Raw genomic sequence first — 115,343 nt, 5'->3', positions numbered from 1 at the left:
TGGGAATTAGATGATCAAGGCAATGTTATAGATGCTGAAAAAAAAGCTATAGCTCAAGCCTATACTTTACTCGGGGTATCTGAATATTATCTAGTTTCAAAAGAAGAAAAAGTCAAAAATAAGTGTATTGAGTTATTTCTACATATCGAAGACAATTTTTATAACAAAGAGTTTAATTTTTATTACAACGAGCTTACTCGTGAATTAAATCTTATTGATTTTGAAAGTAAAAGTTTAGGTACACATTTACATCTTTTAGAGGCATATACTAATCTTTATCAATTTTATAAAACAGATCAACTTAAAGATCGAATTCAGAATTTATTTGAAATTTTAATTAGTAAATTTCTACATCAAAATGAGTTTTGCGAATTGGATTTTGATAAAAACTGGAAATCAAAAACCGAAAATATTTCAATTGGACATAATGCTGAAGTTCCTTCTATGTTGTTAGATTTTTCGAAGTTACTAGATGATAATCATAAACTCCAAGAAAAGTTAATTTTTAAACTTGAAAATTATTGTCAATTTTCAATGAAATTAATTGATAAAGTTGGGGGTTTGTATATGTTTCAGAATGTAAAAAGTAAAGATTTTACCAAAGAGTTTCAATGGTGGATGCAAACCGAAACTATTATTGCATTTCAAAAATTATACGAGTTTACGAAAGAAAAAAAATATTTAGAATATAGAGACAAGTTATTTAATTTTGCTAGAGAATATTTTATTGATGATAAACATGGGGAGTGGTACGAAAAGTTATCTGTAGACAGAAAACCAATAGTTGTTCCCAAAGTTGCCATGTGGAAATCACCATATCATATTGTTAGAATGTGTACTTCATTTATGTAAAATTATGAAAAGACTTAGTGTAATTTTAGTTTTATTATGTTTGAGTTCTTGTAAAGAGTTTAGAGATCAGATTATTATTGAAGATAATTTTGAAACCTACACCGTTGGTCAAACTACTTTTTTTCCTTGGGAAACTTCAGGTAACGGGACAATAGAAATAGATTCCTTAAAATATGTTTCAGGAAATAAATCTTTAAAGTTTATTTCAGGGGAAGGATATGATAATCGTGCATTTTTATCTTTTTCAAGTGAGAAATTGATGAAACTAGATGAATATTATGGAAGTTTAAAAATGTTTGTTGAAGAAGCTTCACCAAATGGAATTCATTGGACAATGGTTCAAACTAGTGGAAAAACAGCTCAAGGTTTTCATGCTGAGGTTCGTTACGGTGGACAACATCACAAACGTTTCATGGCGAATTACGATACAAATCCGATAAAGTCAGATTGCTGGGATCATACAAAAGTGAAAATCCCAGAAAATGAGTGGTTTGTTGTGAATTGGTATGTAAATAGAAAAACTAACAATATGCGATTGTGGATTAATGAAGAGTTAGTTCACGATTTAAAAGAGCATCAATCTTTTGATAAAGGTTGTTTAGAAAATGGAAATAATGGAGAATGGACTTTCCCAGTCTTTGAAAAAGTTACGTTAGGTTGGATAGATTATCAAAAAGGAGGAGGTAATAGAAAAGTTTGGATAGATGATGTAGTTTTATCGAAAGAAAAATTATGAGAGTAGCTTTAGTTCTAGTAATTTATATCTTATTTTCTTGTGGTGAAAAGAAGCAAGAACATAAAGTGGTACAAAAAGTTACTAAAGAAAAAGAAGAGGTAAATCAACTTAAAGAAAAACTTCTAGAGGAGGAACAACGTTTAGAAAAAGAACGAAAAGAGCTTCGTCAAAAATTGTTAGCGTCTAAACCAGACGAAAACCTTAAAAATAGTCTACTAGCTGAACTATATTTAAGAAATTTAGTTCATAGACATGAAAATACTTTAGGATTTAATTTAGTGTTCGATTTACACGGTTTTGACTGTGGAGCTCCAGATTGTTACAGAACAATAATAAAGTTTAAAATTCCTTATGCTGCTCCTATTTCATTTCCGAAAACAATACCTTTTAGTTTTATTGAAGAAGGTTGTGGAATAGAAAAAGAAATTTCAAGAACAGGGATCTTTCAACTTCAAGAAGAATCGGAAATAGGAGTGAATTACTATTCAAAATCAGAGCAGAGTAATCTTATTATTCAGAAAGAAGACACTCAAACGAAGCTGTATTATTTTCCAAATATTAAAGAAGGAAAAATTCAATTAAAAAGTTTAAATCAATTTATTGAAAGTATAGATGAAACAAGTGAAGAAAGTAATGCGCCATATACTTCAGGTATTATGAATATGTATGATTACTCAATATTTCTTCAAAACGATTAATCAGTTCTTTTTTAACATAGAAACAGCTGTGTTAATGTTTTCTGTAGGTAATTTGCATGTCTTGTTCATGCATATATAAATTAGTGTTTTGTCATTGTTATATTTACCTTTTAACAAAGGTAAGTCACTATTTTCAGTACTTCCAATTATCAAATGGTTCGGAATGTAATTTTGGTTCAGCTTTTTAAGCTTTTCTATGGCATTTTTGCCAGAAATAGCAGTTTCATAGAAAGGGTAGCTAAGGTTTAAATACGTATCTATCCAATTAGAGTAGACGTGTGGATGTTTTTCTATTTTAGGTAACATTTTCTGCAACATTTTTTCACTCAAATCTAAGTAATTATCATTGCTGAAATAATGACCGAGTTTAAAAAGATTTTTACAGATTACAGAGTTTGAAGAGGGAATTACTAAATCTTCAATTTCAAAATTATCAGAGATCAATTGGTCGCTATTTTTAGCTGTGTAGTTAAAGAATCCAATTTCTGTATTAAAAAAGTTGGTAAAAGAAATCTCTGTAATTTTTTTAGCTTCCTGAAGCCACTTTTCATCTAAATAGATTTCATAAAGAGAAATAAAACTCTGAGCTAATAAAGCATAATCTTCTAAATACCCTTTAATATCTTTATTAGAAGTTGTAATACTTCTTGTAATTTCCCCGGTATTAGAAATTGCCTTTCTTTTAATAGTTTCTGCACATTCTAAAGCTTTAGTTTTAAATTTATCGTCACCAAAAACTTTATAAGCATCAACAAATGATTGTAATAGTAAAGCATTCCATGACGTTAAAATCTTTTGATCTGTAGTAGGTTTAATTCTTTTATTTCTAGCATTTAATAAAGTAGAGGTCCAAGAATTAATTTTAAGCTTTACATCATCTAAAGAAAGTTGATGTTTTTTACTGAAAACTTCGTCATTATAAATTTTAACTAAGGCATGTTTTCCTTCAACAGTTTCAATACTATCAATTCCAAAATAAGATTTAAAAAGATCAAAATCACTTGTGATTAATTGCTGTAATTCTTCCTTTTTCCAGGTGTAATATGCGCCTTCTTCTAATTCTCCATTTTCATTCATACTATCAGCATTTAAAGAAGAAAAATATAACCCATCGTTATAAAGTTCTTTATCTATGAAATCAAAAGTTCTATACACAACAGCTTTATATTGTTTGTTTTTAGTGAGTTGATAAGCGTAAGAAAAAAGAGAGATTAATTGTGCATTATCATATAGCATTTTCTCAAAATGAGGAATATGCCATTTGTTATCTACAGTATACCTTGCGAAACCACCAGCTAAATGATCATTCAATCCACCATTAGCAATTTTATCTAGTGTTTTATAAACAAAATTTTCTAGTTTTTTATCTTCTTTTTGATAAGCATATCTCAATAAAAACTGATAATTACTAGCTCTAGGGAATTGACTTTTACCAATTAAACCACCGTTAATAGAGTCTAATTTAGTTTTCCATTCAGCTATAAAGTTATCGAGTTTATCTCTTGAGAACTCCTGATTTAAATTAGTGTTATCAAATTCTTGTAGCGATTTTAAGTCTTCTGTTAATTTATTTGCAAAACCTTTTGCTCGCCCAGGATTTTCTTGGTAAAGACGTTGTATCTCTTTTAAAGATGTTAACCAATTTTCTTTATTGAAATAAGTTCCACCCCAAATAGGTTTTCCATCAGGTAAGATCACACAGTTTAATGGCCAGCCACCATTTCCTGTCATTATTTGAACAGCTTTTAAATAGGTTTTATCAACGTTTGGATGTTCTTCTCTATCAATTTTAATATTAATAAAATTTTTGTTCATAAAATCAGCCACTTCTTTGTCTTCAAAAGTTTCTTTTTCCATAACATGACACCAATGACATGATGCATATCCAATAGAAAGTAACACTAATTTATTTTCCTCTTTTGCTTGATCTAAATACTGCTTATCCCAAGGAAACCAGTTAACAGGATTATGAGCATGTTGCAATAAATACGGGCTAGATTCGTTAATTAAAGCGTTAGTATACTCAAGTTTTTCTGTAATTTTATTCTTTTCTTTTGATTTGCAATTAAAAGCAATCAATAGAATAAATATCAAACAGATTTTAGAAATAATTAGTAATGGTTTTTTCATGTGTTGTTCTGTAAACATATGTTAACGGTAAAAACTATTCGTCTATACTTTTCTACATTTTATCGTTAAATATAACGGTTTAAACTAAAGAAAATATATTGCAAGCACTATTATCTTAAATTGCAGATTAAGCTACCTAAAATATAAAAAAATGCAAAGAAAATTAACAATATTGTTAATTGAAGATGACCAAATAGAAGTAATGAAATTCAATCGGATTTTATCTAAGCTAGATTCAAAGCATCGAGTTATTGAAGCAAATAATGGAGAAGAAGCTTTGAAAATTTTAGAAGATAAAGACAATTTACCAAATATTATACTTCTAGATTTGAACATGCCTAAAATAAATGGTATCGAATTCCTTAAAATTCTTAAGGATGACGAAGTATTAAAATATTTACCTACTATTATATTAACAACATCTACAAATCAAAAAGATATGTTAGAATGTTATAGAATAGGAATTGCGGGCTACATGGTTAAACCTCTTAAATATGAAGATTATCAAAATAAACTAATAAAAGTGTTATCTTACTGGAGCGCTAATGAGTTGATTTCAGTTTAAGTCGTATAAGTCTTTTTCATTAGTTATAATCTTTATTTAATATATTCTGTTGTATCAACAGGATACATTACTTTTTTATACTATATCCAATAAACAATTATGAGTGATATTGTGAGTAACGATTTGAAACGGGCTTTAGAAAATGAGAAAAAAGCAAGACTAGCTGCAGAAGAAAAACTCAACAGTTTTACTAAAGAATCTGAAAACTTAATCAACAAGCTAGAGACCAAAACAAAACACTTAGAAGAAGAATTATCAAAAAAAGATTCTGAACTTAAAGGAATTTTTGAAAATATTAATGATGCCTTTGTACAGATAGATCTTAGAGGCAATGTTATAAAAATGAATGATATAGCCATAACTATGTTTGGTTATGATTATACAGAAGGTACTCCACTTAACTTAATGAAAATCGTTCATCCTGACGATTATGGATACACCATAGGTGCTTTTAAAAATTTAATACAAGAAGGTTTTTATACTAAGTATAGATCTAGAATTATTACCAAAAACAAAACAATTAAAACTTTAGAAGTTAATTGTAGTTTAATATGTAACACAAATGGAGAAGTAGCAGGAGCGCAAGGTATAGCTAGAGATATTACAGAAGAAATTGCAATTCAAGAATTATTAGAAGAACAAAAACATCAATTAGATATTATTTTTAATAATTCTCCTATAGGTATTGTTTTATCACAAGAGCAAGACGATGATTTTGTTTTTGCTAATAACACGATTACAAAAATGTTAGGTTATACGTTAGAAGAAATGAGAGCCTTAACAGTAAATGAATTTACTCATCCAGACGATCGTGAAGCTTCAAAAAAATTAAGAAATAAAATTTCCTCTGGAGAAATAAATAATTTTACTCAAGAGAAAAGATACATAAAAAAAGATGGTGATATCTTATGGGCTAAAACAATTGTGAATTCTGTAAGAAGTCCTGAAAGTAAAGTGAAATTTCAAGTAGCAACGGTTGAAGATATTACTGAAAATAAATTAGCAGAACAAAGGCTAATTGAATCAGAAAATAGATTAACATCTTTAATTTCTCATTTAGATAGTGCCGTTTTATTAGAAAATGAAAAGAGAGAGATTGTTATTTCTAATAAAAAAATGTGCGAGATTTTTTCAATTCCACTAAAACCATCAGAATTATTAGGTCAAAATTGCCTGAAATTACTAAGCCAGACAAAGCATCTTTTTGAACGACCAGAATATTTTGCAAATCGAATCAATAAATTAATAAAAGATAAGAAAGTAGTTTTAGGAGACGAATTAAGATTGGTGGATGGAAGAATATTAGAGCGAGATTACATACCGATATCAAAGAATAATGAATACAAAGGACACCTTTGGACGTACCGAGATGTAACTTTATCTAGGAATTACAGAAAAAGCCTAGAAACACACAAAAAAAGATATAGCAACATTATAGCAAATTTGAAGTTAGGATTAGTAGAATTAGATCGAAGAAATAAAATTTTATCAACCAATAGTAACTTCATGAAAATGACTGGTTTTGATGAAGAGAAAATTTTGAATCAAGATGTTAGAGAGCTTTTTAAGAAAGAAAAGATTATTGATTTTATTCAACAAAGAAATAAAGATAAAAAAGGTCAAAAGTCAGGATCCTATGAATTTAAATTTATAAATAACCTTAATCAAGAAAAAGTTTTATTAGTAAGTGCTGCACCCAATTTTGATATACAAGGAGAGATTACAGGTTCAATAGGTATCGTTCTAGATATTACTCATATCAAAAAATTAGAATCACAGAAAGAAGAGTTGCTTAAAAAGCTAGAACAACGTAATGTTGAGCTTGAAGAATATGCTCATATAGTTTCTCATGATCTAAAATCTCCATTACGAAGTATTTCCGCATTAACAAGTTGGTTGAAAGAAGACTATGGAGAAAATCTAGGAAAAGGTGGTGTGCAGAATGTTGATATGATCCAGGAAGTCGTAGAGAAAATGGAACGTTTAATTAATGATATTCTTAATTATTCGAGTATTAATAACGATGATGAAGCTTTTGAAAATGTAAATACTTATGAAGTCATAAAAGGAATTAGTAAATTAATTTATGTTCCAAAGCATATTAAAATTGAAATAGATAAAAACTTACCGATTATTAAGGCAGATAAGGTGAGAATCCAGCAACTTTTTCAAAATTTAATGAGTAATGCTGTAAATTATATCGATAAAGAAGAAGGATTAATAAAAATTAATGTTAAAGAAAAAAAGAAAAGCTATATATTTAGTGTTCAAGATAACGGTATTGGAATAAAGAAAGAATATCACGCAAAAATTTTTGAAGTATTCCAATCATTAGGAAATCATAAAGATTCTACAGGTATAGGTCTTTCTATAGTAAAGAAAATTGTAGATGTTTATGGCGGGAAAATATGGTTAGAAAGTGTAGAGAGGATAGGAACAACATTTTACATCGAATTTAAGAAATAAATAAAATGAATTCAGAACAACCAAATTTAAACTACATCAGCGAACTTTCCGGAGGAGACAAAGAGTTTGAAGCAAAAATGCTGTCAATTTTAAAAAGTGAATTACCAGAAGAGGTAAATACGTATAACAATCATGTTGAAAAACAGGATTTTAAACAAATAGCAGAGATAGTTCATAAAATTAAACATAAAATTAGTATTTTAGGCTTAGAAAAATCATATGAATCAGCTGTAGCATACGAAAAAGAACTCTTAGAAGGAGATATGAAAGGACACACTGATTTCTTGGAATTATTAACTAAGATGTCTAATTTTTTAGACAATGCGTAAAATTATTTAAATACATGAATTGTTTAATCATTGATGATGAATCCACAGCAAGAACAATAGTAAGCCAGCTATGTAAAACTGAAGGATCTTTAAACGTTATAGAGGAATTTTCAAACGCTATAGAAGCAATAAAGTATTTAAATCAAAATGAAGTAGATCTTATTTTTTTAGATATACACATGCCAGATTTTACGGGATTTGATTTAATTCAAACACTTAAAAAACCTCCAAGAATTATTTTAACAACTTCAGATCAAAAATTCGCAATAGATGCTTTTGAGTACGAATGTATTGTAGATTATTTAGTAAAACCTATTACTTTACCACGTTTTGTGAAAGCAATAGAAAAAGCAAAAAAGTTTACATTTAGTAATCAAAATCAAGAAGCTAATACATCTGGAAAAGAGGAAGCAAAAGATGAAGACCAGCAGCTGTATATAAACATAGATAGAAGGTTAATTAAAATTGAAATTCCTAGTATCAATATAGTAGAAGCAAAAGGAGATTATATTTTAATTAAGACAAAAGATAAAAACTACACGGTTCATTCTACCTTAAAGAAAATAGAAGAGAAACTACCTAACGATTTATTTTTAAAAGTGCATAGATCTTATATTATCAATTTAAAGAAAATTGTAGATATAGAAGATAATAGTGTACTTATAGAAAAAGATGTTATTCCAGTAAGTAGATCGAATCGATCAGAGCTCATGAAAAGGCTAAACTTATTATAGGTTTTTTATAATCAACACATTTACAAAGTTTTACTATTCATCGACTTAAGCTCTTGCTTTAGTCGATGTAACAACATCTACATACCGAATATTTAATTATTTAGTTTAAATCTACCATATCTTTAAAGTGTATTTAAATTAAAAGTTCGAATTAAATATATTAGAGGTACCTCTTAAAATTTTGTTTTTTTCATTATTTGAATTCCCCACTTCACAAACAAGTGGAGTTTTTTAGATTTATTTGGTTGATTATAAAATCCTTCTTAAAAGAAGGATTTTTTTATTTCATAAACCGAAAAATTAGATTAATATCAATGTAATTCAATAATAGTAAATCAGCTTACCGAATCGTTTATACCATTCATCTAAAGTAAGCTACTTCATAACTAAATATTCAGTTTTAAAGAACTTGTTATCAGTATCTTTGGAGTGTAAATAAGAATTAAAAGTTTTAAAATACATAAAAGTTTTTTTGTTTTTTTCATTATAGAAAACACCCTTCATTAAGTTGAAGGATTTTAGATTTATTTGGTTGATTAATAAAACCTTTTGCAGACCCCAATTGCAAAAGGTTTTTTATTTGTAGATGTTTCAGTTTTTTTGATTTTTAAGTGTTTATGTTGGTTTAACGAGTGGTTTAAACCATTTATCTAAAGTAAACTACTTCATAACTAAAAATTAAGTTTTAAGGAGCTTGTTATCAGTATCTTTGAAGTATAAATAAGAATTAAAAGTTTTACAATACATAAAAGTTTTTTTGTTTTTTTCATTATAGAAAAACATCCTTCTAAAAATTGAAGGTTTTTTAGATTTATTTGGTTGATTAATAAAAACCTTTTGCAGACCCCAATTGCAAAAGGTTTTTTATTTGTAGATGTTTCAGTTGTTTGATTTTTAGGTGTTTAAATCGATTTAACGAGTGGTTTAAACCATTCGTCTAAAGTAAACTACTTCATAACTAAAAATTAAGTTTTAAGGAGCTTGTTATCAGTATCTTTGAAGTGTAAATAAGAATTAAAAGTTTTACAATACATAAAAGTTTTTTTGTTTTTTTCATTATAGAAAAACATCCTTCTAAAAATTGAAGGTTTTTTAGATTTATTTGGTTGATTAATAAAAACCTTTTGCAGACCCCAATTGCAAAAGGTTTTTTATTTGTAGATGTTTCAGTTATTTGATTTTTAGGTGTTTAAATCGATTTAACGAGTGGTTTAAACCATTCATCTAAAGTAAACTACTTCATAACTAAAAATTAAGTTTTAAGGAGCTTGTTATCAGTATCTTTGAAGTGTAAATAAGAATTAAAAGTTTTACAATACATAAAAGTTTTTTTGTTTTTTTCATTATAGAAAAACATCCTTCTAAAAATTGAAGGTTTTTTAGATTTATTTGGTTGATTAATAAAAACCTTTTGCAGACCCCAATTGCAAAAGGTTTTTTATTTGTAGATGTTTCAGTTGTTTGATTTTTAGGTGTTTAAATCGATTTAACGAGTGGTTTAAACCATTCATCTAAAGTAAACTACTTTATAGCTAAAATGCAAAGTTTAAAGCGTTTGTTATCAGTATCTTTGAAGTGTAAATAAGAATTAAAAGTTTTACAATACATAAAAGTTTTTTGTTTTTTTCATTATAAAAACGCCCTTCATTATTTGAAGGTTTTTAGATTTATTTGGTTGATTAATAAAACCTTTTGCAGACCCCAATTGCAAAAGGTTTTATGTTTTATACTATGTAATTTTTTTGATAAAAACTTGCGAACGATTTATGTAAGTAGTTAATCTATACAATACTCCAACTAAACGATTTTTGAGAAATAAATATGATATCCATAGTATTTTTGAAGTGTAAGAAGTAAGTAGTAATTATCCCTAACTATTTATAAAAGTTTATGTTTTTTTGAGTGAATTCCATTCAAGATAAATTTAGAAAATATACGTTTATCTTCAATTTAAAAACCTTTTACAACTCCCAACTGTAAAAGGTTTTTTAGTTTTTAAATATCACTTAAAGATGGGTTAGTTTCAATGATAAACAAGTAAACGATCTTACACTCGTTATTAGTCTTAAGATTACTCCGTATAAGCGATTTTTCAGGAAATAAACACGATATCTATAGTATTTTTGAAGTGTAAGAAGTAAGTAGTAATTATCCCTAACTATTTATAAAAGTTTATGTTTTTTTAAGTGAATTCCATTTAAGATAAATTTAGAAAGTATATGTTTGTTTTCAATTTAAAAACCTTTTACAACTCCCAACTGTAAAAGGTTTTTTAGTTTTTAAGTATTACTTGAAAATAGGTTAGTTTCAATGATAAACAAGTTAACGATCTACATTTGTTATTAGTCTTGAGATTACTCCGTATAAGCGATTTTTCAAGAAATAAATATGATATCTGTAGTATTTTTGAAGTGTAAGAAGTAAGTAGTAATTATCCCTAACTATTTATAAAAGTTTATGTTTTTTTAGTGAATTCCATTTAAGATAAATTTAGAAAGTATATGTTTGTTTTCAATTTAAAAACCTTTTACAACTCCCAACTGTAAAAGGTTTTTTAGTTTTTTAATATTACTTAAAAATGGATTAGTTATCAATGATAAACAAGTTAACGATCTACACTCGTTATTAGTCTTAAGATTACTCCGTATAAGCGATTTTTCAAGAAATAAATTGATATCTGTAGTATTTTTGAAGTGTAAGAAGTAAGTAGTAATTATCCCAAACTATTTATAAACGTTTATGTTTTCTCATTATAAATAATTCCCTTCTTTAAATTTGAAGACTCAAAAAATTATTTGGTTGATTAATAAGAAACCTTTTGCAACTCCAAGTAGCAGAAGGTTTTTTAATTTATACTATCTAAACAGTTAATTGAGCAAAGAACAGTCAAATGTAATTTAATTATAATTAGTCTTTTAAACGAATGTTGTTTCAGGAGATTCAATTAGTTATATAGATTAAGTTATGAATTGTTAAAGGTGTGAGTTTTTATCTAAAAACTGTTCGTCGAATGTAAATGTTATTTTAACTATACATAAAACAGTAAGTGTCGATTTAAAAGAAAATAAGATGATAAGCTAACTTACTTTTGAAGTGTAAATAAGTTTTTTAGAATAGTTTTTTAATAGATAGAAGTACCCCAAATCTTAAAAATTTCATTTTTCATTATTTGAAAAACCCGCTTCGTTAAGAAGCATTTAGATTTATTTGGTTGATAAACCCTTTTGTAGCTTTACAAAAGGGTTTTTATTTTAGCGCACTATTTTTTAAATACCATTTTAAACAAATACCTAAATTGGTAAAAGTAAAGCCTCCTACAGTTGCAGATGCAATATTTGTATGTTGTCCAAAGACATGTAGGAAAAATCGAGAAGAAAACTTATATCCTAATCTAGATTGTATTCTATACGTTAATTGTTTAGAGTTATCATCAATAAATTGAAGACCAGTAGCACCACTAAGCCAATAATACCAGTTTTTTGGAGCGATGTTATTTTCGTCTTTAAGTAGTTCTAGGAAAACTTCAGCATTGTTAAATCGTTCTGGACTAAAGTATATTGAAGGAACTTGTTGATTGAAAGTTATAAATTGATAATTTAAACCTCCTTTTAACACAGGATCTGAAATAAAGTTGTAATACAAAGAAGTGAAGAATAAATTTCTTTGATTACCGTCACTTAATTGTGTTAAAAAATATTGATTAAACCACCCTAAGTTGAAATTAGTATTGATATTATAATTGATAAAATAATTATCATTTACAATTCTTCTATTTAATAGATCAGCATTAAAATTTTCTAATTGCTTACTGTAACCAATCTCAACATTTTGAAGGTTAAAAGGTTTTATGTGTAAAGCAATATTTGCAGAAAACTGATTGTAATTTGAATTTTCAGAGCCAACTTTATTTAATCCTATGCTAGAAACTAATTTTAATTTAGGTAAAATGATATAATTCAATCCTCCACTAAAGTTAATAGCACTGGTAGAAACTCCAGAGTTTTTATTTTCTGTGTCTCTTAAGTTCAAGCTAGAAGTTAAAGTTAGCCTAGTATTTAATGGATATTCCATGGAAGTATTAGACGCGTAAGAAATGTTATCACCACTATCAAAACTATAATTAAAACGTTGTTTTACATGTGGTGTAAATTTTAATAATAGCTTTTTTTCAAGTGCCATAGCATCTTTTTGTCGAGGAAAAACCTGTAAAGTTTCCTGTACTGCTTTATAAGATTTTTTATGCTCATCGTTTGCAAATAAAGCATTGGCTAAACCTAAATTTCCATCAAAAGATGTTTTATCCTGATCTAGTATTTTTTGATAATATTTTACGCTTTCAGATGAATTTCCTCTGTAAGTTTGAAGTGTTGCATTCAAAGCATGAATCCAATTTCTATCTCCATATTCTTCATAAAGTTTCTTAATTTCTCGCTTAGCTTTTTTATTTTTCTTGTTCCAGATTAAGGCTTGTACATATCGTTCTTTAGTTCTTTCTACATATGGTTGATTTTTATTTTGAGGTAGTTTTACTAAAGCTTTTTCAGCAAATTGTAACGCTTTTCTATCCTTTTTTTGCAAATGAGCAATTAACGACAAACCATTAAGAGAAACAACAGAGTCTTTTTTAGTTGTTAAATTTTTGGAGTAATTAAGTTTTGCATTTTCATACTCTTTTTTAGCTAAAAAAATATTTGTTTGTAATTGTAAAGATTCTTTATCATCCTTAAAATCTTTAAAGTTTTCATTTAAAAAAAACATGGCTTCTTCCAATTTTTCTTGCTTAAAAAGAGTATCTGCTAATCCTAATCTAATATATTTTCGAGATATCATAGCGTTAGGGTTGTTGGGAGAAACATCAAGAGCTTTATTTACAAATTTAAGAGCTGAATTATATTCTTTTAAATTAGATAAAGTATTTGCATATCCTAAAAGTGCATTAAAACTATTAGATTTTTCTTTAAGAAGTTTCTCATAATAATTTTTTGCTTTCAGAAATCTTTTATCCCAGAGTAAAGATTCTGCATAGTTTAGTTTGATTTCAAAATCATTAGGATAACCATTTAATAATTCAGTAAATAATGAAGTTGCTTTTTCTGTCTCACCTGTTAAACCTAAAGCTCTACCATAACAGAGCTTGGCTGTTTTATTATTAGGAGTTTGTTTTAGTACATTTTCAAAAAATAACTTAGCATTTTTAAAGTCACCTGTTTCAAGCATTTTAAAACCTTTGTCCATGTTTACTTGAGCAAGTAGATAAGGGATATTAAAACAAATGATAATAATGGCGAGGGACATTTTTTCTTTCATCTACGAAGTTTTAAATAGTAATGTACTTCTAAATATACTTTATTTCTTCTTAAGAAAAACACCCATTTTTGAAAATTTTATCGTTTAATAAATTTAATTTATGTAAATTGGAAAAGAGTAAAACGTATGAAATTGAAGTTATTACCCCCGAAGTCAATTCGTCCGGAGCAAGTGTTTATGCTAAGTGCATTATTTGTTAATGCTGGAAATTATCTGTACAATTTAATTGTAGGTCGCATACTAGGTCCTACAGCATTTGCTGATGCCGCAATACTAATTACTTTTTTATTAGTTCTATCTTTTGTAGCAATGACTTTTCAACTAGTTACAGCTAAATACACAGTTATTTTTGATGATGAAATTGAAAAAAGTTTTATACATCTTATTACCAAAAGAACTCTAATAGCAGGAATAATTTTTGGAGTTATTATAGTTTTATCATCTGGATATCTCCAACAAATTTTCAATACTAGCACTTCTTCAATGTTTTTAATTTTTGGGCTAGGTGTACCTATTTACTTTTTAATGAGTGTAAATCGAGGAGTTTTTCAAGGAAATAAAAAATTTGTTGATTTATCGATTACTTATCAAGCAGAAATGCTAAGTAGATTAATTATAACATTATTTTTATTATACATACTAAGTAACATACAATCGTCTGTAATAATAGCTACAGGTATTTTAATTTCATTATTTTTTAGCTTGTTTCCGTTTACATTAAAAAAAGCTTTTAAACCAACTTTACAATTAAATGAAGCAGAAAAAAAACTAGTGATGAAGTTTTTTATACTCACAGCTTTTTATGAGTGTACGCAAATTATTATCAACAATAGTGATATACTTTTAGTAAAACATTATTTTGATAATTATAAAGCAGGCTTATATGCTTCTTTAGCGTTAATAGGAAGAGTAGTTTATTTTGTTGCATGGATGTTTGTAATGTTACTACTACCAGCAGTAGTTAATAAAGAAAAAGAAGGTTTACCGCATGGTAGTATACTCTTAAAATATGTAGGTTATATTACGGTGCTTTCATTTACGATAGTTTTAGGAAGTTATTTATTTCCAGAGTTTGTAGTAAATGTTTTATTCGGAGAAGCTTACGTAGCTATTGCTCCTTTATTATGGAAATATGCATTAGCAACATCAATATTTGCTATATCGAATGTTTTTGCATATTACTTTTTATCAATAGATCAATATATACCAGTAGTAATCACTGGTGTTTTAGGTATAACTCAAGTACTTCTTATTATTTACTTTCATAATAGTTTAGAAGAGGTTGTTATCGTACAAATACTAGCTATGTTAGTATTGTTAATAGTGCAACTTTTCTTTTTCTTTTTTAAAACTTATAGAAAGAAAAAAACTGAACTACAGTAAGTTGTGTTTCGTCTGTAGTTTTGTGCTCGCAAGCGAAAACAGCCCTTTCCTAGTAGATTAAGGTAGATATTTATTAGTACTCTAAATAATTTAATCATATGAAATTAGCTATAGTTACTGCATTTCCTCCAAGTAAGGTTACATTAAATGAATATGGATATCATTTAGTTAAACAATTTCGACTAAACGATAGAGTAGAAGAATTGATTTTATTAACTGATGAAGCTGTAAAAGATGAACATTTACTTTTTGAAGAAGAAGGTTGTAAAGTGATTATAAAAAACTGTTGGAAGTTTAACAGTTATAAAAATTTAATCACAGTAAACAAGGCTTTGAATGAAACAAAACCAGATGCCGTTTTGTATAATTTACAATTTTTAAAATTTGGAGATAAAAAAGTTCCGGCTGCTTTAGGTTTAATGATGCCTTACTTAAGTAAGTTAAAAAGAATTCCAACTATTGTGTTGTTGCATAATATTTTAGAACAGGTGGATTTAAATAGCGCCGGATTTACAAAAAATAAATTATTGCAAAAAACTTACGGGTTAATAGGAACTGTATTAACACGATTTTTATTGAAGGCTGATTATGTAGCATTAACCATTCAAAAATTTGTGAATACTCTTAAAGATAAATACAAAACAGATAAAGCTGTATTAATACCTCATGGAACTTTTGAAATGCCTCCTGAGCCAGATTATTCCTTACCTGAAGGTCCAAAAAAAGTTATGGCCTTTGGTAAATTTGGAACATATAAAAGAGTAGAAGTGATGATAGAAGCTGTTGAAAGAGTTAGAGAGTTAACTAATGAGAGTTTAGAAATTGTTGTTGCTGGAACTGATAGCCCTAACACGCCTGGTTATATAGAAGAAATGAAACAAAAATACGCTCATGTATCAGGTTTACATTTTACAGGTTATGTTGCAGAAGAGGATGTTCCTGTTATTTTTGGTGAAAGCACAGTTGTTGTTTTTCCGTATACTTCAACTACTGGTAGTTCAGGAGTTTTGCATCAGGCTGGAAGTTATGGTAAAGCTGTGATTATGCCTAACTTGGGTGATTTAACAGATTTAATTCAAGATGAAGGCTACAGAGGAGAGTTTTTTGAACCAAATCATGTAGAGTCTTTAGCAACAGCAATAAAAAATGTAGTAACTAACGATGTTTATCGTTTAGAATTGGCAAGAGCAAATTATAAAGCTGCAGCATCCCTTCCTATGTCTGAAGTAGCAGATATGTATTTAAATTATTTTGATAAACTTTTAGTTAAAAAAGGAGTTGTAAAAACAGCATAAACTTACTCAGGAGCAATAAATTTATAAGAAGGTTTTTGTTTCCCATTTTTATCGATAAAACCAAAGTGTTTTTGTTTGTTTCTTTTCCAAGGAAGTTTTCCAGCAACAGCGGTTGGAATTTTAGAAAAGTCATATAATGTCCAAGCCATATGTGAAACATTATACTTTCTAAAATGTTCTTGCATTTTTTTATGATATGTTGCTTGTGATTTTTTTGAATCACCAGTAAATAAATTCCAAATACTTTTATAGGAAGGCACACCAAATTCTTCAACTAGAATAGGTTTTTTAGTAGCTTTCTTTAAAGAAGAGAAATCATTTTCAAAGTTGTCATTAAAATGATGGAAAGAAACAAAATCTACAATATTTGTTAGTTTTTTTGCAGCTTCAAAATTAGACCATCCAATAGTTATTAAGTGATTTTTATCGTGTTTTTTTATTTCTTTAGCTATGTATTCCAACCATTTTAATACATTCTTTTCACCACGATTTTTAAAATCTAAGTCGGGTTCATTTTTAATATCCCATGCTATAATTGTTTCGTTATTTTTAAAAGCAGTTACAATTGCTTCTGCGTGTCGGTGCGTTAAAGTCCAATCTTGCACTGAGTAATCACCATAAAAGTCAAACAGAGTAACAATTACCTTTAAGTCGTTATTTTTAGCAATACGAATAGTTTCTTTTAATTTTTTGATTTTCTCGAGCTTTATATTTGCTTTTCCAAAATCCTCATATTGAATAAAAATTCGAATAGTATTTAATTTGAGACTACGAATTAACTTAAAATCCTTTTCAATAATATCAGTGTCAAATTTATTTCCAAACATATCCCATGGAGTATCTTGAGGGTAATAATTTATGCCTTTAATTTTATAAGGAATATTGTTTAAAAAAATAGAATCATTTCTAGTTGTAGCGTATTTTGAAGTCTCTTTTTCGATTTTTTTTGCAGGGTTTCTTTGTTTTACAAAATGTCTAATTCTCCAAAATCCATCTTCAAGCAACATCATGATTTTATATGTTGAAGCTAGTTCAGTTTCAAAAAGAAATTTTCCATCTTTATGTATTCTCTGATATTCTACAACATTTTCATCAGTAAAAGTTACTAATTGTCCATCTGCACTGTAAAAATTAAGTTTTGGTTCATGCTGAAGTGTAGTAGTTTCAACTTGTACCTTGTTTAATTTGTTATAATTAATTGTATTGATCAGTTTTTTTTGAACACTATCTGTATAGTAATCTTTAATTCCGTACGGATTATTTTCTCGATATGCTATATTTTTAATATGCCACGCATTTAAATAATCTTTTTGTATTTCTTTCAACGTTTGTTCTTCCATAGGTCTACCAGGATTATCTATAGAGCTCCAAGTAACTTTGGGTAAATACACATCATTACTTTCTACAGATAAATGTAAAATAGAAGCTCTGTCTGCACCAGTATTTAAAAAATTAAAAATGATACTTATTCCGTATAAACAGATAGAACAAAGAGAAACAAAAAGGAAAACAAGTAGTGTTTTGTGTCTTTTTTTAGTAGTCATATTAATTTTTTAATGCTTTAATGAAGTTTTTGGTAATTCCGCCTGTTTCTATTTTTAATCCGTAAGAATTTTCAATATAAAAATCTGGATGTAAGTAAAACTTGGCATATCCTTTTCTTGTTGGCACTTCTTTAATTTCTAGTAAGGTATCTTTTTGGTAAATATTCAATTTAGTAACAAAACCGTCTGGTATCAACTGATTCATAAAACTTTTTATAGGGCCAACAGTAATTTCTCTATTATCTTCTGAAAACTTAACTTGAAAATCAGTAAAAAGTTCTTTGAATTTAATGTTAAGTGTATCGCTTTCAGCTATACCATCAACATAAGCAAATGTTTTCCAAGACTCTTTTCTGTCTGGGTGTAACATTTTTCCAGTTGCGACACCGGCGATGGTATTTCCATAAGAAGTGAGTAAATCACCAGAAATATTTTTAGTAACAAAAACAACATGAGTTCCATCGCTAACAATATTGCCATAAGAATCTTTTATTACTGATGTTTTAAAACTCGCGATTTGATTTCCATCTGCATAGTCATGATATCTAGATGATGTGATTTTAAATCTTACAGCATTGTTAGGGTACACTTCAGTTGTAATTTCTTTTGAAGAAACGCCATTACATTCTGAATTAACCAAAAACCGTCCAGATTTTTCATAAGAAAAAATAGTTTTCCAAGCAGTTAAATTTTTAATCTTTTCATTTGAAGAAACAATTTTAGAGTCGAATTGATAATTTATCAAAACATTAGTATCATCTAACAAGGGGTTGTCATATTCGTCTGTTGGGCAAACTGTAAGCATAAAGTAATCTTCACCGCCAGCTACAATACTAGGTGGTCCTGCATACGATTCCATAATTGTTTTTTCTTTAGAAGGCAAGACTGTAATATTTCCTGTCAGTAAAGTTTTATTTTGATGTATTACATTCCAAACTATATCGCCTCGTTTGTTTGTTAAATGTTTAGGTAAGTCAAACTGATATATTTTATCTACGCGTTTAGGTGTTAAAATTACTGTTGAATATGAGCTTGTACAAAAAAGTTGAATATTATCATCACTAGCAGAAAACTCTAATTTTACAGATTCGCCAGCTAAAACTGTTGTTTTTTTACTTAAAAATGATACTGTCTTATCTTTTTTTTGCACTAGTATTCTAAAAGAGAAAAACACAATAATTAGTGAAATTTGAAAAATTATATGTAGTGATCGATACTTCATTAATTAGGATTTCCAATATAATTATCAGTTTCAATTTTAATAAAATTAAAGCCTTTTCCCTCAGCTTTAATAAGATTATTTTTTAAGTGATACGTAAAACGCCCAGGAACCATTTTTTCAGAAATAGCTTCATTTGGTAATCCATTAACAAAACAAAAATCTAGTTTGTCGTAAATTATTTTAACACTATCTAGAACAGGTGGTTTAAAACTAAAATTTTGTCTTCTTTGTTGACGAACACTTTCTTTTAAAAAGTTATGATCTACCCAGATTAGTTCTTTGTCAGCATTGTAATACGATAATAAAAGTTGTGTTATTGTAGCTTCTTGAGTGCCTGTGTTAAATAAGTTACCTGAAATTTCTTTAGAAGTTACATGTATTGCATTTAAGCTTACTTTTTTATATAAATCAGTTTTAGCAACATTACCTTCACAATGCAAGTTAAAAAGAGTTGGTTGTTCTTCAAATTCTGTAGGAGTAAACTCATCTGGATTAAAAATTTTAGGAATAGAGTCTTTTGTTTTAGACCAAGCAATACCTTCAAAATCAATTCTGAAATTTGAAGCTTCCTTAGGCATCAATTTATGTTTTATATGATGTTTAGCATTAAATTGAGCTAATAATTTATTATCATCATTATATAAAGTAGCTTTTATGACAACATCAGCTGGAACATTATCAACATTTTGAATGGTACCTATAATAGCATAACTTTTATCTTTCTTAACTAATTTAGCTTGAAGAACTTCTAAAACCGGTTGTTTTAAAACATCTTCATGTAATGTTTGTTGTGTTGTAACTCTTCTTCTTCCATGATTAAAATAAGAAGTTTTATTAGTAACCATAAGTTGATCTGGCGGAAGGTCGGTATTCGGTTTTGGAATTTGGATATACCATTTACCTTTTCGTTTGATAATTTCAAAATTGTATGATTTGTCAATTTTTTCAAGAGGAGTGACCCATTTTGTTTCAACAAATGCCTTAGCTTGTTTTTTTGTTTGATCTTTAATAGTAATGTTTATAGCATTTAGCTTTGCATAAGAACTCAACAAGCCGTCATTAACTGCGATTTCTAACATATATTGATCGAGTTTTATTTTACTCTCAGGATCAACAAAAGAATGTGCTTGTTGGAAACGCTTAAAATCTAAAGCATCAAAGTATGCTTTAATCACACTTTTAGGAGAATTTTGAGTTTTATTATCTACATAAAAATGATACATACCATAACTCACGATTAAGAAGACCAAAATTCCCCAAACAATAGAAACTTTTAAAACTGATTTTGAAAATTTAGTATAATTAATTTTAAACTTTAAATAATCAGACAATTCTTCCTTTCTAATTTTTAATATTCTAATTGCTATAGACTGAACATTAATTAATAGTAAAGTTAAAATAACAGTTGAAAACGGAATGATTCCCCACATAATTTTCATGAATTTGGGTACATCTTCCTTAGGTAAAATAGTGGATAGAGGAGGAACACCTAAACGTTCCCAGACCATAATACCATTTTCTAATTGTCGTAATCTTTGCCAACCAGCAAAATAAAGTATAGGATCATAAAATTTATCATTTGAAAAAATATATTTTAAGTTATACTTTTCAGGAACAGTTAAAAATTGTTGCAATGATCCTAGTCCTTCAATTCCTCTAAATTTTGAGTTTTCTAAACGTTCAACAGCTCTTGTAGTTAATTCAGGTAATCTTCTAGCAGAGTGATAATTTCCATCTACACTCATCGCTTTAGTTTGTGCACCAAGCCAAGCAATTTGATCACCAAATCCTAAAGTTAAATATCTCCAATGATCATGTTGATCCTGATTCAAAAAATTTAATATAGGAAGCATTTTTATTTTTTGAGGTTGCAAAGGTCTAAAGTAACCTAAGCTTACTGTAAAAATAGACATGAATAAAAACGCAGAAGCAAGTACTCCGCCAATAATTCTATGGTTAACTGCTCCAAAGGTTTTTTGGTATAATTCCTTTAAATCTGTTTCAATGAATCGATAAGCAAACTCACCAAAAATAGGGATAGACATAATAGAAGCCCATAGCGTAAACCTATCTAAAGTTAAAATGTTAAAAGCGTTATCACCCAATAACATCTTTGGAATAGGAGTTGTTCCTCCAGTACCTAAAATAGTTAACATTGTAATGGATAAACCAAAAAAGATATATCGTTTGTGATAATATCTATAAAAAATATAAGGAAATAAGAAAAGTAAAATTCCCCAAGGTATTAAGAAGAAGACCAATCCAGAAGAGGTGACTTCTAAAAAATTATCTCTAGAACCATGCGGTATTGGAACTTGTGTAATCGGATTTTTCTTAGTGTTAATCCAATAAGGAAGAATACAAACGATAATTAAAAATAAAGAGGTAAATCCGAAAAGTATCATTCTTTTAAATAACTTAAGGAATACCTTTATAAATAGTTTTACATTTACTTGTTTTAAAGTTCCAGCTTCTTCCTTAGCGTAATCCATTATTACAGTTCCTATAAGAGGAAAAATAAAAAATACCATTCCAAAAATTGGTGTCACGTGATGTGATGTAACAGTAACAGATATTAAAGCAATAGATTTAAAGAAGTATTTATAATTTCCAGTCTTTAACCACAAATACACTTCGGGTAAGGCATGCATTAAAACAGATATTCCAACAATACTGGGTAATTGGCCAAAAACATGTAAGGTTTCAGCAAAAGAGGATGAAAAAACAGCAAGTAAAGCTGCATAACCAGCAGCTTTTCTGTTTCCTGTAATTAAAAGTGAAAAGCGATAAGCACCAGTAATAAATAAAAGTATAGCTATTATAGCAACTGTAAATAACCCAAACTTTAATCCACCTACCATAGAGAAAAGTCCGACTGCTTGATGAACAAGAGGAGGATATCCCATAACAGTGAAACCGGTATACCAACTATAACTCCAAGGGTCGAACCAACTATTAGCATAATGGTTAGCAAAAAACAAATGGATTAAAGCATCATATGTATATTCTAATGTAAAAAATATACAAGTGGTGTGGTATACAATTCCAATTAATAGTGCGGAGATTAAATATTTATTGGTCTTTTTACTCAATAATAGTTTTTTGTTTAAATATACAATAAACCAAACATAGTTTGAAATATCATTCGTCGAATTAAAAAGGTAACTGGTCTAAAAAGGGGTTTAACACTCAGTTATTTATAACTATTATTGTTATATTGTTGTAATTATTCCCAATAGTAATTGTTAATCATAAAAAACAAAAAGAAGATGAAAATTGTAACCATCGACGACCAAACATTAGTGTTACTTTCTGTAGAAAAGAAATTATCAGATTTAGGTTATGAAGTACATACTGCTAAAACCGGTCAAGGAGGTGTCGCATTGATTGATCAAATTAATCCAGACTTGGTTATAGTAGATATTAATCTTAGGCATATGTCTGGTTTAGATATTGCAAAATATGTAAAAGATTCTCCTAACTTAAATAGTAAGGTGATGATTATGTCTGGTGAAACTCAAGAAGAAACTATTATTAAAGGTTTTAATTTAGGTGCTGATGATTTTATGAAAAAGCCAGTTTCACTTAATGAAATTGTTGCCAGAGTTCGAAAACTAATTGGAGAACCTAATGATAAAAAAGAAGCAACTCACGAAAATGATAGTAATGGACTAATACGAGAAAAATGTATTGGAGTGGTTATACCATGTTACAATGAAGAAGATCGTTTGCTTAGTGATGAATTCACAGAGTTTGTTTATGCAAACTTAGGATATCATTTATGTTTTGTAAATGACGGAAGTACAGACAAAACATTAGAAGTTCTTAATAAACTTAGCAAAGGAAGGGAAGATTATATTAGCGTTTATGATTGCCCTAAAAATGGAGGTAAAGCCGAAGCAGTACGTTTAGGAATGCTTCATTTAGCTAAAAACATTGAATTAGACTATATTGGTTTTTTAGATGCTGATTTATCTACAGATTTTAAAGATTTTGATGACTTAGTAAAAACTATTGAAAGTACAAATTATAAAATAGTTAGTGGTTCCAGAATTAGTAGAATGGGAGCCAATATTAACAAACAATCAGCAAGACAGTTAATTAGTTTAACAATAAACTTTATTATTCAGAAGATTCTAGGTATGAAGTTTAAAGATACTCAATGTGGAGCTAAGATTATAGATAAAGATGTAATTCCATTACTATTTGAAAAAAAGTTTATAACGAGATGGCTTTTTGATGTAGAAATGTTTCTTAGATTAAAAAAGAAATACGGAGAAGAAGCAAAACAATTAATTTGTGAACAACCACTAAAAAGATGGGTACATGCTGATGGTTCTAAATTATCTATGAAAGATTCTTTGAAGATAGCCTTCCAATTAACAAAAATAGCAACACACTACAGATAACTTTTTGATTTTTATTTTTTTATACGGATTTATATCGTATATTGATCTCGGAAAGAATTTTTATACACACCGGGGATAGAGAGTGTTAATTTACTAACTCAACACTATCGCGTATGAAAATAGTTACTTTTGATCATAATAAATTGATCTTATTGTCACTTAAAAAAAAGCTGTCTGAAATTGGATATAGCACTAAAATTGCAAGAACTAGTAAACAAGCTATACAATTAATTGAAGAAACTCAACCGGATCTAGTTACTCTAGATATAAGTAGTTCAGACTATTCTGGGATAGATGTTTTAAAATATTTAAAAGAGTCTTCTTCAAATGCTAAAGTAGTTATCATTTCTGAGGATACTGAAGATACAGATATCATAGACTTATTTGATTACGGAATTGATGACTTTATTAAAAAACCTGCCACATTAAGTGAAATAGTACTTAGAATTAACAGGATAGTTGGACTTTGTCCTATTCCTGAAGAATTATTATTAAAAGGTGAATCCCAATTAGTAAGAGAAAAATGTATTGGAGTAGTTATTCCTTGCTATAACGAAGAAAGTAGGCTTTCTGAGTTAGAATTTAGACGATTTGTTAGGACTAATATAGGTTATCATCTATGTTTTGTAAACGACGGAAGTTCAGATGGAACTCTTGAAGAATTACATTCATTAAGCAAAGGAAGAGAAGATTATATTAGTGTTCTTAACTGTGAGCAAAATGGAGGAAAGGCTGAAGCTGTTCGTCTAGGTATGTTACATCTTTCAAAAAATACAGATTTAAAGTTTGATTACATAGGTTTTCTAGATGCTGATTTATCTACAGATCTACATGATTTTGATGATTTGTTTAGAACAATAACAGCTTCGAATTACAAGGTTGTAAGTGGTTCTCGAATAGAGAGAATGGGAGCAAATATAACTAAGCAATCAGCTAGAAAAATTATCAGCCTAACAATTAATTTTGTGATTCAGAAAATTTTAGGAATGAATTTTAAGGATACACAATGTGGAGCTAAAATTTTAGAGAAAGATTTAATACCATTACTATTTGAAAAGAAGTTTATAACAAGATGGCTCTTTGATGTTGAAATGTTTTTAAGACTCAAAAAGAAGTACGGAGAAGAAACAATGCATTTAATTTGTGAACAACCATTAAAAAGGTGGGTTCATATGGATGGTTCAAAATTGTCAATGAGAGATTCATTGAATATAGCCTTCCAATTAACAAGAATAGCAACACATTACAGATAAAAAAAGCTCCAAATTGGAGCTTTTTTTTATTTTACAATCTTTATTTTTTTCTGAACCAATATGCAGTTCTTCCTAATAAAGAAAAACCGATATAACCTCTAATTTTTAGTTTGTCAGCTTCCTCTAGTTTGATAAAACATTTGTATGTTTTTCCATTCTTAGGATCTAAAATTTTTCCACCAGACCACTCATCTCCGTCTTTTTCTAAGCCTGTCAAAATATTCATTCCTAAAATAGGTTGATTTTTATTTTTCCCTTTACATTTATCACAAACAGCAGTTTGTCTTTCAGGATCAGTGATTTCTACAATTTTAGCATAAGCCTTACCATCTTTTTCGTATACCTCAATTACACTATCAACTTTACCAGTTTCTTCATCTCTATTTTCCCATTTACCAAAAATGCCTTGAGCACTAATAGAAGTTGAAATTGCGACTAATAAAAATGTAAATATTACTTTTCTCATATGTATATGTATTTAATTTGTTCTAAAGCAAAAATTATGATTTTACATCATGTTTAAAATAACAAATGTTATTTAATCGTATTTAGCATCGAAATTATCGTGCCATTTTTCTTGAACGCGCATAATTTGTTCAATTACATCTCTAGCGCAGCCTTCACCACCTTTCTTATCTGATATGTAGACTGATATTGCTTGTAGTTCTCTAACAGCATCACTAGGGCAACATGGTATACCAACCTTTTCCATTACAGGTAAATCAGGTATATCATCTCCCATATATAAAACATTTTCTGGTTGTAAGTTATATTTCTGAACCAGTTCATTGTATTGATCAATTTTAGTGTGAGCTCCTAAGTAAATATCTGTAATTCCTAAACCTTCTAAACGAGTTCGTACTCCTTCGTTTTTTCCTCCAGAAATAATACAAACTCTATATCCTGCTTTAACTGCAGCTTTTAGAGCATAACCATCTTTAATATTCATTTGTCGAACTAATTCACCATTGGGAAAAACAGTAACAATACCGTTAGTTAATACACCGTCAACATCAAAGATAAAGGTGTTTACATCATTAAAAAGTTCTTTATAGCTTTTATCCATTTTGGATTGATTTTGTTATTAATTGATAAATTTCTTTCTGATTAGAATTCAATAATTCTAAATGTCTTTCTATAGTTTTTTCGTCTTTTCTTTTTGCAGGTCCAGTTTGTGCAAAGTCTGGTTTAACTTCTTCTACTTTTAAAGCTGTTTCTTTAATTAAAGGAAGTAATACTTCAAAAGGAACATTATATGATTCACAAATATCATTTCCAATTTTGTACATATGGTTGGTGAAATTGTTCACAAATACAGCTGCAACATGTAATTTACTTCTTTGATCAGAACTAATAGCATATACTTTTTCAGAAATAAAAGAAGCTAGTTTTTCTAATAACTTAAAGTCGGTTTCATTTTCTGCTTCAATACATAGTGGAATAGAGGAGAAGTCTACTGTTTTATTTTTTGAAAAACTTTGTAAAGGATAAAAAATTCCTTTTTTTCCACGATTTGCAATAGTATCCATAGGAACACTACCAGAAGTATGTACAATTAGTTTGTGATGAGGTAGTTGAGATGAAACTTCGGCAATAGCGTCATCTGAAACTGCAATAATATAAACATCGGCATCAGTTAACAAAGTAATATTATCAGTAATAGAAACTCGACTTTGAAATTCAATAATTGAATTTATATTTCTTGCGTATAATTGTTTCAATTCAACCTTATTACAATCTAAAAAAGCTTGTGTAAGATGATGACTAACATTTCCTCCCCCTATAATAACTACAGAAATCATAGTAGCGAAGATATTGAAATTATTTGAAGCTATGGAAAGCATTTAGTAATTTAGGAGCTAAATTTTTCAACATGGACTCAAATAAAAAACTAGGGATAAATTCAATTTGTACGCACGTAGGTGAAGTTAAAGATGAACAATTCAAAGGAGCTGTTTCACCAATTTATTTATCATCGTCATATCAATTTTATGATGTAGATATAAAAAGATATCCGAGATATTTCAATACACCAAACCAAGAAGCTTTATGCAAAAAGATAGCTGCATTAGAAAAAACAGAAAATGCTTTAATATTTGGTTCAGGAATGGCAGCAATAAGTACTGCAATGTTTGCTTTTTTACACAAGGGAGATCATGTAGTGTTACAGCAAACTTTGTATGGAGGGACTTATAATTTGGTAGTTGAGGAATTTGATAAGTTTGGAATAGAGTATTCTTTCACAGATAGTTTGAATACAGATGATTTTAAAAAAGAAATTAAATCGAATACAAAAGTTATTTTTATCGAGACTCCTTCGAATCCGTTATTAAAGATTGTAGATTTAAAAGCAGTTGCTGATTTGGCTAAGAAACATAGTATAATCACCATGATAGATAATACATTTGCCTCATCAATTAACCAAACAGCTGTTGATTTTGGAATTGATATTATAGTGCACTCAGCAACGAAATATATGGGTGGTCATTCCGATATTTTAGCAGGAGCGATTGCTGCTTCTAATGAGCACACAGATAAAATTTGGAATGTAGCTAAGAATTTCGGGGGAAGTTTAAGTGATTTTACAGTTTGGATGTTAGAAAGAAGTATGAAAACAATGAGTTTACGTGTAAATCATCAGAATGCTAATGCTATGAAAATGGCCGAGTATTTAGAACAAAATCCAAATGTTGATAATGTATACTATCCAGGTTTGCGATCACATGAAGATTACGAGTTGGCAAAGAGTCAAATGAAAGGATTTGGAGGAATGCTATCTTTCGAATTACAATCAGATTTAGACGCAATGGAGTTTCAACGTAATTTAGAGCTAATAAAACCATCTATGAGTTTAGCAGGAGTAGAAAGCACTGTTTTAAGTCCAACTCAAACTTCTCATGCATTATTAACTCCAGAAGAAAGAGCAAGCCAAGGAATTAAAGATGGATTAATTCGTTTTTCTGTTGGAATAGAAGAAGTGGAAGATTTAATTGCAGATATTGAACAAGCAATAGAAAAGATAAAAAAGTAATGAAACTAGACATATTAGCTTTTGGAGCACATCCAGATGACGTAGAACTAGGTTGTTCAGCAACTATAGCTAAAGAAATTTCTTTAGGAAAAAAAGTAGGAATTGTAGACTTAACAAGAGGGGAACTAGGAACAAGAGGATCTGCTGAATTACGTGATCAAGAAGCGGCTAAAGCTGCAGAGATTTTAGGAGTTTCTATTCGAGAAAATTTAGCATTTGCTGATGGTTTCTTTAAAAATGACAAAGAACACCAGTTAGAGATCATTAAAATGATTCGAAAATATAAACCAGAAATTGTTTTATGTAATGCAATTGATGATCGTCATATAGATCACCCAAAAGGAAGTCAATTGGTTTCTGATGCCTGTTTTTTAAGCGGATTATTAAAAATAGAAACAAAATTGAACGGAGCGCTTCAAGAAAAATGGAGACCAAAACAAGTTTATCATTATATACAATGGAAAAATATTAAGCCAGATTTTGTTGTAGATGTAACCGGATTTATGGATAAGAAAGTAGCTTCTGTATTAGCTTACAGTTCTCAATTTTTTGATCCAAAAAGTAAAGAGCCTGAAACTCCGATTACTAGTAAGAATTTTACTGAGAGTGTTGAGTATCGCGCTAAAGACTTAGGGAGATTGATAGGAGTAGACTATGCAGAAGGATTTACAACAGAAAGGTATGTAGCTGTAGAAAATTTAAGTAAATTAATTTAAAAATATTTTGCCACACTTCAAAAAAGTTATATATTTGCACCCGCTAGTTAAATGGTGATTGTAGCTCAGTTGGTTAGAGCGCTGGATTGTGGTTCCAGAGGTCGCCGGTTCGAACCCGGTCTTTCACCCATAATTCCAAAGTCCAGTAATTTTACTGGGCTTTTTTTATGATTTCTATTATATTTATTTTAGGTACAAAAAAATAATACTAAAAATAGTTCTACATCAAGCTTTGAAATTGAGAATTATAACCTTAATGTAGAGTATTATTTTGATTAAAGATTAAGAATTTATTTTTTATATTTTTCAACCCATTCCTCATATTTATCTTTATGCTTAAAGCGTTTGTGAGTCCATAAATAGTATTCTGGTTGTTCTCTAATAGATTTTTCGTTGATGTTTAAATATTTATCTGTAATTTGATAGTTTTCAAATTCTTTTGGACTATCAGTTATTAATTCAAATGTAGTTTCATAATATCCTCTTTTTATTTTTTTAGTAGTATAGTTTACAATAGCCATATCAAAACGTTTTGACAATACTTCTAATCCAACATGTACAGGAACTTTTACCCCTAAAAAAGTCCTCCAGTAATGTGTATTTTGTATCACAGGAGATTGATCGCTAAGTAAAATGTATGCACCTTGTCTTTTGTTTCTAATGTTTCTAGCTAGTTGAGTGACTGTGCTATGTGTTTTGTATGAAATCATACCAAATCGACCTCTAGAACTTTTTACTAAGTAGTTGTCTAAATATGGGTTTTTAATTGGAGTGTAAGAACCAAAAAGCTGTATGTTAGATACTAATGGAATAGAAACAGACCATTCCCAATTGCTTAAGTGAGCTCCAGATAATATGATACTTTTACCAGTTTTTTCTACTTCATGTAATACTTCCGGATTAGTAAATTTATAACGTTTCTTTACTTCTTTTTCAGAAAGAGAAAAAGATTTAATACTTTCTACTAAAAAATCACAAAAATGGCGTAAATTCTTTTTTCGAAGTGTTTTTAATTCATTATCATTTTTTTCTGGAAAAGCAAGTTTTAAGTTATTGTAAACAACATCTTTCCTGTAACCTACCACATAGTAAACAAGTAAAAATAAAAAATCAGAGAAAGCATATAGCAAACGCATAGGTAGTCTAGAAAAACACCAAATGATAGGGTAAATTAGTATAAATACAACATACTTCATTTCAGAAAAATTTATGCAAATATCGTATTAAAATTATAAAATTAGTTAAATCAAACTTTTCATTAAGTTTGTGGATATATTTCTATTCATGAATAAAATAATTTTAGGTTTAATTTTGGTTAATGTTTTGACTTCAATTAAAGGATTTGATGATGAAGCTTTTTTCAACAAATTTAAGTTTCAGGTAGGGAAAATTTTGCAAGGAGAAAAAATAAGGATGTTTACTTCTGGGTTCTTACATGCAGACTGGGCCCACTTGGGATTTAATATGTACGCACTTTATTTGTTTGGTGGAGGTGTTGCTGTATCTTTTGGAAATATAAATTTTATGTGTATTTATTTAGTAAGTCTTTTATTCGGAGGATTATACTCTTTGTATAGAAATAAAGATAATTACTATTATTCTGCTATTGGTGCTTCAGGAGCAGTATCTGGGGTAATGTTTGCTTCTATTTTACTGTTTCCAAATAAATCATATAGTTTTATTTTTTTTCCATTTTTTAGTTTTCCAGCTTATGCTTTAGGTATTGGATATTTGTTGTATTCTATTTATGGAATGAAAAAACAAATTGGTAATATAGGACATTCAGCACATTTAGGGGGTGCTATTGGTGGATATGCTATAACTCTACTATTAAGACCTAATGTTATTCAAAATAACCCTAAAATGTTATTATTGTTAGGTGGAATAATTTTAGTATTTCTATTATTTGGAAATAAAATTGAGAATTTGTAAAATACAAAGAGATGAAAGATAAATACACTGAAGAAAATATTAAGTTGATCTCAAAAATTATACTAATACTATATTTATTAGTACCGTTGTCTCCATTAGTTGTACCACTAGAATATGAGGCTTTTCAGTGGTTGTGGATTTCAATAGTAAATGTTATAGCTATAATTTTTCTATACTACAAGAGAGATTATTTCAATTTTTTTACATTTTCAAAATCATTTAGAAATTTCCTTGTTTTAAGTGTATCGTTCTTTTTCTTTTCTTGTTTGTCTGTAGTGAAGTCGATATCTATTGTAGATAGTATAGCTAATTTAGGACGGCTAGTAAATATTTTTACAGCAATTTTCTCACTTTTTATAATTGTGAGAACTGATCCTAAAAGTTATTTTGCTCTAGTTTCACAAACAGTAACAATTTTATTAATTTTTTTTAGTTCGAAAACTATTTTTTACTTTTTTGAGCACTTCTCTGACCCTAGAACGATAAAATTATATCAAGGGTTTGCTTTTGTACATAATTTCGGTAATATTAATATATATACAGCTTGGACAGTTATATCTTTACCTTTTGCATACTTTTTGTTTTTGTTTTCAGGAAGAATATGGAAGTATTTAGGAGCTTTTGGTGTGTTTTTAAGTTATTTGGCTCTGTTTTTATCAGGTTCGCGTACGGCTTTGTTATCTCTTTTTCTTATTACTTTAATACTAGTGTTTTTTTCAGTAAAGCAGTATTTTAAGCTAAAACATAAACAATGGGTTATCAATACTTTTATTATCATATTGATTCCAATTTTTTCAATTTTTCTAACATTAAATACAAATAGATTAGATAGTCGTAAGATGAATTCTATTTCTAGCATTACAATGTTTTATCCCGATAATTACAAGAGTGCTGAATTAATACTCAGAAAGAATAAAGAGATAGAAAATCATAATATCGTTTTACCTACAAAAGAAAAAGATGATTTTTTAGTTTCTATTGTTAAAAAGTTTGGAAGTGGGCGTTATGAAATTTGGAGGTCAGCTTTAAATACTTTTATTGAAAATCCTTTTTTAGGAGTAGGTTATGGTAATTATCAAATTTACAGCAAAGGAGATTATACACAAAGAAAAAAGTTTAGAGGGAATTCTACCCCAAGAAGAGTACATAATGACTTTTTAGAGAAATTTGTGGAAACAGGTATACTTGGTGGAACCTTATATTTATTACTGTTCCTATATTTAATTTTCTTATTGTTTAAGCAATTAAAGAAGGAGGATCCAATTAATGTTCCAGTATTATTAATCTTAGTGCTAATTAGTTTAGCTTACTTTCTTGATGCATCACTTAATTTTCCTCTAGAAAGAGCGACTATACAGGTGATATTTATTATACTGGCTGTTTTTATACTAGTACTAACAGATAGAAATAAGGTGCATAAAACTGAGCAAACGCCGTCAAGTGTGTTTCATGTCTTATCTATAGTTTTAATAGGAATGTTATCGTTATTTTCTTTATTCTCTAACTATAAAAATTATCAAACATTCAAGGAGTATGTTTTAATAAAGGCAGATTTAGAAGAGAATAATGTTTTAGGAAGTAAAAAAGCTAAAAAGAAATATGGTGAAATTGAAAATATTTTAGGGGGATACCCTGTTAAGAAAAAATTAGCTAATTTTTATTTATCAACTTATGCCTTTAATGAAGGTAACTATCAAAAGTCTATTGATATTTTAGATCAATTAAAAAATGAAAACATAGACTTTCACAATATAAATAAATTGAAGGCGCAAACGTTCTTGATTGGAATTAAAAACTTAGATAGTGCAAAGTTTTACTCTGAAGATGTTTTTAAAAACTATCCATCTTTCCATGGGAATTATGAAATTTTAAAAAGTATCCATATTGCTAATAAAGATACAGTAAACTTTTTAAATACGATGTGTAAGTATATTTATCACACTACTGGAGATGTAGAAGAATGGGTTAAATATGCAAATATTAAGAATGACAAAGGAAGAAACTTGAATCAAGCAATTCAGGTTTTAGATACTGCCTTAGCTTACAATGAGGATAATATTTACAATAAGTATAAATTAATAGAAGCTAAGAAGAAATTATTAGATTATAATAAAGTAATTGCGCATATTAAAAAAGAGAAGATAAATAAATTATATCAAGATATTGTGAATCTGTATAAAGTGCAAAAATTCAAGGAATCTAAGGTTCTTTTAAATCAATTATTAAAAATTAAATCAGATGACCATTTTGCACTTTTGTATATGGGGATTGTTGAAATGCAATTAAAAAATTATAAAGTGGCTATTAGCTTTTTATCTGAAGTGATAGAAAAAAATGTTTTCAAAGACGGTAAGCCTGAATTTTGTAGAGGATATTGTTATGAACAGATAGGAGAAATAGAAAATTCAAAAAAGGATTATAAAAGTAGCAGGGAAAAGAAATTTCCGCAAGCTTTAAATTTACCAAAATCTAAATATGAATAAAATAAAAAAGACCGAAACTTATGTTTAGGTCTTTTTTGAGCGGGAGACCGGGTTCGAACCGGCGACATTCAGCTTGGAAGGCTGACGCTCTACCAACTGAGCTACTCCCGCATTGGTATTGCGGGTGCAAATATAGAAACCTTTTTCATTTCTGCAAACTTTTTTTTAAAAATCAAAAAGTAACTTGTGTTATGTGTTTAAAAATGAGTGTGTAGTTATAAAATAAAAAAACCGAAACATAAGTTTCGGTCTTTTTTTGAGCGGGAGACCGGGTTCGAACCGGCGACATTCAGCTTGGAAGGCTGACGCTCTACCAACTGAGCTACTCCCGCATTGGTATTGCGGGTGCAAATATATAATCTTTTTAGATTTCTAACAAAGAATTTTAAATAAAAAACTAATAAAATTTTTGATCTTCTCTTAAAATCTTAGCAAAATGAAAAGCATATATATTAAACCCTTCATTATAATAAAATTTATGTGATTTAGTATTAGTACTATACGTGTTTAATTCCATAGCTTCACAGCCTTTAGCTTTGGTGTAATCATATATCCAGTTAAAAAAAAGTTTTCCAACTCCTTTACCTCTGTAGGCTTCAGAAATTATTACATGATCTGGTTCAACGCTTTTCCCTAAATAATGTCTTGTAGAATACCATAGTCCACAAATACCTATTATTTCATTATTATCAAAAACAGCTACGCATTCATAGTTAGGGCAATTTCCCATTTCAACAACTCTTTTTCTTAAAATATCGGTAGGAGTTTTTGAATTAATTTTAGAAAGTAAGGGGAAAATACTTAGTATATTGTCTGTATTAATTTTATCAAAAGAAATATTCATTTTTTATTTTATTGTGATGATTACTGTAAAGAAAATAAAGGCAGAAGATACATACTTCTTACGAAAACAAATTTTAAGAAAAAATATTGATTTACCACACCAGTTTGAAGGAGACTTTTCTGAGGATACATTTCACTTGGGAGTTTTTGAAAATGATGAATTACAAACAATAGGTACCTTTATGAAGGTTGATTTAAAAGAATTAAAAGGTAAACATTATCAATTACGAGGGATGGCGACTTCTGAAAAAGGAAGAGGAAAAGGTTTTGGAAAGTTGTTGCTAAAATTTGCGACTAATCAGTTAGAGGAATTAAAAATCGACTTTTTGTGGTGTAATGCAAGAGAGATAGCTTTAAAATTTTACGAGAAAAATGATTTTAAAATTATGGGAGAAAGATTTACGAATAAAGCAGGGCCTCATTTTAAAATGTATAAATCAATAACTAAATGAAATTAATTAAAGAAGTAAGTTTTTTCTTTTTATTGACAGGTGTTTTTTCAAGTTTTGCTCAGAAAAGAGAGGTTAAAATTGAGCCAATAAAAATAACAGAAAATATATATATGCTTAAAGGACAAGGAGGTAATATCGGTCTTTTTGTTGGTGAAGATGGAGCTTTTATGATTGACGATCAATTTGCTCACTTGACACCTAAAATTTTAAAAGCTATAAGAGATATTACTCCTAAGCAAGTGAAATATTTAATTAATACACATTGGCATGGAGATCACACAGGAGGAAATCAAAATATGAGTAAAGAAGGAGCTGTAATTATTTCTCATAAGAATGTGAGAAAACGAATGGGAATGGAAAGTGTTGTTAGAGGAAAAACTAAACCTCCATCTCCAAAAGAAGCTTTACCTGTAATTACATTTACTGAAGATATGATGGTTCACTTTAATGGAGAGAATGTTTTAATATCTCATGTTCATGAAGCGCATACAGATGGAGATGCACACATCTATTTTACTAAAAGTAATGTGTTACATATGGGAGACACATATTTTCAAGGTAAATACCCTTTTATTGATTTGTCTAGTGGAGGTAGTATTGATGGATACATAGCTTCTGCTGAAAAAGCATTGTTATTGATTGATGATAAAACTATAGTTATCCCAGGTCATAGAGAATTATCAAATAAAAAAGAATTATCAGCTTATAAAGATATGCTAGTCATGCTCAGAGATAGAATAAAAACTAAAATTAAAGAAGGAAAGTCTATTGAAGAAGTAAAAAACGATACCTCCATAACTAAAGAATATGATGATAAGAAGTATGGTGATTGGTTTATAACTAGTGAAGGAATTAGAGAAACAATATATAAGAGTTTAACATCAAATTAATAATTTAAAAGTTCGTTTTTTTGATGAGAAGTAGAGTGTTTTTACACTCTACTTTTTTGTTTACTGATTGGTAATTATATCTTTTCTTTTGAATTGATCATCATATTTCCTTTTAAAAGGGATAATATGTTGTTTTTTTCTGTATTCTTTTGTTTCTATAGTACTATTAAACCCACATCCAGAAAATATTTTCTTAGCACTTTTAAGTAATTTTAAATCTGTTTTCTCTTTTGTAATTAAAGTAGTTTTTTCTTCTAAAAAATGAACTGGGAAATCATTAATATAGGTCTGAATATAAATGTACTCGTTTTTTCGATAAAGTAAAGCTTGCTTGTAAAGTAATAAGACTTCTTCTAATGGAGCAGAATGCAGAATTAAGAAATAAGGTTTTTTAATTTTAATACTTAAAGAGTTATTTTTTTGTGGATAGGGAGTAAGTTGTATTTCTTCTTTATGTTTATAGTTGTACTTTTCTAAAGTGATTCCTTTTTCTAATGTGTAAATAGTGTCAAAACAAATACTATGGCATTTAGAAAAATATTCTTGATTCAAGATTCTAGCCAATAAAACAAATTTTAAACCTTTAGCTTTTTTAAAAAAAGAATTCAACTCACCATAAAAACCAGCAAAAAAAACATCAATAAATACTGTAGTTATAGAATATTTGTCAATACAATTGTTTAGTAATGAGGATATCTTAAGAGAATCTTTAAAAAAATCATTTTCTCTAAAAATGATCGTAGCTGTATCAGGGAAATAATTTTTATAGCTAGAGTTAGTAACTATTACACATTTATCAAAAGCAATATTTTTTGTGTGTATAAAGTTTCTAACTCTAGTTAAATGACCTAAACCAGATCCATAAACATAAAATAAATACATTATAATTTATTAAGTAGCTCTGCCAACAAAAATAATTTATGTTCATCAGGTATTTCGTTTATAGCTAATAAAGCCAACGTATAATTTTCCTGAGTAGAAGATAATTGAAAAGAATCTTTATCATTAACAGATATAGTTGTTCCGTCAATTTTCACTTTATATAATTCTTCTTCATTCTTTTTTACCTTTATCTTGTTTTCATAAGGTTTAATTACAAAAGCATTAGTGTTCTCTTCATTATCAGAAATCTTAATTTTGTCTGGATAAATTTTTACTTTCCACAGTAAATTAGAGTTTTTATCACGAAGTTTCAAGCTTTCCTCTTTGAATTTCACTTCGTATTTCATTTGCCCATTAGTGTAAAACTTATGTTTGTTAGGTTTTGCTTTGTAAGTGAAATTTTTACCATTAGATACTATTTTTATTGGTTGAAGATTAAATCCTCCCAATAAATTACCATTAGCTTTAGTAATAAGTAGATCTAAACTTTGAGTATTGTTTACAGTATCAGAAGTACTCGTTGTGGTTGAGGTATTATTTGTACTTTCTGCTGTTGTTGCATTTTTACAACTTATAAATAAGAGGCTAAAAGCAAATAGTGTTATTAAAATTTTTTTCATGTTTTTAAAATATTTAAATAGGTTGAAATTTCTTTTTCTTCTGTATATGATGTTTTTATTTTATTTAATAAAGAACTGCTAATTTTATCTTTTTCTTCTTCAGTTAAACGATGTACTTTTAGTAATAGATCTAATAAAGTTAAAGGATTTAACGGGTTGTATAAAAAGCCGTCAGAATTGTCAGAAATCACATCTTTAATTCCTCCAATATTAGCACCAATGATTAAATTTTTTGTAGCGCCTGCTTCTAATAAAACATTTGGCATTCCATCGTAAAAAGAAGGAATAGCGATAATATTTACAGCATGATAGAAAAGTAACAGATCATTTTGATTAGCAAATGGATAAAAGTTAACATTTACGTCTAAATTATCTAAGATTTGTTTTGTTTCAGAACTTACATCACCAATCATACAAATTACATATTCATCCTTGTAAGGGAACTTAGAAAAAGTTTCTGTAAAGTTTAAAATTCCTTTTTTCTCTTTCAATTGTCCAACTATTGCTATTGGTGTTTTATCTTGAAAAGACTGTTTAAGTTCTTGGATTTTATCAACATGACTAGAAGATATTTCCCATAAAGAACAATTGATTCCGTTCGGAGTGAAATACGTATTATTGTGTGTAACTAAACTATTAATTTTCTCTTTTTTTTCATTTGTTACTGAGAACACATAGTCAGAATTTTCTAAGGCATACAATAAATTGTCTCTACGTTTAGAAAAAACACCTTCGTCAAAATCATTACCTCTAATAAAAGTAATTAGTTTTTTTGATGTCCATTTAGCCAAAATAGGAGCCAGGTTGATAGGTAAATTACCTCCAAAGGCAGCAATATGTGTTATTTCTTTTAGAAAAGAAAGTTGTAAAATAAATTCAGAAGCTAATGAAAGTGTAAACTCTTCAGAATTTTGAATAGGTATTGCGGTATAAGTACCATTTACCATGCTTTGAGTCACAAATTTTTTCCTTCTATTTGTAAAATGGATAACATGAGTCTCTATAGCGTTATTTCTAAAATTACGAACTAACCTATCACATGAAACAGACATTCCACCTTTACTTGGTGGATAATTCTTTGTAATTATTAATAGTTTCATTAACTGTCAAAATAAGCATCGTCATCATCATGATCGTAGAAGTAAGTTGTATGAGTAGTGTCAAATAAACTTCCATAATCTTCTGCCATAAATAACATGTAAGGATATTCTTTATGAAAACGTTCAATCATTTTCCTTCTCCAAACGGCTCTATCTTTAGAGTATAATTCAATATCATTTGTAAGTCTAGCATCAAGCTCTGTAAAACAACTTATACATAAAAGTCCTTTGCTATCTCTAATTGCATTCGTAGCAAGATTAGTATTCGTATATGTAAAAATTTGTTCGGCTTTAAACGAATGCACACTACATATTTTTTTACCACATTTACTACATTCAGTAGTAGCTTCGTTTTCACATCTTTTAACAACAAATAATCCTGTAAATTCTTCGCAATATTGTTTTGTATCCATAATTAAACTCTTGGAGTTACACAGCTGTAACAAGTATTGATTAGGTTAATAACTTCTAAAGAAAAATAATCAACAGCAAATGTTGTAATACTACTTTCGTTGTAAGGGTTGTATTGATCTGGTCTTTCTTTTTTAGTGTCGAATTTTCTAATAGTTTTAAAAACATAAAAATCATTTTCTTCAACCACTTGAGTGAGTTCAGAAGAAATATTAGGTTTTAAACTATATTTTGATTTCGGTATTTTCATTTTCAAAGCAAACGGATAAACAGATTTAAATTTATATTTAGTTTTCCTTTTTCCACTTACACTACCACGTTTTTTAACAATACGCTCTCTTATTTTTTCAGTAAATTGAAAAGAAATTAATGATCCATCATTAAAGAAACATGAACCCTTACTAATTACGCGTTCATAATAATTCTGTTTTCCAGAAATAAAGCCACGAGTATTACTATCATAAGGTTCTTCATTAACAAAACTTTCTTTTGAGACAGTATTCTTTAAATTAGCTTGAAGAGAAATTTTCGATTGTGGTTGTAAATCTTCTTCAATTAAAGTGAAAAAAGCTGAAAAATAGTCTGCAAAGAAATCAAATCCATCAGCGAATTTATTTTTAAATTTTTTGTTTGTAAAGTAGTTTATTAAAGCTGCTACTATCAGAAAAACAAAAATAAAAGGAAATAAAATGCCTAATGGCAGAAAAATAAAAGGACCTATAAATGCTATGGCAGAAAAAATAAAAAAAGCTACCCAAACTTTTTTCAACTTCTTTTTTTTCTTTGTTTCAGCAATTTCTCTTTGCAAAACGCAAGCTCTAAAAAAACGTATCCACTTTACAGGTGTTTTCTTGGAGTTAAAACCTCTTAATAAATGTGCTCTTTCAATAGGAGCTCCAGTATATTGTTCTACGTCTAAAACATTACCTTGTCTATTCATTTTGTTTGATTAATTCTTTATATATTTTTTCTAGTTTTTTAGTTTGTATATCCCAAAGAAACTCACTTTTTACTTTTGTAAAAGCATTTTTAGCATATTCATTTCCTCTTTCAGGATTATCAAGTATAAAACGTATACATCGTGCTAGATCTTGTTCACGATCAGGCTCAAATAATAAAGCTTCTTCATCAGAAACTAAATCTGTTACCACAGGAAGTTTAGATGCAATTACAGGAGTTTTACAGGCCATTGTTTCTATAATCTTCAAAGGACAGCAACCTTGAACCACATTACGATCACATGCTTTAAGTGGCGCAATTGAAGCTTTTGCAAAATGAACATAATTATAAAGTTCTTCTTTTTTTAATTTAGATTTCAGAATGATCTTATCTGTAATACCAAGTTTTTCTATGAGTTTTTTGAAAGGTTTAAAAGCCTTTTCTTTTACTGATAAACAGATAAGTAATTTTAAATCTTTGAAGTCTTTTAAATACGTAATAGCTTTTAATAATGTATCGATTCCTTGCCAGTTCTGAATTGCACCAAAGTAAATAATATATTCTTTCGGAGCATCTACAGGCCTTTGAAAACGTTCTGGTATGTGCGTACCATTAGGTATTACTTTTATTTTTTCCGTATTGACTTCAAAGTTGTTTTCTAAATATTTTTTAGTCACACCAGAAGGCGTAATTATTACATCAGCTTTCTTTAAACAATTAGTTTCTAAACTTCTTAATTTTTCAAGAAAAGAAGGAGTTAAATTAGGATATCGATATGGTAGTTCTATAGATGTTAAAGCATTTACCTCAAAAATTGTTTTTATTGAAGGTTCTGTTGTTAATCCCATTCCACTCCAAATATCTCTAAAGTGCCCAATTTGTATAGTTTCTTTATGTTTCTGAATATCAATAAAAAGTTGTTTAGAAAATAGAGAAGCTTTTTGTAAATAATTTAGTTTTTCTTCATTAAAATAACGTTTTGAATAAATGTTTCCTTCTACCTGAACTGGAGGAAGTTCATTACTTCCACGTAAACAAAATAACTGCAATTCATCACAATGTTTTGATGATTCTAAAATCATTTCTTTAATATGTGTAGCAGCACCTTTTGAACTAGGAAATACATCATAGGTTGCATAAATATTCCTTTTCATTAGCTACAAATATTAAAATTGAATTTTTACAGCTTTTCGTTCGTTACGATCTTCAATTTCAAAGAATTCTCCTTTTTTGAAAGTAAACATGTTGGCGATAACATTAGAAGGGAAACTTTCTATGGCAATATTATTGTCTTTCACAGTTCCGTTGTAATATCTTCTAGCCATTTCTATATCCTCTTCCAAAGAAGTTAATTCATTTTGTAATTCACTAAAATTCTGATTTGCTTTAAGTTCAGGATAGTTTTCAGCTATAGCAAAAAGGTTCATCATCGAATTTTTTAAAGCATTTTCTGCTTGACCTTGTTCAGAAACAGTCGATGCATTTTGCGCTAAATTTCTAGCTTTTGTAATGTTTTCGAATAATTCTTTTTCATGTTTTGCATATCCCTTTACAGTTTCCATTAAATTAGGAATTAAATCATAACGTTTTTTTAGAAAAACATCAATACTACTCCAACCTTCTTGCATCTCATTTTTCTTTCTAACTAAACTGTTGTAAACAGAAATTCCATAAAATAAAATAAGAACCAAAATGGCTACAATAACTCCAAAAAATATCATAAGTATAGTTTTTAGCTAAAATAAAAGAAAATATGAAACAAAATTCATTAGAAATAATAACCGTGTATATTAATTCGAAAAGTGCTAAGGAATAACAGATTTTCGTTTCATTTAAAAACGAATCAATTTAGGGCTTATCGTATATAATTTCTGCTATGGTTTTATTTTCAATTTTACTTTCTAACCAAGAGAGAATATCTAGGTAAAGGAAAGCTCTTTTTTCATACGGATGATGTTCAAAAGCTTTTAATCTTGTGTGGATTTTCTGAAATTCTTTTTTAAATTGATGAGGATATAAATCTCCTAAAGAACGAATAGATTCAATAAAAACTTTCTGAACTTCTTGTAGATTTTCCATCTTCAATAAGAACTTGTATGTTTCTTTAAATTGTTTTTCTAAATGATAGTCTAAACCACATTCATAATGAGCAATTAAGTTTAAAACTCGAGCAAAACATTGTAAATCTTCTCCAACATAAAGTTTTTTAGCTTCAATAATTTTAGTAAGATATTCAATACACATTTTATTGTTTCCCATTCCAAAATATAAACAGGCGATTTTATAATAAAATTGAATGATGTGATGTTTATCTAATCGATTACTAAAAGAATGTATTTTTTTGTTTATTTCATCAATTAAATACTCTCCTTCTTTAAAGTCACCTTTTAAAAAGTGTTTATGTAATTTATTAGCATAGCAATATTGAAAGATCAAAATTTCCGTATTACTATTTACAGGAATCTGATTATTTGTTATCTCGTTTTCAAATAAATCTAATTCTTTGTTAAATTCAATTTTATGTCTAGTAAAAAAGAGAGATTCTAACAAATAGTTTCTTCCTTTCAGGTAAAATACTGGGTTGGTGGCAATCATTTTAGGGTATTCTCTAAAAAGAGAAACCCATTTACTAGCGTATTTATATCCGTTTAAAAAATCTTGAGTTAAAAAACAACGCCAAAGATGTGCTTTATAAAGCCATAAACGTTCTCTAAAACCAAGAGAATTATAATCAATTTTTGGTAGCCTAGCATTAAAGTAATCGTTTATTTTTTGTAATTCTTGGTCATTTCTAACATAACCAGTTTTTAATAAAATTCCATATAACTGTAGTGAAAGATTAGAAAGCTTACTTGTAATTACATTTTGTTGGCTTAGCTCTTTTGCTTGTACAGTAAGTTCGTCAGCTCTGGTGCTAATACTTCGAGTTATGTATTGACTCTCAATTACTTTTTCTAACTCAACTATTTCATAAGCTACATTTTTTTCTTCATTTTCAATAGCTAATGTTTTGGCCTTATCTAAAAGTTTTAAGCTTTGTTTGTACAATCCTTTTTGATACAAAACTGTAGCGAAATCAAGTTGTTCACGAATTTGTACACGTAAGTTTTTATGTGAAGGATTCATTCGTAAACTCGTAAGAATTTGTTTATATAAATGAGCTTTTAAATTTGATAATTGTTGTTTGCTAACAATACCACTATTTATAATAGCTTTTTCATCATATTTTTTCTGCTTTTCTAAAAATTTAAATAAAGTGAAAAATTTTGCTTGATTATTTCCTTCTAATCTTCCAATATACAAATTGAACTGCCTTTTTTCAGATTTGGTTAAAGATTGAATTAAGGCAAATAAAGCGTCTTGATTTTGATTAGCTTTTGTAAAATTATTCATTTTAATATATTGAAAATCAGTTTTTTAGTTTTTAAAATAAGCTTCTTTGATATCGTAAAGGTATAGTAGAAATCAAAAGAGTTTTTAAAGCCAATATATAAATTTGAGTTAGATAATAACAACTATTAGTTACAATGAAAGATAATAAAATCCAAATTTTTGATACCACTCTTAGAGATGGAGAACAGGTACCAGGCTGTAAGTTAGATACTAATCAGAAACTAGTGATAGCTGAGCGATTGGATAGCATGGGAGTTGATATTATAGAAGCAGGATTTCCAATCTCAAGTCCTGGTGATTTCAATTCTGTAAGCGAAATTGCCAAAATAGTTAAAAATGCCACAGTTTGTGGTTTGTCTAGAGCAGTTCAAAAAGATATTGAAGTTGCTGCAGAAGCATTAAAACATGCTGTAAAACCAAGAATTCATACGGGAATCGGAACAAGCGATTCTCATATTAAATATAAATTCAATAGTACTAGAGAACAAGTAATTGAAAGAGCAATTGCAGCTGTTTCTCATGCCAAAAAGTATGTGAATGATGTTGAGTTTTATGCAGAAGATGCTGGTAGAACAGAAAATGAATTCTTAGCAAAAGTTTGCGAAGCTGCAATTAAAGCTGGAGCAACTGTTTTAAATATTCCTGATACAACAGGATATTGCTTGCCTGAAGAATATGGAGCGAAAATAAAATACTTAAAAGATAATGTGAAAGGAATCGATGATGTGATCATTTCTTGTCATTGTCATAATGACCTTGGTTTGGCAACTGCAAATTCAATTTCAGGAGTTGTAAATGGAGCTAGACAAATAGAGTGCACTATTAATGGAATTGGTGAGCGTGCTGGAAATACAGCTTTAGAAGAGGTGGTTATGATTTTAAAACAACATCCTTATTTAAATCTTCATACAGATATTAATACAAAATTATTGTATGATACAAGTTTAATGGTGAGAGAAAAAATGGGAATGCCTGTTCAACCTAATAAAGCTATTGTTGGAGCAAATGCATTTGCACATAGTTCTGGAATTCACCAAGATGGAGTGATTAAAAATCGTGAAACTTATGAAATTATCGATCCAGAAGAAGTTGGAGTAACGGAAAGTGCAATTGTTTTAACAGCAAGAAGCGGTCGAGCAGCTTTAGCATACAGAGCTAAGAAAATAGGGTATGAATTAACTAAAATTCAGTTAGATAAAGCATATCAAACATTCTTACAGTTTGCAGATAAACAAAAAGAAGTAATAGATGAAGACATTCATTTAATCATGAAAAAAGTTAGTAATATTTCAAAAATAGCAATCGCATAATGGGAAAAACATTATTCGACAAAGTGTGGGATAAACATGTTGTGGATACTATAGAAAATGGTCCGCAAATATTATATATCGATAAACATTTAATTCACGAAGTTACAAGTCCTCAGGCTTTTAATGAACTTAAAGAAAGAGGAGTTTCAATAGCGAGACCAGATAAAATTGTAGCAACTGCCGATCATAATACACCAACTGTAAATCAGCATTTGCCTATTAAAGATGCTCTATCTAGAAATCAACTAGAACAATTGGAGAAAAATTGTCAAGAAAATGATATCACGTTGTATGGTTTAGGTCATAAGTACAATGGAATTGTTCATGTTATGGCTCCAGAATTAGGAATTACACAACCAGGAATGACAATGGTTTGTGGAGATAGTCATACATCAACTCACGGTGCTTTTGGAACCATTGCATTTGGAATAGGTACGAGTCAAGTGGCGCAAGTTTTTGCAAGTCAATGTTTATTGATACAAAAACCGAAAAGCTTAAGAGTTAATGTAAACGGAAAACTTAAAAAAGGAGTATTACCTAAAGATGTGATTTTATATATCATATCTAAGTTAGGAACAAATTCAGGAACTGGATATTTCTGTGAATATGCAGGAAATGTATTCGAAGAAATGTCTATGGAAGGTAGAATGACAGTTTGTAATATGAGTATTGAAATGGGAGCTCGTGGAGGTATGATTGCTCCTGATCAAACTACTTTCGATTATGTAGAAGGTAGAGAATTTGCTCCTAAAGGCGAAGAATTTCAAGCTAAAGTAAATTATTGGAAAACATTAAAGACTGATGACGATGCAGTTTTTGATCAAGAATATTCTTTTGATGCTGAAGATATAGAACCAATGGTTACTTATGGAACTAATCCAGGAATGGGAATTAAAATTTCAGAAAGTATACCACAAAATAACGATGAGTCTTTTGAGAAGTCTTTGTCTTATATGAATTTCAAAAAAGGAGAAAGTTTAGTAGGGAAACCAATAAACTATGTTTTTATAGGAAGTTGTACCAATTCAAGAATAGAAGACTTCAAAGTTGCGGCTAGTTTTATCAAAGGAAAACAAAAAGCAGAAAATGTAAATGCATGGTTAGTTCCTGGTTCGCAACAAGTAGCAAAACAAATAAAAGAAGAAGGTTTACAGGAAATATTTGAAGCTGCAGGTTTCGAATTGCGTCAACCTGGATGTTCTGCATGTTTAGCAATGAATGATGATAAAATCCCAGAAGGAGAATACTGCGTATCTACATCTAATAGAAATTTTGAAGGTAGACAAGGGCAAGGTGCAAGAACAATTTTAGCAAGTCCTTTAGTTGCAGCAGCAACAGCAGTAGAAGGAAAAATAATTAATATAACGGAACATTTAAACTAATGGAAAAGTTTCAAATATTAAAAGATACAGCGGTACCGTTACCCGTAGAAAATGTTGATACAGATCAAATTATCCCTGCTCGTTTTTTAAAGGCAACAGATAAAAAAGGTTTTGGAGATAATGTGTTTAGAGACTGGAGATTCCATAAAGATGGAAGTGTAAATGAAGATTTTGTTTTAAATAATCAGAATTATAAAGGAAGTATTTTAATTGCTGGAGATAATTTTGGTTGTGGTTCTAGTAGAGAACATGCAGCTTGGGCTTTAGCAGGTTATGGTTTTAAAGTAGTTGTTAGTAGTTTCTTTGCAGATATTTTTAAAGGAAATGCTTTAAATAATGGAATTTTACCAATCCAAGTTACTCCTCAATTTTTAAGTGATTTATTAAAAGAAATAACTAATAATCCAAATACAGAATTAACCGTAAATCTTGAAAATCAAAGTTTAAAAACTACAGTTGGAACGGTAAATTTTGATATCAATCCCTATAAAAAGTTGTGTTTATTAAATGGTTATGATGACATAGACTTTTTAATTAGTAAAAAAGAAGAAATACAAGCATACGAAACATCGTTGTAAAAAGAATACAAGTATATGAGATTTAATATAACAGTAATTCCCGGAGATGGTATTGGTCCAGAAGTAATAGATCAAGCTAAAAAAGTATTACAAGCTATTGGTGAAGTTTACGATCATACTTTTGTGTATGATGAGGTGCTAATGGGAGCTTGTGCTATAGATGAAACAGGAAATCCATTACCAGAGAAAACTTTAGCTTCTTGTAAAAAAAGTGATGCAATTTTATTTGGAGCTATTGGAGATCCAAAATATGATAATGATCCTTCTGCTAAAGTAAGACCAGAACAAGGGTTATTAAAATTAAGAAAAGAACTTGGTTTATATTGTAATATTAGACCAGTAAAAGCATATGATGCATTAATTAAAAATTCACCTTTAAAAGAGAATATCATTAAAGGAACAGATATTGAAATTTACCGTGAATTAACTGGTGGTATTTATTTCGGTATAAAAGAATTAAGTGACGATGGTAAAATAGCTTTTGATGGGTGTTCTTATTCTGTAGAAGAAATTGAGAGAATGGGACATTTAGCTTTTAAATCTGCAAGAAACAGAAGAAAAAAATTAACATTAGTCGATAAAGCCAACGTATTAGAAACTTCTCGATTATGGAGGAAAACAATTACTGCTTTAGCAAAAGAATATCCAGATGTTGAAGTTGATACAATGTTTGTTGATAATGCAGCAATGCAGTTAATCTTAAACCCGAAACAGTTTGATGTTATTCTTACAGAAAACTTATTTGGAGATATTTTATCTGATGAAGCAAGTGTAATTGGAGGTTCTATTGGTTTATTAGCTTCAGCTTCAGTAGGAGATAAAGCAGCTTTATTTGAGCCTATTCATGGTTCTTTTCCGCAAGCGAAAGGTAAAGATATAGCAAATCCATTAGCTTCTATTTTATCGGCGGCAATGCTATTAAGACATTTAGATTTAGAGACAGAGGCTACAGTAATTGAAAACGCTGTGCAAAAGTCTTTAGAATTAGGAATAACTACACAGGATATCGATTCTGAGAACGATTTTACTACCTCTAAAGTTGGAGATTTCATCACTGACTACATCCATAATCAAGAGGATAGTAATATTAATTTTACGAATGTTCATATGGGACAGAGTACTATAATTTAGTTAAGTTTTGTTTTGAATTAAAGCACCTCTAGTCCAGAGGTGCTTTTTTTGTTTTGGAATATTCGTGTTTTTTGTGTTAAAAAAATAGATTATCAATAAAGTTTAATTACGTATTTATACGTAATTTTTGTGAAATTATGCTTTTAAATGATTTTTTTTAAACAACTATCACTTTTATGTGATTCACAATTACAACTTCTCGATTTAAGTATTTCATAATTCCAATATCTTTTTTTTAAACCGAATTATCAGATTATTATTTTTCTACCCTTTTTTTTAATTCGGTACTTTTTTTATACAACGTTTTAGTCTGTTTTACAAAAGGTTGTGTTTTGATTTTTCCTTTTTTGGATATAGATTTGAAAGTCATAGCAGTCATTTTTACAAGTAAAATTCAATCTGAAATTAGATTTAGAATCCAGATTTTTTAAAGTAAAAATTGATAAATAATAAGAGTATATCATTTATAGTATATAAGTATCAATACTTAATTTAAAATAGAGCTTTTATCTTATTGTTTATCAAGATTGTTTTCAAACCAAAACCAAAACATATAAACTAATACAAAATTTAAGTAGTGGAATGAAAAAAATTGAAGCAATAATTAGAAAATCCAAATTTAGAGAAGTGAAAAATGCACTTCATGAGGTTGGAGTAAATTTTTTCTCTTACTGGGATGTAACTGGATTAGGAAATGAAAAAAAAGGACACGTATACAGAGGTGTGTCTTATAGTACAAGTGATATCCAAAGAAGGTATTTATCTATTGTAGTTAATGATGATTTTGAAAAAATTACGATTGAAACAATTTTGAAATCAGCATCAACAGGTAATGTTGGAGACGGTAAAATTTTTGTAAGTGACATCAAACAAGCTTACAGAATAAGAACAGGCGAAGAAGGAGGAAATACTTTAAATTAATTAGACAAAACTATTATGGAACAATTGACAACTAGCAATGTATGGATGATGGTATGTACAGCACTTGTGTTTTTCATGCACTTAGGATTTGCATTATTAGAAATTGGATTAACTCGACAAAAAAATACTTTAAACATACTATTTAAGAATATTTTTATTATCACAACAGGGCTTTTATTGTACGCGGCTTTTGGATTTAATTTAATGTATCCTGGTTTTGAAAAAGAAGCTTTAGGTATATTCGAATTCGCAGGCTTCGGTTTAGATGCACCCATAAAAAAAGATGGAACTCTAGATTTATCATACAATTCAGGGTACACATATTGGACAGACTTTCTTTTTCAAGGAATGTTTGCAGCAACTGCAGCTACAATAGTTTCGGGAGCAGTTGCTGAGAGAATGAAAATTTTACCATTCATGATTTTCACAATAATATATGTTGGATTCGTGTATCCAATAGCAGGTTCGTGGAAATGGGGAGAAGGATTCTTACATCAATTAGAAACTCCTTTTTATGATTTTGCAGGTTCAACTTTAGTACATTCAGTAGGGGGTTGGGCTGCTATAGTTGCGGTTTGGTTATTAGGAGCAAGAATAGGAAAATTTAAAAACGGAAAAGTACAAGCAATACCTGGTCATAATATTCCTCTAGCTACAGGAGGTGTTTTAATACTTTGGTTAGGTTGGTTTGGATTTAATGGTGGTTCTGTTTTATCTGCCGACCCTGCAAAAACTTCGTTAACCTTAGTAACTACATGTTTAGCAGCTGCATCTGGCGGAGTAATTTCTGCAATAGTTTCAACAATAATGTATAAAAATTTAGACTTAACCATGTTTCTAAATGGAATTTTAGGAGGATTAGTTGCAATAACAGCAGGTGCAGATGTTATGAGTCCTATGGATGCAATTGTTGTTGGAGGAATTGGCGGAATTCTTATCGTTTTAGCAGTAAGTCTAATTGATAAATTAAGATTAGATGATCCTGTTGGTGCCATCGCAGTACATTTAGCTTGTGGAGTATGGGGAACATTAGCAGTAGGAATTTTTGGAAAATTGGCTAGTGGTGCACAGTTTGTAAGCCAATTAATAGGAGTTGGAACATATGCTGTATTCTGTATTTCAACATCATTTATAATCATTTTTATTTTAAAGAAAACCATAGGTATTCGAGTAAGTGAAAAAGAAGAAATAGAAGGTCTAGATACTCATGAACATGGAATGACTGCTTATCCTGACTTCAGATTAAATGAACATTAATCAATTTATTGAGTTGAATTAAAAATAGTCTAAAATATAAAAGACACGATAAAATTTGAACTAGAATAAATACTAAACCATGTGAAATTTTACGGTTTAGTATTTAGGTTGAATAAAGCCTGGTAAATCAATTTACATGACTTTATCTATATAGAGAGTATAGGTTATAATCCTCATATTTCTCTTGTAAATTATATAAACTAACAAACAAAAACATTTTATTATATGAAAGATCAAGGCTTGTATTTAAATGAGTTTGAAAGAGATAATTGTGGTGCAGGATTCATATGTAACTTAAAAGGAATAAAGTCAAATCAAATTATTCATGATGCGCTAGAGATTTTAATCAAATTAGAACATAGAGGAGCAGTTAGTGCAGATGGAAGAACTGGAGATGGAGCAGGAATTTTAATAGATATTCCTCACGATTTTTTCAAAAGAGTTTGTGATTTTGATTTACCAGAAGTTAAAGAATACGCAGTAGGTCAAGTTTTCTTACCTAGAAAGTTCAATCAAAGCAGTTATTGTGAAACTGTTTTAGAGGATGAATTCAAAAAGCAAGGACTAAAAGTTTTAGGTTGGAGAGATGTTCCTGTAGATACATCTAATTTAGGTGCGGTAGCAGCAAAAATGCAACCTAAAATTAAACAAGTTTTTGTTACTAAGGGAGGTGAGGAACTGACAGATTTGCAATTTAATGCAAAACTATTTGCAGCTAGAAAAATTAGTGAACATACTATCAGTAAATCAAAAATTTCTGAATGTAATTATTTCTATTTATCAAGCTTATCAACAACTACATTAATTTACAAAGGATTATTAATGCCTGAAGATATTGGACGTTTTTATGTTGATTTAAAACAACCAGATTTAGTTACAAGATTAGCGCTAGTACATCAACGATTTTCAACAAATACTTTTCCATCTTGGGATTTAGCTCAGCCATTTAGATTCATGTGTCATAATGGGGAAATCAATACGCTAAAAGGTAATGTGAAAAGAATGTTAGCACGTCAAGAGTTAATGGAGTCAGATTTATTTGGAGATGATATGAAAAAGTTATTTCCAATTATCACAGAAGGAAAATCTGATTCTGCCTCGATGGATATGGCTGTTGAGTTATTATTAATGACAGGTAGATCACTTCCTGAAGTAATGATGATGTTAGTTCCTGAAGCTTGGGAAAAAGATAAAACAATGAGTCCAGAAAAAAGAGCATTCTATGAATACAATTCATGTATTATGGAACCTTGGGATGGACCAGCTTCTGTTCCCTTTACTGATGGAAATTATATTGGTGCATTATTAGATAGAAATGGATTAAGACCATCAAGATATACAGTTACTAAAAGAGGAAATGTGGTAATGTCCTCTGAAATTGGAGTATTAAACATAAAACCAGATAACGTAGTTAAGCACGGTAGATTAGAACCAGGAAAAATGTTCTTGGTTGATATGAATGCTGGAAGAATTATTGAGGATGAAGAAATTAAAGAAAAAATAGTTTCAAAATATCCATATCAAGAATGGTTAAATAAACATTCACTTCCATTAGCTAACATACCTTATACAAACAACTCTATACCTAAAGAAAAAACAGACTACAAAACAAGACTACGTTTATTTGGTTACACTACAGAGGAGATCGATTATTTAATAGCTCCTATGGCTATTAATGGTAAAGAAGCCATAGGTTCTATGGGAACCGATACTCCACTAGCTGTCCTTTCAGATAAATCACAGTTGCTGTATAATTATTTTAAGCAACTGTTTGCTCAAGTTACGAATCCACCTTTAGATGGAATTCGAGAAGAAATCATCACAGATATTAGTTTAGCATTAGGTTCAGACAGGAATATTTTTCATATAATTCCTGAGCAGGCTAAAAAATTAAGAATTCAAAATCCTGTAATCTCAAATGAAGATTTAGATAAAATCAAAAATCTTGAACATGAAGATTTTAAAGCTGTCACTATTCCAATGCTTTTTCCATTAGAAAAAGGAGTTAACGGAATTGAAAATGCATTAGAAGGAATTTTATATAAAGCTACTGTTGCTGTAGAGGATGAAGGAGCGAATGTTATTATTTTATCAGATAGAGGCGTAAATAAAGAGTGGGCTCCAATTCCAGCATTATTAGCATGTTCATATCTGCATAATTCAATGTACAGAAAAGGAACACGTTCTAAAATAGGGATTATTATAGAGAGTGCAGAGCCGAGAGAGCCGCATCATTTTGCAACATTGTTTGGTTATGGAGCAAGTGCTATTAATCCATATATGGTTAATGAAATTATAGCGCGTCAAGTAGAAAAAGGTGAAATTCCAGATATCCAAGTAGGAACAGCAGTTAAAAATTTCAATAAAGCCATAGGAAAAGGCTTGTTGAAAATTATGAATAAAATTGGTATTTCAACTTTACATTCATATAGAGCTTCTCAAATATTCGAAATCTTAGGATTGAAAAAAGCCTTTACAGATAAGTATTTTCCAGGAACACCTTCAAGAATTGGAGGAATTGGATTATATGTGCTTCAAAAAGAAATATATAAGAAATGTACCGAATCCTTCAGAGAAAAAGGAATTGATTCAGTTTTAGATTTAGAAATCGGTGGAGATTATCGTTGGAGAAGAAATGGAGAACGTCATATGTTTAACCCAACTACTGTCTCTAAATTACAGCAAGCTGTTCGCTCCAAAAGTAAAGAAAGTTATAAGGTTTATGCCGATAAAATAAATAAACAATCTGAGGAATTAATGACGCTTAGAGGATTGTTTGAGTTCGTAAACTTAGATCCTATTCCTATTGAAGAGGTAGAACCTTGGACGGAAATTGTTAAGCGATTTAAAACAGGAGCAATGTCTTATGGTTCTATAAGTCAAGAAGCTCATGAGAATTTAGCAATTGCAATGAATAGAATTGGAGGAAAATCTAATTCTGGTGAAGGTGGAGAAAATAAAGAACGTTTCAAGAAATTATCTAATGGTGATTCTAAGAATAGTGCTATTAAACAAGTAGCTTCGGGTAGATTTGGAGTTACAAGTAATTATTTGACAAATGCCAAGGAAATCCAAATAAAAATGGCTCAGGGAGCTAAGCCTGGTGAAGGCGGACAATTACCAGGAAAAAAAGTATTGCCTTGGATTGCAGAGGTTAGAAACTCCACGCCTTATGTAGGTCTAATTTCACCGCCACCACATCACGATATTTATTCGATTGAAGATTTAGCACAATTGATTTTCGATTTAAAAAATGCTAATAGAGAAGCAAGAATTAATGTAAAGTTAGTTTCTAAAGTCGGTGTTGGAACTATTGCTGCTGGAGTTGCAAAAGCTAAAGCAGATGTAATTTTAGTTTCTGGATTCGATGGAGGTACAGGAGCTTCTCCTTTAACATCTTTAAAACACGCAGGTTTACCTTGGGAATTAGGAGTAGCTGAAGCACAACAAACTTTAGTGATGAATAATTTACGTAATCGCGTGGTTTTAGAATGTGATGGGCAATTGAAAACAGGTAGAGATGTAGCTATTGCTTGTTTATTAGGAGCAGAAGAATTTGGTTTTGCTACAGCACCATTAGTAGCTTCTGGTTGTATTATGATGCGTCAATGTCATTTAAATACTTGTCCGGTAGGAATTGCTACGCAAGATCCTGAGTTACGTAAGAACTTTAAAGGAACACCAGAGCATGTAATTAATTTCATGTATTTCGTAGCTGAAGAAGTACGACAAATTATGGCTACTTTAGGATTTAGATCTATTAAAGAAATGGTAGGTCAGGTTGAAAAGTTGAATGTTAATAAAGCTGTAGATCATTATAAAGCTAAAGGGATAGATGCTTCTGCAATTCTTTACAAAGTGAATTCAAATGAAAATCCAATTTTATACAATACTGAAAAACAAGATCATGGGCTAGAGAAAGTTCTAGATCTTAAGATTGTAGATGATGCTAAAGGAGCAATAAAAAATAAAATTAAATCAGAATTTACCTATGAAATTCAAAATACAAACCGTTCAGTAGGAGCTTTAACAAGTAATGAAATTTCTAAACTTCATGGATCAGAAGGGTTACCAGAAGATACGTTAACATTGCAATTTAAAGGTTCTGCTGGACAAAGTTTTGGAGCTTTTGCCACAAAAGGTTTAAAAATGATTGTCGATGGAGAAACTAACGATTATCTAGGTAAAGGTTTATCTGGGGCTAAAATCATTGTAAAGAAGCCAGATGAAGCTGATTTTATCGCTGAAGATAATATTATTGTAGGAAATGTGTGTTTCTACGGAGCTGTAAAAGGTGAAGCTTATGTAAATGGTGTTGCAGGCGAACGTTTCTGTGTAAGAAATTCTGGAATTACAGCTGTTGTAGAAGGAATTGGAGATCACGGTTGTGAGTATATGACAGGTGGAAAAGTTGTTGTGCTTGGTAAAACAGGACGAAATTTTGCCGCTGGAATGAGTGGAGGAATTGCATATGTGTACGATCCATCTCATCAATTCAGAAACGAGTTGTGTAATCTAGAAATGGTAGAATTAGTTCATTTAGAAACTGAAGATCAGAAAGATTTAAAAGGATTAATTGAGCAGCATGTAGGGTATACAAAAAGTACTTTAGGAGTTAAAATATTAGAAGAATGGGAAGTAAATAAAATGGATTTTATTAAAGTATTCCCAACAGATTATAGATTAGCTTTAGAAAGAATAGCACAAGAAGAAACAACTAAAATAACAGCATAGATCATGGGAGAATTAGGCGGATTTAAAAAATACGATAGAAAGCAAGAGATAAATACAGCTGTTAAAGATCGAGTACAAAATTTTAAAGAATTTACGAGTCCATTATCAGTAGCAGAGCAACAAAAACAAGGTTCTCGTTGTATGGATTGTGGAATTCCTTTTTGTCACAGTGGTTGTCCTCTAGGAAATTTAATTCCTGATTTTAATGATATGGTTCATAAAGGAGAATGGAAAAAAGCATTAGATATTTTGCATTCTACCAACAATTTTCCAGAGTTTACTGGAAGATTATGTCCAGCTCCTTGTGAAAAAGCTTGTGTTTTAGGAATTATAGATCAACCCGTTTCTATAGAAAATACAGAAAAGTATATCGTAGAAAAAGGATTTGAAAAAGGTTGGATAAAACCAAAACTTCCAAATTACAGAACAGGAAAAAGTGTTGCTGTAGTAGGTTCTGGCCCTGCTGGTTTAGCAGCTGCTCAACAATTAAATAGAGCTGGGCATTTGGTAACTGTTTTTGAAAGAGAAGATGAAGTAGGAGGTTTGTTACGTTATGGAATTCCTAACTTTAAATTAGAGAAAGAAGTTATCGATAGAAGAATACAAATTCTAGAAGCAGAAGGTATTACATTTAAAACTAATGCAAACATTGGAGTAAATGTTTCTGTTGATAAACTTAAAGAGTTTGATGCCGTAGTATTATGTGGTGGAGCTACAAAAGCCAGAGCTTTAAATATTCCTGGAAGTGATGCAAAAGGCGTACACCAAGCAATGGATTTTTTAACAAAGCAAACCAAAGCGTTATTTAATTCAGATTTAGAAAGTGAAGTGATTAGTGCTAAAGGTAAAAATGTAATTGTAATTGGAGGAGGAGATACAGGTTCAGATTGTATTGGAACTTCTAATCGTCATGGAGCAAATTCGGTAACGAATTTTGAAATTATGCCGAAACCTCCTAAAGCAAGAAGTGTGCAAACACCTTGGCCATTTTGGCCTTTACAGTTAAAAACTAGTTCTTCTCACGAAGAAGGTTGCGATCGTAATTGGCTTATCAATACAAAAGAATTTGTAAAGAATGATAAAGGTGAGCTTATTGCATTAAAAACAGTGGAAGTAGAATGGAAAATTATCCCAGGAGAACGTCCACAGCTTATAGAAATAGAAGGTACAGAAAAAACTTGGCCTTGTGATTTGGTATTTTTGGCTTTAGGATTTACTGGTCCAGAGAAAACATTACCAGAATTATTGAATTTAGATTTAGACTTTAGATCTAATATTAAAGCAAGTACAAGCAATTATCAAACGAACATTCCAAACATATTCACTGCTGGTGATATGAGAAGAGGTCAATCGCTTATTGTTTGGGCTATTTCAGAAGGAAGACAAGCAGCTCATCATGTAGATGCTTATTTGATGGGAAGCTCAAGTTTGCCATTAAAAGATAGTAATGATTTATTAACTGCTTAGGCATTATTTAGAATTGATTAGTATAAGAAACTCTCCTTAATCATTAAGGAGAGTTTTTTATGAATAATATATTTGATACTCAAGTTTTGGATCAGAAGAAATAATATAACGTGTTTCAATAATAGCTTTGTTAGTGTTCTTGGGAATTAAATCTATAAGAATTGGAGTGGTTAATCCACTCTCGTTGATAGCAATTTTTTCATCTTTATAAACTTGTATTTCAGTAAATAATAGTAGTTCATCAAATTCCTTCAATCTATTATGTGAAATTACTGTCTGTATTTTGGGAAAAGTAGGGTATTGAAAACTATTTTTATGAGATGTAAAAATCAATTCTTTACTTACTTCAAACACTTTTTTTTCTTGAATATAGTCTGTTAGTTCAATTTTTTCAATAGGTATTTTAGAGTTTTTTAGGCCAATAGAGAGTTCGATTCTTTCAGGAATAAATATAGTTTCCTCTTTTACTTGATTCATTAGATTAAAAAAAATAGGAACTTGTTGTTCTTTAGCTAATGCATTTTGCATCGTTTCGCTTAAAATAATATCAGGTGTATTCTTAGTGTCTATATTATGTTTTGTTGCATCGTCTTTTATAAAAGTAATATTACTTTTATTTAAATCTAATCTCGAAATTAAATTTTGTAGTATCTTAAAACTAAACGGATTTATCTCTAAAAGACTAAAATGTATTTCTCTTTCAGAATATCTTAAAAGAAAAGGAAGTAAGAGTGTTGCAAAAGGTCCTGTACCCGCATATAAAACATGAATTTTATCTTTAAGTTTCATTTTCTCTTGTATCGCTTTATGCATACCTCTTATAAACTGTCTGGTTCGAATAATATCATCAAGACAGAGAGCAGCCCAAAATGTACCAAGAGATTTTCCATTATCAGAGTGAATATCATTACGCCCCAGTTCAATATTCATATCTTCATCACATATTTCTTCTAAAATGAATTTATAAGTTTTTGATGCCTTAGATAGTTCGTAATAATCAATTTGATCTTTGAAATATTCAGATGTGGCTTGAATTATTTTTTCTTGTACAGTCATTTTATTTTTTTGCTTTTAATCAGTTAATTTAGTTTAAGAAATACAATTGTTTTTAAGATATTGTTATGAGTGTTAAATAACAGATTATGAGCGTAAAAAAGACAATGTTGAGTGATAGTATCCTTTTGTTAAAGAATATGTGTTGTGGATTTAGTTTTTAAATCAATGTAATCAACTATCAAAAGAGTTTTTTAAGGTTTATGTTGTGTTTTTTTAAAATTGATTAGGATAATTCAAAAAAAAATAACAATATTTGCAGTATCAGATGAATAAAAGAGTTTTAAATATCATTTCTATCATTATCGTTGTGATTATTATATCGCAGGGATAGAGGAAGTGATTTTTAAATTTTAAGATATAATTAAAAGCTTCCTAAATTTTAGGAAGCTTTTTTAGTTTAAACACATGAACATTTTAGTAAACATTATTATTAGCGTAGTCATTATTAGCTCACCACCGAGTTGATATAGCTTGCTATTGTATAAAAAGGCCTGTATCAACTAGTTGATACAGGCCTTTTTTTTAAGTATTGATTATCGTATGTGTTCTGTGTTAAAACATTGTTTTTTAATGTTTTAAGTGTTTTTAAGAGTGGTTAAAAATCATAAGAGATGAAGTTTCTAAAACTGAATTAAAAAAGGATAAAATAAATTAGAATTATAAATAAAAGAAATCATGTATTTCAACGAAAAGAGTGTTGTTTTTCTTAACGGAGAATTTGTTAAAGCTACTGATGCTAAGATAAATATGTATAGTCAAAGCTTACATTATGGGAATGGAGTTTTTGAAGGTATACGTTCCTATAAAACAGAAAATGGAACTAGAATTTTTAAGTCATATGAACATTACAAAAGATTAAAGTATGGAGTCGATGTAATGGGAATACAATTCAAGTATTCTGAAGAAGAATTAACAGAAATTACCTACAAACTTTTAGAATTAAATAATCTTCAGGATGCTTACATAAGACCTTTGGTTTTTACTGGAGAAAATATGGGTTTAACAACTTCACCTGAGACGAATTTAGTCATACAATGTTGGGAATGGGGAAAGTTTATGGGAGATAAATTATTGCGAGTAAAAACATCAAGATTCCAAAGACCTAATCCGAATTCTTGTTTCGTTGAAGCTAAGATTACAGGACATTACGTAAACTCAATTTTATCTACAAATGAAGTGAAAAGTCAAGGTTACGATGAAGCCTTGCTGTTAGATATGAATGGAAATGTAGCAGAATGTTCAGGAGCTAATATTTTCATGGAAAAAGATGGAAAACTATATACTCCACCAAGAGGTCATATTATGGCAGGAATTACTAGAGCTACAGTAATTAATTTATGTAAAGAAGAAGGAATTCCAGTAGAAGAAAAACATTTCACTTTAGATGAATTAAAAACTGCAGATGCATGTTTTTTCACAGGAACAGCAGCAGAAGTTGTAGGCTTAGAGTCTATAGACGAATACAAATTTCCAATGGACTGGAAAACATCTCACGGACATAATTTAATGAAACTATATAAAGCAGAAGTACTAGAAGAAAGAGTACAAGAAAAAGCACTTTAAAAATGGAATTGAACAAATTTAGTAAACGAGTAACTCAAGATGATACACAACCTGCAGCGCAAGCAATGTTACATGCTTTAGGGTTAACTCATGAAGATTTAAAGAAACCTTTTGTAGGAATTGCAAGTACAGGATACGAAGGAAATCCATGTAATATGCATTTAAACGACTTGGCCAAATTGGTAAAGCAAGGAACGAAAAATGTAGACTTGGTTGGTTTAATTTTTAATACCATTGGAGTTTCTGATGGAATTTCTATGGGAACGCCAGGTATGCGTTATTCTTTACCGTCAAGAGATGTAATTGCAGATTCTATGGAAACTGTAGTACAAGCAATGTCATACGATGGTTTGGTAACAGTTGTTGGATGTGATAAAAATATGCCAGGAGCTTTAATGGCGATGTTACGTTTAAACAGACCGTCAGTTTTGGTGTATGGAGGAACGATTGCTTCTGGTTGTCATGAAGGAAAGAAACTAGATATTGTTTCGGCCTTCGAAGCTTGGGGAAGTAAAGTTGCAGGAACTATTACACAAAATGAATATCAGAGTGTGATAGAAAAAGCAATTCCTGGAGCAGGAGCCTGTGGAGGTATGTATACTGCAAATACAATGGCTTCAGCTATTGAAGCTTTAGGTATGAGTTTACCTTATAATTCTTCAAACCCTGCTATTAGTAATAATAAAGAAGAAGAGTCAATAAAAGCAGGAGAAGCACTTCGAGTGCTTCTAGAAAAAGATATTAAACCCTCAGATATAGTTACAAAGAAATCACTAGAAAATGCAGTTCGTTTAGTAACTGTAATGGGAGGTTCTACAAATGCTGTTTTACACTTTTTGGCTATTGCTAAAGCAGCAGATGTGAAATTTACATTGGAAGATTTCCAACGTATTTCAGATGAAACTCCTTTTCTAGCTGATTTAAAGCCAAGCGGACAATACTTAATGGAAGATGTGCATAGAGTTGGAGGAACGCCAGCTGTTTTAAAATATCTTTTAGAAAAAGGATTGTTACATGGAGATTGTTTAACTGTTACAGGAAAAACCTTAGCTGAAAACTTAATAGAAGTTCCAAGTCTTACTAACGGACAAGAAGTAATAAAGTCTGTTGATAATCCAATTAAAGAAACTGGACATTTAAGAATGTTATACGGAAATCTTGCTAAAGACGGATCTGTAGCAAAAATTACGGGTAAGGAAGGATTGTTTTTCTCTGGAAAAGCTAAAGTTTATGAAGGTGAATTTGCAGCTAACGATGGAATTAAAAATGGAGAAGTACAAAAAGGTGATGTAGTTGTAATTCGTTATGAAGGTCCGAAAGGTGGGCCAGGAATGCCAGAAATGCTAAAGCCAACAGCTGCTATTATGGGAGCTGGATTAGGAAAAGAGGTTGCTTTAATTACGGATGGTAGATTTTCTGGTGGAACTCACGGATTTGTAGTTGGTCATATTACTCCTGAAGCTCAAGAGGGTGGAGTAATTGCTTTAGTAAAAGATGGAGATGTAATTTCTATTAATGCACAAACGAACACAATTAATCTTGAAGTTTCTGATGAAGAATTAGAAGCAAGAAGAAAGGAATGGAAAGCTCCTCCATTAAAAGTAAATAGGGGAGTACTTTATAAATATGCAAGAACAGTAGCATCCGCATCTAATGGATGTGTAACAGATGAATTTTAAATCGCAACAACATGGAAACTAGAACAAAAAAAGTGAAAGAGCAGAGTGTAAAAACTAGTGTGACAATTTCTGGTGCAGAGGCAGTCATAAAATGTTTGTTGGCAGAAGGAGTTGATCTGTTGTACGGATATCCAGGTGGAGCAATTATGCCTGTTTACGATGAATTGTATAAATATCAGAAAGAATTAAATCATGTTTTAACTCGTCATGAACAAGGAGCAACACATGCCGCTCAAGGTTATGCGAGAGCTACAGGAAAAGTTGGTGTTGCAATTGCAACTTCCGGACCCGGAGCAACAAATTTAATTACAGGAATTGCAGATGCTCAGATTGATTCTACACCAATGGTTTGTATTACAGGTCAGGTTGCAGAACATTTATTAGGAACAGATGCATTTCAAGAAACAGATATCGTTGGTATTTCTACACCTGTTACCAAATGGAATTATCAAATAACTAAAGCTTCAGAAATTCCAGAGGTTTTAGCTAAAGCTTTCTACATCGCTCGTTCAGGTAGACCGGGACCAGTTTTAATTGATATTACTAAAAATGCTCAGTTCGAAAAGTTTGAGTTTTCTTACGAACCTTGCGCAGCAGTTCGTAGTTACCAACCTGTACCAAAATTAGATACAGACGCTATTAAAGAAGCGGCAAACCTAATTAATGGAGCTGAAAAACCAATGGTAATTTTTGGTCAAGGAGTAATATTAGGTGAAGCAGAAGAAGAGTTTAAAGCATTTATAGAAAAAGCTGGAATTCCTTCGGCATGGACACTTTTAGGTTTATCAGCTTTACCAACTTCTCATGAATTAAATGTAGGAATGGTTGGAATGCATGGAAATTATGGACCTAACCGATTAACTAATGAATGTGATGTTTTAATTGCTGTAGGAATGCGATTTGATGATCGTGTAACGGGAGATTTAAGTCGTTATGCAAAACAGGCGAAAGTGGTTCATTTCGAAATTGATCCTGCTGAGATTAATAAAAATGTAAAAGCAGATGTTGCAGTTTTAGGGAATGCGAAAGAAAGTTTACAAGCAATACTTCCGTACCTAAAAGATAATGAACATAAGTCTTGGTTACAAGAATTTAGAGATCACGATGCTATTGAGTTTGATAAAGTCATCAAGAAAGATTTATATCCAACAAAAGATGGTTTAACCATGGGAGAAGTAATTAAAGAAATTAACAATGCTTCTGAAGGAAATGCTATCGTAGTTACAGATGTGGGGCAGCATCAGATGATTGCTTGCCGATATGCGAATTTTAACAAAAGTAAAAGTAATATTACTTCTGGAGGTTTAGGAACTATGGGGTTTGCTTTACCAGCTGCAATTGGCGCAAAGATGGGTACTCCAGAACGAGAAGTTGTTGCAGTAATTGGAGATGGTGGTTATCAAATGACGATTCAAGAATTAGGTACAATTTTACAAACAAAAGCAGCAGTTAAAATTGTGGTACTGAACAATGAATTTTTAGGAATGGTTCGTCAGTGGCAACAATTATTTTTCGATAAAAGATATGCATCAACTACGATGACAAATCCAGATTTTGTAGCCATTGCTAAAGGATATCATATCGATGCTAAGAGAGTAACACAAAGAGAAGAATTAGCTGGTGCAGTTTCAGAAATGATAGCATCAGAAGAAGCATTTTTCTTAGAAGTGTGTGTAGAGAAAGAAGATAATGTATTTCCAATGATCCCTACAGGATCATCTGTTTCAGATGTAAGATTAAGTTAATAATTATGAGTGAAAAGCAAACGTATACTGTATCAATATATACCGAAAATAACATTGGAGTTCTAAATAGAATTTCAGCAATATTTCAAAGAAGACATATCAATTTAGAAAGTGTCAATGTATCAAAATCTGAGATTCGTAGTGTTTCCAGAATCACTTTATTAGTAAGAGTCACAGAAGAACAGATTAAAAAAATCATAGGGCAATTAGAAAAACAAATTGAAGTGATAAAAGCATATTATCATGTCGATGAAGAAACTGTATATCAAGAATCATGTTTATTCAAGTTGCGTACAGATTTACTTACTGAAAATGATGAAATTCAGAAGGTAATCAACAGCAGTAAATCAAGAGTGATTAACATTAATAAAGACTTTTTTGTTTTAGAAAAATCAGGAACAAAAGCAGAGGTTGAAGAGTTATACCACTTACTTAACAAACATGGAATTAAGCAATTTGTACGATCAGGTCGAATTGCAATTACAAAAGAAGAAATGCCTGTATCAGAACTATTAGAATCAATAAAAAAATAAAAACTTACGAGTCATGAAAAATTATTTTAATCAATTATCATTAAGAGAGCAATTAGAGCAATTAGGAAAATGTAGATTTATGGAATCTGCAGAGTTTTCTGAAGGTATTAAAGCACTTGAAGGTAAAAAAGTAGTGATTGTAGGTTGTGGAGCACAAGGTTTAAATCAAGGTTTAAATATGCGAGATTCTGGTTTAGATGTTTCGTATGCTTTACGTGAAAATTCAATTAAAGAGCAACGTCAATCGTATAAAAATGCAACGGAGAATAATTTTGTGGTAGGAACTTACGATGAGTTAATTCCGTCTGCAGATTTAGTGTGTAATTTAACACCAGACAAACAACACAGTAATGTAGTAAAAGCTGTAATGCCTTTAATGAAAGAAGGAGCAACATTATCGTATTCTCATGGATTTAATATTGTTGAAGAAGGAACGCAAATTCGTAAAGATGTAACGGTAATTATGGTAGCTCCAAAATGTCCTGGTAGTGAAGTTCGTGAAGAATATAAAAGAGGATTTGGAGTACCAACTTTAATTGCTGTACATCCAGCAAATGATCCTCAAGGAAAAGGATTAGCTGAAGCTAAGGCTTATGCTTATGCAACAGGTGGACATAGAGCTGGAGTTTTAGAATCTTCTTTTGTGGCTGAGGTAAAATCTGATTTAATGGGAGAGCAGACGATTTTATGTGGGGTATTACAAACAGCATCAATTTTATGTTTTGATAAAATTGTGGCAGATGGCGTAGAACCACATTTTGCTAGTAAATTAATTCAATATGGATGGGAAACGATCACAGAAGCCTTAAAACATGGTGGAATTACCAATATGATGGATCGTTTATCAAACCCAGCGAAAATTAAAGCATATCATTTATCAGAAGAATTAAAAGACATTTTAAGACCGTTGTTTGATAAACATATGGACGATATTATGTCTGGTCATTTTTCATCTACAATGATGGAAGATTGGGCAAATGATGATAAAAATTTATTGACATGGAGAGCTGATACTGCCGAAACAGGTTTCGAAAAAACAGAAGCTACTGAAGTTGCAGTTTCTGAACAAGATTATTTTGATAAAGGAACATTGTTAGTTGCTTTCGTAAAATCAGGAGTAGAATTAGCTTTTGAAACTATGGTTGCTTCAGGAATTATTGAAGAGTCTGCATATTATGAATCTTTACATGAGCTTCCTTTAATAGCAAATACTGTTGCAAGAAAGAAATTATATGAAATGAATCGAATTATTTCTGATACTGCTGAATATGGTTGTTATTTATTCGATCATGCAGCTAAACCATTACTACAAGATTTTATGACAACAGTTACTACTGATTTGGTTGGAGAGAGCTTTAGTTCATCTAATAGTGTTGATAATGCAGAGTTAATTAAGGTGAATAAAGCAATTAGAAATCATCCTATTGAAGAAGTTGGAGAGCGATTAAGAGCTGCAATGACAGCTATGAAAGCCATAAAAGAAGAAAAGCCAGAATCTGAGTTAGTCTTGTCATAAATTATGAAAACTACAGTAAAGAAGATATATTTTCCAGAATTATCGGCAATCGAAGCTGCTGCTACGACTTTAAAAGGAGTAGCAACAGTTACGCCGTTACAAGAAAATTTTAATCTTTCTAATACATATAGTGCTAATATATTTTTAAAACGAGAAGATCTTCAACAAGTACGATCTTACAAAATAAGAGGAGCATATAATAAGATTAATTCTTTATCAGCACATGAAGTTGCAAAAGGAATTATATGTGCCAGTGCAGGAAATCATGCGCAAGGAGTAGCATTAGCATGTCGTAAAAAAGAAATTCATGGAACTATTTTTATGCCGGCACCAACACCAAAGCAGAAAGTCGAACAAGTTCGAATGTTTGGCGGAACTTTTGTAACGATAGAATTGGTAGGAGATACTTTTGATGATTCGTACACTAATGCTAGAAGTTTTGCAGATAAAAATAATATGACTTTTGTTCATCCTTTCGATGATGAAAAAGTAATTGAAGGGCAAGGAACAGTTGGTTTAGAAATTATAAATCAATCAGATGTTCCAATAGATTATGTTTTTGTGCCAGTAGGAGGAGGAGGTTTAGCTTCTGGATTATCTTCAGTGTTTAAATATCTTTCTCCTAATACAAAAATTATTGGTGTAGAACCTTCTGGAGCACCTTCTATGCAAAATGCATTAGATAAAGGAAATCCAGTAAAACTAAATAAGATTGATAAGTTTGTTGATGGAGCTGCTGTTCAGCAAGTAGGGAATTTAACGCATCAAATTTGTGCAGAAAATTTAGATGCGATGGTTACAGTTCCTGAAGGACAAGTTTGTCAAACCATATTAGAGATGTATAACAAAGAAGCTATTGTTGTAGAACCAGCGGGAGCTTTAACAGTTAGTGTATTACATCAATTTAAAGAAGAGCTAAAAGGAAAAAATATAGTTTGTGTGGTAAGTGGAAGTAATAATGATATTACCAGAACTGCCGAAATTAAAGAACGTGCACTTTTACATAATGGCTTAAAGCACTATTTTATAATTCGATTTCCACAACGAGCTGGTGCATTAAAAGAATTTGTTATGAATGTTTTAGGAGAAAATGATGATATCACCTTTTTTGAATATTCCAAAAAAACAACTCGAGAAAATGGACCTGCAGTTGTAGGTATTGAATTAGTAGATAGTAAAGATTTACATCCTTTAATTCAGCGAATGAAATCCCTGAATTTTTATGGAGAATATCTTAACGACAAGCCCAACCTTTTTGAGTTTTTAGTGTAATTATTTAGATAGGAAAAGCCGAGTTTAAAACTCGGCTTTTTTGTGTTTTAAATTCTGGTGAAAACAACTTTTTTTTAACATTTATTCAATTTTTGTTTTTTTAATAAGTTGTTAATTAGTATATTAGTAACTGTTATTGTTTCTTTTTAAAGAAATAATAATAAATAATCGTTCTTATATATTTATTGTAAATAATAGAGAAAATTAGTTTCATTTAAACATTAAACCCCCCGTATTATGAATAAAAAACTAAGGTTTTCGACACTCCTATTGCTATTCTATATAGCGAATGTCAGTCCCCAGTCTTCACAGACATGTTCAAACTCTGTAGATGATCCAGTTTTAGATCTAAACAGTATTACAAAGTGCTCTATCGACAGAAAATCTGATGATAACAAAGTACAAAAAGTTACCGTTCAAGTTACTTCGAGAAGAAGAAGAGTAGTTAGAAAGAGAAATAAAGCTACTGGTTTATCATCAGCAAATAACTATTCTCATAAACTAGCATCTATAAAAAAGAAGGTTAACATTGTTAATTCATTGGTAGATATTAAAAAAGATGAAGTCCCAGATGTTTTGCCTTACGATTATGTAGATCAAATTCCTCTTTTCAAAAGTTGTGAATCTGCTCCTATTTACGAGCAAGATCGCTGTTTTAAAGTAAAGTTACGAAGTCATATCAAGAAAAATTTAAAGTATCCTGTTAGTGCTTATGATAGAGGCATACAAGGTAGAGTATATGCGCATTTTTCAATAGGTAAAGATGGAGTAATTAAAGACTTAAAAATAGTATCTCCATACAAAGGAGATTTACTTGGTAAAGAAGCTAAAAGGATTATAAAAAAGTTACCTAAATTCAAACCAGGCGAGCATAATGGCAATGCTGTTGCTGTGAAATATGGTTTACCTATTACATTTAAAATTCCTGGTAAGAAACCAACTAACATTAGAAAAACTAATAAAATCAAATCAAAAGAAACAATTCATAGTTTTTCTTCATTAGATCAAATTCCGCAGTTCGATTCTTGTAAAAAAACTGATGATGATTCTTTAACATGTTTTAATACAAGTCTAATACAGCACATACAAAGTTATTTTGCTTACCCAGAAGAGGCAAAAATGAAAAATATGCAAGGTAATGTAATCGTTAACTTTGTAATAAATAAAAAAGGTAATGTTGTTGATATTACTGCTAAAGGACCAGAAAATGCTAAGATTTTAGAAGTTGCAGCAGTTAGATTTATAGAAAAATTACCAAAACTTAAAGCAGGAAAAATAGAAGGAAAAACAGTAAATGCTTCTTATTCTTTCCCAATCAATTTTACTCTAAATTAAAAATCAAAAAGTATATACAAATGACATCTTAAAATATTAGATGTCATTTGTATATACCTACTTTCCTTGAGAGTAAAGTTCAAAAAATTTAAATCAATTATACCATCCTATATGAGAAAACTATTTACATTATTTAGTATGTTTTGTCTTTCCTTTATTTCATTAGCTCAAAATGTAGAAGTAAAAGGTAAAGTGTTAGATGAAGTTACAAAAGAACCAATTCCTGGGGTATTTGTTTTATTGCGAGAATCTTCTGTTACGGCTGAAACAGAGTTTGATGGAAGTTATTCGATTAATGCAGCAATTGGTAAAGTTTTAGAGTTTAACTATCCCGGGTATGTAAAGAAAACGGTAGTAGTAACTAGTTCTTTAATTGATGTTGAATTAAAAATTGACACTGAGGAAAGCTTTTTAAACGAAGTAATTATTATTGGTTATGGTGAAAAACGTAAAGAATTAGTTTCTGGAGCTTATAGCACTATTAAACCAGAGGAAATTGAAAGAAATAACCCTCAAAGAATAGAGCAAGCCTTACAAGGAAGAACTGCTGGAGTTCAAGTGAGTTCAAATTCAGGATCACCAGGGTCTTCTTATAACATTAGAATTAGAGGTGTAACAACCAATGGAGATAATTCACCTTTAGTTTTAGTAGATGGTGTTCAAATAGGACCAGATTTAAGTATTATCGATCCTAATGATATAGAGAAAATAGATGTAATTAAAGATGCAAGTACTGCTATTTATGGGGTTAGAGGAGCAAACGGAGTAATTTTAATAACTACAAAATCTGGTAAAAATAATACTGAAACAAAATTTACATACAGTACTTCTGTTGCGTTACAAGAAACAACTAAAAAGTTAGATTTGTTAAAAGGAGTAGAGTATGCAGCTTTAGTGAATGAAACCATAGCAGCAGACGGAGGAACTCCTCCTTTTCAATTACAAAATATAAATACCGATACGGATTGGCAAGATGCATTATTTGAAACTACTCCAATGACTACACATCATATTGGTGCAACAGGTGGAGGAGAAACATACAATTTTAATGTAAGTGCAAGTTTATTAGATCAAAAAGGAATTATAGCTCCAGGAAGATCAAATTATGCACGATGGACATTAAGAAGCAATCTAGGGTTAAACTTAACAGATAAATTAAAATTAAATACTTTAATTCTATATACCAATAGTACAAGACGTGCTATTCCTGAAGGAAATAGAGGTTCTGTATTGTATTATGCAAATAACGCATCACCTTTAACTCCAATTTTTGACGGAACAGACGGAACAGGGCCATCAAGAGGTTTTTCTTATATCGGAACTGAACAAGGAAACGAAATTGTAAATCCTTTTGCTGTAATAGATAATACGTTTAATAAAACTAGAGTAAATCGATTCACAGGAAAAATTGAATTGGTATATGATTTCCTAAAAAACTTTGAATTTACTTCTCGAAATAGTTTTAATTATTCAAATGTATATTCCAGAGCATATTTTCCGCTTCAATACTATGGAGAAAATAAAGTGGTGAATACGGTTCGTTTAGATCCTGTTTCTGGTCAATTTAATCTCGATAGAAATGGAGATGGAGATCGTGATTTGTATAGTAGAGTAAATGAAAATGATCAGAATTTTTTCTCATTTATTTCAGAAAATTTTGTGAATTACAATTTCACAATTGGCGAGTATCATAATTTTCAAACAACCTTAGGTTTTTCCTTAACAACTGAACAAAGTAGAGGTATTTTCGGATCAGGATTTTTAACTGCTAATGATTCTTGGGAAAATGCATTTTTATTTAATACTCAGTCTTTTATTATCGATGACGATGATATAGGAACGAATGATATTAGAGAAACAGTAAATTCAGATTCTTTTTCAATTGAAGATCGTTATACCTCTATCTTCGGAAGATTACAATACGATTTTAATGAAAGATACTTATTTTCTGCAATCTTACGTCGAGATGCTTCCACAAGATTCGGGCCTAACAATAGGGTTGCATACTTACCTTCTTTCTCTGCAGGTTGGGTAGTTCATAACGAAGATTTTTTAAGTGATACAAGTATTTCTAATCTTAAACTAAGAGGAAGTTGGGGTATTGTCGGAAACGATAAAATTGGAGCTTACAGATGGTTAGGTTTTTTACAAGGTGTAAATGGAGATGCGACCTATCCTTTTGGAGATGTGTTGTCTTTTGGAAATGCAATAGGAGTTTTATCGAATGAAAATTTACAATGGGAAACAACTATTCAAACAAATATAGGTTTCGATTTAGGTTTTTATGATAACAATTTAAATATCACGTTCGATTATTATAAAAAACGAACAGAAGATTTACTTGTGGTTCCAGAAATTTCTGGGCTCATAGGAGGAGCTGCACCAGGAAGCGGTGCTCCTGTAGTAAACGCAGGTATAGTAGAAAATAAAGGAGTAGAGTTTGATATCGACTACACGCATTATTTTTCAGATGATATTTCTTTGGCTTTAAACTATAATTTAACTACAATCAATAATAAAGTTATTGATGTAAATAATGCAGCAGGTTTTATACCTGGAGGTTTATTTGGCTTGAATCAGCAGCCTTCTAGAATGCAAAACGGTTTACCAATTGGTGTTTTTTACGGATTAAAAACTGATGGTGTTTTTCAAACACAGGCAGAGATTGATGCTTTAGCAGTTGATAGAGATGGAGACGGAAGTTTAGATGAGTATCAACCTGGTGCAGCTCCTGGAGATTTAAAATATGTAGATGTAGATGGAAACGGATATATAGAGTTCGGTAGCGAAAATGATTTAACTGTATTAGGTGATCCTATTCCAGATTTTACCATGGGTGGCGGATTCAACTTCAAGTTTTATAATTTCGATTTTGGAGCTTCTTTTTATGCTTCATTAGGAAACGAAATCGTAAGAAGTTACGAACGTTTTTTAACATATAGTAACAAATTATCATTGTACAATGGAAGATGGACAGGTCCTGGTACTTCCAACGAAATTCCAAGAGCTTCAACAAATGCTGCAAATAATCAGTTGTTTTCTTCTTTTTATGTTGAAGATGGTTCATTCTTGAGAATTCAAAATGTACAATTGGGGTACACATTAAATTCAGAACAAATCAAAGGAATAGATTTTATAAGACTTTATTTTTCAGTAAATAATCTATACACTTTTACAAAATACAGAGGTTACGATCCAGATATTTCTAATGCAAGTGCGATTGGAGCTGGAGTAGATTTAGGTCAATATCCACAGCCAAGAATGTTTATTACAGGAATTAAAGTATCATTTTAAATCGGTAGAAGATGAAAAACAATATAAAAATAATAGCGATAATAATCTTTCTTACTACTTTAAGTTGTGATGATTATTTAGAAGTTTTACCTGAAGGACAAGAAAATACAGAGAATTTTTTTAATACTGCAGAAGATTATGAAAATGCATTAATTGGAGTTTATGATTTATTATCAACTACATATTTAAATCAAATTTTGGGAGAGATTGCTTCTGATAATAGCTTATGTGGAGGTGAAAATCCTACTGATGTTTTAGATTGGCAACAGATAGATGACATGACGCATAATCCAGATAATGGAGCATTAAGAAATATATTTCAATGGATGTATGCTGGAATTAGTAGAGCTAACTACATTATGGAGTTTAAAGATAAAACACCTTTCGATAGAAAAGATCAAGTAATAGCAGAAACTAAATTTCTAAGAGCATATTACTATTTTGAATTGGTGAAATTCTTTGGAGATGTTCCAATGTATTTAGATAAAAGAATAAGTATAGAAGAATCACAAAGTATAGGTAAATCTAGTGTAACTGAAATTTACGCGCAGTTAGAAAAGGATTTACAAGAAGTTGCCAATGTTTTACCGTGGCAACAAACACAACCTGGTAGAGCTACAAGAGGGGCAGCTTTAGCTCTGTTGGGTAAAGTGTTTTTGTATCAACAAAAATATACACAGGCAACACAAGCTTTAGATCAGGTAATTAATTCTGGTCAGTATAGTTTAGTATCTAACTTTTCAATGATTTTTTCGAATCAGAATGAAAATAATTCAGAATCTGTTTTTGAAGTACAGTACTTCGGACAAGAAGGTGCAAGCTTCGATTGTTTCCAATGTGTCGAAGGAAATATAGCTGTTGGTTTTATGGGGCCTAGATTTAGAACAGGAAATTATGCTCCTTATGCAGATGGTTTTAGTTTTAATATTCCGAGTTTAGATATAGTAAATGCTTATCAAACAGGAGATACTAGAAAAAGTGCAACGTTTTTTGATATTAACGATTTTGTGGCAACAAGACCAGATGTAACCTTTACTCAAGGACATGATCATAACGGATATTTTAATTTCAAATACATTCCTTTTGCTGAAGGAAATGCTTTAGATACTCGATTAACGCATAGTAATAATTACAGAGCTATTCGTTATGCAGATGTATTGTTAATGGCTGCTGAAGCTCATGTGCAATCAGGAAACTCTGGAGTAGCACAAGGATACTTAGATCAAGTGAGAGATAGAGCTTTCGGAACTACAACAGATAGAGTTACTGCAACTCTAGATAATATTTTATTAGAACGACGATTAGAATTAGCAGGAGAAGGACATCGATTCTTTGATCAAGTTCGTACAGGTCAAACTTCATCAATACCTGGATTTATGGCTGGTAAAAATGAACTATTTCCTATACCTAGAATCGAAATAGAATTAGCAGGAAACAATTGGTGTCAAAATAAAGGATATGCAACTTCTACATGTTCAGAACAATAAATACAAGTAAGATTATGAAGAAAATACATTATATCATATTAGGATTATTAGTTTTAGTAGGTTGTATAGAAGAAGATCGTGATCTTTCTTTTGCAGATAATTTAGTTGCTCCTACTAATGTTGCAGCGACGTATTCATTATCACAAGATAATTCAGGTTTGGTTACTATTACACCAACAGCAGACGGAGCAAACAGTTTTAAAGTTTATTTTGGAGATGGTACTAATGATTTTGCTGATGTAGCAGTAGGTCAAAGTGTAGATCGTACTTATGGTGAGGGAACTTACATGGTAAAAATAGAAGCTTTTAATATCAGTGGGAAAAAATCAGAAGCAATACAAGAATTAGTCGTTTCTTTTAAAGCACCAGAGAATTTAATGGTTACTATAGAAAATAGTACAAACATTTCAAAGCAAGTTGATGTTACAACTACAGCCGATTATGCGACTATGTATGAGTTTTACTCAGGAGAATCAGGAGTAAGTCAGCCAGTAGCGACAGCTAACATTGGAGAGTCATTAAGTTATGTTTATCAGGCTCTAGGAGATTACGATATTCGAGTTGTTGCTAAAGGAGCAGCAATTGCAACTACAGAGTATACAGCAACTTTTACAGTTACAGAAATTTTAGCACCAACTATAGCAGCTGCTACACCAATAAATAGAGTAGAATCAGATGTGATTTCATTATTCAGTGATGCTTATACTGATGTTAGTGTTGATACATGGAATACAGTTTGGAGTGCTGCAAGTTTTGAAGATGTTATGATTGTAGGTAATGCGACAAAGAAATATACAGGATTAAATTTCAACGGAATAGAAACAGTAAGCTCACCAGTAGACGCTTCAGGCATGGAGTTTATCCACTTAGATGTTTGGACTCCAAACATTACAGCTTTCCGTTTAAAATTAGTTGATTTTAAAGGAGATGGCTTTGGAGGAGCAGGTGATACCGAAGCAGAATTGTCATTTACACCAACTCAAGGAGAATGGGTTTCTTTAGATATTCCTTTATCAGATTTTGCAGCAGCCGGAATGGATTCATTCTCAGATATCAATCAATACATTATATCAAGTGATCCAAGCGGAGCAGGTATTGTATTTATCGATAATGTTTATTTCTGGAAAAGTCCAACAGATACAACAAGTCAAACTGTAGAAGGGTTTGAAGGTACAGCACCAATATTTACAAGTTTTGGAGGAGCAGGAGTAGAGGTTGTATCCAATCCAGATATGAGTGGAGTGAACACTACGGCTAATGTTGCTAGATTAACAAAAGGTAGCGGATCAGAAGTTTGGGCAGGAGGATTCTTTGAAATCTCTACACCATTAGATTTAGCTACTTTTTCAAAAATTAGTGTAAAAACCTGGTCGCCTAAACAAGGAGCATTAGTGAAGTTAAAATTAGAGAATCAAGATGCCAGTGTTACTCATGAAGTTGATGTAAATACTACAGTTGCTAATGCATGGGAAGAATTGATTTATGATTTCAGTGGAGCTCCAACAGCAGATTATGTTCGCATAGTAATTTTCTTTGACTTTGGAGTAAATGGAGAAGGTAGTGAATATTATTATGATGATATTATTTTAGTGAACGACTCAGAAGTTTCTCCTTTAGTATTCCAAGATTTTGAAGTTACAGCCCCAACTTTTACCTCCTTCGGAAATATTGCCGGAGTTGAAGTGATTACCAATCCAGATATGAGTGGTGTAAATACTACATCTAATGTAGCAAAGTTAACTAAGACCAGTGGTTCAGAAGTTTGGGCAGGTGCCTTTTTTGAGACAGATACTGCATTAGATTTCACAACGTATTCAAAGATTAGTGTAAAAACATGGTCACCAAAACAAGGAGCAGTAGTGAAGTTAAAATTAGAGAATCAAGACGCCAGTATTACTCATGAAGTTGATTTAAACACTACAGTTTCCAATTCATGGGAAGAATTGATTTATGATTTTAGTGGTGCACCTGCAGGTGATTATGTTCGAGTAGTTATCTTCTTTGATTTCGGAGTAAATGGAGATGATAGTGTGTATTATTATGACGAATTAACATTAACGAATTAAACCAAGGATAGTAATGAAAATACAGAAATATATACCTCAAGTGGTTATGATGATCTTCACATTTTTATTATTGAATAGTTGTGAAGAAAAGAACTATGAATTTGGAGATGTAGTTGCTCCAAGCAATGTAATTGTAAATGCAGAAGTAATTGGTCAAGATGCTACAAATCCGAATGGAGATGGAACAGGAGTTGTTAATTTTACAGTTACGGCAGACAATGCATTATCTTACAAATTTGTATTTAATGGAGTGGAATCAAGTGCGCCAAGTGGAAAATTTACATATACGTTTAGTGAATTAGGAATAAATACATACACAGTAACAGCAGTTGCGATTGGTACAGGAGGAGTTTCTTCAACTAAAACAATTCAAGTTGATGTATTGGCTTTATATGAAGCGCCAGATGATTTAAAAAATAAATTATATGGATTTGATCCAGCAAATCCAAATGCTATTTCTTCAAAAACATGGCGAATTAAAGGAGAGGTTGGAGGACATTTTGGTTTAGGACCTGTTGGAGGTTCGATATTCGGAGAATGGTATCAAGCATCTGCAAATGAAAAAGAGGGTGTTGGAATGTATGATGATCGTTTTGTATTTAATTCAGATGGAAGTTTTCAGCATCAAACAAACGGAACTGTTTTTGGTAGAAATGGTTTGATAGATGAATTATCTAGCTCTGGTGGTTCTGGTGGAACTATAGATAATGCAGATGTATTAAATTATATATTAGCAGACTATTCTGGAACATGGAGTTTAATAGCTCCTGGAGGAGTAGAAACGCTTTCTTTATCTGGAATTGGATTTATAGGATATTACATAGGAAACCACAATTATGAAATATTCGATCGTCAAATTCCAAATGAATTAGTTTTAAGGATTACAGATGCAAATAATGAATTTGATTGGTGGTTTTTAATTACAACCCAAGATCCTCAAACAACTTCACCGTTTGTTTTCAATACATTGGTTTGGGAAGATAATTTTGAAACTAATGGAACACCAGACTCAACAAAATGGACTTATGACATCGGTACAGGTGTTAATGGTTGGGGAAATAACGAATCACAATATTATACAGAAAGAGCGGATAATGCAGTTGTAGAAAACGGAAATCTTGTGATAACTGCAAAGCGAGAAAATTTTTCAGGAAGTGCTTATACTTCAGCTAGATTAAAAACAGAAGGTCTATACGATTTTAAATATGGTAGAGTAGAGGTTAGAGCTAAATTACCTGAAGGAGCTGGAACTTGGCCAGCGATTTGGATGTTAGGTTCTAATTTTTCTACAGTAGGTTGGCCTTTTTCTGGAGAGATTGATATTATGGAGCAAACAGGAGCTGATAAAAATACAGTTCTAGCAACTTGTCATTGGCAAGATACAGCAAGCAATACAAAAGCAGATTTTAGTCAAACTACCTCAATTACAAATGCAACATCAGAATTTCATTTATATACTTTAGAATGGACAGATACATCTATTCGCGTGTATTTAGATAATGTGAAGTATTATGAATTGAGTAATTCATCAGTTTTACCATTTAATGAGAATTTCTTTTTGATTTTAAATGTAGCCATGGGTGGAACTTTAGGTGGAGCAATAGATGCTGGATTCTCTGAAGCAAAAATGGAAATAGATTACGTAAGAGTTTATCAATAAAAAGATATTTGGATTAGTGTAAAAGAAGGCTGGCATAATTTTAAAGTGTTGGTCTTCTTTTTTTTATTGATTTTATAATGTTTTAAATGATAAATCAAAAAGCCTCATATTTTACTATGAGGCTTAACATGGTGCATTTTTTTAAGTAATATAAACTATTACTAGTATGGTCAAAAAATAGAGAATAAAATTTAAATAGCATAATCAAGATTGTAATTATTCTCAGAGTTTATTTTATTTTGCTGATTTTCAGTAGTTAGAAAAAGCGGTAGCTTTAATATATAAAGATTAAGAAATTTTATTCAAGTATGAGTCACCCGAAAATGACTGAATACAATACTGTATAAAATGGATATAAAGCATTTTACTATAACAGTTAGTAGTGCAAATAACAAATTCCCGTTTTTTAATCAATAGTAATTATCTGTATTGTATTCAAAATAAAACAATTATATTTAGCAAAGTGCTTCTTTACAAAAAGCAAAAATTAACCTTTTTAAAATTATTATAATGAAAAAAAACATTCAAAACTTAGGTAAATTTCTTTCAAAAAGTCAACAAAAAGAAATTAATGGAGGCCAACTTCCTATAATAGGAAAGTCTTGTAAAACAAATGCAGATTGTTCTGCTTTTGGAGGTACATTTGGATGGCCAGATATTTACTGTAAGAGAAATAGATTTAGTAGTTACGGAACGTGCCAATTTACTTATTTTTAGGAAGCATATTTCATAAATAAAATAATAGAAGATTTCGCCAAAAGCGAGATCTTCTTTTTTTTCAACACAAAATCTTTTTCTTTAATTATAATAGAGGTTTAATCCCTTGATTTAATCAATATTTTTCAAATTATACCTTACGATATCAGAAATCTATTTAGTTGATAAATCTTCCTAGAACTCCATTAAATATTCGATTTGTATCTACAAAAATATTAAGTACAGTGATTATCGAAATTAACGAAAAGTTTAATAAACATCGTTGTGAAACCTATGTAAGGGCTAATTCTTTTAATTAACTTTACAATTATAAATAAGACCACATAACATAATTATAGTTAATCGAAAAGATCAGCATCACCTGGACCAGAGGTAGGACCATTACCACCTCCAAATTTGTAGATAGTAAAAGCTAATACAGCTATGATGATGATTACAAACCAAATACTTACTTCTGTTTCTTCTTGAGCCATGGAGTAAAATTAGTAAAAACAAAATAATTTAAAAGAGTACTTAATTAAATCAAAAATGAAAAAAATATTAATATTTATTCTTGCTACAGGAATTTTGAACTGTAATTCTAAGAAAACACAAATAGAAAATGTGACAAGCTTTAAAGGACAACAGGTAACTGGTGTAAGTGTAAGTGAAAAAGGTAGAATTTTTGCTAATTTTCCTAGGTGGCGAAAAGATGTGAAAAACTCAGTTGTTGAAGTTTTAGAAGCTGGGAAATCAATTCCTTTTCCTAATAAAAAATGGAATACTTGGAAAATAGGAGATACACACTCTGACAGTGTATTTGTTGCTGTTCAATCTGTGGTTACTTTCGAAAACAAACTATATGTTTTAGATACACGCAATCCTTTATTTAGCGGTGTAATTGATAATCCTAGAATTTTCACATTTGATCTTACGTCTAATCAATTGGTAAAGACATATACTTTAAGTAAAGATAGTTTTCATAAAGATTCATACATTAATGATTTACGTGTAGACAAGAAGAAAGGTAAAATATATCTAACAGATTCTGGACATGCAGGAATTGTAGTCGTAGACATAAACTCAGGAGAATCATTCAGGGTTTTGGATAATCACAAAACGACACTTGCTGAAAAAGATCAATTAACTTTTAATAATGGTATTTGGAAGAATACAGTGCATTCTGACGGAATAGCATTAGATACAAAAAATGATGTATTGTATTTTCATGCGTTAACCGGATATAGTTTATATGCAATTTCAACAGAGGATTTAATTAAAAATGACAAATCAGAAATTGGAAAAAGTGTAAAGTTTGTTACAAAAACTGCTGCTCCAGATGGAATGATTATAGATGAATTGGGTAATTTATTTTTTGCCGATTTAGAAAATAATAAAATTATGAAGTTTACTATTTCAAGTGGAAATATTACTGTTGTAGCAGAAGGAAGTAAAGTTAAATGGGCAGATACATTTAGTATTTATAAAAATGAGTTGTTTTACACAAACTCTAGGATTAATGAAGCTAAAGAAGATATCAGTGAAATGGAATTTACTATTAATAAATTGAGAATAAATTAAGTGTAGTAATAATTATAAATGAATTTTTTACAAGTCATAAAAAATCATATTACTATAGAATTACCGAAGAAGTTTCTAAAAACAAGTATTATCATCAAAAAGAAAAACCCACTCAAAGATTGAGTGGGAAAATTGCTATGAAAAAGAAAAAGTGTCTAAAACGTCTTTTAGACAATTCAAATTTACGAAATGAATTTCATATTTTCCTATAAAAGTGTACTTATTTATATTTTATTTAAGAAATAACTTTTAATAAGAAGTAGGTGTATTTTAAAAAAGAATAAAAATTCATGCAAAAAAAAATACGGTTTAGAAATTTCTAAACCGTATTACTAATGACTTTTTTGCTCCTTAAAGTCTTTGTAGCGAGGAGCAGACTTGAACTGCCGACCTCAGGGTTATGAATCCTGCGCTCTAACCACCTGAGCTACCTCGCCGTTTGCGGATGCAAATATAGAGCTATTTTTGTTACGCGCAAGAAAACTATATCATTTTTTTTAAAAAGAATATTTCTATATATTGTGTGCTAAACTTAAATGTAAATGAGTAAAGTTAAATTTGAATTAGAGATACCTGTACACGCTTCACCAGCGTTGTTATATCAATATTTTGCAACTCCTTCTGGTTTAGAAGAATGGTTTGCTGATCGAGTGAATTCTAGAGGGAAAATTATTACCTTTTTATGGGATGACAGTGAAGAAGAAGCAACTATTGTAACAAAGAAAGCAGATGAGCGTATAAAATTTAAATGGACAGAAAGTGAAGGAGACGAAAGTTATTTTGAATTTAGAGTTCAAGTAGATCCTTTAACAAAAGATGTTTCTTTAATCGTTACTGATTTTGCTGATGATGAAGAATCTGCTGAAGAAGCTAAAATGCTGTGGGAAAATCAAATCGATGAATTAAAACATTTAATTGGAGCCTAACCATATTAAAACATAAAGAAGACTCAGCTAAATGCTGAGTTTTTTTATTTATAACATTGTTTTATTTAGTAATTTCGTGCTTCTAATTATAAAGGAATGATAAATCATAACGGTAATTTAATCGATACTTCTGAATTTCAGTTAACTGTTGAAAATAGAGCATTTAAATTTGGTGATGGTATTTTTGAAACGATCAAAATTTTAAATGGAAAAGTTGTGTTTTTCGAAGATCATTATTTTAGATTAATGGCTTCTATGCGCATGTTACGTATGAAAATTCCTATGAATTTTACCTTAGAATTTTTAGAAGGTGAAATAAAGAAGGTAGCTGAGAATTTTTCAGAAACCAATTTAAGAGCTAGACTAACTGTCTATAGAAAAGATGGAGGATTATACACTCCAAAAACAAATGAGATAGATTATGTTATAGATGTTAAACCTGTGACAGCTGAAATTAAAGATAAATATGTTCTAGATTTATATAAAGATTTTTATAATTATTCAGGGATGTTATCTACTGTGAAAACAATCAATAGAATGTTAAACACAATAGCAGCTGTTTTCGCTGAAGAAAATGACCTAGACAATTGTGTACTGCTTAACGAAAGAAAAGGAGTTGCAGAAGTTACCAACGGTAATATTTTTATCATAAAAGGAAGTACAATTAAAACACCAGCCTTAACCGAAGGTTGTATTAAAGGAATAGTTCGAAAAAAAGTTATTCAATTGTTAGAAGAGCATAAAGATTATACAATAGAAGAAACATCAATTTCTCCATTTGAAATTCAGAAAGCAGACGAAGTTTTTATAACAAATGCTATTGTAGGCGTACAACCAGTAACAAATTACAGGAAAAAAGAGTTTAAGACAGAAATTTCCGAGAAAATAAGTAAAAGCTTAAAGTTAATGGCTTTCACTAATTAAGGTGAACGTTTACTTGTATTTTATCTACAAAAAACTCTTTATTAGAATATCTGTTTATTGTCAATGTTAAGTCTGCTGTTGGCATATTCATTTCAATTTCATTACCATTTGGCGTAACGAACTTTAACTTTTTTAGAGGATAGTTCATAATCATATAGTTTTGGTTCTAACAAAATTAATGATTAATTACCTTTAAGTTTGTTTTTTTAGTTATTTGGTCGTTTTTTTAAGGTGAATGGTTGTTAATTGATGATACTTGGCTGTTTTTATTGAAAAGGGAGTGTCGCGTACATCAAAAAATAATAGCTGGTTTTACATGAGGATAATGTGAAAGAAAATAATTGAGTTACTTGAACAAGTATCAAAATTATGTTGTACAAGAAATATTAAGTTATTCCTTTTTTAAAAGGAAATGTTTAATACTTTTTAGTTTTTAACTTATAAATATGAATTCATTGGGGCTGTTTGACATTTTCTCATAATAATATCTATTAACAGATAAAAAGAGTTTTATTTTAGGAAACTCAATTTCGAATTCGTTACCATGACATTTTATTAGTCTTACTAGTGTAGGTTTAATCTTCATATTACTGCTTTTGTATAGTATGAAGATATGAACGTTTTTTAAATTTTATAGGTTTAAACTGTTGAAAGGTAGTTTTTTAAAGTTAGATGGAAGTGAAGGTAACTACAAATTAGGAATTTAAACGAACTGATGAAGTAAGAGTTAAAAATCAGAAAGATTGATTAAAAAAAAGAGATCTAAAAATATTTTTAGATCTCTTTTTTTTAATTTATTTTAAGATGATTTCATAAGGAATATCATTGTTTAGAGAATAATTTCCAGATATTTCGTCAACTATTTTTTCTTTATTCACATCAAAATAAGTAACTCGAAATTGCTTAATTTGATCTTCAGGATATGAGTTAAAGTTCATATCAATAACACCTTCAGTATTACTAGTTTTACTTTCTCTGAATTTATATTCAGTTAATGCATCTATAGTTACTTGTATTGGTGTACCTTCTGCATTTTTAAATAATGCTTTAAAGCCTTGTAGTTCTTTTTCTGGCTCATTTACATATTTTAAATGTTGTTCGTTAGTATTTTGATGTTTGTTTCTGTAAAAACCTAAGTGTATGTTATTACTTACATCATCTAAAAAAGTATTGTAACCCTTTTTTTCAGCATCATCAAAATATTTGCAGGATTCACTTGTATTAGATCTGGCGTTATTTACTTCTTTACGATATTTTTTTCGACTTCTATAGTTCTTAAAAGCTAAAACAGATCTTTTAAATAAATAAAACACAAACAATCCTGCCAGTACTTCAAGTACATAAAAAAGTACAGGTAAAACATCTTGAATACCAAAAATTGATTCTCTAATTCCAGCTGAAATTTCTCTGGCAACACGCTCTTTAGAGAAATAATATATAGCGACACCAATCGCAGAAAATAATGTACTACCTACAAAAAATTGAATTCTAACATCTCTTACAATTCCTTTTCTTATATCAGATTCTGGTTTTGCAGAGTTTGAAGGTACTTTTTTCTCTTCAAAAAATCGTTTATTTCTGGTGTGAGAACTTAGCATACCTACCATCAACTCTGCAATTACAATAGAAATAAAAATAATTCCTACACCAATTACCCACGGAGCTTGTGGTAAAATATCTCTATAAATTTCTCTACTAAAGTAATATTCTAAAATACAGATAACAATAAAGGCAATAGTAAATGGAACCACATATGCATTAGACATTATTTTATCCCATTGACTTAATTTTTCTTCATTAGGTTTTAAAATATCAAAAGTATCTCTAGCTACTTTAGATGCAGAGTTTGCTCTTGAAGCTAATTCATCAGAAATTTTAAAAAGATCTTCAGATTCATCAGTAGACGGTTTGTCCCAGTTTATAATCATAACAGTAGTTTTTATATACAATCAAAGTCTTCAAGATAGCTAAAGAAGCCTTCTTTACCTTCAAATTCGTTTAATTCAAATCCTTCAAAAATAGACGTGTCTTTCCAACCAATTAAAAATAACTCAGCATTATCTGGTAAAGCAAGCTTGGTTTTAATTTTTTCAATCTTCCCAGATCTTCTAGGTTCATTAACACCATCTGTAAAAAGCACAACCATTACTTTGTCATAATCTTCAACTTTTGGTTCTCTTAAAAGTTTATTAATATGTTCGAAAGCTAAATCAATATTGGTAATATCTTTTCCTTTGTAAGGCTTATAACCAACAATTGAATTTTGTACAGTCTTAGATAAAAAACTACTTAATTTAGAAGCATTTTTCTTCTTAATTTTTTCATTTTTAGCTTTTATCTTATCGTTATACTTTTTTTGTTTTGCTTGCTCCGATAATGTCGGGTGTTCTGAAGTTAAAATATTTTTATAAGGTTTTAAAGCACTTACTTTTAATCTGAAAATTTCTTTAGAGTTAGGAGCAGGGTTTCCTATAATTGTAGAAGTAAAATAACCACTTCCATTTTCGTTAATTACATCTACAATTGCTTTGTAATCGTCTTTGTTTAATTTTTGAATACTTTCAGATGAACCACTTCTATCATCTCCTAAAACAATCATAATTTTACATTCTGGAATTTCTTCTTCAGCAATAGCATTGTGATTTGGTTTCGGTGAATCACATGAAAAAATTACTAATAGTAAAATAAATGATAAAAAACTTTTGCTTAACATGAGTATTATTTTTCCGCTAATATATACAATGTATTAAACACACGAACAAACAAACCGTTTTTTTGAATAAAAGAGATCAGATTCTTTTATTTTTAATTATCTGAAGGACTTTGAAGTAGCATAACTAAGAATGAACTTAGTAAATTTAAGGGAATAACAATCTGAGAAGGAAAATTAATTCATAGTTATGTCTGCTGGTGCATTTGCCCAGATTTTATATTTTCCTCCTTTTTGAAGTAATTTGTTTTTCCAAATAGCTTCTTCATCTTCAATGAAAATATTATTGAAATCATTTTCAGAGATAAACCAAGATTCAGTGTTTAATTCACTTTCCAGTTGTTGGGATCCCCAACCTGAATATCCTAAGAAGAATCTAATATCAGAGGGTTTAATTAAATCTTCATTTAAAAGTTGTTTTAAAGACTCAAAATTTCCTCCCCAGTATATGCCGTTTGCAACTTCAATACTATCTGTTAAAAGATGCGGAACTCTATGGATAAAATATAGATTTTCTTGTTCTACTGGTCCGCCCTGATAAATTGTAAAGTTACATTCAATATCAGGTATTAGATCTTCTAGAACATATTGCATTGGTCTATTCAGAATAAATCCAACGGAACTTGCATCTGAATGATCTGTAATAAGTACTATTGTTCTTTTGAAAGAGTCATCATTAAGTATTGATGGCTCTGCTATTAATAATCTGCCTTTTTTCGGGGTTAACATCTTCATAAATGTTAAATTTTAAAGTAAAATAAAAATATTTTTTCAATTTTTTAACTTTTCTTTAATAAAAATTCCAGTTAATGACTGATTTTCTTTTGTGAGACCCTCTGGCGTTCCCTCAAAAATTAAGTTACCACCTTTCTTACCACCCTCAATACCAAGGTCTATGATGTGATCAGCACACTTTATAAGGTCGATATTATGCTCAATAACAATTATTGAATGTCCTTTTTCAATTAAGGCGTTAAAAGAGGCTAAAAGCTTCTTTATATCGTGAAAATGTAATCCTGTAGTAGGTTCATCAAAAATGAATAAGGCTTTATCTTTTGTATTTCCTTTCATTAAAAATGAAGCTAATTTTATACGTTGCGCTTCACCACCAGATAAAGTAGAAGAAGATTGCCCTAATTGTACATATCCTAAACCAACATCTTGAAGAGGTTTTAATTTTTTAGCTATTTTAATTGCGCCATTTTCTGTAAAAAAGTCAATTGCATCATCAATAGTTAAGTTTAAAATATCGTCAATATTCTTTCCTTCAAAATTAACTTCTAATATTTCTTTTTTAAAGCGTTTACCTTTACAATGATCACATTGTAAATGCACATCGGCCATAAATTGCATTTCTATAGTAACTACACCTTCGCCTTTACAAACTTCGCAACGACCACCTTCTACATTAAAAGAAAAGTGTTTGGGTTGATAGTTTCTAATTTTAGATAATTTCTGTGTAGATAGAAGTTTACGGATATCGTCGTAAGCTTTTATGTAAGTAACAGGGTTTGATCGAGATGATCTACCTATCGGATTTTGGTCGATAAACTCTACGTGCTTTAAGTTTTCATAACTTCCTTCAACATCTGTGTATTGACCTATTTTATCTCCATAACCAATTAATTTCTTCTGCATAATTGGGTACAGTAATTTTTTTACAAGTGTACTTTTACCACTACCAGAAACTCCTGTGATTACAGTTAAGTTATTTAGAGGGAAAGTTACATCTATGTTTTTAAGATTATTCTCTCTAGCTCCTAAGATTTTAATGAAATTCTTAGTTTTTCTTCGTTGTTTAGGAACTTCAATTTCCAGGGTTTCAGATAAATATTCAGCAGTAAGAGTTTTCGATTTTATTAGTTCATCGTAAGTTCCTTCTGCTACAACTTTTCCTCCGTGAGTTCCAGCTTCTGGTCCAATATCGATAATGTAATCGGCTTCTTTCATGATATCTTCATCATGTTCAACTACAATTACCGTATTTCCAAGGTCACGTAAGTTTTTAAGAACTTTAATTAAACGTTCTGTATCTTTTGGATGAAGTCCAATACTTGGCTCGTCTAAAATATACATAGAACCAACTAACGAGCTTCCTAAAGAAGTAGCCAAGTTAATACGTTGACTTTCTCCTCCTGATAATGTATTAGATGTTCGATTTAATGTAAGGTAACTTAATCCAACATCAGTTAAAAATTGCAGTCTATTATTAATTTCAGTTAATAATCGTTTTGCTATTTTCTCTTCATATTCATTTAAGGTAATAGATTTAAAGAATACGCTCAATTCGTCAAGCGGAAGATTTACCAAATCAGAAATTGTTTTACCACTTACACGAACATAATTTGCTTCTTTTCTTAAGCGCTTTCCGTCGCATTCATGACATTTAGTTTTACCTCTGTAGCGAGATAACATAACTCTGTTCTGAATTTTATAACTTTTTTCTTCTAATTCGTTAAACAGATGATGAATTCCCATGAATTTATCTGTTCCTTCCCAAACTAAATTTTGTTGTTCTTCTGTAAGTTCGAACCAAGGTTTGTGAATTGGAATATTGTAACTATCTGCATGTAAAATTAAATTTTCTTTGTACCATTTATAGGCATCTGTTCTAAATGGGAAAATTGCATCTTCATAAATAGATAGACCTGTGTTAGGAATTACCAAATCTTCATCGATGCCAATTACATTTCCGTATCCTTCACAAGTAGGACAGGCTCCGTAAGGATTATTAAAACTGAAAAGATGTGTATTTGGTTCTAAAAAAGTAATACCGTCTAACTCAAATTTATTACTAAATTCTGTTTTAGCTTCTGTTTCTAAATTTTCAATATAACAAAATCCTTTTCCTTCAAAAAAAGCTGTTTGAATAGCGTCAGCTAAGCGGTTGTAGAAATCTTCATCGTGTTGAACAACAACTCTATCTACTACTAAATCAATACTATTTCCTTTGAAATCTTCAATAGGAAATTTATCAATTCGATAAACCTTGTTATTGTATTTTATTCTGGCATAACCTTGTTGTTTTAAAACTTGTAATAAAGATTCAATAGTTCTCTTTTCAGGAAGAACAACTGGAGCAATTAAAAGAAGTTTTGTTTGTTCTTTTAATGATTTTACGTGATTTACAACATCGGTTACTGTATGTTTTTTGACTTCATTTCCAGAAATAGGAGAGAAGGTTCTACCTATTCTTGCGTATAATAATTTTATGTAATCGTAAATTTCAGTAGAAGTTCCAACAGTAGATCTTGGATTCGTAGAATTTACCTTTTGTTCAATGGCAATAGCTGGAGCAATCCCTTTAATATAATCTACTTTCGGTTTGTTTAGTTTTCCTAAGAACTGTCGAGCATAAGAAGATAAACTTTCTACATATCTACGCTGGCCTTCTGCATACAAAGTATCAAAAGCTAATGAAGATTTACCCGACCCAGAAAGTCCGGTTATAACCACAAGTTTATTTCTAGGAATAACAACATCAATATCTTTCAAATTATGCAATGATGCTCCTTTTATGATGATATTCTCTTTAGGATTTACTTTAGTAATGTCTACTTTCATGAACTCAAAAATAAACATCAAAAATAGTGATTTTACGAGTGAAGTTATAATCTAGAAGAAAGTAAAATGAAGATAATTTTCAATAAATTTTAAAATTTAAATGATTTAAAATTTGTATTTTGATATAAAAAAAATATATTTGCGCTTTATGTAACCGTTTAAATATCATACGCCTATACAGTAAAACTACTTTAAAAAATTAATGTAATTCCCAAATTGAGATAGTATTATCTCTGTTAAAGTAGTAGTTATGTATAGAAAAACATCTGACGATAGCGTTTTAGTTAAAGAGTATATTAACGGTAAAGAAATCGCACTAGAATTTCTTGTTAAAAAGCATCAACAACGTATTTTTAGTTTTATTTACAGCAAAGTTCAAGATAGAGATGTTGCTGAAGATATATTTCAAGATACCTTTATTAAAGTAATTAAAACCCTTAAAAAAGGAAATTATAACGAGGAAGGAAAGTTTCTACCTTGGGTGATGCGAATTTCCCACAACTTAGTTATTGATTATTTTAGAAAGAATAATCGAATGCCATTTTTTAATAACTCAGATGAATTCGATATTTTCTCAATTATTAGTGATGATGCTTTAAATGCAGAAAAGCGCATTATAAAAGATCAGATTTTATTAGATGTGAAAAATTTAATAGAAGAACTTCCTGAAGAACAAAAAGAGGTGTTGAAAATGAGAATTTATATGGATATGAGTTTCAACGAAATATCTGAAAATACGGGTGTAAGTATAAACACAGCATTAGGAAGAATGCGTTATGCTTTGATAAATATCAGAAAATTAATTGATAAGAATAAAATAATTTTAGTGAACCAGTAATAAATTGTAAAGTTTAGCGTTATTATTAGTAATTAAACGATAAATTACTTATATGGCACAAATTTACTCTGAAAGATCATCCGACTTTAGGATGAACCCAAAAAAATCAACAATACAATTTATATTAAACTTTTCCAAAAGCTTCAAAACAGTAAGAACAAATAACGATGTTCTCATTGAATTGAATTTGAATTAAGAGTGAAAAAGCTTCAGTGTGAACTGGAGCTTTTTTATTTTTTCTTCTTTTTGTTGTATTCTGTAATTACAGTTTTTCTTCCAATTGCACTAGTAATTATATCATTATCTAAATTCCAACCTCTTGCAGGACAATACTCTCTACCATAAAAAATAATTTGTAAATGTAGTTTATTCCAAATTTCTTTAGGAAATAAACGTTTTGCGTCCTTTTCTGTTTGTGCAATACTTTTTCCGTTAGATAAATTCCAACGATACATTAAACGATGAATATGTGTATCAACAGGGAATGCAGGGATGTTAAATGCTTGAGCCATCACTACACTAGCTGTTTTATGTCCGACCGCCGGTAGTGCTTCTAAGGCTTCAAAACTTTTCGGAACTTCTCCATTATGTTTTTCTATTAAAATTTGAGACAAACCATAAATTCCTTTCGATTTCATGGGGGAAAGTCCAACAGGTTTTATAATTTCCCTGATTTCATCAACAGATAATTGTATCATATCATAAGGATTATCTGCACGCTCAAAGAGTAAAGGTGTAATCTTATTTACACGTTCGTCAGTACTCTGAGCAGACATTAAAACGGCGATTAATAATGTATAAGGATCTGTATGATCTAAAGGAATAGGAGTTTCTGGATATAATCGCTCTAAAGTATCAATTACAAACTGAACTTTTTCTGTTTTGTTCATTTTTTCAGTATTTTTACTTAACAAAAATACCGAATTATGACAACACTTAAAATAGGAGATAACGCACCAAATTTTGAAGCTAAAGATCAAGCTGGAAATACTATCAAATTAGAGGATTACAAAGGAAAAAAGTTAGTTGTTTTCTTTTACCCTAAAGCAAGTACGCCTGGTTGTACAGCAGAAGCTTGTAACTTAAGAGATAATTATGAAACTTTTCAAGCGCAAGGATATGAGATTTTAGGAGTAAGTGCAGATAGTGCAAAGCGTCAACAAAACTTTATTAACAAGCACGAATTACCATTTCCTTTGTTAGCTGATGAAGATAAATCTGTAATTAATGCATTTGGAGTTTGGGGACCAAAAAAGTTTATGGGAAAAGAATATGATGGAATTCACAGAACTACGTTTGTAATTGATGAAAATGGTGTTTTAACTGATGTTATCGCTAAAGTAAAAACTAAAGCTCACGCAGAGCAAATTTTAGGATAATTTATCAACCAAAAACTGTAATAATAAAAAAACGCTACAGATTTCTGTAGCGTTTTTTTATTATTATTTATCTAACTTTAATTCTCTTTGAAGTTCTTTACTAGTTTTAGAACTTCCATCATGACTCCAACCTGGAGGCATAAAAACATATTTCAAACGAGTTCCTAAAGGCAAATCTTTTTTATTATGAAAAAAGTCTTTAAAAATATCTTTCCATTCATGGAAAATGATATTAACAGGTCCTTTATCATCTAAAGGTTTTGTTAATCCGAATTTTAATTTTTCGTATTCCATTTCCTCTTCCTCAGCTTGGAATGTACCAAATATTCTATCCCAAATAATTAAAAACATTCCCATGTTTTTATCTAAATATTTTATGTTAGAAGCATGGTGAACTCTGTGATGAGAAGGAGTAACAAATATATATTCCCAAGCTTTTAGTAAAAAACCTACAAATCCTTTTCTTTTTGTTGGTTTTATAAAGTTCGTGTGACATAGAGTACCATAATTCTGATTCATCGCATAAGCAAACATAATATGTAATGGTTGAATTCCTATTAAAATTAAAGGAATTAAAAACATAAAGCGATAAAATGGCTGTAGAACAGGTGAACGGAATCCTGTAGAAATATTATAGTATTCTGAGTTATGATGTGTAACATGAACAGCCCAGAAAAATCTTGAATGATGATCTACATAATGATGTACATAGTACAAGAAATCTTGACCAACAAATGCTATAAACCAGTATAAAAATCCAGTACCTTCCCAATTAATAAAACGATAATCGTAGAAGAAGTCCATTACCACAAACGAAGTAGCATACATCAATGTGTCTAAAAAGACATTAACTAACGCAAAATATACGTTGGTCGAAACATCTTTAAACTCATAATTTTTAGCTTTTCGTTTATAGCTAAAATACATCTCAACACCAATGGCTAAAGCACAAATTGGAACAAACCATATATAAGCATTTTGGTGAGTGAAAATATCCATATAAAAAAATTTAGGTTAAAAAGATAGTAGTTATCTAAGTTTAATCACGTGCAAAGGTAAGCTATATCTCTGTTTAAAAGAATTTATTAAACATAGAAATTGCTTATACTAAGATTATAACCTCTTATCGATCCAGTCTTTAAAACTGTAAAAGTTCTGAGGAGCAACACCATGCCCAACAGGATATTCATGAAATTCGTTTTGTAAATTCAGTTTATTTAAGAAATCTGGAGTCTTTTTAGCCCAAGCAAAAGGAATTACTTGATCTACGATTCCATGGGAAACATAATAATCTGTTGTAATATCTGCAGAAATTTCTTTAGGAATTAAGTCTTCTAATAAATATCCGCTTAATGCAACTACGTGTTGAACTTTGTTAGGATAACGTAAACTTAATCCGTAACTTAAAATTGCACCTTGGCTAAATCCGAGTAAAAATGTTTTATTAGTGTTGTATTTTGCCTTTATTTCATCAATAAAAGCAGCAATTTTATCAACAGATTCACTAGCTTGTTTCGTATCTGAAAATTTATCGTTATTTGCATCAAAATTTATAGCATACCAAGCATAACCTCCATAGCCCATTTCATAAGGAGCTCTAACAGTTATAATTAATAATTCATCTGATAATTCTTCAGCAAAAGAAAATAAATCGTCTTCATTACTTCCATATCCGTGAAGTAAAATTAAAACATTCGGATTTTCAGGAGCAACTTTCGGTGCTCTCTCCTTATAAAATAAACTCATTAAATATTATAAACTTTTAAACCAATCTTGGAAATAATCTCCAAAAACAGGAACTTTTTTTTCTTCACCATTAATAGCTCCCATAAGTCCGATAAACCATAGTACGGCTAGTAAAGCAGAAATAGTCCAAGAGGCAATTCCTCCAAAAAATCGATAAATTACCCAGCTATTGATTAGTGAAAGTAGATTTAAACCAATCATTTGTCTAATGTGAAAGCTCGTAAAAGAATTCTTTTTAGAACTATTTAAGATGAAAGCGATAATTGTTCCGATTATAGTAATATAACTAATAATAGCATTAGTTTTTCCTTGCTCGATCGTTGTTAAATTCTTCATTATAGATTAGGTGTTTAAAATTAATTGTTGGTTAGCATATATTCCATACGCTTTACCTTTAAGTTTTTCACCTATAAATATACTGTTTTTTGAAGTTGATAGGATATCATTTTCATTAAAAACAATTTCTGATTCTGCAGTAAACAGAGTAAGCTCTGCCTTAGAATCAATAGTTACAGAAGTATTATCAATTCCAAAGATAGATTTAGGATTTGTACTTAAACATGTAACAATAGTTTCTAAATCAAAAATCGAATTTAATGCCCCAAAAGCAGTTTCTAAACCTATAGTTCCATCTTTTGCAATAGAGAATTCTACTTTTTTCTCTTCAATATCAATAGGATTATGATCTGAAGTAATGATATCGATAGTTCCGTTTTTTACACCTTCAATTAAAGCTAAACGATCTTCCTCTGTTCGTAATGGAGGGTTTACTTTTACTCTAGCATCAAAACCAATCAATTTTTCATCAGTTAATAAAAGATTGTGTACAGCAGTGCTACAAGTAACATTTAAACCTTTACTTTTTGCTGCTTTAATAAGTGCTACCGATTTTTTAGTAGAGATGGTTGGAATGTGTAATTTTCCTCCAGTATATTCCAATAAAAATAAGTCTCTAGCAATTTGAATTTCTTCTGCTAAAGCAGGAATACCTTTTAAACCTAATCGTGTTGCATTAACACCTTCATGTGCGACACCCTCACCAGCGATTTTCTTGTTTTTGGGAAAACTTAAAACTAAACCATCGAAATTTTGAGCATAAAGCAATGCGATTTTCAAAAGGTTGTCATTTTCTACTGGTTTCTTATAATCACTAAAAGCAATAGCTCCAGATTGTTGCATATCATACAATTCTGCCATTTCAATACCTTCACATTTTTGTGTTAAAGCACCAATTGGATGGAGTGTTACTGCCTTGTTAGTAGCTTTATGAATTAAATATTCTACAGCAGATTTAGAATCTGTAATAGGTTGTGTGTTTGGATTTACAGCCACTCGTGTGAAGCCAGATTTAGCTGCAACTGAAAGTCCGTTTTCAATAGTCTCTCTTTCTTCATAACCAGGTTCACCGAAACTAACGCTAGTATCAAACCAGCCAGTAGAAACATGTAAATTATCAAGAGTTATTGTATTGTAATTTTCTTCGGTATCAATAGTATCACTGATTTCAGTAATGACACCATTTGAAATTAAAATGTCTTTTACGCTATTGTGAAAAGGACTTGAAGGATCTATTATTTTCGCTGATTTTAAAAGCGTGATCATACTTTAAAGTATTTTAGAATCAAAATTTCTAGCAACAAAGATACAATGGCAAGAATTAAAAACCATTTCCAAAACCAATGAACTTTGTATTTATCTTCAATTTTTTTGAAATTATCTTCTAGAGAGTTATTTACACTAATATTTTCCTTTTTCAAACTATGGATGTTTAAATAGTTTAGTGAGCTTTCGATAGAAGGATTGTTATAAGCAATAGTTTGAATTTTTAAATTTCCTTTTTCAATGGTATAAAAGCCTTTACTATCAGGTAATTCATTAGTGCTTAATTTTACTTTCGTTTGAAAAGTTTGTTGTAATGGAATAAAAGAATTATTGGTGTTCTTAATTGTTAAGATATCATCTTTTTCTAATTGAGTAGCGATTTCTATAGTATTAGGTTGAGCTAATGTGTAATATAATTTAGACAGCTTTAAACTCTGTTTTCCCATATTGTAAAATACAGGCACAACTAACGGTGAATTGGTAAAATTACTTTTCTCTTTGTTTAAAGGAGAAGAAAACCAATATACTTTACTAGAAGAAGAAATTATTTCTTGTACAAAAGGTTCATTATTTTCATAATCGATAACACTACTAGATCTATTCATCTTTGTGTTAAACGTAGTTGTTGTAGTAGGATACTGAAAATTTGTTACCTTTTTATCGAAAACATTTTTAAATAAAGGATGGTTAAAATTAATTTTAGTGATTTTTAAGGAATCAATTTTCTTACTCAATAATCTCCCAACTCCTAAACGTTCTAGTAATCTGTTGTACGATTTAAACTCTGATTTTGCATTTGGAATAATTGCTATGCTTCCACCATTTTTTGTGTAATCAATTAAACTTCTTTGCAAGCTTTCAGGAAGCTTGTCGATTTCATTTAAAACGATAAGTTGTTGTTGATTTAAAGTGCTGTAATTTACATTTTGTAATGTAGAGCTTGTGAATTTGAAATCTTGTTCAGTATAAATTCTTGACAAGAAATCATTATCATTTCCAATAGCTAAAACATTAATTTTTTCGTTAGAATTGATAGAAAAAAAGAATTCATTATCAAACTCAAAAGTGTCATTATGATCAAGTTTTACAATTCCATTAAAATTGCTCATATCTTCAATAGCAAAAGAAATTGTCTTTTCAGCATTTTTTTCAATAGCAAAAGTTTGTTTACTTATCAGTTCTTCACCATTGTAAATTGCTACAGGAATATTTTCTTTTAATGTACCTTGATTTTTAATATTGATATTTATGGTATTCTTTGCATTTGTATTAGTAGATAAATACACACTGTCTATTGCTAAATTTTCTCTTTTTTCTGGTAATATTTGAGTTAGAGAAAGAGTAGAAGATATTGTATTGAAGGCTTCATCTTTGATATTTTGAAAATCTGAAACTAAAATATATTCTGTTGCTCCATTAATATTTGATAGCTTTAGTAAAACGTCGCTGATTGATAAACTTTGAACAGAGTTCTTTGTGTTTAGTACGATTTTCTTCAATTCATCCCCAGAAATATTCTGATAAATATTAGAATTGGTTAAAAGTGAATATGTATTATTTGGAGTAATATTTTCTGCAATTTCTTGACTAGCAATCTTTAAGATATTTCCTTTAGAGCCTTTCGAATTAGTACTTAAAGAATTATCCAAATAAATGGCAACATGATTTTCTGTATCTACACTTTCATTACTAAAAAACGGTTGAGCAAAAGCTAACACTAGAGCAGTTATTAATACTAAACGAGTACATAAAATCAGCCACTTTTTTAGTTGTGAACTTTTTCTATTTTTAATTACTAAATCCTCTAAAAATGCAACATTAGTGAAAGGGACTTTTTTGAATTTTCGTAATTGAAAAAGGTGAACTAAGATGGGAATGATTAATAGAAATAAGAAATATAAAATTTCAGGATGTTTAAATTGCATTATAGACTATTTATAGTGTAAAAATAGAAAATAGATTTAATAAAGTTTTGTTAAGATGAATTCAAGTTCTAACCAAAGTATTAAATTTGTTACTTTACCCAAAACAATTAGCTAATGTCGTTAACCGATAGTGAGTGTAGTACTTACATACCGTTTCAAAAAACTGGTTTTTTTTCTAAAATGATGTGTGATTATTTAGAGCAATCAGAAAAATTAACTAGTTTTTATCACAATTTTCCTAATTCAGAAGGCTTTAAAAATCAAATATTAGAAAAAAAACAAACATTTTCTAAAATCAATAGAACTGTTTTAGTTGAAGTTTTAAAGACTCAATATGCAAAGGAAAATATTTCTGAAAGTACAAGTGCTAATATCGAGTTACTCGCTAACGAAAATACATTTACAGTAACAACAGGACATCAGTTAAATCTTTTCACAGGCCCGTTATATTTTTTATACAAGATTATTTCTGCAATCAATTTAGCAGAAGAGTTGAAGGAAAAACATCCAAACGATAATTTTGTTCCAATATATTGGATGGCTACTGAAGATCATGATTTTGAGGAGATTAATTATTTTAACTTCAAAGGAAAAAAAGTTCAATGGAATTCAGATCAGGTTGGAGGAGTAGGTCGTTTTAATACAGGAGGGTTATCTGAAGTATTTGAAGCTTTTTCTAATGAATTAGGAAATTCTAGAAATGCTGAATTTTTAAAAGAGTTGTTTTCTGAAGCTTATATCAAACACGATAATTTAGCTAATGCAACACGATATATAGCGAATTCTTTATTTGCTGAATTTGGATTAGTAATTATTGATGCAGATGATCCTAAATTAAAGTCGTTGTTCAAATCGTATATCATAAAAGATTTACTAGGTTCGGTTTCATATAAACATGTTTCTGAAACAAATACAAGTTTAGAGGAGAATTACAAGATTCAGGTAAACCCTAGAGAAATTAACTTGTTTTATCTAACGGACAATTTAAGAGAGCGAATAATTCTTGAAGAAGGAGTGTATAAAGTCAATAATACAGATTTAAGTTTTTCTGAAGAAGAAATCTTAAAAGAGGTAGAAAACTATCCTGAACGATTTTCACCAAATGTAATTATGAGACCTTTATATCAAGAAGTTATTTTACCAAACTTATGCTATATCGGTGGAGGAGGAGAGCTAGCTTATTGGATGCAATTAAAAACGTATTTTGAAGCTGTAGCGGTTCCTTTTCCTATTCTTTTATTACGTAATTCTGTTCAGGTAATAAGTAAGAAACAATTTGGTAAATTAGAAAGACTTTCTATTTCTGTAGAAGAATTATTTTTTAAACAACAGGATTTATTAGCTAAAAAAGTAAATGAAAATGCTGAGGTCAGTTTTAATTTTGAACAACAAAAAAATATACTAGAGCAACAATTTTCAGACTTAAGAGTTGTGGCATCACAAACTGATGCTTCATTTATCGGAGCTGTAAATGCACAAGAGAAAAAACAATTAAAAGGTTTAGAAAATCTACAAAAACGTTTACTTAGAGCAGAGAAAAGAAAGCAATCGGATCTAGTTGAAAGGATTACGAAGCTTCAAAGTGCTATACTTCCAAATTTAAGTTTAGAAGAGCGAAAACGTAACTTTTCTGAATACTACTTAGAGTATGGAGATGATTTCATACAAACTTTAAAACAAGAACTGAAACCATTACAGTTGGAGTTTTTTGTTTTGGTAAAATAAAAACAAACTAACTTTTACAACATAATAAAAAGAGAACCTAAATAATTTCAGGTTCTCTTTTTTGTTTAATCTATTGAGGAATAATTTAAAATATTATATAATTAATTTTTGTCCAATTCTTAAAGTTGTTGTTTTTCTAATTTTATTTGTTTTACAAATACGACTTATAGAAGTTCTATTTCTGTAAGCGATACCAGATAGCGTATCACCACTTTTTACAATATAAACCTTGCGTTTTCGGTTTTTATAAGCTAAAGCTTTTTCATAAGAATCTAATGTTACAAGTCTGCTTTGTCTTTTAGAACTATGATAGTAAGTTTTCGCCCAATCTCTAGTTACCCATAGATTTTTACCGCGAATTTTATGATCGCTACTAAAATCTAATAAATATTCAGGGTTGATAGCAATTCCTTTATATCTAGTTTCTAAATGCAAATGACTACCTCTAGATCTACCAGAATTTCCTCCTAAAGCGATAACTTGTCCTTTTTTAACGAATTCATTCTTCTTTACTTTAAATCCAGATAAATGCGCATAAACTGTCTCTAAACCATTATTATGTCGTATTACGACAGTTCTTCCATATCCTGAACTTCTACCAGCAAATCTAACTTTACCAGGTAAAATGCTAAAGACACTATCTCCTATCACTAAATCTATGTCAATTCCTCTATGTGGTCTATTTCTTCTCCATCCATATCGAGAAGTAATTACATATTTTTTCGATATTGGTGAAGCATACGTGCTATCTGAAAATTCAATTTTAAAAGGAAATTTAATATTAGTGTTTCTGTAAGCTGTAAATTGAGTAGTAACCCAGTTTTCAGCAAAGCATTCATCATTTAAATCCTTTATCATTTTATCTTTTTCTAAAGAATCTGTTTGTATATAATTAATATAATTCTTTACAATTTTGGTGTTTTTAAGTTTTTTCTGCCCAATCATATTTATACTATTGCAAAGAATGAATAGTAGACATATCGTTTTTTTCATTTTTAAATAAGAATGTAGTTTTAGTTTTTATTGGTTTTACTTATTCTAAGTAGTTTATTGGATTTACATAAATACCGTTATGTTTTATGGCGTAATGTAAATGAGGACCTTTAATAAGACCTGTTTTTCCTGTGTAACCTATTATTTCTCCTTTTTTAACAAATTGATTTTTTTTGCATTTAAATTTATTTAGGTGTGCATATAGAGTTTCATAGCCATTTGCGTGTTTTATGATAATTAAATTTCCCCAATTGCCTTCAAAAGAAGCACTAGTTACGACACCATCTGAAGAAGCAAATATTGGTGTGTTCACCTTAGCTTTAAAGTCTATACCATTATGAATTTTAGCTTTTAGTTTTTTGAAAAGTTTTCTATTTATACCAAAATGAGAGGTGATATACGGTTTCGGACTTCCTTTTAAAGGATATATAAAACTATTGTTTTTACTTGTTTTATCAGTTGCGATATTAGTCTCTAGAGTTTTAGTAACAGAAAACTCTCTTTTGGTAAATGAAAGCAAGCAAACAAAACAAATAGGAATTAAAATAAGATATTTAAATCTTAAAAGATTATTTGTTTTTGATTTACAGATCATTTCAACTCTATTTTTAATCATAGATTGATTAAAATAACTGTATAAGTTTTTGTTGTAGCTATTATTAATGGTGTAAAGTAATAGTTGTAAATATTCTGTTGTACTGATGTTTTTATCTTTTAATACTCTAGCGTCAACTTGGTATTCATGAACAGCAGATAGTGTTTTTCTGAATAAATAAACAACAGGATTAAACCAAAAGAAAGCAATAAATATTTCAGTAACTAAACGATCTAATGTATGATGAAAATTAGCATGCTGTTTCTCATGGTCTATAATAATTTTCTCAGATTGATGTGTCGACTCAAATGGTATAAATATCCAATTAAAAAAAGAAAATGTTTCTTTCGTTTCACAATAGATCAACTGATACTTATTTGCGTGTTTTACAATAGCGTTTTTTCTTAACTTATATAAATGAAAAATCGCTTTTAGAGTTTTGTAAAAGGAAATAAGAATACCAATTGCATAAAAGATACTTAATAGTTTAATGTAATTAAACTCAGAAAAATGTGTAATATAGTTTGTTGAGTTCGTACTAAAAGTTTCCGAATGCATTTCATTAAAAGCAGGAATATTAGATGGGATAACTTCAAATGAGTATATACTTTTAATAAAAGGGATACTCATAGAAATAGGAATAATCATTAAAAGAACAAACCTATTTAAATTATGAAAAGTATACTTGCTTAGCATGAAGCGAAATATAGAATAAAGTAATACGAATATTAAACTTACTTCCAATAAGTATATCAAATGATTATGCATTTTGATCTTTTATTTTTTGAATTTTTTCTTCAATTAATAATTTAATTTCCTCTAATTCTGAAAGATTTAAGTTTTCATTTTCAGTAAAATATGAGGCGAATTTACCTGATGAACCGTTAAAAAAGCTATAGATAACATCTTGCATATATTCATTGAAATATTTTTTTTTGGTTATTAGAGGATAATATTCTCTAGTTTTTCCAAATGTTTTATAGTCTATAAATTGTTTTTTTACCAAAACACGAACTACAGTAGAAATAGTAGTGTAGGCAGGTTTAGGTTCAGGAAATTCATCTACAATATCTTTTAGGAAGGCTTTTTTTAGCTTCCACAGATAATGCATTATTTGTTCTTCAGGTTTGGTTAATTTATTCATGTTGCGAATATATAAAAAGAATTACTATAACTATAGTTGTAGTAATAAAAAATATGTTAAAGTAATTTAAAGAGCTAGAAAAAGGTTAGTGAAGCTGAAATATGATTCCTAATAATAACAAAATAGGAAGTATTAATGAAACAACAATTGCTATTGAATTTAAAATTAAACCAATAGAGAAATTCATTTCATAAGAGCTAATTACATTTACTATAGAAGTAATAAATAAAATAATACAGATGATTAATACCAATACTCTATGTTGAAATATATAAAAATTAAAATTTTTGCTATCTAAAAAATTGAAAATTAGAATTGCTAAACCAGCTAAAAAGACTGGATATAAAGTAAGAAAAGCCTTTTTCATCAATCCAAATAGGTAAAGAAATAGATTAAGTTTATTTCTTTTTAATTATCGAAGAAACTAAAAACATTACCACCGTAGCGCTTTTCATAACTATACTTAGGATGATTTGATAAATCTGTATGTTTAGAATGTTCAACGATTAGAACACCTTCTTCATTTAGAAGTTCTTTTTCAAAGACTAAATCAACAATTTTTAAAAATTTCTCTACTTCAAAATCATAAGGCGGATCAGCGAAAATAACATCAGTTTTTAAAGCTGTTTTTTCTAAAAACTTAAATACATCACTTTTAAATGTTGTAATGTCTAATTCTAAATCTTTGGCCGTTTTATTAATGAATTTCACACAACCAAAATGCGCATCTACAGCATAAATGGTTTCTGTTCCTCTCGAAGCAAATTCATAACTAATATTTCCAGTACCTGCAAAAAGATCTAAGACAGAAATAGAATCAAAATAGTAAAGATTATTAAGAATATTAAATAACGATTCTTTAGCCATATCCGTAGTAGGTCGAACAGGTAAATTCTTTGGTGCAGAGATTCTTTTACTTTTATATTTTCCTGAAATTATTCGCATTTAAGATAAAAGGGTATAGTGTGAGTGTTTAAAAAAGTATTCAGACTTTTCAAAAAAGTCATGATTCGGCTTTAAAAATTCTATGTTTTTAATATAATCTTGACTAATCTTATATATTTCATAGTCATTAATAATGTTACCTGAAAAATATAAGGTTAACTCATTAGGATCTAATTCTAATTGTTCAATACAAAATAAGATATAATAAATAAAATCCTCTTTTGTATTGTAAAAAAACGAATTGTATAAATTAAATTCTCCGTTCTTTAAGATAACAACATCCATATTAGCATAAGAAACATTTACAAATATAGCATTGTCTTTAAATTGTTCTTTTTGTTTTAAAACTTCATCAATAAATAGAGTTGAATGATGTTTAAATTCGAATTCACCGAAGTTTTGAAACAGAAAATTATTAACGTTTACGTAAGGAATATAAACATTTTTAGCATCAAAATTTAAATCATCATACACGACCAAATCAGATGATAATGTTTGAATAGTATAATTTAAATAAGATTTTAAATGATCTTCATCAAACAAATCATTTGGTACTACGGTAGAAAGTTTATTCTGATGTACAGCAGTAACTTTATCAAAGTTTACTTGTAAATCTTTATCAGACTCAAAAACTTGATTTATTTTTTCCAGTAGTAAGTTAGGCGTATTTAATCTTTCTTTGAATACGTACTCTGTTACTACTAAAATTTCATTAGTAGGAATATCTTTAATACAAAAAGAAAATCCATCCAAACTAAATTGGATGGACAACTTTTTATGTTGAGATATGATTTCTTTATTATTCTTTTGTTTCAGCTTTTGCATCGCCTTTGTCATAATATGGAGGCCAGTTACCACCAGTAGAAACTTCATTTAAAGATCCAACAGATACAAATGCACCTTTAATTTGATCCGCTTCAATAGCTTCTAATTCTTGCTTTACAAGATGTCTTGGTAATCCTTTTAAGATAACTTCCTTTTCTATTTTAGCTTCAAATACAGGTACAAATAAACCAGCAACTTTCTCAATAGTACTTGTTTCTAATTTAAATTCTTTATCTGTATCAGGTACTTTAAACATATCGCCATATTTTCTATCTTTAAAGTAATCTATGATTTTTTCGTACTTAGAAATACGCTCTTTACGGATAGATTTCTTTTCTGTGATACCACCACCAACATTAACAATAGTATCTTGTTCGTATACTTCTACAATTGGTAAAGAATCTTTTTCAATAAAGTAGATTAAAGAATCTTTATTACTTGCGTAACTATTCTTAACATCTTTATACTTAATTTGAGCGTCTCTAATTAACTTTAATTGATCTACTACTTTAGCATAACGTTTCTTCTTTTCAATATCAAATTTTATTGGCTCCATTATCCCACCATAAATTAAATATACTAAGTATGCAGAAATAGCCAATAATATTATTGAAACTAAACCTCTAAGTTTAAGTGGAACAAATTTTACTATGACGTATGCTAATAGGAAAACACCTATTAAAGATCCTATAAGTAGAATTAAAAATGCTAACATTGTTTTTAGATTTTTTTTTAAGTATGATAATCGCAAATCTACAATTTTTTTTCAATCATGAAAACAAATATTTAATAATACATTTACCTTTGTAATTTTATTTTAAATATGATTAAATCTGCTAACGATTTCCATAAAGAGATAATTCAGAAATTTTCTTACGATCCAACCCAAAAACAATTGGAGTTAATAGATCAATTAGCTGAATATATTTTTAATACTGATACAAATAAATTATTCTTATTGAAAGGGTATGCAGGTACAGGTAAAACCACGGTAATCAGTACGGTAGTTCACAGTTTATGGAAAGCAGGAAAGAAAGCTGTCTTATTAGCACCTACAGGAAGAGCAGCAAAAGTAATCTCAGGATATTCAAAAAGACAGGCTTTTACAATCCACAAAAAAATATATTTTCCGAAGAAGCAAAGTAATGGTGGAATTAGTTTTGTAATGCAACCGAACAAGCATACAAATACGATTTTTATTGTAGATGAAGCCTCAATGATCTCAGATCAAGTACAAAATGCAAAGTTATTTGAGAACGGATCTTTGTTAGATGATTTAATATCTTATGTGTATTCTGGCAAAAATTGCAAATTGATTTTTATCGGAGACACAGCACAGCTACCTCCTGTAAAATTAGATGTAAGTCCAGCCTTAGATGCAGATAAATTATCACTTAACTTTAATAAGAATGTTAATGAAATTGAGTTAGATGAAGTAGTTCGTCAGCAGCAAGATTCTGGAATTTTGGCAAATGCAACAGATTTAAGATTATTAATTCAAAATGAAGGAATTGATTTTCAATTCGATGTTAATTTCCCAGATATTATTCGTTTACAAGATGGATATGAAATTCAAGATGCCATTACAGATGCTTATGATGGTGATATAGGTGTTGAAGATACAGCAATTATTGTGCGTTCAAACAAAAGAGCAAACCAATATAATTCACAAATTCGAACAAAAATACGTGGACAGGAGAATGAAATTTCTGTTGGTGATTATGTTATGGTTGTTAAAAACAACTATTTCTGGTTGAAAGATTCTTCATCAGCAGGTTTTATAGCAAATGGAGATATTTGTGAGGTAATGCGAATTAGTGATATCAAAGAGTTATATGGTTTCAAATTTGCAGAAGTAACGATTAGAATGATTGATTACCCAGATATGAAACCTTTTGATACAGTATTACTTCTAGATACACTTACTAGTGAGAGTCCTTCATTAACTTATGAGGAATCTAACCGATTATATGAAGCTGTAAAAGAAGATTTTGCTCACGAAAAATCTAAGTTTAAACAATTTATGGGAGTAAAAAAGAACAAGTATTTTAATGCTTTACAAGTAAAGTTTTCTTATGCTATGACTTGCCATAAATCTCAAGGAGGTCAATGGAAAACCATTTTTATTGAACAACCATATTTACCAGATGGTAGTAGTGTAGAATATTTACGCTGGTTATATACAGCAGTTACAAGGGCACAAAATAAATTATATCTAATTGGTTTTAAAGATGAATGGTTTGTGTAGTTTTTTAATAATTGATTATCAGTTCGTTTACAGCTAAAAAAGACATATTGCCGTGTTTTTACTTTATGCGTACACTTTATGAACTTATAAAATGTTAGTGTTTTGTTAAACTCAATGAGTTAGAATGGTAAAAAGATTACATTTGTTTGTCAATCTTAACTATTAAAAATGAACAAAAAGATACTAGTTAGCCTTTCATTTTTGCTGATTACCTTATCCGTTTTAGGTCAAAAACCCAAAAAATTAAATACAAATCAAATCTATGAGAAAGTACAAAAGCTAAACTTTCTTGGTTCTGCATTGTATGTAGCTGCACATCCAGATGATGAAAATACCCGTTTAATTGCTTACTTAGCTAATAAAGTAAAAGCAAGAACATCTTATTTATCATTAACAAGAGGAGATGGAGGACAAAATTTAATTGGTCCAGAAATTAGAGAGCTTTTAGGTGTAATTCGTACCCAAGAATTATTAGCTGCCAGAGGAGTAGATGGAGGAGAACAACGTTTTTCTAGAGCTAATGATTTTGGATTTTCTAAACACCCGGATGAAACGTTAAATATCTGGGATAAAGATAAAGTTTTAGCAGATGTAGTTTGGGCAATTCGTACCTTTAAACCAGATGTTATTATCAATAGGTTTGATCATAGAACTCCAGGAACTACTCATGGTCATCATACAACTTCTGCAATGTTAAGTGTTGAAGCTTTTGATTTAGCTGCTGATCAAACAAAGTATCCAGAACAATTAAAGTATACATCTACTTGGCAGCCAAATAGTTTGTATTTTAATACATCTTGGTGGTTCTACGGAAGCAGAGAAAACTTTGAAAAAGCAGATAAAAGTAAAATGTTAAATTTTGATATAGGGGTTTATTATCCTTTGAAAGGAGTTTCTAATAATGAATTAGCTTCTTTAGCAAGTAGTCAACACTTATGTCAAGGTTTTGGGAGATTAACTACTAGAGGAGGACAAACAGAATATGTTGAGTTTTTAAAAGGAAAGTTTCCAAAAGACAAGAAAGATATATTCTCGGGAATTAATACTACTTGGAATAGAGTATCAGGTGGAGGAGCTATTGGTGATATTTTATATGATTTAGAAAAGAACTTCGATTTTGTAAATCCGTCAAAGCATTTACCAAGTTTATTAAAAGCTTATCAATTAATTGATGGTTTAAAAGACGAACATTGGAAAGCAATTAAATCTAAAGAAATAAAAGAAATTATAGAAGCTTGTGCGGGATTATATCTAGAAGCTTCTGCAAAAACTTCAAGTACAACTCCAAATTCAGATATAAAAGTAGATTTTGAAGCTTTAAATAGAAGTGGAGCTTCTATGGATTTAACTTCTATTGAATGGTTACCAAGTAAAAAAGTTGTCAATAAAGACATAGCTTTATCTGATAATAAAAGAAAAAACTTTACTGAAACTATTGCTGTAGGAAGTTTAGAATATTCTGCACCTTATTGGTTAGTAGATAACTGGGGACTTGGTATGTATACAGTAAAAAATCAAGAATTAAGAGGAAACCCAGAAACATCTCGTCCGATTCAAGTGAAGTTTAATTTAATGATTGAAGATACTTCAATTTCATTTACTAAAAATGTAGTACGAAGATATTCACAAAGAGATAAAGGAGAGATTTATGAACCTTTTGAAATCTTACCTAAGGTTACCACTAAGCTAAGAGATAAAGTACTTATTTTTTCTAATAGTGATTCTAAAGAAGTAGCTGTAGAAGTTAGATCTGGTGAGGCAAATACATCTGGGAAACTGGCTCTACAAGTACCTAATGGATGGTCTGTAACTCCAAAAGAAGCTCCATTCAATATCGACCAAAAAGGAGATAAACGTGTAATCAAGTTTAAGGTTTCTCCTTCAAAAGCACAATCTGAAGGCTATATAAAAGCTATCGCAACTGTTGGAAACAAGAACTTTGATAAAGAATTAATCGAAATAACTTACAATCATATTCCAAAGCAATCTGTTTTATTACCGTCAAAAGCAAAAGTAGTACGCTTAAATATTAAAAAGGAAGGTAAAGAAATAGGTTATATACAAGGATCTGGAGATGCTGTACCAGAAAGTTTACGTCAGATCGGATATAACGTTACAGAGATTACTCCAGAAGAAATTAACGAATCTACTTTAAATAAATTTGATGCTGTAGTTGTAGGAATCAGAGCTTACAACACCAAAAAAGTATTACAGTTCAAACAAAAGCATTTATTAGCATATGTAAAAAATGGAGGAAATGTTGTTGTACAATATAACACAAACAGAAGAGTAGATGTAAAACCTCCTTACGATTTACAATTATCTAGAGATAGGGTTACAGATGAACATGCAAAAGTTGAAGTTTTAGCCAAAGAACATTTGGTGCTAAATTATCCTAATAAAATTTCAGATAAAGATTTTGAAGGTTGGGTTCAAGAACGTGGTTTATATTTTCCAAATAAATGGGCCAATGAGTTCACTCCAATTTTAGCGATGAATGATAAAGGAGAATCAACAAAAAAAGGAAGTTTATTAGTGGCTAAATATGGAAAAGGAAATTACATCTACACAGGATTAAGTTTCTTTAGAGAACTTCCAGCAGGAGTTCCTGGAGCTTACCGATTATTTGCAAATTTACTTTCAGTAAAAGAAAATTAAGAATAATAATATGTACAATTAAATATAAGAGCGAAGTGAAAACTTCGCTTTTTTATTTGTTTAACTTTTCAAATGTTTAATGATAGAAATAAAAGTTAAGATGAGTTTAATTCTATAGTTAATTGGTATAATACATTTTTAAAGAATAAGTTTGTTTTTATTAAAACTCTTAAAGGATTTTTTTGATGAAAAAAGCAATTTATTTAATGTTATTAAGTGCATTATGCTTCACAGTTATGAATGTTTTTGTAAAGTATTTATCAGGATATTCAACTTATCAAAAAGTATTTTTTAGAGCTATCGGGTCACTAGTTTTTACCATGGGATACCTATTGTATTATAAAATTCCTATAGGAGGAAAACAAAAAAAGCTTTTAATATTAAGAGGATTAGTTGGAGTAACTTCTATGGGATTGTTCTTTGCATCTACAGATTATTTATCTATAGGAACTGCTGTTTCTTTACGATATACTTCACCAATTTTTGCTGCAATTTTAGCAGTGTTTTTTTTAAAAGAAAAAATTTTCAAGTTGCAATGGGTCTACTTTATTTTAGCGTTTGTAGGAGTATTGTTAATTAAAGGTTTTGATAATGAGATTAATATTATTGGATTATCCTTAATATTAATTTCTGCTTTTTTTAGCGGTTTAGTTTATGTGGTTATTTCAAAAATAGGAACCAAAGATCATCCTGTAGTAATTGTGAATTATTTTATGTGGATTTCTACAATTTTGGGAGGAGTTTTATCTATTTCAAACTGGAAAACTCCTCAAGGAAACGATTGGTTTATTTTACTAAGCTTAGGTCTTTTTGGTTATTTCGGACAGTTATTTATGACCAAAGCTTATCAGTTAGGGTCAGCAAACAAAATCGTACCTCTAAAATACGTAGAGGTAATTTTTACTATGATTTTAGGAATGATTTGGTTTGGAGATCAATATCCATTGCTAAGTGTTTTAGGAGTTTTATTAGTTATTGTTGCTTTAATATTGAATGTTTTGTTCAAACAGAAAGTTAAGGGATAATAGTTCTTACGAAAATAAGTTGCTCTTCTACAAAAATAAATCGAAATAGAATTATACGTTAAAACTGGTATAATTTAGTTGAAAACTTTAAAACCGAATTATGTTTGTTTATTTATCATTTACAGTGTTAACCTTAGTTTTATTTGGGATATTTCTGGAACTTAAAAATAAGTTTAGAAGAAAATTAATTTTAAATCCTTGTAATAACAACTCAAAAAAATAGGCTGTAAGTCATAAACTATTGATGAAAAATTAAGGACAAGAAAAGTCTTTATCTTTGATTGTATTCATTTCAAACTGGAATTAAAAGGTTACCGTATTTTAAAAAGAGATTGAATGCTAATTAATAAATTAAAATTGAACCAGCTATGGCGGTGAAAACAAAAACAGAAAAGACAGCAATTTTTATTGTAGTATCGTTTTTAATCATCTTATTTACCGGATTATTGTATTTAAATATTGGTTATTTAGTTACTCATCTATTTGGTGAAAAAAAATCTTTTGAAATCAATAAAGTTAGTTATGCAAAAAGAAAAAGAAGTCATTTATATAAGCATAAGAAGAAAGCCAGTTATTATGTAGAGTTTAATGGTTTTTCAAAACAAATTCTTACGGAAGTAGCAAAACCTCAAAAAGGAGAACAAGTTTACAAAGAACGAATAGGAGAAACTGTTCAATTGTATTACCACTCATTTTTTGGATTAAGTGTAGGACATAACGATGGATTAAAGATGCAATTCGGAATTTTCTTCTTTTTACTACTATTAGATTTTGCTTTCATCAAGGCGATGCAATTTGAGTTTTTTCCAAAGAAATAATATCAACAAAATAAACTTCTTAAAAGAGAAAAGACAATTACAACAACAATTTCTACGTAAATGAAATTAAAAAGTAAAATAGTAATCTTTGTAGCTTTATTAATGCTTATACTTTATTGGATTAGCTCAATAACAGAAGGGAAATATTATAAGAGTTATAGTCCAGATGGTCAGTACAGTATATACGCTTCAAGAAATAAATTTTTCAATTTTAATTTTCCATTCGCAAAGTTTGGAGATGCTGCTGGAAAAATTCATCTGTATGATGAATTAAAAGAAAAGTTAATCACTTCACGTTCTGTAGAAATGATTTCTTTAGTCGATGATCATTTTTTTTGGAGTGAAGAAGAATTGTATATGAAAGCAAGAATGTATATTAAATTACCTAGAAAAATAGATCCAAGAATTATACGTCAATACGATAAATCATATCCTGTGAAATATGCTTGGACAGTTTCAGCTGGAGAGAAGTCATATACAGTTACAGAAAATAGAAGTAGATTGACAGTGAAGGATATGAAAGGAGCCTTAATATTTAAAAATATTAAGGCTATTTATTCAATACCTAATGGGTTTCAAGTTTTAACTAACGATACAAAAATAGAATACTATGATGCTAATTTATTTAAGATTAAAGGAGTTTTAAGCCAAGATAAAGATAGTGTATCCGATGTTATATACAATCTTAAGATAGAAGAAGGAAATGAAAATTATCTTGTGAAAAAGAGAGCAGATTTTTCTAATTACAAAGTGATAAATACGATATCAAAAAATAATGTAAATGCAATTTATTTTATAAATAAGAAGCGAGAAATACAGAGTAGAAAAGATAGTTATGAAAATGAAGTTGTTATTATAGACTACGGAACATACTTTGGAGTTTTATCTGAAAAGCACGGAATTTCGTATTTTGATACTGTAGATATTAACAGCAAACCTATTAAAGTTAGTAGAGAAGGATTAGTAGGATATTATGGTACAACTTCAGTAATTTTTAAAGCAATAAAACCTTTTGAATTTAATCTAGCAGCTTTTGAAAAACTTAATCAGTATGGAAAAATTGAAACAGGTTATGTAGATACTGAAGGGAAAATTTATTATAATTAGATATAGCTAAAAAGTGAAAATAACTTCTTTAATATTTTACCTTTTGACGCCTTTTATAGTATGGGCAAACATGGCAAAACCATGGAGCGATGCTGCTGTAAATTCTGTTCTTATTTCAGACGGAAATTGTATTGTGTTAAAAGAAAATATTGATATTAGAATTTTACCTTCAAATGAACATGTAGCATATATAGCTTCTTACAGAGTTGTTTATTTAAGAAAATCTGAAGTTAGTTTTAAAAAGAGTTAAAGAGAAATGAAAGAACTGAAAAAAGTAGTATTCTCAATAATTTTAAGTTTAGGTATGATAACTGATGACTTTTTAATTTTTGAATATATTTGTGATTATCCAGAGCTAGGGCCTAGATTTTATGGTTTCCCTTTTGTACAAGAAACAAATACCACTTGGGTGAATTCAATGTCTGGTGAAATTTATCTCTTCGGATTTCTAGGGAATTTTATATTCTGGATTGTATTATTTAGAATTTTAATCCAACTATTTATAAAACTGAAGCAAACTGTCATAATAAAACTCATACAAGTTTTAGTGTCAGTCCTTAGTCTGTTTTACACATATGCTTATTTTTTAGCTATCGATTGGAGATTGAGTTTAACACACGATAATTTTAAATTACACTATTATCAATCAGAACCTAGCTGTAAGAAAATCTTCAAATTTTCAAGATGGGAATAAGAATAATAAAAATCTATCGTTCAAACAGTAAACTATCCACTTTTTAATATATTGCTATTTTAAATGATGAATACCACATGAAGAATCTAAAAATCCTAATTTCTATACTAGTTTTAAGTTTAATTTATACTTGCGCAACAAAGAAAACAGTACAAAAACAAACTACAGAAACTAAAACAGAAATCGAGGAACAAACAAAAGAAGAAAAAGTTGTTGTAGAAGAAGTTAAAAAAGAAGAAAAAAAGAAAGAACTTCCTAAAAAAGTAAAAGTTTTAAAGAAAGATGATGAAATAAGTTTGTTGTTTATTGGTGATTTTATGGGACATATGGATCAAATAAAAGCAGCTTACAATAAGAAAACAAAAACATACGAATACGATTCTTGCTTTTCTAAAATAAAGCCAATTCTTAGTAATGCAGATGTAACATTAGGAAATTTAGAAGTTACTCTAGGAGTAAAACCATATTCAGGTTATCCGCAGTTTAGTTCTCCACCTTCATATGCTTCAGCAATTAAAAATGCAGGAGTAGATATTCTTACGACTTCTAACAATCATTCGTGCGATAAACGTAAGAAAGGAGTAGAGCGAACAATTCATATTTTAGATTCATTAAATATCGGTCACACAGGAACATTTATTAATGCAATAGAAAAGACTAAGAACCCGGCTTATGTGATTCGAAAAAATAACTTCGAAATTGCAGTTATTAGTTATACGTATGGAACTAATGGATTAAAACCCACAGCTCCTAATGTGGTGAACTATTTAAAAAAAGAAACAATAAAAAAAGATGTGAATTACATCAACTCTTCAATTAACCCTGATCAAATTATTGCTTTTGTACACTGGGGAGATCAGTATAAAGACTTGCCAAATAAATCACAAAAAGACATGTTTACTTACTTTAAATCTTTAGGTGTAAATATTGTAATTGGAGCACATCCTCATGTTTTACAACCAATGGAATGGCATAAAGTGACTAAAGAAAATGAAAAAGAGAGTTTAGTCGTGTATTCTTTAGGGAATTTTGTTTCTCACCAACGTACTTTTCCTAGAGATGGCGGTGCAGTATTCAAATTATGGTTAAAGAAAGGAAAAGACAATAAGGTTAAAATTAAAAAAGCAGATTATTTTCTTACTTGGGTACACGAACCTGTGGTAAATGGTAACAAAGAATATTATGTTTTACCAGCAGATACTTATAGTTCTAAACCAGAATCTTTTACAAAGAAAAAAGATTATGATAAAATGATGCGTTATATAAAACACGCAAGAAAATTACTAGGAGAACATAATAAAAATATTAACGAGTATACAAAATGAAAAATACGATAAAGGCTTTAATAACGATATTATTTGTTACTACATTTTTTCAATGTCAGAAAAAAGAGAAAACTGAAGAAATGAAAGCCTTTATAGAAGAATTTAAAGGAGAAAATCCTCAGGAAATTCTAAAAGAAATAGAAAAAAGTATTCAAGTACTCAAGTTATATCAGAATTTTGATAAAGAAGGGCAGAAAGTCAGAGATATTCCTGTAGAAAAAGAAAAGTATCAAACGCCATTTCAAATAGATACTTCTAATGTTGAAAAGAAAATACTTGATTTTAAATCAGCTATTGGATTTACACAAACAATAAAAGACACAGTATCTGAAATTGTAATGTATAATACTGAAACCAACTATTCAGAATCATTACCACCAAACGCAACAGAGAAATTTACAGTACAGCAAATATTTTATAAAAATGGGAAAACAGTAAAAACTAACTTAGATACGTTAGCCGTTAGTTTTGGTAGATATTCTTTTGTGAAAAACTGGGGAAAACAACAGGTTATAGATAGTATTTCTGTAAAGTATTCATTAAACTATTTAAAACGCTATGATTCTATTGTTTTGTCTAAAAAAACAAAAAAGGCCTCGTATAAGAATGCGCAAATCAAATTAAAAAAATTAAAGAATAACTATTGTTATTTGTTAATTGATGATCGTTTAAAAGATGAAAATTATAAAATATACGCCTTTAATGATCAAGGAAAACCGCTAAGTAAAAAGGGAGGAAGTAGTTCTGCTGTAGAATTAAGCGATACAAAAGAAAATATAAAAAGTTTAGTCCGTTTTTTAGAAAATGTAAAAGCTAAAATAGAACAAAACCAACTTGAAACCAGAGCGGCTATCATTACTTACATGAATGAAAAAATTAATGCCTTAGATTTTTTAAGAGACGAAGATCAATTTTATCATAGAGATTTTTACTACGAAGGAAATATTGCTGCTTTATCTATTTATTTTGGAAAAGAAGTTGGAGAAAAGACAATAAATTTTACCGCTGTTAATAATCAGATTGATGCAGATTTTTTATTGAAAAGAACAACAGATAGTGTAATTTTTGTAGATGAAGATTTAAGAGAAATTGTTAGTACAGCAAAAACAGGAATTCAGCATAAAGGAGGGAATTATTATCAAGACTTTGAAACCAATACGTTTTATTTTTTAAATGAAAAGAAAAAGGAATTACAGCAACTTAATTTGAGAACAATACTACCATTACAAAATGGTATTTATGGAGTTTCATCAGAAAATGAATATAGCTTTAAATTGTACTCTAAAAATCATGAATTATTATCTAATAAAGCATACAAACAATATGTACAATTAGATCAAGGAAAAATTGTTTTAAAAGCAGTTGATGATAATTTTTATTTAGTTGATAAAAATGCAAAAATCAAACTGTTAAAAAATGTAGGTGCTGTATATAATGACGGTTTTTCTGAAGGACTTTTAGTTGTTTATAACAAAAAAGATAAAGGCGGATACATAGATAATTCAGGAAACGTTATCATTCCTTTTAAATATAACTTTGTCAATAAATTTAGTGAAGGATTAGCTGCTGTAGCATTAGAAAACAGAAAGTTTGGTTTTATTAATAAAAAAGGGGAAGTTGTAATACCTTTTAAATACGATCACACGTACGAATTTGTTAATGGGTATACTATGGTAGAATATGAAGGACTAAGACATATAATAGATCGTAAGGGAAATATAAAAGTTAGTGCTAAAAGTAAATATGGAGGATTTTCTGCTGGAGGAGAAGGTCTTGAAAGAGTGTATCAAATGGCTGGTGATGCATATGATGCTTTTGGTAATTTAATACAAAAAGAAAAGGAATAAGTTTTATCCTAAAATTTGAAAAATGAAAAAAGAAAATTTAGAGTCACATAAGTTTTTACCAAGTGGAGAGTGGGAAGGTTTTTATTGTTATTCGCATTCACCTGCTCAACATAAAATGACAATAAATTTAACTTTCAAAAAAGGAAAAGTTTCAGGCTCAGGAACAGACGATATTAATTATTTTTCATGGAAAGGAGATTATAATTTAGAAGTATTTACAGTTACTATGATAAAAACTTATCCTAGTCACAAAGTAAATTATAAAGGCGATGTTGATGAAAATGGTATTTGGGGATCTTGGAATATTGGTTCAGACTGTAGCGGAGGTTTTCATATTTGGCCTAAAAAGCAAAACTCTGAAGAAGATTCTAAAGCATTAGAAGAAAAAATTACTGAGTCAAAAAAGTTGAAAAAGTTCCTTCAAAATATATAAAAGCCTTACAATAAATAAGAGTTGACTATTTGTGTTTTATTTTGTTTAAAATGAGTGTTTTAAACTGGTTTTTTGTTTTGTTTAATACAGTTATTCTACAATTAAAATCTGAAAAATAATACCTACTGATTTTTGTCTTAAAAGCTTGATTTTTAGATTTTTATATTGGTTTTAGTGTTAAAAAAATAAAAAGCTTAACTATCTTTAATTGAAATCATTACCTTTGGTGCAAGTAGTTAATTATTAATAGGTTTATTAATTTTTGATTACTTATTCTTCAATTTCTGTTTTTTGATTAATTCAACGTTAATTGCAAGAAATCACACTAATTTCTTGTAATGGAAACATTGTTTGATGGGCGGGGCAAAACTTATTTACATTAAATTATTTTCCTCGCTTTGTCGGGCAGTGAAAACGTAAGTATTGTTTACGTGCTTAAATCAGTGTCTTCCCAATTTACATCCGAAAGCATCCAAGTTAGCGAATGTCTTTTTCATGAATCACACCACCATTTCCGATCGGATCGAAGTTTTCTGGTACGGTTTTATTTCCCAATTGAGCACTTCTTACGGCGTTATGCATACAGTAGAATAAATCTTCTTGAAAAATGATTTCTTTTTCGCTCTTAGTTTGTTTATCACTCATCCATTCTTCAATCGAATCATCAATTTTAGCACAGAATTCAGAAAATAAATTTCTGGCAGTTTCACCATTCATCATTTCTCCTGAAGGAAGTAATTCAGAAAAACCAAAGAACCAAGCTAATGGTAAAGCATTTTCAAATTTCCAACCGATAGAATTTATAGCATTTTGATCTCCTCTTGCAGTAGACAAATATTGCATTTCATCTTCAGTGATAAAATCATTAAGATCATTATTGTCAATAAAGTCCAATATTTTCTTATCCGGTAAATCTTCAGGATTAATTAAAACCCATAACACTAAAGCTTTTATGGCATGCAATCGTTTGGCAATTTCAAGTTTTGGGCGTAATACAATCTCTTTAATCCATGGTAAAGATGAAGCGTATTGAAACCCATTTTCAATACAAATTTTTTGAATTTCTTTTCTTTCTTCTGCTAAGTTTACTGAAGTCATAACTTTTATTTGAATAAATTTATAGATACGGTTGCTAATGCTGAATTTGGAAATTTTTTAAATGAATTTTCATAAGGTGTTAATCCAATTTCTTCTAAAGCCTTCATATATTCTTCAATTTCGATAATATATTGATCAGAATATCCATGAGTTGCATCATAAGCAGTTGCAGCTGTTTTACCTAAATTTTCAGCAACTAATTCAGGTTTAGAAGTATGTAACTCAATCAATAACAAACCAAATTTAGTAATATAAGATTTCCACTTGTTAAAATGCTGTTTTAAAGATTCAACAACAAGATTATTATTTAATCGAACGCCTCTGTGAGTATAGGCTCCAGTTGCGTTAGTTTCTTTTAATTTCGGATTCGGTTTTGGAGTTTCCCAAATTCGATTGTGATCTAAAAATGTACGTACGTTTAGTAAATCAGATAAATCTATACCGTATTTCTCATTTAAGTCTTTCGACATTGCTTCAGGGTTTCCAATATCTCCCCAAATTACTTTTGCCCAAATATCGGCCTGAACTAAGTTTTTCCTTGTGATTTTTAAAGCAGCTTCATTGTAATCTACTCCAATTAGAAATAAAGGATGATCTTCTAAAACTTTACCACGTTCAGTTCTATTTTCAATAACATTAAATAAATGCTTTAAAAAAGCTCCATTACCACAGCCAACATCTAAAATTCCTTTTGGTTGTTCATGTATCGGTTTATTAAATAAATTGATGATGATTTCATCTAAAACTTTAAAATACGCAGCATGCGCGCCACCACTTCCCCAAACATTCATTTCTCTATCTACATGAATTTCTTCATTTCCTTTTCCTTCTGATCTAAAAATTGTGGGATCACCAAAAATAAATTTATCTAATTTACGCAGTGTTGGAATGTAAGAAACGGTAACTCCATAAGCACTAGCTCTTCTAGCAAAGAACAAACCAGTGTCTGTAAATTCATAAGATTCTCCAGATTTATCAAACCATTTTAAATGTGTGAGTATATCTAATAATCGACCAAAATTTTCTGGATCTTTATGAAATTCTTCAGCTTTAAACTTAGTTTGCATAAAATATTTATGAAACATTCCTTTCATCCCTAATAGAACTAGGGTAGGGCCAACAATAATACCTTCTATGTGAGATAAAATTTGTTCTTGAATTGCTTTAACCTTTTCGTCTTTAGAAATTTCAACCCCAAAATTCTGAGTGAAATTTTTAAATAGAGATTCTAATTTTAAGAAAGGTTTTACTTCAAATTTACGTGAGCTAAATTGTTCTGAAAATTTTAATAATTCAGCTGCTTCTGTGTACATATTAAAATGATTAAAAGCAATTTCTGAAACTTCGTTTGTACTTACTTTAACTGTATTTAAAATATTATCTACTTCATAAGTTAACCAGCCTTGAGAAGCAAAAGTTCGAAGAGCTACATTTAAATATCCTTCGTTAGCCTTAAACATTTCAGAAAGTTCGGTTACACCAACAGTTTTTTGTTTGAGTAAATACTCTGTAATTCCTTTTTTATGAAGTTCAAAAGCAGCAGGGCAAGTTACAATTCCATCTAAATGTCTAAATAATTTACCTCTGAGTTCTGATTTTTCTTGTTTAGATAGCATATTGAAGGTTAGTTTGTTTATCTATAAATTTAAACCTTTCATTGAAATATACTGTTAATTTTTATTTTTTATTGGTCTCAAAAATAGTTTAAACTTTGCATTTTAGTGAATTTCACTTTCATCCTCTAAAAATATTTGTCGAATGTTATCTGCAATTAGCTTTTAGTGGTTAGCTTTTTAGAATTTTGCTAATAGCTGACAGCTAAGCGCAAAAACTCTATAAAAAAAATTTCAGTCGTAATAAAAACTAAGATACTTTTAGTCTTAGTGGTTTATCTTAAAATAACAGCACTTCTTTTAGGAATTAAAATAGTTGTATTGTTTTCTTTCATTTGAAAATCCGCAGTACTAAATACAGTAGAAAATTTAGTTGTTTTTTTCTTCGGAAGTTGTATTGATGTTGATGTATTTCCAATGTTGAAAATAACAAAAATTTCTTCATCCTTTGAATAACGTTTGTATAGTAAAACTTCTGGATTCTCTTGTGTTATATATTCAATTTCACCATGAACTAATACAGGATTTTCTTTTCTAACTTTTATGATTTTTTGGTAAAAATTGAAAAGCTTATGATTAAATTTTACTTTATCTACTGGTCTTTTTTGTTGAAGAGGATGTGTAGTTTCGTCTTCAAAAGTATATTCAGGCCAAATTAAAGGCTTTCTACAAGAAGGATCATCTGCGCCCCACATTCCCATTTCATCTCCTGCATAAATATGTGGAGCTCCAAAATATGTATGTTGATGCGTAATTAAAAGTTTTAAAGTTTCTAGTGTTGCATTATCAGGTTTATGAATTTTATATTCAGGGTTTTCATGAACTTTACATCCGAATTTATATGGAGTGTTATTAAATAAGGAAGTAAGTAATCTTGGTGTGTCAAAACCACCGGTATAATTCATCATTGCATAATTATTTGCTTTTCTAATACCATGTGTAAAAGTTTGCAAACTATCTATAAATTTTTGTGAAGTAATGTTTTTAGGAGTCTCGCTAAAAAATTGTCTAGATGCTCTGTACCACCTATAATTCATCACTGCATCAAAAATGGTGTCTTTAACAAATGGTTCAGGATTTAAAAGCTTGTCTGGCCATTGTTCCCACCAAATTTCTCCTAATAAATATGCATCTGGATTAATATTTCGAACTTGTTTTCTAAAATCTTTCCAGAAATTTAAAGGCATTTCTCCAGCTACATCTAATCGATAACCATCCACACCATCTGAAGGATCACCATCTCCATTTGGATCTAACCATCGTTTCGTAATATTGAAAATATGTTTTTTTACGGCTTCACTGTATACATTTCCTTCAAAAGCATTTACCTTAACTGATAAATCTTGTTTTTGTGTTTCCTTAATTTCAGGAAGTTCGTGAACACCAGACCAACCATGATATTTAAATTCGTTTTCTGGAGTCTTAGGATTATCAAATTGATCAATCCAATACCAATCTTTATGTTTTGACTTTTCTTGATTTTTTAAAACATCTTGCCACGCCCAAAATGTTTCTCCTGTATGATTCCAAGAATAATCTAAAATTACTTTAATATTTCTCTTATGAAATTCATCGATGACTTTTAAAAATAGTTTATCAGCTTCTGTAAATTGCCAAGTAGTAGGATCATCTGGAATTTCTTTTTCAATAGTTTCTATGTCTTTTTGAGGATTTGGACCAAAATTACGATCAATATGTCTCCAATTTCTTGCATCGTATTTATGAAGTGAAGGCGCATCGTTTAATGGTCTAAAATAA

At 29.7% G+C, this 115,343-nt stretch carries 94 protein-coding genes and 4 tRNA genes (2 of these 98 running past the window's edge); 54 read left to right on the top strand and 44 right to left on the bottom strand.

Annotation, left to right across the window (positions count from 1 at the left end; translation table 11 throughout):
- The 3 genes in view from AQ1685_RS13875 to AQ1685_RS13865 are tightly spaced (at most 4 nt apart) and all read left to right on the top strand, a layout consistent with a single transcriptional unit that may run on beyond the window.
- Positions 1-852, top strand: the 3' portion of a protein-coding gene (locus AQ1685_RS13875) for an AGE family epimerase/isomerase (protein ID WP_095073109.1). 285 nt of this gene lie to the left of the window's left edge; only the last 852 of its 1,137 coding nucleotides appear in the window; its start codon lies off the left edge, out of view; its stop codon occupies positions 850-852.
- Between the two features lie 4 nt (positions 853-856).
- On the top strand, positions 857-1,588 hold the full coding sequence (locus tag AQ1685_RS13870) for a hypothetical protein (RefSeq protein ID WP_157730230.1): 732 nt from the start codon (positions 857-859) through the stop codon (positions 1,586-1,588).
- Positions 1,585-2,286: a hypothetical protein gene (locus AQ1685_RS13865; protein ID WP_095073105.1), complete on the top strand. Its 702-nt coding sequence runs from the start codon at positions 1,585-1,587 to the stop codon at positions 2,284-2,286. Before AQ1685_RS13870 ends, AQ1685_RS13865 begins: the two co-directional genes overlap by 4 nt.
- Here AQ1685_RS13865 and AQ1685_RS13860 read toward each other — a convergent pair whose 3' ends face one another.
- Positions 2,287-4,416, bottom strand: coding sequence for a thioredoxin domain-containing protein (locus AQ1685_RS13860; protein WP_157730229.1), 2,130 nt, complete (start codon positions 4,414-4,416; stop codon positions 2,287-2,289).
- A 151-nt stretch (positions 4,417-4,567) separates the two neighbouring features.
- Between AQ1685_RS13860 and AQ1685_RS13855 the strand changes: the two genes are divergently transcribed.
- From AQ1685_RS13855 to AQ1685_RS13840, 4 genes are all read left to right on the top strand, one after another.
- On the top strand, positions 4,568-4,981 hold the full coding sequence (locus AQ1685_RS13855; RefSeq protein WP_095073102.1) for a response regulator: 414 nt from the start codon (positions 4,568-4,570) through the stop codon (positions 4,979-4,981).
- Positions 4,982-5,080: 99 nt separating this feature from the next.
- Positions 5,081-7,447 (top strand): PAS domain-containing sensor histidine kinase, encoded by a 2,367-nt coding sequence (locus AQ1685_RS13850; RefSeq protein ID WP_095073100.1) that lies wholly within the window; start codon positions 5,081-5,083, stop codon positions 7,445-7,447.
- A gap of 5 nt (positions 7,448-7,452) precedes the next feature.
- Entirely contained in the window at positions 7,453-7,776 is a 324-nt protein-coding gene (locus AQ1685_RS13845; protein WP_095073098.1) for an Hpt domain-containing protein, read from the top strand.
- Positions 7,777-7,790: 14 nt separating this feature from the next.
- Positions 7,791-8,510 carry a LytR/AlgR family response regulator transcription factor gene (locus tag AQ1685_RS13840; RefSeq protein ID WP_095073095.1) on the top strand — a complete coding sequence of 240 codons (720 nt, stop codon included), beginning with the start codon at positions 7,791-7,793 and terminating at the stop codon, positions 8,508-8,510.
- A gap of 3,246 nt (positions 8,511-11,756) precedes the next feature.
- On the opposite strand, the gene AQ1685_RS13835 is transcribed toward AQ1685_RS13840, so the two are convergent.
- Positions 11,757-13,817 carry a tetratricopeptide repeat protein gene (locus tag AQ1685_RS13835; protein ID WP_231970193.1) on the bottom strand — a complete coding sequence of 687 codons (2,061 nt, stop codon included), beginning with the start codon at positions 13,815-13,817 and terminating at the stop codon, positions 11,757-11,759.
- 126 nt (positions 13,818-13,943) lie between these two features.
- Between AQ1685_RS13835 and AQ1685_RS13830 the strand changes: the two genes are divergently transcribed.
- Both AQ1685_RS13830 and AQ1685_RS13825 read left to right on the top strand, forming a co-directional pair.
- Complete coding sequence (locus AQ1685_RS13830; RefSeq protein WP_231970192.1) at positions 13,944-15,200, top strand: oligosaccharide flippase family protein; 1,257 nt, start codon at positions 13,944-13,946, stop codon at positions 15,198-15,200.
- Between the two features lie 98 nt (positions 15,201-15,298).
- Positions 15,299-16,495: a glycosyltransferase gene (locus tag AQ1685_RS13825; RefSeq protein ID WP_095073089.1), complete on the top strand. Its 1,197-nt coding sequence runs from the start codon at positions 15,299-15,301 to the stop codon at positions 16,493-16,495.
- 2 nt (positions 16,496-16,497) lie between these two features.
- Here AQ1685_RS13825 and AQ1685_RS13820 read toward each other — a convergent pair whose 3' ends face one another.
- The 3 genes from AQ1685_RS13820 to AQ1685_RS13810 all read right to left on the bottom strand — a co-directional run bounded on the left by AQ1685_RS13820 (position 16,498) and on the right by AQ1685_RS13810 (position 22,353).
- The gene (locus AQ1685_RS13820) at positions 16,498-18,039 is read right to left on the bottom strand and encodes a cellulase family glycosylhydrolase (RefSeq protein ID WP_095073087.1); all 1,542 of its coding nucleotides are present in this window, start codon (positions 18,037-18,039) and stop codon (positions 16,498-16,500) included.
- Position 18,040: 1 nt separating this feature from the next.
- Entirely contained in the window at positions 18,041-19,189 is a 1,149-nt protein-coding gene (locus AQ1685_RS13815; RefSeq protein ID WP_095073085.1) for a hypothetical protein, read from the bottom strand.
- A 71-nt stretch (positions 19,190-19,260) separates the two neighbouring features.
- Positions 19,261-22,353: a hypothetical protein gene (locus AQ1685_RS13810; RefSeq protein WP_095073083.1), complete on the bottom strand. Its 3,093-nt coding sequence runs from the start codon at positions 22,351-22,353 to the stop codon at positions 19,261-19,263.
- A 177-nt stretch (positions 22,354-22,530) separates the two neighbouring features.
- On the opposite strand from AQ1685_RS13810, the gene AQ1685_RS13805 reads away from it, so the two are divergent.
- Together AQ1685_RS13805 and AQ1685_RS13800 are read left to right on the top strand one after the other, a co-directional pair.
- The gene (locus AQ1685_RS13805) at positions 22,531-23,670 is read left to right on the top strand and encodes a response regulator (protein WP_095073081.1); all 1,140 of its coding nucleotides are present in this window, start codon (positions 22,531-22,533) and stop codon (positions 23,668-23,670) included.
- Between the two features lie 113 nt (positions 23,671-23,783).
- Entirely contained in the window at positions 23,784-24,923 is a 1,140-nt protein-coding gene (locus AQ1685_RS13800; protein WP_095073078.1) for a response regulator, read from the top strand.
- Positions 24,924-24,963: 40 nt separating this feature from the next.
- Here AQ1685_RS13800 and AQ1685_RS13795 read toward each other — a convergent pair whose 3' ends face one another.
- From AQ1685_RS13795 to AQ1685_RS13785, 3 genes are all read right to left on the bottom strand, one after another.
- Positions 24,964-25,389, bottom strand: coding sequence for a DUF2147 domain-containing protein (locus tag AQ1685_RS13795; protein WP_095073076.1), 426 nt, complete (start codon positions 25,387-25,389; stop codon positions 24,964-24,966).
- Positions 25,390-25,461: 72 nt separating this feature from the next.
- A complete protein-coding gene (locus tag AQ1685_RS13790; RefSeq protein WP_095073074.1) occupies positions 25,462-25,989 on the bottom strand; it encodes a KdsC family phosphatase in 528 nt (175 codons plus the stop codon).
- Positions 25,982-26,725, bottom strand: a complete 744-nt coding sequence (locus AQ1685_RS13785) for a Rossmann-like and DUF2520 domain-containing protein (protein WP_095073072.1) — start codon at positions 26,723-26,725, stop codon at positions 25,982-25,984. The genes AQ1685_RS13790 and AQ1685_RS13785 overlap by 8 nt, the downstream gene beginning before the upstream one ends.
- Before the next feature lie 71 nt (positions 26,726-26,796).
- On the opposite strand from AQ1685_RS13785, the gene AQ1685_RS13780 reads away from it, so the two are divergent.
- The 3 genes from AQ1685_RS13780 to AQ1685_RS13770 all read left to right on the top strand — a co-directional run bounded on the left by AQ1685_RS13780 (position 26,797) and on the right by AQ1685_RS13770 (position 28,799).
- On the top strand, positions 26,797-27,954 hold the full coding sequence (locus AQ1685_RS13780; RefSeq protein ID WP_095073070.1) for a trans-sulfuration enzyme family protein: 1,158 nt from the start codon (positions 26,797-26,799) through the stop codon (positions 27,952-27,954).
- Positions 27,954-28,670, top strand: a complete 717-nt coding sequence (bshB1, locus tag AQ1685_RS13775) for a bacillithiol biosynthesis deacetylase BshB1 (protein ID WP_095073068.1) — start codon at positions 27,954-27,956, stop codon at positions 28,668-28,670. The genes AQ1685_RS13780 and bshB1 overlap by 1 nt, the downstream gene beginning before the upstream one ends.
- A gap of 53 nt (positions 28,671-28,723) precedes the next feature.
- A tRNA-His gene (locus tag AQ1685_RS13770) sits at positions 28,724-28,799 on the top strand.
- Positions 28,800-28,960: 161 nt separating this feature from the next.
- On the opposite strand, the gene AQ1685_RS13765 is transcribed toward AQ1685_RS13770, so the two are convergent.
- On the bottom strand, positions 28,961-29,866 hold the full coding sequence (locus tag AQ1685_RS13765; RefSeq protein WP_095073066.1) for a lysophospholipid acyltransferase family protein: 906 nt from the start codon (positions 29,864-29,866) through the stop codon (positions 28,961-28,963).
- Positions 29,867-29,954: 88 nt separating this feature from the next.
- On the opposite strand from AQ1685_RS13765, the gene AQ1685_RS13760 reads away from it, so the two are divergent.
- Positions 29,955-30,602: a rhomboid family intramembrane serine protease gene (locus AQ1685_RS13760; RefSeq protein WP_173862363.1), complete on the top strand. Its 648-nt coding sequence runs from the start codon at positions 29,955-29,957 to the stop codon at positions 30,600-30,602.
- A gap of 11 nt (positions 30,603-30,613) precedes the next feature.
- Positions 30,614-33,085, top strand: coding sequence for an O-antigen ligase family protein (locus AQ1685_RS13755; RefSeq protein ID WP_095073065.1), 2,472 nt, complete (start codon positions 30,614-30,616; stop codon positions 33,083-33,085).
- A gap of 38 nt (positions 33,086-33,123) precedes the next feature.
- On the opposite strand, the gene AQ1685_RS13750 is transcribed toward AQ1685_RS13755, so the two are convergent.
- The 3 genes from AQ1685_RS13750 to AQ1685_RS13740 form a co-directional block, all read right to left on the bottom strand.
- Positions 33,124-33,196, bottom strand: a tRNA-Gly gene (locus AQ1685_RS13750).
- Positions 33,197-33,344: 148 nt separating this feature from the next.
- Positions 33,345-33,417: transfer RNA gene (locus AQ1685_RS13745), tRNA-Gly, on the bottom strand.
- 65 nt (positions 33,418-33,482) lie between these two features.
- Positions 33,483-33,929 carry a GNAT family N-acetyltransferase gene (locus AQ1685_RS13740; RefSeq protein WP_095073064.1) on the bottom strand — a complete coding sequence of 149 codons (447 nt, stop codon included), beginning with the start codon at positions 33,927-33,929 and terminating at the stop codon, positions 33,483-33,485.
- 16 nt (positions 33,930-33,945) lie between these two features.
- On the opposite strand from AQ1685_RS13740, the gene AQ1685_RS13735 reads away from it, so the two are divergent.
- Together AQ1685_RS13735 and AQ1685_RS13730 are read left to right on the top strand one after the other, a co-directional pair.
- Complete coding sequence (locus AQ1685_RS13735) at positions 33,946-34,380, top strand: GNAT family N-acetyltransferase (RefSeq protein WP_157730228.1); 435 nt, start codon at positions 33,946-33,948, stop codon at positions 34,378-34,380.
- Positions 34,377-35,270, top strand: a complete 894-nt coding sequence (locus AQ1685_RS13730; RefSeq protein WP_095073062.1) for an MBL fold metallo-hydrolase — start codon at positions 34,377-34,379, stop codon at positions 35,268-35,270. Before AQ1685_RS13735 ends, AQ1685_RS13730 begins: the two co-directional genes overlap by 4 nt.
- Before the next feature lie 60 nt (positions 35,271-35,330).
- On the opposite strand, the gene AQ1685_RS13725 is transcribed toward AQ1685_RS13730, so the two are convergent.
- The 8 genes from AQ1685_RS13725 to AQ1685_RS13690 all read right to left on the bottom strand — a co-directional run bounded on the left by AQ1685_RS13725 (position 35,331) and on the right by AQ1685_RS13690 (position 42,615).
- Positions 35,331-36,152 carry a hypothetical protein gene (locus AQ1685_RS13725; protein ID WP_095073059.1) on the bottom strand — a complete coding sequence of 274 codons (822 nt, stop codon included), beginning with the start codon at positions 36,150-36,152 and terminating at the stop codon, positions 35,331-35,333.
- On the bottom strand, positions 36,152-36,772 hold the full coding sequence (locus AQ1685_RS13720) for a hypothetical protein (RefSeq protein WP_095073057.1): 621 nt from the start codon (positions 36,770-36,772) through the stop codon (positions 36,152-36,154). Before AQ1685_RS13720 ends, AQ1685_RS13725 begins: the two co-directional genes overlap by 1 nt.
- The gene (locus tag AQ1685_RS13715; RefSeq protein WP_095073055.1) at positions 36,769-37,872 is read right to left on the bottom strand and encodes a glycosyltransferase family 4 protein; all 1,104 of its coding nucleotides are present in this window, start codon (positions 37,870-37,872) and stop codon (positions 36,769-36,771) included. The genes AQ1685_RS13720 and AQ1685_RS13715 overlap by 4 nt, the downstream gene beginning before the upstream one ends.
- On the bottom strand, positions 37,872-38,285 hold the full coding sequence (locus AQ1685_RS13710) for a hypothetical protein (protein WP_095073054.1): 414 nt from the start codon (positions 38,283-38,285) through the stop codon (positions 37,872-37,874). Before AQ1685_RS13710 ends, AQ1685_RS13715 begins: the two co-directional genes overlap by 1 nt.
- A gap of 2 nt (positions 38,286-38,287) precedes the next feature.
- Positions 38,288-39,223, bottom strand: coding sequence for a hypothetical protein (locus AQ1685_RS13705; protein WP_095073052.1), 936 nt, complete (start codon positions 39,221-39,223; stop codon positions 38,288-38,290).
- Complete coding sequence (locus AQ1685_RS13700; RefSeq protein WP_095073050.1) at positions 39,216-40,376, bottom strand: glycosyltransferase family 4 protein; 1,161 nt, start codon at positions 40,374-40,376, stop codon at positions 39,216-39,218. Before AQ1685_RS13700 ends, AQ1685_RS13705 begins: the two co-directional genes overlap by 8 nt.
- Before the next feature lie 12 nt (positions 40,377-40,388).
- The gene (locus tag AQ1685_RS13695) at positions 40,389-40,943 is read right to left on the bottom strand and encodes a LemA family protein (RefSeq protein WP_095073048.1); all 555 of its coding nucleotides are present in this window, start codon (positions 40,941-40,943) and stop codon (positions 40,389-40,391) included.
- A gap of 127 nt (positions 40,944-41,070) precedes the next feature.
- Positions 41,071-42,615, bottom strand: coding sequence for a hypothetical protein (locus AQ1685_RS13690; RefSeq protein ID WP_095073046.1), 1,545 nt, complete (start codon positions 42,613-42,615; stop codon positions 41,071-41,073).
- A 134-nt stretch (positions 42,616-42,749) separates the two neighbouring features.
- Here AQ1685_RS13690 and AQ1685_RS13685 point away from each other — a divergent pair, with 134 nt between their 5' ends.
- The 8 genes from AQ1685_RS13685 to AQ1685_RS13650 all read left to right on the top strand — a co-directional run bounded on the left by AQ1685_RS13685 (position 42,750) and on the right by AQ1685_RS13650 (position 55,395).
- Positions 42,750-43,925, top strand: coding sequence for a 2-isopropylmalate synthase (locus tag AQ1685_RS13685; RefSeq protein WP_095073044.1), 1,176 nt, complete (start codon positions 42,750-42,752; stop codon positions 43,923-43,925).
- On the top strand, positions 43,925-45,307 hold the full coding sequence (leuC, locus tag AQ1685_RS13680; protein WP_095073042.1) for a 3-isopropylmalate dehydratase large subunit: 1,383 nt from the start codon (positions 43,925-43,927) through the stop codon (positions 45,305-45,307). The genes AQ1685_RS13685 and leuC overlap by 1 nt, the downstream gene beginning before the upstream one ends.
- Positions 45,307-45,885 (top strand): 3-isopropylmalate dehydratase small subunit, encoded by a 579-nt coding sequence (gene leuD, locus AQ1685_RS13675; protein WP_095073040.1) that lies wholly within the window; start codon positions 45,307-45,309, stop codon positions 45,883-45,885. The genes leuC and leuD overlap by 1 nt, the downstream gene beginning before the upstream one ends.
- 15 nt (positions 45,886-45,900) lie before the next feature.
- Positions 45,901-47,016, top strand: a complete 1,116-nt coding sequence (leuB, locus tag AQ1685_RS13670) for a 3-isopropylmalate dehydrogenase (protein ID WP_095073038.1) — start codon at positions 45,901-45,903, stop codon at positions 47,014-47,016.
- A gap of 582 nt (positions 47,017-47,598) precedes the next feature.
- Positions 47,599-47,937 carry a P-II family nitrogen regulator gene (locus AQ1685_RS13665; protein WP_095073036.1) on the top strand — a complete coding sequence of 113 codons (339 nt, stop codon included), beginning with the start codon at positions 47,599-47,601 and terminating at the stop codon, positions 47,935-47,937.
- 15 nt (positions 47,938-47,952) lie between these two features.
- The gene (locus AQ1685_RS13660; RefSeq protein WP_095073034.1) at positions 47,953-49,194 is read left to right on the top strand and encodes an ammonium transporter; all 1,242 of its coding nucleotides are present in this window, start codon (positions 47,953-47,955) and stop codon (positions 49,192-49,194) included.
- Between the two features lie 225 nt (positions 49,195-49,419).
- Entirely contained in the window at positions 49,420-53,928 is a 4,509-nt protein-coding gene (gene gltB, locus AQ1685_RS13655; RefSeq protein WP_095073033.1) for a glutamate synthase large subunit, read from the top strand.
- A 3-nt stretch (positions 53,929-53,931) separates the two neighbouring features.
- Entirely contained in the window at positions 53,932-55,395 is a 1,464-nt protein-coding gene (locus AQ1685_RS13650) for a glutamate synthase subunit beta (protein ID WP_095073031.1), read from the top strand.
- 57 nt (positions 55,396-55,452) lie between these two features.
- Here the strand turns inward: AQ1685_RS13650 and AQ1685_RS13645 are convergent, their stop codons facing one another.
- The gene (locus AQ1685_RS13645; protein WP_095073029.1) at positions 55,453-56,451 is read right to left on the bottom strand and encodes an SAM-dependent methyltransferase; all 999 of its coding nucleotides are present in this window, start codon (positions 56,449-56,451) and stop codon (positions 55,453-55,455) included.
- 675 nt (positions 56,452-57,126) lie between these two features.
- Between AQ1685_RS13645 and AQ1685_RS13640 the strand changes: the two genes are divergently transcribed.
- The 12 genes from AQ1685_RS13640 (at position 57,127) to AQ1685_RS13585 (ending at position 75,318) form a co-directional block, all read left to right on the top strand.
- Positions 57,127-58,014 carry a branched-chain amino acid transaminase gene (locus tag AQ1685_RS13640; RefSeq protein WP_095073027.1) on the top strand — a complete coding sequence of 296 codons (888 nt, stop codon included), beginning with the start codon at positions 57,127-57,129 and terminating at the stop codon, positions 58,012-58,014.
- A gap of 2 nt (positions 58,015-58,016) precedes the next feature.
- Positions 58,017-59,693, top strand: a complete 1,677-nt coding sequence (ilvD, locus tag AQ1685_RS13635; RefSeq protein ID WP_095073025.1) for a dihydroxy-acid dehydratase — start codon at positions 58,017-58,019, stop codon at positions 59,691-59,693.
- A gap of 11 nt (positions 59,694-59,704) precedes the next feature.
- On the top strand, positions 59,705-61,438 hold the full coding sequence (gene ilvB, locus AQ1685_RS13630; protein WP_095073023.1) for a biosynthetic-type acetolactate synthase large subunit: 1,734 nt from the start codon (positions 59,705-59,707) through the stop codon (positions 61,436-61,438).
- 2 nt (positions 61,439-61,440) lie between these two features.
- The gene (gene ilvN / locus AQ1685_RS13625) at positions 61,441-61,971 is read left to right on the top strand and encodes an acetolactate synthase small subunit (RefSeq protein ID WP_095073021.1); all 531 of its coding nucleotides are present in this window, start codon (positions 61,441-61,443) and stop codon (positions 61,969-61,971) included.
- Positions 61,972-61,984: 13 nt separating this feature from the next.
- Positions 61,985-63,487 (top strand): ketol-acid reductoisomerase, encoded by a 1,503-nt coding sequence (ilvC, locus tag AQ1685_RS13620; protein WP_095073019.1) that lies wholly within the window; start codon positions 61,985-61,987, stop codon positions 63,485-63,487.
- 3 nt (positions 63,488-63,490) lie between these two features.
- Positions 63,491-64,759 (top strand): threonine ammonia-lyase IlvA, encoded by a 1,269-nt coding sequence (gene ilvA / locus AQ1685_RS13615; RefSeq protein WP_095073017.1) that lies wholly within the window; start codon positions 63,491-63,493, stop codon positions 64,757-64,759.
- A 237-nt stretch (positions 64,760-64,996) separates the two neighbouring features.
- Complete coding sequence (locus AQ1685_RS13610; RefSeq protein WP_095073015.1) at positions 64,997-66,094, top strand: energy transducer TonB; 1,098 nt, start codon at positions 64,997-64,999, stop codon at positions 66,092-66,094.
- A 111-nt stretch (positions 66,095-66,205) separates the two neighbouring features.
- The gene (locus AQ1685_RS13605; RefSeq protein ID WP_095073013.1) at positions 66,206-69,388 is read left to right on the top strand and encodes a SusC/RagA family TonB-linked outer membrane protein; all 3,183 of its coding nucleotides are present in this window, start codon (positions 66,206-66,208) and stop codon (positions 69,386-69,388) included.
- An 11-nt stretch (positions 69,389-69,399) separates the two neighbouring features.
- Positions 69,400-70,875 carry a RagB/SusD family nutrient uptake outer membrane protein gene (locus AQ1685_RS13600; protein WP_095073011.1) on the top strand — a complete coding sequence of 492 codons (1,476 nt, stop codon included), beginning with the start codon at positions 69,400-69,402 and terminating at the stop codon, positions 70,873-70,875.
- A gap of 14 nt (positions 70,876-70,889) precedes the next feature.
- Positions 70,890-72,941 carry a PKD domain protein gene (locus AQ1685_RS13595; RefSeq protein ID WP_157730227.1) on the top strand — a complete coding sequence of 684 codons (2,052 nt, stop codon included), beginning with the start codon at positions 70,890-70,892 and terminating at the stop codon, positions 72,939-72,941.
- A gap of 13 nt (positions 72,942-72,954) precedes the next feature.
- Entirely contained in the window at positions 72,955-74,601 is a 1,647-nt protein-coding gene (locus tag AQ1685_RS13590) for a glycoside hydrolase family 16 protein (protein ID WP_095073007.1), read from the top strand.
- Between the two features lie 510 nt (positions 74,602-75,111).
- Complete coding sequence (locus AQ1685_RS13585) at positions 75,112-75,318, top strand: hypothetical protein (protein ID WP_095073005.1); 207 nt, start codon at positions 75,112-75,114, stop codon at positions 75,316-75,318.
- 338 nt (positions 75,319-75,656) lie between these two features.
- On the opposite strand, the gene AQ1685_RS20595 is transcribed toward AQ1685_RS13585, so the two are convergent.
- Positions 75,657-75,791 (bottom strand): hypothetical protein, encoded by a 135-nt coding sequence (locus AQ1685_RS20595; RefSeq protein WP_262509584.1) that lies wholly within the window; start codon positions 75,789-75,791, stop codon positions 75,657-75,659.
- 55 nt (positions 75,792-75,846) lie between these two features.
- Between AQ1685_RS20595 and AQ1685_RS13580 the strand changes: the two genes are divergently transcribed.
- Positions 75,847-76,878, top strand: coding sequence for an L-dopachrome tautomerase-related protein (locus AQ1685_RS13580; protein ID WP_095073003.1), 1,032 nt, complete (start codon positions 75,847-75,849; stop codon positions 76,876-76,878).
- Between the two features lie 363 nt (positions 76,879-77,241).
- Here the strand turns inward: AQ1685_RS13580 and AQ1685_RS13575 are convergent.
- A tRNA-Met gene (locus tag AQ1685_RS13575) sits at positions 77,242-77,315 on the bottom strand.
- Positions 77,316-77,420: 105 nt separating this feature from the next.
- On the opposite strand from AQ1685_RS13575, the gene AQ1685_RS13570 reads away from it, so the two are divergent.
- Both AQ1685_RS13570 and AQ1685_RS13565 read left to right on the top strand, forming a co-directional pair.
- Entirely contained in the window at positions 77,421-77,804 is a 384-nt protein-coding gene (locus tag AQ1685_RS13570) for an START-like domain-containing protein (RefSeq protein ID WP_095073001.1), read from the top strand.
- A 96-nt stretch (positions 77,805-77,900) separates the two neighbouring features.
- Positions 77,901-78,728: an aminotransferase class IV gene (locus AQ1685_RS13565; protein ID WP_095072999.1), complete on the top strand. Its 828-nt coding sequence runs from the start codon at positions 77,901-77,903 to the stop codon at positions 78,726-78,728.
- Here AQ1685_RS13565 and AQ1685_RS13560 read toward each other — a convergent pair.
- The 5 genes from AQ1685_RS13560 to uvrA form a co-directional block, all read right to left on the bottom strand.
- Positions 78,721-78,876 (bottom strand): hypothetical protein, encoded by a 156-nt coding sequence (locus AQ1685_RS13560; RefSeq protein WP_157730226.1) that lies wholly within the window; start codon positions 78,874-78,876, stop codon positions 78,721-78,723. The genes AQ1685_RS13565 and AQ1685_RS13560 overlap by 8 nt on opposite strands.
- 646 nt (positions 78,877-79,522) lie before the next feature.
- Positions 79,523-80,656: a hypothetical protein gene (locus tag AQ1685_RS13555; RefSeq protein ID WP_157730225.1), complete on the bottom strand. Its 1,134-nt coding sequence runs from the start codon at positions 80,654-80,656 to the stop codon at positions 79,523-79,525.
- Between the two features lie 11 nt (positions 80,657-80,667).
- Positions 80,668-81,441 (bottom strand): hypothetical protein, encoded by a 774-nt coding sequence (locus tag AQ1685_RS13550; RefSeq protein WP_095072995.1) that lies wholly within the window; start codon positions 81,439-81,441, stop codon positions 80,668-80,670.
- Between the two features lie 174 nt (positions 81,442-81,615).
- Positions 81,616-82,173, bottom strand: coding sequence for a YqgE/AlgH family protein (locus AQ1685_RS13545; RefSeq protein ID WP_095072993.1), 558 nt, complete (start codon positions 82,171-82,173; stop codon positions 81,616-81,618).
- 36 nt (positions 82,174-82,209) lie between these two features.
- Positions 82,210-85,002: an excinuclease ABC subunit UvrA gene (uvrA, locus tag AQ1685_RS13540; RefSeq protein ID WP_095072992.1), complete on the bottom strand. Its 2,793-nt coding sequence runs from the start codon at positions 85,000-85,002 to the stop codon at positions 82,210-82,212.
- A 250-nt stretch (positions 85,003-85,252) separates the two neighbouring features.
- Here uvrA and AQ1685_RS13535 point away from each other — a divergent pair, with 250 nt between their 5' ends.
- On the top strand, positions 85,253-85,840 hold the full coding sequence (locus tag AQ1685_RS13535; RefSeq protein ID WP_095072990.1) for an RNA polymerase sigma factor: 588 nt from the start codon (positions 85,253-85,255) through the stop codon (positions 85,838-85,840).
- 230 nt (positions 85,841-86,070) lie between these two features.
- Here the strand turns inward: AQ1685_RS13535 and nth are convergent, their stop codons facing one another.
- Positions 86,071-86,730, bottom strand: a complete 660-nt coding sequence (gene nth / locus AQ1685_RS13530; RefSeq protein WP_095072989.1) for an endonuclease III — start codon at positions 86,728-86,730, stop codon at positions 86,071-86,073.
- A gap of 36 nt (positions 86,731-86,766) precedes the next feature.
- Between nth and bcp the strand changes: the two genes are divergently transcribed.
- Positions 86,767-87,219 (top strand): thioredoxin-dependent thiol peroxidase, encoded by a 453-nt coding sequence (gene bcp / locus AQ1685_RS13525; protein ID WP_095072988.1) that lies wholly within the window; start codon positions 86,767-86,769, stop codon positions 87,217-87,219.
- Positions 87,220-87,282: 63 nt separating this feature from the next.
- On the opposite strand, the gene AQ1685_RS13520 is transcribed toward bcp, so the two are convergent.
- From AQ1685_RS13520 to AQ1685_RS13500, 5 genes are all read right to left on the bottom strand, one after another.
- Positions 87,283-88,218 carry a sterol desaturase family protein gene (locus AQ1685_RS13520; protein WP_173862361.1) on the bottom strand — a complete coding sequence of 312 codons (936 nt, stop codon included), beginning with the start codon at positions 88,216-88,218 and terminating at the stop codon, positions 87,283-87,285.
- A gap of 114 nt (positions 88,219-88,332) precedes the next feature.
- The gene (locus AQ1685_RS13515; RefSeq protein WP_095072987.1) at positions 88,333-88,965 is read right to left on the bottom strand and encodes an alpha/beta hydrolase; all 633 of its coding nucleotides are present in this window, start codon (positions 88,963-88,965) and stop codon (positions 88,333-88,335) included.
- A gap of 6 nt (positions 88,966-88,971) precedes the next feature.
- On the bottom strand, positions 88,972-89,301 hold the full coding sequence (locus tag AQ1685_RS13510) for a DUF4870 domain-containing protein (protein ID WP_095072985.1): 330 nt from the start codon (positions 89,299-89,301) through the stop codon (positions 88,972-88,974).
- 6 nt (positions 89,302-89,307) lie between these two features.
- On the bottom strand, positions 89,308-90,567 hold the full coding sequence (locus AQ1685_RS13505; protein WP_095072983.1) for a dihydroorotase: 1,260 nt from the start codon (positions 90,565-90,567) through the stop codon (positions 89,308-89,310).
- On the bottom strand, positions 90,564-92,492 hold the full coding sequence (locus AQ1685_RS13500; protein WP_095072981.1) for a BatA domain-containing protein: 1,929 nt from the start codon (positions 92,490-92,492) through the stop codon (positions 90,564-90,566). The genes AQ1685_RS13505 and AQ1685_RS13500 overlap by 4 nt, the downstream gene beginning before the upstream one ends.
- 114 nt (positions 92,493-92,606) lie before the next feature.
- On the opposite strand from AQ1685_RS13500, the gene bshC reads away from it, so the two are divergent.
- Complete coding sequence (bshC, locus tag AQ1685_RS13495) at positions 92,607-94,217, top strand: bacillithiol biosynthesis cysteine-adding enzyme BshC (RefSeq protein ID WP_095072980.1); 1,611 nt, start codon at positions 92,607-92,609, stop codon at positions 94,215-94,217.
- Positions 94,218-94,310: 93 nt separating this feature from the next.
- Here the strand turns inward: bshC and AQ1685_RS13490 are convergent, their stop codons facing one another.
- The 7 genes from AQ1685_RS13490 to AQ1685_RS13460 all read right to left on the bottom strand — a co-directional run bounded on the left by AQ1685_RS13490 (position 94,311) and on the right by AQ1685_RS13460 (position 99,434).
- Positions 94,311-95,210, bottom strand: coding sequence for a M23 family metallopeptidase (locus AQ1685_RS13490; protein ID WP_095072978.1), 900 nt, complete (start codon positions 95,208-95,210; stop codon positions 94,311-94,313).
- Between the two features lie 40 nt (positions 95,211-95,250).
- On the bottom strand, positions 95,251-96,573 hold the full coding sequence (locus AQ1685_RS13485; RefSeq protein ID WP_095072976.1) for a peptidoglycan DD-metalloendopeptidase family protein: 1,323 nt from the start codon (positions 96,571-96,573) through the stop codon (positions 95,251-95,253).
- A complete protein-coding gene (locus tag AQ1685_RS13480; RefSeq protein ID WP_095072975.1) occupies positions 96,566-96,949 on the bottom strand; it encodes a BlaI/MecI/CopY family transcriptional regulator in 384 nt (127 codons plus the stop codon). Before AQ1685_RS13480 ends, AQ1685_RS13485 begins: the two co-directional genes overlap by 8 nt.
- 85 nt (positions 96,950-97,034) lie before the next feature.
- Positions 97,035-97,316, bottom strand: coding sequence for a hypothetical protein (locus AQ1685_RS13475; protein WP_095072973.1), 282 nt, complete (start codon positions 97,314-97,316; stop codon positions 97,035-97,037).
- A 41-nt stretch (positions 97,317-97,357) separates the two neighbouring features.
- Positions 97,358-97,894 carry an RsmD family RNA methyltransferase gene (locus AQ1685_RS13470; protein WP_095072972.1) on the bottom strand — a complete coding sequence of 179 codons (537 nt, stop codon included), beginning with the start codon at positions 97,892-97,894 and terminating at the stop codon, positions 97,358-97,360.
- Complete coding sequence (locus AQ1685_RS13465; RefSeq protein ID WP_157730224.1) at positions 97,895-98,719, bottom strand: DUF3822 family protein; 825 nt, start codon at positions 98,717-98,719, stop codon at positions 97,895-97,897. It abuts the gene before it with no gap.
- Complete coding sequence (locus tag AQ1685_RS13460) at positions 98,694-99,434, bottom strand: sulfite exporter TauE/SafE family protein (protein ID WP_095072969.1); 741 nt, start codon at positions 99,432-99,434, stop codon at positions 98,694-98,696. Before AQ1685_RS13460 ends, AQ1685_RS13465 begins: the two co-directional genes overlap by 26 nt.
- A gap of 108 nt (positions 99,435-99,542) precedes the next feature.
- Between AQ1685_RS13460 and AQ1685_RS13455 the strand changes: the two genes are divergently transcribed.
- From AQ1685_RS13455 to AQ1685_RS13410, 10 genes are all read left to right on the top strand, one after another.
- Positions 99,543-100,967 carry an ATP-dependent DNA helicase gene (locus AQ1685_RS13455; protein WP_095072968.1) on the top strand — a complete coding sequence of 475 codons (1,425 nt, stop codon included), beginning with the start codon at positions 99,543-99,545 and terminating at the stop codon, positions 100,965-100,967.
- Between the two features lie 168 nt (positions 100,968-101,135).
- Positions 101,136-103,625, top strand: coding sequence for a PIG-L family deacetylase (locus AQ1685_RS13450; protein ID WP_095072965.1), 2,490 nt, complete (start codon positions 101,136-101,138; stop codon positions 103,623-103,625).
- A gap of 185 nt (positions 103,626-103,810) precedes the next feature.
- Positions 103,811-104,650 carry a DMT family transporter gene (locus AQ1685_RS13445; protein ID WP_231970191.1) on the top strand — a complete coding sequence of 280 codons (840 nt, stop codon included), beginning with the start codon at positions 103,811-103,813 and terminating at the stop codon, positions 104,648-104,650.
- Positions 104,651-105,018: 368 nt separating this feature from the next.
- The gene (locus tag AQ1685_RS13440; protein ID WP_095072963.1) at positions 105,019-105,468 is read left to right on the top strand and encodes a hypothetical protein; all 450 of its coding nucleotides are present in this window, start codon (positions 105,019-105,021) and stop codon (positions 105,466-105,468) included.
- Positions 105,469-105,528: 60 nt separating this feature from the next.
- The gene (locus AQ1685_RS13435) at positions 105,529-106,575 is read left to right on the top strand and encodes a hypothetical protein (protein ID WP_095072961.1); all 1,047 of its coding nucleotides are present in this window, start codon (positions 105,529-105,531) and stop codon (positions 106,573-106,575) included.
- Positions 106,576-106,645: 70 nt separating this feature from the next.
- Complete coding sequence (locus AQ1685_RS13430; RefSeq protein ID WP_095072959.1) at positions 106,646-106,825, top strand: hypothetical protein; 180 nt, start codon at positions 106,646-106,648, stop codon at positions 106,823-106,825.
- Positions 106,826-106,831: 6 nt separating this feature from the next.
- Entirely contained in the window at positions 106,832-107,269 is a 438-nt protein-coding gene (locus tag AQ1685_RS13425; RefSeq protein WP_095072957.1) for a hypothetical protein, read from the top strand.
- Positions 107,270-107,346: 77 nt separating this feature from the next.
- Complete coding sequence (locus AQ1685_RS13420; RefSeq protein WP_095072955.1) at positions 107,347-108,594, top strand: CapA family protein; 1,248 nt, start codon at positions 107,347-107,349, stop codon at positions 108,592-108,594.
- Complete coding sequence (locus tag AQ1685_RS13415) at positions 108,591-110,441, top strand: WG repeat-containing protein (RefSeq protein ID WP_095072953.1); 1,851 nt, start codon at positions 108,591-108,593, stop codon at positions 110,439-110,441. The genes AQ1685_RS13420 and AQ1685_RS13415 overlap by 4 nt, the downstream gene beginning before the upstream one ends.
- Before the next feature lie 22 nt (positions 110,442-110,463).
- Positions 110,464-110,874, top strand: a complete 411-nt coding sequence (locus tag AQ1685_RS13410) for a hypothetical protein (RefSeq protein ID WP_095072951.1) — start codon at positions 110,464-110,466, stop codon at positions 110,872-110,874.
- 477 nt (positions 110,875-111,351) lie between these two features.
- On the opposite strand, the gene AQ1685_RS13405 is transcribed toward AQ1685_RS13410, so the two are convergent.
- The 3 genes from AQ1685_RS13405 to AQ1685_RS13395 all read right to left on the bottom strand — a co-directional run.
- Positions 111,352-111,972 carry a DUF4272 domain-containing protein gene (locus AQ1685_RS13405; RefSeq protein ID WP_095072947.1) on the bottom strand — a complete coding sequence of 207 codons (621 nt, stop codon included), beginning with the start codon at positions 111,970-111,972 and terminating at the stop codon, positions 111,352-111,354.
- 5 nt (positions 111,973-111,977) lie between these two features.
- A complete protein-coding gene (locus AQ1685_RS13400) occupies positions 111,978-113,588 on the bottom strand; it encodes a class I SAM-dependent methyltransferase (RefSeq protein WP_095072945.1) in 1,611 nt (536 codons plus the stop codon).
- Between the two features lie 272 nt (positions 113,589-113,860).
- A protein-coding gene (locus AQ1685_RS13395; RefSeq protein ID WP_095072944.1) for an alpha-amylase family glycosyl hydrolase crosses the window boundary here: on the bottom strand, positions 113,861-115,343 show its 3' portion. 455 nt of this gene lie beyond the right edge of the window; only the last 1,483 of its 1,938 coding nucleotides appear in the window; its start codon lies beyond the right edge, outside the window — the gene reads right to left on this strand; it ends in the stop codon at positions 113,861-113,863.

Source organism: Tenacibaculum jejuense (assembly GCF_900198195.1).
Taxonomy (GTDB): Bacteria; Bacteroidota; Bacteroidia; order Flavobacteriales; family Flavobacteriaceae; genus Polaribacter; species Polaribacter jejuensis.
This window is presented reverse-complemented; position numbering and strand designations above follow the sequence as displayed.

Bases quoted from the DNA above. Each gene is read 5' to 3' on its own strand.
- AQ1685_RS13870 (WP_157730230.1), top strand. From the start codon at position 857: ATGAAAAGACTTAGTGTAATTTTAGTTTTATTATGTTTGAGTTCTTGT.
- AQ1685_RS13865 (WP_095073105.1), top strand. From the start codon at position 1,585: ATGAGAGTAGCTTTAGTTCTAGTAATTTATATCTTATTTTCTTGTGGT.
- AQ1685_RS13860 (WP_157730229.1), bottom strand. From the start codon at position 4,416: ATGAAAAAACCATTACTAATTATTTCTAAAATCTGTTTGATATTTATT.
- AQ1685_RS13855 (WP_095073102.1), top strand. From the start codon at position 4,568: ATGCAAAGAAAATTAACAATATTGTTAATTGAAGATGACCAAATAGAA.
- AQ1685_RS13850 (WP_095073100.1), top strand. From the start codon at position 5,081: ATGAGTGATATTGTGAGTAACGATTTGAAACGGGCTTTAGAAAATGAG.
- AQ1685_RS13845 (WP_095073098.1), top strand. From the start codon at position 7,453: ATGAATTCAGAACAACCAAATTTAAACTACATCAGCGAACTTTCCGGA.
- AQ1685_RS13840 (WP_095073095.1), top strand. From the start codon at position 7,791: ATGAATTGTTTAATCATTGATGATGAATCCACAGCAAGAACAATAGTA.
- AQ1685_RS13835 (WP_231970193.1), bottom strand. From the start codon at position 13,817: ATGAAAGAAAAAATGTCCCTCGCCATTATTATCATTTGTTTTAATATC.
- AQ1685_RS13830 (WP_231970192.1), top strand. From the start codon at position 13,944: ATGAAATTGAAGTTATTACCCCCGAAGTCAATTCGTCCGGAGCAAGTG.
- AQ1685_RS13825 (WP_095073089.1), top strand. From the start codon at position 15,299: ATGAAATTAGCTATAGTTACTGCATTTCCTCCAAGTAAGGTTACATTA.
- AQ1685_RS13820 (WP_095073087.1), bottom strand. From the start codon at position 18,039: ATGACTACTAAAAAAAGACACAAAACACTACTTGTTTTCCTTTTTGTT.
- AQ1685_RS13805 (WP_095073081.1), top strand. From the start codon at position 22,531: ATGAAAATTGTAACCATCGACGACCAAACATTAGTGTTACTTTCTGTA.
- AQ1685_RS13800 (WP_095073078.1), top strand. From the start codon at position 23,784: ATGAAAATAGTTACTTTTGATCATAATAAATTGATCTTATTGTCACTT.
- AQ1685_RS13795 (WP_095073076.1), bottom strand. From the start codon at position 25,389: ATGAGAAAAGTAATATTTACATTTTTATTAGTCGCAATTTCAACTTCT.
- AQ1685_RS13790 (WP_095073074.1), bottom strand. From the start codon at position 25,989: ATGGATAAAAGCTATAAAGAACTTTTTAATGATGTAAACACCTTTATC.
- AQ1685_RS13785 (WP_095073072.1), bottom strand. From the start codon at position 26,725: ATGATTTCTGTAGTTATTATAGGGGGAGGAAATGTTAGTCATCATCTT.
- AQ1685_RS13780 (WP_095073070.1), top strand. From the start codon at position 26,797: ATGGACTCAAATAAAAAACTAGGGATAAATTCAATTTGTACGCACGTA.
- bshB1 (WP_095073068.1), top strand. From the start codon at position 27,954: ATGAAACTAGACATATTAGCTTTTGGAGCACATCCAGATGACGTAGAA.
- AQ1685_RS13765 (WP_095073066.1), bottom strand. From the start codon at position 29,866: ATGAAGTATGTTGTATTTATACTAATTTACCCTATCATTTGGTGTTTT.
- AQ1685_RS13760 (WP_173862363.1), top strand. From the start codon at position 29,955: ATGAATAAAATAATTTTAGGTTTAATTTTGGTTAATGTTTTGACTTCA.
- AQ1685_RS13755 (WP_095073065.1), top strand. From the start codon at position 30,614: ATGAAAGATAAATACACTGAAGAAAATATTAAGTTGATCTCAAAAATT.
- AQ1685_RS13740 (WP_095073064.1), bottom strand. From the start codon at position 33,929: ATGAATATTTCTTTTGATAAAATTAATACAGACAATATACTAAGTATT.
- AQ1685_RS13735 (WP_157730228.1), top strand. From the start codon at position 33,946: ATGATTACTGTAAAGAAAATAAAGGCAGAAGATACATACTTCTTACGA.
- AQ1685_RS13730 (WP_095073062.1), top strand. From the start codon at position 34,377: ATGAAATTAATTAAAGAAGTAAGTTTTTTCTTTTTATTGACAGGTGTT.
- AQ1685_RS13725 (WP_095073059.1), bottom strand. From the start codon at position 36,152: ATGTATTTATTTTATGTTTATGGATCTGGTTTAGGTCATTTAACTAGA.
- AQ1685_RS13720 (WP_095073057.1), bottom strand. From the start codon at position 36,772: ATGAAAAAAATTTTAATAACACTATTTGCTTTTAGCCTCTTATTTATA.
- AQ1685_RS13715 (WP_095073055.1), bottom strand. From the start codon at position 37,872: ATGAAACTATTAATAATTACAAAGAATTATCCACCAAGTAAAGGTGGA.
- AQ1685_RS13710 (WP_095073054.1), bottom strand. From the start codon at position 38,285: ATGGATACAAAACAATATTGCGAAGAATTTACAGGATTATTTGTTGTT.
- AQ1685_RS13705 (WP_095073052.1), bottom strand. From the start codon at position 39,223: ATGAATAGACAAGGTAATGTTTTAGACGTAGAACAATATACTGGAGCT.
- AQ1685_RS13700 (WP_095073050.1), bottom strand. From the start codon at position 40,376: ATGAAAAGGAATATTTATGCAACCTATGATGTATTTCCTAGTTCAAAA.
- AQ1685_RS13695 (WP_095073048.1), bottom strand. From the start codon at position 40,943: ATGATATTTTTTGGAGTTATTGTAGCCATTTTGGTTCTTATTTTATTT.
- AQ1685_RS13690 (WP_095073046.1), bottom strand. From the start codon at position 42,615: ATGAATAATTTTACAAAAGCTAATCAAAATCAAGACGCTTTATTTGCC.
- AQ1685_RS13685 (WP_095073044.1), top strand. From the start codon at position 42,750: ATGAAAGATAATAAAATCCAAATTTTTGATACCACTCTTAGAGATGGA.
- leuC (WP_095073042.1), top strand. From the start codon at position 43,925: ATGGGAAAAACATTATTCGACAAAGTGTGGGATAAACATGTTGTGGAT.
- leuD (WP_095073040.1), top strand. From the start codon at position 45,307: ATGGAAAAGTTTCAAATATTAAAAGATACAGCGGTACCGTTACCCGTA.
- leuB (WP_095073038.1), top strand. From the start codon at position 45,901: ATGAGATTTAATATAACAGTAATTCCCGGAGATGGTATTGGTCCAGAA.
- AQ1685_RS13665 (WP_095073036.1), top strand. From the start codon at position 47,599: ATGAAAAAAATTGAAGCAATAATTAGAAAATCCAAATTTAGAGAAGTG.
- AQ1685_RS13660 (WP_095073034.1), top strand. From the start codon at position 47,953: ATGGAACAATTGACAACTAGCAATGTATGGATGATGGTATGTACAGCA.
- gltB (WP_095073033.1), top strand. From the start codon at position 49,420: ATGAAAGATCAAGGCTTGTATTTAAATGAGTTTGAAAGAGATAATTGT.
- AQ1685_RS13650 (WP_095073031.1), top strand. From the start codon at position 53,932: ATGGGAGAATTAGGCGGATTTAAAAAATACGATAGAAAGCAAGAGATA.
- AQ1685_RS13645 (WP_095073029.1), bottom strand. From the start codon at position 56,451: ATGACTGTACAAGAAAAAATAATTCAAGCCACATCTGAATATTTCAAA.
- AQ1685_RS13640 (WP_095073027.1), top strand. From the start codon at position 57,127: ATGTATTTCAACGAAAAGAGTGTTGTTTTTCTTAACGGAGAATTTGTT.
- ilvD (WP_095073025.1), top strand. From the start codon at position 58,017: ATGGAATTGAACAAATTTAGTAAACGAGTAACTCAAGATGATACACAA.
- ilvB (WP_095073023.1), top strand. From the start codon at position 59,705: ATGGAAACTAGAACAAAAAAAGTGAAAGAGCAGAGTGTAAAAACTAGT.
- ilvC (WP_095073019.1), top strand. From the start codon at position 61,985: ATGAAAAATTATTTTAATCAATTATCATTAAGAGAGCAATTAGAGCAA.
- ilvA (WP_095073017.1), top strand. From the start codon at position 63,491: ATGAAAACTACAGTAAAGAAGATATATTTTCCAGAATTATCGGCAATC.
- AQ1685_RS13610 (WP_095073015.1), top strand. From the start codon at position 64,997: ATGAATAAAAAACTAAGGTTTTCGACACTCCTATTGCTATTCTATATA.
- AQ1685_RS13605 (WP_095073013.1), top strand. From the start codon at position 66,206: ATGAGAAAACTATTTACATTATTTAGTATGTTTTGTCTTTCCTTTATT.
- AQ1685_RS13600 (WP_095073011.1), top strand. From the start codon at position 69,400: ATGAAAAACAATATAAAAATAATAGCGATAATAATCTTTCTTACTACT.
- AQ1685_RS13595 (WP_157730227.1), top strand. From the start codon at position 70,890: ATGAAGAAAATACATTATATCATATTAGGATTATTAGTTTTAGTAGGT.
- AQ1685_RS13590 (WP_095073007.1), top strand. From the start codon at position 72,955: ATGAAAATACAGAAATATATACCTCAAGTGGTTATGATGATCTTCACA.
- AQ1685_RS13585 (WP_095073005.1), top strand. From the start codon at position 75,112: ATGAAAAAAAACATTCAAAACTTAGGTAAATTTCTTTCAAAAAGTCAA.
- AQ1685_RS20595 (WP_262509584.1), bottom strand. From the start codon at position 75,791: ATGGCTCAAGAAGAAACAGAAGTAAGTATTTGGTTTGTAATCATCATC.
- AQ1685_RS13580 (WP_095073003.1), top strand. From the start codon at position 75,847: ATGAAAAAAATATTAATATTTATTCTTGCTACAGGAATTTTGAACTGT.
- AQ1685_RS13570 (WP_095073001.1), top strand. From the start codon at position 77,421: ATGAGTAAAGTTAAATTTGAATTAGAGATACCTGTACACGCTTCACCA.
- AQ1685_RS13565 (WP_095072999.1), top strand. From the start codon at position 77,901: ATGATAAATCATAACGGTAATTTAATCGATACTTCTGAATTTCAGTTA.
- AQ1685_RS13560 (WP_157730226.1), bottom strand. From the start codon at position 78,876: ATGAACTATCCTCTAAAAAAGTTAAAGTTCGTTACGCCAAATGGTAAT.
- AQ1685_RS13555 (WP_157730225.1), bottom strand. From the start codon at position 80,656: ATGATTATAAACTGGGACAAACCGTCTACTGATGAATCTGAAGATCTT.
- AQ1685_RS13550 (WP_095072995.1), bottom strand. From the start codon at position 81,441: ATGTTAAGCAAAAGTTTTTTATCATTTATTTTACTATTAGTAATTTTT.
- AQ1685_RS13545 (WP_095072993.1), bottom strand. From the start codon at position 82,173: ATGAAGATGTTAACCCCGAAAAAAGGCAGATTATTAATAGCAGAGCCA.
- uvrA (WP_095072992.1), bottom strand. From the start codon at position 85,002: ATGAAAGTAGACATTACTAAAGTAAATCCTAAAGAGAATATCATCATA.
- AQ1685_RS13535 (WP_095072990.1), top strand. From the start codon at position 85,253: ATGTATAGAAAAACATCTGACGATAGCGTTTTAGTTAAAGAGTATATT.
- nth (WP_095072989.1), bottom strand. From the start codon at position 86,730: ATGAACAAAACAGAAAAAGTTCAGTTTGTAATTGATACTTTAGAGCGA.
- bcp (WP_095072988.1), top strand. From the start codon at position 86,767: ATGACAACACTTAAAATAGGAGATAACGCACCAAATTTTGAAGCTAAA.
- AQ1685_RS13520 (WP_173862361.1), bottom strand. From the start codon at position 88,218: ATGGATATTTTCACTCACCAAAATGCTTATATATGGTTTGTTCCAATT.
- AQ1685_RS13515 (WP_095072987.1), bottom strand. From the start codon at position 88,965: ATGAGTTTATTTTATAAGGAGAGAGCACCGAAAGTTGCTCCTGAAAAT.
- AQ1685_RS13510 (WP_095072985.1), bottom strand. From the start codon at position 89,301: ATGAAGAATTTAACAACGATCGAGCAAGGAAAAACTAATGCTATTATT.
- AQ1685_RS13505 (WP_095072983.1), bottom strand. From the start codon at position 90,567: ATGATCACGCTTTTAAAATCAGCGAAAATAATAGATCCTTCAAGTCCT.
- AQ1685_RS13500 (WP_095072981.1), bottom strand. From the start codon at position 92,492: ATGCAATTTAAACATCCTGAAATTTTATATTTCTTATTTCTATTAATC.
- bshC (WP_095072980.1), top strand. From the start codon at position 92,607: ATGTCGTTAACCGATAGTGAGTGTAGTACTTACATACCGTTTCAAAAA.
- AQ1685_RS13490 (WP_095072978.1), bottom strand. From the start codon at position 95,210: ATGAAAAAAACGATATGTCTACTATTCATTCTTTGCAATAGTATAAAT.
- AQ1685_RS13485 (WP_095072976.1), bottom strand. From the start codon at position 96,573: ATGCATAATCATTTGATATACTTATTGGAAGTAAGTTTAATATTCGTA.
- AQ1685_RS13480 (WP_095072975.1), bottom strand. From the start codon at position 96,949: ATGAATAAATTAACCAAACCTGAAGAACAAATAATGCATTATCTGTGG.
- AQ1685_RS13475 (WP_095072973.1), bottom strand. From the start codon at position 97,316: ATGAAAAAGGCTTTTCTTACTTTATATCCAGTCTTTTTAGCTGGTTTA.
- AQ1685_RS13470 (WP_095072972.1), bottom strand. From the start codon at position 97,894: ATGCGAATAATTTCAGGAAAATATAAAAGTAAAAGAATCTCTGCACCA.
- AQ1685_RS13465 (WP_157730224.1), bottom strand. From the start codon at position 98,719: ATGCAAAAGCTGAAACAAAAGAATAATAAAGAAATCATATCTCAACAT.
- AQ1685_RS13460 (WP_095072969.1), bottom strand. From the start codon at position 99,434: ATGTTAGCATTTTTAATTCTACTTATAGGATCTTTAATAGGTGTTTTC.
- AQ1685_RS13455 (WP_095072968.1), top strand. From the start codon at position 99,543: ATGATTAAATCTGCTAACGATTTCCATAAAGAGATAATTCAGAAATTT.
- AQ1685_RS13450 (WP_095072965.1), top strand. From the start codon at position 101,136: ATGAACAAAAAGATACTAGTTAGCCTTTCATTTTTGCTGATTACCTTA.
- AQ1685_RS13445 (WP_231970191.1), top strand. From the start codon at position 103,811: ATGAAAAAAGCAATTTATTTAATGTTATTAAGTGCATTATGCTTCACA.
- AQ1685_RS13440 (WP_095072963.1), top strand. From the start codon at position 105,019: ATGGCGGTGAAAACAAAAACAGAAAAGACAGCAATTTTTATTGTAGTA.
- AQ1685_RS13435 (WP_095072961.1), top strand. From the start codon at position 105,529: ATGAAATTAAAAAGTAAAATAGTAATCTTTGTAGCTTTATTAATGCTT.
- AQ1685_RS13430 (WP_095072959.1), top strand. From the start codon at position 106,646: ATGGCAAAACCATGGAGCGATGCTGCTGTAAATTCTGTTCTTATTTCA.
- AQ1685_RS13425 (WP_095072957.1), top strand. From the start codon at position 106,832: ATGAAAGAACTGAAAAAAGTAGTATTCTCAATAATTTTAAGTTTAGGT.
- AQ1685_RS13420 (WP_095072955.1), top strand. From the start codon at position 107,347: ATGAAGAATCTAAAAATCCTAATTTCTATACTAGTTTTAAGTTTAATT.
- AQ1685_RS13415 (WP_095072953.1), top strand. From the start codon at position 108,591: ATGAAAAATACGATAAAGGCTTTAATAACGATATTATTTGTTACTACA.
- AQ1685_RS13410 (WP_095072951.1), top strand. From the start codon at position 110,464: ATGAAAAAAGAAAATTTAGAGTCACATAAGTTTTTACCAAGTGGAGAG.
- AQ1685_RS13405 (WP_095072947.1), bottom strand. From the start codon at position 111,972: ATGACTTCAGTAAACTTAGCAGAAGAAAGAAAAGAAATTCAAAAAATT.
- AQ1685_RS13400 (WP_095072945.1), bottom strand. From the start codon at position 113,588: ATGCTATCTAAACAAGAAAAATCAGAACTCAGAGGTAAATTATTTAGA.